Raw genomic sequence first — 115,343 nt, forward strand, 5'->3', positions numbered from 1 at the left:
GTCAACCCGGAAACGTGAGCCAAGTCAGGGCGTGTGACGAGGAAAAGTGGCCTGTCGGTAGGGTTGCATGCCAGCGTGGGCCGCATGCATAAATATGCCTTATCGATTAAGGGACTATTTCCGGTTGTTCAGCGCCTCGCTCAATTTGTTGCGTGGATTTGCTGTGTGCCAAAGTTCCAGTGCTGTCGGCTCGAGATCCGCGGAGCTTGGTAAGAATTTCCCCTTCACCCATCGCGGCAAGAATGAGCAGAGCAATAATTATTGTGTAGATACACCACCAGATCGCGAAAATGGTATCTGTACGTGCGCCTATCATGGCGTAGCTAGCGCACACCGCTGTGATTACATTCTGTGATGTGCTGAGGTTGGCTGCTCGGCTCCATCTGTCGGCAATCGCTCGAATAGCGAACCCTACTATGACGCCCCCGATTAGCACGCCTATGTGCCACCAGTCGAAGAACAATGTCCCACCCACGGATATCACAGGATTGCGGACAGGGCACTCTGGGCCGAAGCAAGCGTAGTGGAAGATATGAGCCTTTAGTGCGCTTGAACGTTCCAGAAATGGCGTCATGCTGGCGGGAAATGGGTGTGCCAAGAATTCGAGTATGGTTCCACGTCCCCATCCGAGTCCAAGGCGACCATTCTCCAACTCCGATGCCAACACCGCAATGTAGTCGTACATGATTGTGTCATACGATGTGACAAAATATTCGACCGCGTCAACGGGTCCCGTCTCGCGAACGGCTCGCGCCAATGCAGCAAATATACCTTCATCTCCGTGCCGGCCGCCGGCGCCGCGAACCATGGGCATGGTCATCAATGCCAGAAATACCAGCGATCCGGCGACCAAGTGCCACAATTGCAGTCGGACCGGCCTACGCATGAGCAGTGCGGTGACTACAATTAGTACAGCGGGAATCATCAATCTGCGGCTTCCAAGTTGTGAAACCGTGACGACAGTTGATGCGGTGCAGAAACCAATAGTGAACCAGCTGGCGATTCTGATGCGGTCTGTGCGCGCCATCAGAATAAGCGTGGCGCTGGCGATCGATCCCGCAAGTGGAAGCTGCATTAGAATTTCCGGGACAGATTCGGGATGTGCTTCAGCGCTTCGGCCGCCTGACATCGCGAGGACGCCTGAGATGCCCATAACCTTGATCAAAACGGCGAAGTAAACTGCGAGCGCTGCGAGAGTGATCAATACCGCGATCCCGGGCCGGAGACGCGATGACGTCGTGTCGCTCAATCGGGCACCAGTGTCGAGCGTACCGACTGGTTTATCCCACTGATCCCGCTTCCTACGCCTCCCTGTGTGCCAAATAGCTCCGATCGCGATACCCCATAGGAGGACCATCCCCACGATGGATGCTGTCATTTGGCCGTCAGGCGTTGGAACGATTCCGAAGTACCACCCACGGGTGCGTGCGGACGCGAACCGGTCTGTGTAGAGCGGGCGCACCGCGAATATTGCATACAGGATCACCATCACGAGCGTGTCAGGAGCGACGAGTCTGGACACACCTCGCAGCGGTGTTGTGGTTATGACGATAACCACTGGGATAAGATCGACGAGCGCGAAAAGCCAAAAGTGATTCACCGTTTTCCGTCCCTACGCTGGCTGCCGCGAGTTGAATGCGCGCAGTATGTCACGCGCGTCTGGCGATTCTAGGGGTGGAAAACCGAAGGTGATTACGGTGCAAGGAAATGCCACCGCCCATACCCCCGACGAGTGTGGTGACTTCCTGTGAGAGTTCGTGGTCACCACAAATGACGGTTCGGGTTCCCCGGTCGGGTCAGAACCAAAAAGGACCCGCCCAGTCGTCACAGCCAACTGTCATCCGATTCGTAACCCAATTCGACAAGCAGCGAACCCGCGACGTTGTGAAACGCCTCCAGGTGTTCGGGCTTGTAGGCTTCTCGCCACGCTCCAGACTTGCCTTGCCGATATGTGTGAGATCGATATGGGTTGACCGACCGTGTCGCTCTCAATACCATCTGATCAGCTGCGGCTTCGCCGTGTCCACTAGCGTTCACATAGTGGCCCACGATCCGCCTTATCCAACTCGCTGCGTCTGTGCTGCGGAGGTCTTCAAATCGGACCGCCAGCGTGGTTTCGTGTGTCAACCAACCCGTGTACCTACTGTATCTAGTGCCGATATCGGGGTAGTACACGTCCCGATATGCGCTTCCGGGCCAACCTTTGATGGACAGCATGAGTGCCTCGTCAGGCTGCAAGCCTTTATAAACCCTATGCATTCGATGGTAGCGATTCATTGAGGTCAAATAACGCGCTTCGGAAAGGGCGACATCCCGAGGATCCCGGTAGATGAGGTACGAAACTATTCGATCCTTTGTAAGGAATTCTGCGAGCGAGTGATGCCAGAAAACATGTCCGCGCGCTGTTTCGCCAGGCACTAGTTTTTGCATTTCCCTTTTCACGCTTTCAGCAGAAACTTCACGCATTGTCAGAGAGGGGCACGAGTTTAAGAAGGTGCCCCAATCATCATTGCTCTCGAGCCCTTCTACGATTTGGGTCAAAAGATGAGTTCCGCTCTTGGGAACCGAGTTGACAAACACAGTGGGACACGAGGGAAAAGTCGATGGCCGTGCCCAACGTATGCCGTTCCGCAGGGATCGGACCGCAAGTGCTTCACCCTTGCGCAGAAAGGGGTTCTTCGAGTTCTTATACCGTCGGTCAATGTTCAATCTGTCCCCCGCCGCCAGGCTGATTCGCTCACCTAACCCGCCCGATCCTGTTGTTGGGCGGCGCCACGGTCGCAGTGCCGCCACGACGAACGCCAGATCAAATCTCATACCTGGCGACCGGTCGTCGCGCTGTGCCAGCCTTCGAAGTTGTAAGACTTCTCATATCTAGTTTAATCCCCGCGGGAGTCGACGTTGGGGACTCACCGCTTTTTCTATGCTGCACCGGCCGAAGGTTGGTCCGCTAAATCCGCTGGCTACCATAGGTATTCTTACGCTCTCATCAACAACTTTGGGCTGCGTGATCGACGGTTGAGGTCCGCCCCTGTACGCGCGGTGTCGGAACCGGTGTTCAGGAGCGACGATGCGCTGACGACTTGCGGTAAAACCGTTCCAACATTCCTCGCGCCGAGGCCGCCTCAGAAGTAGGCCGAGTTCCCGCTTCGCCGTAGTAACTGTAGTTGTAGCTGTAGGACACGTTTCCGCGCGGAGGTGTCATCGTGAACACGACACCGAGCAGTGAGGCGCCGACGTCCTTAAGCATTCCGACGGCGTGCGCCAAGTGATCACGTTTGGTCTGTCCGAATCGCGCCATGATGAGGACACCGTCGGCGTTCGCAGCCAGGATTGCGGCGTCAGTTACGGCCAGTAGCGGCGATGAGTCAACCACAACGTAATCGAATTGGGTACGTAGTTCATCCAATACTTTCTTAGCTGCCAACGACCCGAGCAGTTCACTCGGGTTAGGCGGGATAGCGCCTGAGGTAAGGGCGGAAAGGCCCGAGAATCGAGTCTTCTGCACCACGTCATTTAGTGACGCACTTCCGGCGAGCACTGTGCTAAACCCGACAGTCCCGACTAGGTCGAGGTACTTGTCCAGCCTCGGGCGTCGCAAGTCGCCGTCGACTATCACTACATTCTTCTCGGCTTCGGCCAATGCAAGAGCGATATTTATGGCCGTGGTGGACTTGCCCTCCATCGGCATTGAGCTTGTGATGACCATCACGCGAGGTGGGTTATCAACAGCAAGAAACTGCAGATTGGTCCGAAGTTTTCGAAAGGCTTCAGCGATTGTGGAGTTGTCGTTCTCGAATGATATTGCCGGTTCTTTCTTGCGGTCCTTATCGAGCGGAATGCTCCCGACTAGGCCAACACCCGTGGTTTCCTCAAGTGCTTTTCGTTCCTTGACGGTGTTGTCGAGTACGTCGCGGACGACGGCAAACCCTACTCCTAACAGCACGCCGAGCATTAAGCCCATGAGCAGGTTGCGAGTCGTCTTCGGAGTTACCGGGGCTTCGGGGATTGATGCGCGTTGTTCGACGACGACACGGGCATCCGGCCTTGTACCGTTCGGCGGAGTTTCCAGCTCGCGCACCATGACCACGAATTCATCGGAGAGCGCGTCGGCAATGTCACGTGCGCGCACGGGCGATTCGTCAAGCACCGCAACATTTATTAGTACCGTATCGAGTTTCGCACTGGCCTCCACGTTGTCCTGTAGCTCGTCCGCGCTCATGTCGAGATCGAGTTTGTCGATAGTGCGCTGTGCCAGGGTTTCGCCAGTGAGTAGCTCGGTATACGAGATCACGCGTTCTTGGGAGAACCGGTTGCCTTGGTACATCTCGGCCACTGATGCGCTGGACGTTGTGGAGACGAACAGCCGCGTCGAAGCCTCGTAAAGTGGGGTCGTGAGCAAATTGACTGCCACGGCACCCAATACAGCCACGGCGATAGTGATGCAGATGATCAACCAGCGCGTCCGCAGCAGCTTCACGAAGTTCTGGATGCTCAATGCTGGCCCCTCAACGTTTTTCCTCGAAAAGTTTGCATCTCCGGCTCAATCCGAGCATTCGGGCACCGACACCACGGGAGTGACGTCGTCTATCAGCGGTTGAATCGGAACAGCAGGTTGCCCCGGAGACGTCGGCTCACTGAGCAGGAACTTTATCTCGCCGGATTCCCCACGAGGAATGCCCACCTGCATTTCAAACGTTGGGTGGCCGCGTTCCATGCCTCGTGAAACTGGCACGTTCTGACCGTTGGCGATGGCGCCCGCCAGCTCGGCGCCCTTCGTTGCGACGAGTGTCACGGAAGTCAACATGGCGCCGCGCGGGGCATTAAGCGGAGCTTGAGCCGCTTCAACAATGCCGCCGCTACTTGCGACATAATCCGGTAGCGGACCGTCCGGCGCGGTATTCGCCAATCGGACTGTGATGGTCGATTTCCGTGTTTCGCCATCGCACCCATCGGCGGCGTACTCGATCTGCCGCGTCAGGTAGTAGTCCATCTTGTTTCCGCCGAGGTTGTTGATCACGACCTCGGCATACGGGGCAGCATCATCGGGTACCACATGTGCCAGCGGCGTCTCTTCTAGAAGGGCCTGTTCTTCGGGGAATGAACTCCACACCGCGATGCGACGCTCGCCGGCGGCCTTGCCCAAGGCGTCGAGCAGCTTTCGCGGCGACTCCACCGGCCCCGTAATCTTGTTCACGACCTCGCTTGCGACATCTTGGAGATACTGCTTGCGGGCGGTCTGGTCATCTGGAAAGCGTTCGTAAACAGTGGATTCCGTCAGTTCGACAACATTGTCGGCCGTAATTCTCTCCCCATCAGGCATCGTCACGGGCCCAACCGCCCTCAGAATGTAGCTCAAAGCGACGGGATCGATTGCGATCACGCCGTCGACGTTCATCCCCGATTCCTCGGCCCACATCGACCTCCAGATCTGGGCTGCGTACGGGAAATGTGAGCTCAGATTGCTGTTGCGAAAGTCGGTGTACGCGTTCGCCCAACCCCACTGTTGATCGAACTGGGGGCCCAAATTGATGGACGTAGACGCTGCTCGCAGTTCGGTGTTCGGCGCCAACTTGTCCACGGTCGGCTTGCCGTTGTCGAAGCGGAGAATTCCGAACCCACCGAGTAGGCCACCGGTGCCGCGGGCTTCGGCGTTGGTTTGAAAGGCCATGAAGTACGTCCGCGGTCCGTCAGCGCCCATCATCGCCGGCGCAAGCTGCGCGGCAAGGTCGGTATTTTCCAGCAGGCCAGTGACGTCCGACGTCTGAGACTGAAGCTGGGCACGAGCATCACGCATGGCCGAGAAGTAAGCCGGCTGTGAAATCGCGTCGGCCTGCTCACCCAGTTCCGAGGCGGACGCCGAGATCTCGCTCAATCGCGGAGCGGAGTCACGGAGCAACTGGACGTTGACTCTGCCGTCCTGCAGCAACTGGTCCGGCGAAAGCGCTTCGGCCACGTCAGCAGAGGGCTGCAGCACATCGGCAGCCAAACCGACCACGACGTCAGAGATCTGTTGTCCGGTCTTAAAGGGGCTGCCTAGCCACGGGACGGCCGCCGCGATATTCCATGGCAGGGAATGGGTTGCGTCCTGTGCGTCTTTGGCGTGCGCGGTGGCTTTGTCGACCCATTGCGCGGTCTCGTCAGCGTTGCCCTTCAACAGCGCTTCGCGCGCTTCTTGAGCGGCGCTGCGGGCGGCTTCGAGGTTCGACCGCGCTTGGAAAGCCCCATACGCCAGCCATGCCCCGAAAGCTACGACGACCAAGACCACCACGCCAGCGATCAGCGTGCTCCGCCGCCTCAGGAACTCCGGCCGGTCCTGTTCGAGATCATCTTCATTAACTTGCGCAGAATCGTCGTTGTCACCGTTGGACTCTCGTCGAAACGGATTTCGCGGAATTTGCACGCAGAAGTTAACCCCCGTACTCGGCTGAGGCGGTACGCCCCGATTTCAGGCAACGACGAAGTTACCTCAGACCGACACGTACCGACGGCCGATTACGAGATAACGAACGATTCGAGACTTAGCAGCGCCGGCCGACGGTGACGCTGAAGGAACCGTAGGGGCCGATCTTCGCGCTGACACCGGCGAAGCAGGCCTGGAAGTTCAGATTCGATGCCCAGCCGAAGAACGGCCGCAGGAAGCTCGGAATCAGCGTGAAGGGATTGAAGCTGAACCAGGTGCGCTCATTGGACGGCGGATTCGGGTTCGATGAACCGAACCACCACAGGGAGTTCTGGAACCAACTCCGCGGATCGTCGAGTTCGATCGGCTGCGGTTGCAGCGGAGCGAAGTCGAGCGTCTGAACAACCGGCGCGGCCGGCACGGGCACCTCAGGGGCGGCCTCCGCCATGGTGGCCGGGACGACGGTGGCTGCGGCTGCGACTGCAACGGCGGCAACGCCCGTCTGGAACTTAGTGATGACCCCGCTCATGATTCCCCCAAAGCTCTTGTATTGAGACTGTTTGCTAGCGTGCCAGACCCTAACACGATGTGTCAATAGGAAACTGCAGAACACAGACCTTTTCTCGGCGTCATCGCGCTCGCCGACGGACCCGGTACATTCGTCGCCGCCCGAAAAACTTGACGGACCTGCAAATTTGCCTTGGAAAGCATCGTTCTGGCTACCGCCGCTCCTGGCTAAATCTGCGGCCGAGTTCGGCGCGAGTATTGATGTCTAGCTTGCGGTAGATGCGAGCGAGGTTGGCTTCCACCGTCTTCGGGCTGATGAACAATGCCGTGGCGACTTCCCGCGTTGTCATACCGGTTGCCGCCAATTCGGCGACCCGGCGCTCGGAGGCCGTCAAACCCCAATCGCCGCGGGCGGGACGGCCGGCGCGGTCCAATTCGGCGCGCGCCCGCTCTGCCCACAGCGGCGCACCCAAGGCCTCGAACACCTGCAACGCCTCCGTCGCCGTCGCGCGCGCAACGTCTTTCTTACGTCGACGACGTTGCAGCTGGCCCAAGAGCAGCAGTGTGCGGGCGCGCTCGAACGGCATCGGCAGCCGGTCATGGTGTGCCAGCGCCTCTTCCGCCTGAGAGGCGGCCGCTTCCACGTCGCCATGTGCCGCCAACAACAAGCTCCGACACCTCGCGCCGGTGGCCAACATCCATGGTCGATCCAGCAACTGCCCGTTGACTTCCAGCGCATCGATCATCGGCTCTGCTTCAGCGAATCGGCCCAGCGCCACCAGTGCTCTGACCGCGTCGGAAACGTGTGCCACGTTGATGATCTCGGTGCCCGAGACCGAAGGGAAGCGGTCCACCAATGGCTGCAGAATCCTCGCCGCATCTTGGTAATTGCCGAGCGAGACCTCGAGGAAACCCAAGCTGACCGACGCCCAGTACGCCAGATTGGGTGATCGGCATTGATGCGCCAAACCGATTGCGTCACGGGCCGTCTCGCGGGTCTCCGAGACCTCGCCCAGGTGTGCGCTGACGAGGGATTGCACGGCCTTCGCGACAACGCACAACTGATCGCCGCCGAGTTGTTGGGCACGCTGCGCCGTCTCCGCGGCCACCTGCGCCGCTTCGCCGTACCGGCCCCGCCATACCTCGGTCAGCGCGATCACCACGCCGACGAAGGTCAGATCCGTCTCTGCACCGCGCTCGGCACAGCGTCGGTACACCGCGGCCAAATGTTCACCGGCCGCGTCCAATTGGCCGGTCCACGCCAGCAGCATCGCGTTGTTGGCGCTGGCGCGGAACGCGATCGGCGCCTCGCTGTCGGGCCGTTCCAGGGTCAGTGCGCGCCGGAGGCTCGGCACGTCCACACCGCGTCCGCACATGCAGGCAATGGTGGTCCGCAGGGCCAGGGCCTGGCTGGTCAGGTCGGGGTCATCGACCTCTTCGACATGGCTGACGGCGCGCTCGGCGTTCTGCAGCGCTGTTACGAAATCGCCGGCGTTGAGCCGGGCGTGGGCTAGCAGCAGCAGCGTACGAACCCGGACGTCGTGGCTGCAGTCGGCGGTGCGCAGCGCCTTCTCGAGGAGGGCGACCGCGTCATCGAAGTGAGTGTGGTGAATGTGCATGGCGGCCAACGAGTTCAACGCCATCGCGCGGTGGGTTCCGCGCGGGTTGCATGCCATCAGCGCATCCAACAGGCTCTGGGCCCGGTCCAGCTCCCCGGCGTGCAGGTAGTGCTCGGCGGCGCGTATTCGGCGAATCGGGGTATCCCCGCCAAGCCCGATCGCCAGTTCGATCAACTCGGCGGCGGCAGCGGGAGCGCCCCGCGCGCGAGCGGTGTCAGCGGCCTCGTCGAGCGCCGCCAGCGTCGCGGCGTCCGCACGCGACGCCGCCAGCGCCATGTGTCGGGCCCTCGCTTCGGGCAGCGTCACCACCTCCGCGAGACGCCGGTGCATGGCCCGGCGTTCGCGTCGGGTGGCGTCGGTGTACACCGTCTGCGCTAACAGCGGATGGGCGAATCGAACAGCGTCGCCGTCGATCTGGAGGAGTCCCTTGGCTTCGGCCTCTTTGAGCAGCTGCAGGGTGTGGTGCCGGTCGGTGCAGGTGATCTCGGCAAGGGAGTCGACCGTCGGGTTCGCCGAGGATGCGGCGGCCAGTAGCAGCGTCTTGGCCTCGTCGTCCAGGTGTCCGATCCGTTGTCGCATCAACTCCGCAAGCGTGGGTGGGAGCTCTGACGACGATCTGCCCGACTCGACCGCACGCGCCAGTTCCAATGCGTAGAACGGATTTCCGCCCGAGACCTCGGCGATCCGCACCAACGTCGGGCGGGGGAGCGCGTGGCCAAGACGCGCGGTGAGCAACGCATGCAACGCGCCCAGGCTCAACGCTCCAACACGGTGCCGACCCATGCCGTCGGCACTGGCCACCTGCAACCAACCGGCCGCTTCGGCGCCGTCGTACTCGGTGCGCTCAGTGAGCAGCAGGCCGATCGGTCCCGACCACCGTCGCGCGGCGGCCGCGAGGACGGCGCGACTGGATGGATCGAGCCACTGCACGTCGTCGATCGCCACCAGGACGGGTCCGTCACGTGACGTTTGCTCGACGGCCGAAACCAGCGCCGCGGCGATGACGCCCTGATCCGTCGCCGGGCCGGTGCCGCTGGCGCGCAGCAGCACGTGGTCGACGGCGTGGCGTTGCACCTCCGGGAGCGAGTCGAGGACCGCGGGATCGACCTCGATGAATAGGTCAGCGACGGCCGCGTAGGTGAGCGAGGTTTCCTGCGGGCCGACCCGGGCCCAGAGCACCCGAAAGCCACGCTCGCGCGCATCGTCGACCCCGGCGAACCATAGCGTGGTCTTGCCGACGCCCGTCTCGCCTTCCAGGACGAGACCCGACGGGCGCGTCGCGGCGGATCGGAGGAATTCCGATACCACCCGATATTCGGCCGGCCGTTTGATCACGCCGGAAGCCATTACCACCCCTCGCCGACAGCAAACCGAGCCTATAACGGCTAGTGGGGTATGCCCTAGGGGTCCGCCCTGGCAACGTCAGGAATGTTGCTTCCGGATCCGGGTGCCCACCCGGCTGGACAGCCGCTGGTGTGGCGCGTCGGCGGCGTTGCAGACCCGCGAGACGATCTCTGGAGAGTCGCTGCAGAACACGCCGTAGAGCACTTCGTCGGCGGGAACGGAGAGCGTCACCAAGAGGCGGGCGGGCGTGCCCTCGCTCGTGACGTTCGCGGCGGCGGCGTCGAGCCGGGCCACCATTTCGTCGACGGATTCCTCGGTCAGCTCAGGCAGGTACCACTCGGCCAAGAAGCACGCGGTTTCATCTGCCGCCTCCATACCGTGGACCGTAGCGATTCCCCGCCGAAATGGAATCGGGTGTTTCCCTATGAATTGCGGCCGATCGAAATTATTTACGGTTGCGACAGAACGACGTCGGCCAGCAGCGCTTTATGGTATGAGCGTCCGATTCCAAAGCTGCACACCGAAATTGACGTGGAGTTGCGGGTGAGGGTGTGGACGACAGTCCATACCGAAGGTATGCCGATGTCGTCGCCGTCGGCGCCGACATCGGCGACGTAGGAGGGGCGCCTGCACGGCGGCCGTCGCCGCGGTGAGCGCGGCAGCGAGCAGCGTCATGGCCCAGCACGGCCCACAGCCTTGGTTAGGCGGAGGGCGATTCGTCTGTCGTTTGTGGTGTCAGTTCCACAGCACTTCCACCGAATTCTGCGACGATTCGCAGATGGCCGCCGAGGGCGGCGACGTAGGACTGTAAGGTGCTGACTTCTGTATGCGACAGGTCTCCGCTTTCGAGCTTGGATACGCGTGCCTGCGAGACGCCCATCAGGGCGGCGACATCGGCCTGGCGGGCGTGACCGTGCGCCTTTCGAATCTCAGCAAGGCGGTGAGCTTGCACGGCGTCACGCATCTTTTTGCGCGCCGCCTCGGCACGCGCAGCGTCGACGCGGCCCTGCGCCACCGCGTCCGCTCGAATTTCGCGCCAATTGCGCGCCACCGGTCATTCACCTCCATTTTCAGTCGCCAGCCAGTTCTCGTGCCGCTGTTCGGCGAGCGGAATGTTCTTGTCGTACCAGCTTTTCCAGTTGCCTGCTTTGTCGCCGCCGAGCAGCAGGATGGCCTGCCGGTGGGGATCGAAGACGAACAGGATCCGGATACTCGTACCGGCGGGCTGCAGCTCCTTCATGCTGTGAAACTTCGATCCATGGACCTTGTCTACCGTCGGGCGGCCCAAGGTGGGTCCCTCCAGCTCGAGCAAATCGATGGCCCCTGTCACAGCGTCAATCGCATCGGCATCGAGTGTGAAATACCAACGTTCGACCTCCTCGAGCAAGATCACGTCCCAAAACATTGACACTAATATAACCTCTACGTTATATCAATACTTCGCCCACCGTTGGACTTAGCAACAGCATGGCGCGCGTGTACGACAGGTCAGCTACACGAAGGGCATGGGGCCAGTGCGCTCTGTGATCATCGAGGCTGCGGTGAGATCGTGAAACGGCGCTCAGTCGCGATCTATACGCAGTATCGGCGGCCATGAGAACTTTGCCGGGGCAACGTTTGCGTGTTCTCCCGCCGCGGGCTGGTGCGCTATGTGATATTCGACGAATGCGTAAGGCTGGTCGAGCTATTTTCCTCGTATTCCTGGGCGCCCTGAGCACGGCCGTCTTTGGTGCCATCACTGCGGTGATGGCGGCGCTGAGCCTGGCCGCCACCTCCGTGTTGATCGTTCCGGGCACCGGCACGCCGGACGCCAACGTCGTCGAGGACTACATGCCGCACTTCTACGACCGCTACATCGGCGGCACCGACCCGGCGTTGCCCGCGGAGTGCGTCGCGGCCACCGACTGCACGCTCTCCGGGATCAACTACCCGGCGTCGTTCTTTCCGCTGTTCTTCTTTTCCGGATGGTGCGTGCCCGGCCGGTGCGCGACGTGGAACGACTCCGTCGGCACCGGCGTCACCAACCTCAACAGCGCGCTGATCGACCGGCTGGTCAACACCGATGACGACGTCATCCTCGCCGGCTACTCCCAGGGCGGCGCGGTGGTCTCCAACGAGATGCGCAATCTGGCCAGCCTCAGCCCGGAGCTCAAGGACCGGCTGTCGGTGTTCATGATCGGCAACGCCTACAACCCCGACGGCGGGCTTTTCACCCGGCTCGGGTTCTTGCCGACGATCCCGTTCATCGATGTGACGTTCGGTCCGTCGATGCCGACCGACATCGGGATCGAGACCACCAGCGTCGGCTTCGAATACGACCCGGTGATGTATGCGCCGCTGTACTGGCTCAACCCGTTCGCGATGCTCAACGCGCTGGCGGCGTTCGAGCTGGTGCACGGCTATTACCTCACGCCCGACGGCAACGCGCCCACGGATTCGATCGCCTACGGCTACACCGAGGACGAGCTGGCCGAGATCCTGGAGGGGCCCTGCCCCGGCCCGCACTGCCGCGTCGACGCCGACGGCAACCGGTACTTCATGATCCCGGCCAAGAGCCTGCCGCTCGTGGACCTGGTGATGCAGATCGTGCCTGGCCCGTTGCGGCCGTTCGTGCGCCCGATCGCTGACCTTGTCACGCCGGTGCTCAAGGTGCTGGTCGATCTCGGCTACAACTGGAGCGGGGATCCGGGTCAGACACGGTGGCTGTCGCCGCTGCCGTTCAACCCGTTCCAGAACTGGCTCGCGGTGGGCCAGGACCTCGTCGAGGCGGTCGGTGAAGGTATCCAGAACGCGTTCGGCGGTGGAACGACGACGCTGATCGCCCCGCCCGCCGAGACGGACGCCGCGGCGTTGTCCGCCCCGGCGGAGAAGTCTGCGGAGTCCGAGCCCACCTGGAAGCAGAAGGTGGAGTCCATCGTCAACAAGGAGGACGACGACGACATCGTCGACGACGATGTGGTCGACGAGGAGCCGGTCACCCAGGACGAGGACGGCACCGAGGACGTCGGGACCATCGACGACGAAACCGAGGGCGAGGACGGCACCGAGGGCACCGGCAGCGAGGGCACCGACACTGAAGGCACCGACACCGAAGGCGAGGACGTCGACGCCGAGGTCGAGGACGGCACCGAAGACGTCGGCGCCGATACGACGGCGGGTGACGACGACGCGGGTGACGACGACGCGGGTGACGACGACGACGCTGGCGATGCCGGCCAGGCCGCGGCCTGAGCGAAAGATTCGCTCAGAGCTTGGCCCGTAACGCATAGCCCTGCATAGCCCTCGACGAGCGCTCGGTTAGACCCCGTGGGCGTCCGCAATTTTCGTGCGCGTTATGTTTCTTTTGTTGCAGATGAGCTCTATCTTAGAGCGGCAAAGCATTTTGAATTCACATGCGATAGCAGGGGCCGATCAGGCGGCCGACGACAAAGTTAGGTGATCATGCAGGCAATCGGTCGGGTAGCGATCGTATTCATAACGGCCGTCGCGTCGTTGTTCGTCAGCACCGGGACCTCCCACGCAAACCTGGACAACGAGCTGAGCATTGTTGACGGCAAGGACCGCACGCTGACCATTCAGCAGTGGGACACCTTCCTCAACGGTGTGGCCCCGATGGACCGCAACCGGCTCACGCGCGAGTGGTTCCATTCCGGTGAGGCCAAGTACACCGTGGAGGGGCCGAAGGCCAAGAACTTCCAGGGCAAGCTGGAGATGGGCTACCAGATCGGGTTCCCTTGGTCGCTGGGTGTCGGCATCAACTTCAGGTACACCACGCCCAACATCCTGTTGGACCAGGCGCCGCTGCCGATTCCGGGTAGTGCCTTCTACTTGGACAACTTCATCACGACGCCGAACCTGCTGCCCGGTGCGTCGTTCAGCGCCGACCTCGGCAACGGGCCCGGCATTCAGGAAGTAGCCACGTTCTCGGTGAACGTCAAGGGCCCCAAAGGGGCTGTGGCGGTATCCAACGCGCACGGCACGGTGACCGGCGCCGCCGGCGGGGTGATGCTACGACCGTTCGCCCGGCTGATCTCCTCGGCCGGAGACAGCGTCACCACCTACGGCGAGCCGTGGAACATGAACTGACGGCAGGCGCTGCGCCGTCGTCGCCGCCGGTTACGCGGCGGCGCCCGGCTTCAGATAGGTGACGAGGCTGACGTCGATGCTCTCGTCGACGAAGTAGTACTGGGCACCGGTGAGATACCGCATGTACTTCTGGTAGTTCTCCTCGTCGGTGGCGGCGATCGCCTCGTCCTTGTGCTGCTCGAGCCGCGCGGCCCAGATGCCGAGCGTCTTGATGTAGTGGTTACGCAGCGACTGCGGCTCGGGCACCACGAAACCGGCCTTCTCGCCGTGCTCGACCATCATCTGGGTGGTCGGCAGCCGCCCACCCGGGAAGATCTCGGTGATGATGAACTTCACGAACCGGGCCAGGTCGAACGTCAGCTTCTTGCCGCGCGCTGCCAGGTCATAGGGGTGGTAGCCGACGCTGCTCTGGATCGTCATCCGGCCGTCGTCGGGCATGATGTCGAAGCAGGTCTTGAAGTAGTCGTCGTAGCGCTCGAAGCCGAAGTGCTCGAACGCCTCGATCGACACGATCCGGTCGACGGGGGAGTGGAACTGCTCCCAGCCCTCCAGCCGCACGTCGTACGTCCGTTCGCTGTCGACCTTGCTCAGCAACTCGTTGCAGTAGGCCTGCTGGTTCTTGCTCAGCGTCAGGCCGATGACGTTGACGTCGTACTTCTCCATCGCCCGCTGCAGCGTCAGACCCCAGCCGCAGCCGACCTCCAGCAGCGTCATCCCCGGCTTGAGGTCGAGCTTGTCCAGATGCTGATCGACGTTGGCGATCTGCGCCTCCGACAGCGTCACGTTCGGACTGGTGAAGTACGCGCAGCTGTACTTGCGCGTCGGGTCCTGGAACACACCGAAGAAGTCGTCCGACAGGTCGTAGTGCGCCTGGATGTCCTCGAAGTGCGGCGTCAAATCCTTGGTGCCGGATGAGTTGTCAGACATAGTTCCCCTGCTTGGCCTTTCTGGTGACGCTCTGTGACGCGTCGGTCAGATGATGTTGTTGACCGTATTCCCCGCACAGCTGCTAAACGGCGGACACGCCCCTCAAGCGGTAGAGCGTAGCCGTTTGTGCCTCGGCGACTCCACTGCGCCGTGCTCAGCGCGCCGAGAAGTTGGTTTTGAGCTCGCCGATGATGTCGTCCCATAGGGGTTCGGGCAGCTCATGGCCCATTCCGGCGTAGAGGACCAGACGCGCGTCTTTGATCGCCCTGGCGACCACGCGCCCGCCGAACGGGCGCATCAGCTTGTCGGCCTTGCCATGGATCACGACGGTGGGCGCGGTGATCTGCTTGTCGTAGTGCCGCAGGCTGCCGCTGCCCAGGATCGCCGAGAACTGGCGGCCGATACCGGCGGGGTAGTACGAGCGGTCGTAGCCCTCGATCGCCTCGGCGCGGATCGTGTCATCGGGGCGCGGATAGCCCGGGCTGCCGATGATCTTGCTGACCCGTATCGCGTTCTCGATGACGGCCTCGCGGCTGGCGTCCTTGGGCCGCCGCAGGATCGCCAGCAGATGCCGCGGCGCCGGCGGCGGAAGCAACGCCTGGTTGTTACTGGAGAAGATGACCGCCAACGTCTTGGTCTTGATCTTGTGCCGGGCGGCGAAGACCTGCGCGATCATTCCGCCCATCGACGCGCCGACGACGTGTGCTTGGTGGATCTCGAGGTGGTCCAGCAGCGCGGCGGCGTCGTCGGCCATGTGCTCGAGCGTGTAGGGCGCCGGGCTTGGCAGCCCGAGCTGCGAGCGGATCATCCTCAGCGGTAGCGGTGTGCTGATGTATTGGCCGACCAGCTTGCTCGACAGCCCGACGTCACGGTTGTCGAAGCGGATGACGCGCAGGCCCTGGTTGACGAGCTTCTCGCAGAAGTCCTTGCGCCACAACAGAAGCTGCGCGCCCAGGCCCATGATGAGCAGGACGGCAGGGTCGTTCGGGTCGCCCATGTCCTCGTAGTGGATGTCGAGCTCGCCGGATTTGGCGGTGCCTTCGCGGATCTGCATCTAGACCTCGAGCTCTTCGTCGTGTTCACGCTTGATATCGACCATGAAGTTGGCGAAGTATCCGGTCAGCTGCGGATCCGACATCATCTGCCACCTGGGGGCGAGCAGCTTCATGTAGCGCTCGACGTAGAGGAACTGCTTGCCGATCAGCACCAGTTCGCGGGGCAGCTTGACGTCGTAGGCCTCGGCCAGCGCGGACAACTGCTTGCCGATCTCGGCGTAGCTCATGTCACCCAGCGACGACATGGTCAACGGCGTGGCGAACTTCTCCAGGTCCTTGGCGGCCTGCGCCTCGGGTTTCATGGTGCCGACCGCACCCATCAGCACCACGATCTTGCCCGCCGCGGCGTGGTCCTTCTTCACCAGCAGCGCGTAGACGAGTTCCCTTAGGAGCCAACGGGTTCGGGGGTCGATGCGGCCCATGATGCCGAAGTCGAAGAACACGATCTTGCCGTCGTCGTCGACGTAGAGGTTGCCGGCATGCAGGTCGCCGTGGAACAGCCCGTGGCGCAGGCCGCCCTCGAAGACGCTGAACAGCAGCGCCTTGACCAGTTCGGTGCCGTCGAAACCCTTCTTGCGGATGTTGGCGACGTCGTCGATGCGGGTGCCGTTGACCCGCTCCATGGTCAGGACGCGCTCGCTGGTGAGGTCCCAATACACCTGGGGCACACGGATGTTGCGGCCCAGCGGCGAGGCGTGCATATGCGCCACCCAGGCGTCCATCGACTGCGCCTCGAGCCGGAAGTCCAGCTCCTCGGCGAGGTTGTCGGCGAAGTCGGCGACGACGTCCTGGGCGGACAGCCGCTGGCCCAGCTTGGCGAACTCGACCAGCCGCGCGCCGCGCTTGAGGATCTGCAGGTCGGCGGCGACTCTCCTGCGGATACCGGGGCGCTGGATCTTGACGACGACCTCCTCGCCTGAGTGCAGCGTGGCGTAGTGCACCTGGGCGATCGAGGCGCTGGCGAACGGCTGTTCGTCGAAGCTCTTGAACAGGTTGGCGGGTTCGTCGCCGAGTTCTTCGCGGAACAGCTTCTGGATTTGCTTGGCGTCGGCCGGCGGCACCCGGTCGAGCAGGCTGCGGAACTCCCTGGACAGCGGTTCGCCGAACGCGCCGGGGCTCGACGCGATGATCTGGCCGAACTTGACGTACGTCGGCCCCAGATCGGCGAACGTCTGGGGGATCTGCCTGATGACCTTCTGTTGCAGCGAGCCGCGGCCGGCGAGCTTGGTGACGACCCGGACGCCGGTGCGGGTGACCTGCCAGCCCGTCGCTCCCATGCGCGCGGCCTCGAGCGGCAACGGCACTCGGTCCAGGGGCTTAGTCGTACTCATGGGCCCAGTGTCTCAAAACTGCCTTGATGCCGCGAAACTGCATTCCAGCAGGGCCTTTCTCGCACTTTTGCTGTGAATTTACAGTCTCGCGCGTCTCGGCCACCTCACTTGACCCTTCCAGCCGCGAGCTTTCATCGCCCGATAGGTGCGCTCGATGATGTCGTCGGGGCGATCTTCCTTGATCACCCGCGACACCAGCCATCCGAGACGTTCCAGCTTCGGGTACACCCGCAGGTCCTTGACGTATTGGTAGCGATCGGTCCGGTGTTGATCACCGTCGTATTCGCCGGCGACCCCGTAGTCCTCCCAGCCCATATCGAGTATCCGCACCAGGTGCCCTTTTTCGTCGTACACCGGGATCTGCGTCGTGGGCCGGGGGAAGCCGGCGTCGATGAACAGCAACCGCAGCCGGGTCTCTTGTAGCGACGCCGCGCCGCCGTCGACAAGCGGCAACGCCCGCCGGAGCGTCTTCAGCCCCCGCGCGCGACGGTAGCGCTTGGCGAGCAGCAGCACATCCTCCGTCGAGAATGGCTCGGCCCGCATCAGTGCGTCCAGCCGCTCGACCGCCCGATTGAGCCGGAGGTACCGCCCGATGTCGAACGCTGCCCGAGCCGGAGTCGCGACGGAAAGGTCTCCGACGCGGGTGATCTCGTCGTCGGCGATGCGTTCATTACGTACCACCAGACCGCGTGGTGGCCGTGTGGCGCGCCAGATGAGCTCGATGGGCTGCCGATCATCGACCCATTCGGCACCGTGTAACGCCGACGCGACGACACCGGTTATGACGCCTTGGCGTTTCGACCATAGCCAGGCTCCGACGGCGCGGTCGTGCAGCGACGGGTTGCCCTTCGCGGCGTAGACACCCGGATAAATGGGCGCATACCAACGCTGCAATTCATGGCGCGTGACGATGCCGCGCTCGACGGCTTCTCGTCCGATGAAGACGTCCCCCATGTGCCGATATTGGCGACGCGCACTGACACGTTGCGTCGCTGTGCTGCGAGACTGCGTTTTCGCAGGGCCTTACTCGCACTTTTCCTGCTGGAATGCAGTCTCGCGGCAGAAGGAGTTAGGCGAAGCTGTGCTCGATCTCGTCGCGGCTGCGCACCGGATCGTCGCCCGGGTGGTACGTCGGCAGCGTGTGCTTGACGGTCGTTCCCGACTTGACCCGCTCCTTGGCCTGACGGAACTCCGGTGGGATGCCGGCGGCGGTCTGCAGGCCGTTGATGATGCCCCACACCGTGGCGCGTCGGGCCGTGCGCTCGATGATGTTGGGGTCGGTGTGCTGGATCATCTGCTTGGCCCATTTCGGCATGGTGTCGCGGATGGCCCAGTCGACGGCGGCCTGCGGCATCGGCAGGTTCGAGCCGGTGGCCATGGCGGTGCCGTGGGTGACGGCGAGCTTGGGTAGGTAGCTTTCGAGGCACTCGGCGGTCTCGGCCTTGGTGGTCGGCAGATCGGTGCCGCCCAGCGCATGGCCGACGCGGACGAACTCGCCGTAGTACTGGTCAAGTTTCTTGCCGCGCAACGGGTTCGGGTGATAGAGCTCGTGCGCGGTGGCCAGGCCCCAGACGACGGTCGCGTAGTTCCAGCGCAGCCAGTCGGGATCGTCGGCGTCGTAGGCGGCGCCGTCGGGGCGGGTGCCCTTGATGGTGTGGTGCATGGCGCGCACGCTCTGGGCCAGTCGCTCGGCGGTTTCGGTCGAGCCATAGGCGGTGCCGATGAAGAACGCGACGGAGTGGCCGAGTCGCACCAGGGCGCCCTTGGGGTCGATTTTCGGGACCGCCACCCCGTTCTCGTCGCGTTGGACCAGCCGCGAATGGTGCATGCCCATCCAGTAGATCGACGGGTCGAGCCGCTCCATGTAGGCCGCGCACTGCAGACCGAAGATCAGCGAATACATGTGCGAGTGCACATGCCAGACCGCGCTGCCCGGCCCGAACCAGCCGGGGTCGCCCACCGGGGCCGCGAACTCCATACCTTTGAAGAAGTTGCGACGAATGCCCTGGTCGAAGCGTTTGTTGAGCATCTGACCGACGATCTGGTGCGGCAGGAACAAGGCTGACCTCTTTCAGGTTTGGTCACGGCTGTAACCAGAATACAACTTTGGTTACATCTGTGACCAGAGACGGCTTACCCTGAAGGCCATGTCCAGTCCCACCCGATGGGCCGGTGTGCCGTTGACCGACCGGCGCGCGGAGCGTCGCGCGCAGTTGGTGGCTGCGGCGTTCGAGCTGTTCGGCTCCGGTGGGGAGACCGCGGTGTCGGTGCGGTCGGTGTGCCGCGCGTGCGGGTTGAACACCCGCTACTTCTACGAGAGCTTCGCCGACGTCGACGATCTGTTGGGTGCGGTGTACGACGAGGTGAGCGCGGGGTTGGCTTCCGAGGTGGCGTCAGCGATAGAGGGCGCGGGCGAGTCGCTTCGGGCCAGGACGCGGGCCGGGATCGCGGCGGTGCTGGGGTTCAGCTCGGCGGATCCGCGGCGCGGACGTGTCTTGTTCACGGACGCGCGGTCGAACCCGGTGCTGGCGGCGCGGCGGGCGGCGACGCAGGATCAGTTGCGCGAGGGCGTGCTGACGGAGGGTTGGCGTCTGCACCCGTCTTTCGATCCGGTGGCCGCACAGGTGGGCGCGGCGATGTACACCGGCGCGATGGCCGAGTTGGCGCAGCAGTGGCTGGCCGGCCGGCTGGGCACGGATCTGGATGCGGTGGTCGACTACGCGGTGCGGATGGTGCTGCGGTAGCTGCTTTGGCTGCTTTGGCTGCTTTGGCTGCTTTGGCGCCGAGCGCACGGTTGTTGTACGCAAACGCCGAGTAAGGGCGCGAACAACCGTGCGCTCGGCGAACTTAGGACGACGGCCTCCAACGCTTGATGAAGTCGGTCTCCGGCCACTCCTCGTTGGCGGCCATCAACTCGTACATCGTTGCGCCGTCGACCGATTCGCGGATGATGTCGGCGTGCCCGGCATGCCGGGACAGCTCTTCGATCAGATGCAGCGCCACCCAGCGCACGTCCCAGTGGTCGATGTCCTTGGGGAACCACGGCACCTCGTGCGGCACCGGCACCGGCGTGTCGAGGGCAACCGAGCCCAGCACCCGCAGCGTCTCCGCGTTCTGCCGCTTGAGCTGATCCAACAGCCCGTCGAGCGTCTCGTCGGAGCGCATCGCGTACTGATCGGCGTACTCGGCCATGATCTCGGCCATCGGCCGCTCATCCTTCGGCGGAAACTCCGGCGCATAGGCGGCGCGGTCCGTCCAGCCCTTCTGCACTCCGGCGGCGTGCTTGACCAGCCCGCCGATCGACAGCGCGCTCACCGACGGCGTTGAACGCGCCTGCTCATCGCTCAGGCCGTATGCCGCCGCGAAGAACGCGTTCTGCTGAAACGCCAGAAACTCCAACAGCGCCTCGCGCTCGTCGCGGGCAGGTGCGGGCAATCCTGGCATATCAGTTCCCTTTCGTATGGATGTAAAGATCTCGGATACAGGCTATTTCAGCGCCGTGATGAATCACTTCGCGGTTGATGTGCAACACCAGCTCGGCCATCGGGTGCTCGGCCCACGGCCCCTCGGCCGGCCCGACCGGGCGACCCAAGTCGTCGTCGGACAGGCCGCGCACCCCGGCGGCCCAGCGGGTGTACGCGGCGTCGAGCTGACCCAGTGCCGTCGCGGCGTCGGTAGCGTACGACCACGTTTCATAACTCGCCGGCGGCGCGCCGAAGTGCGAGTAGTTGCGCACCGCGAGCACGCCGACGATGACGTGCGCCAGCCGCCACGCGATCGTCGTGAACGGCTCCGGCTCCGGCGGCGGATAGGCGAAGTCGATCGACCCGTCGCGGCGCACCGTCCAGCAGTCCGGCACCGGCTCCCAGAAGTACTCGTCGTCGGTTAGGCCATCCAGCCGGGGCCGCAACTGGTGCGTCCAGTGGAAGTCGAGCTGGTCGGCGATCAACGCGGTCAGGTCCATACGATTACGCTGACATCTATATAGGACAGTTTCGGTCCTATAACTGCGACAGGGTCGGCATATGGCGGAGACGACGAGCCGGGTGCTGCAGCTGCTGGGTTTGCTGCAGTCGCGGCGGGTGTGGACGGGCGAGGAGCTCGCCGAGCGCCTGGGCGTGACCACCCGCAGCGTGCGCCGCGATATCGAACGGCTGCGCGACCTGGGCTACCCCGTGCACGCCAGCAAGGGCCACGGCGGCGGATACCAACTCGGCGCCGGTGCGGCCCTGCCCCCGCTGCTGCTGGACCCCGACGAAGCCGTCGCGATGGCCGTCTGCCTGCGGCTGGCCGCGGGCGGCACGGTGGCCGGCGTCGGCGAATCGGCGCTGCGCGCGCTGTCCAAGCTCGACCAGGTGATGCCGTCGCGGCTGCGCTCGCAGGTCTCCGCGCTGCACGACGCGACCGTCACGCTGACGTCGCCGTCGTCGGTTGCGCCCGTCGCACCCGACGTGCTGATGACGTTGGCCCGCGCCAGCCGCGACCACGAACACGTCAGCGCCGGCTACGTCGACATCCGCGGCAACGCCACCCAGCGTCGGCTCGAGCCCTACCAACTGGTGACCACCGGGCGGCGCTGGTATCTGCTGGCCTACGACCGCGATCGGTGCGACTGGCGCAGCCTGCGGCTGGACCGGATGTCGGATGTGCGGGCGCTGGGGACAACGTTTGTCGCGCGGGAGGCGCCCGACGCCGCCACCTATGTGCGACGCTCGATCAGCAGCTCGCCGTACCGCTACGTCGCCCGGGTGCGCTATTTGGCGTCGGAAGATGCTGTGGCCCAGCACTTTCCACCTGCTTCGGCGACGATCGAACCCGACGGCCCCGACGCCTGTATCGTCACTGCCGGCGCCGACGACCCGGAGCGGATGGTGCTGTACTTCGCGACGGTCGGCTACGACTTCGAGGTGCTCGAACCTCCCGAGGTGGTGGCTGCGGTGGCGGCCGTCGCGCAGCGCCTGCGCTCTTTGGCGCCGAACGTGGGTTACCCGCACACCTCGGGCGCTCGAGACGTGCTTTGACGCCACACTCGGCGGCAAAGTTAAGGGGTGATCTCCAGCTTGTCGGCGAGCACCAAAAAGGCTGCCGCAAACGGGTTTTCGGAGGTGTCGGTGATGAGGCGCCCCCAGTCCAGCTGCTCACGGACAGCGCGGAAGGCGGGCAGCAGCGCCGAGAAGTCGCAGTTGTGCTCGTTGAGGGCGTTGAGCTTTTCCACCAGCACGTACGTCGGGGACAACACCTTCATCCGGATCGCGAGGACGTCGTACTCCTCGGCGGCGGCGATGGTGTCGGCGTCGACGGCCACGTCGTTGAGCCGGTGCAGCACGTCGATGACGAAGTCGTCCTCGACGCAGGCCTTGAACAACCAGTCCTCGGGGGTGCGCTCGATGGTGAAGCCGGCTTTCTCCAGCGTCAGCGCGGCGGCTTCGGTGTCGGGTTCGGCGACGACGAAATCCACGTCGTGCACCGGTTCGGGACCGCCGAACACCCACAGCGCATAGCTGCCGCCCAGGGCGAAATCGGGCCCGTGGTCACGCAGCGCCGACGCGGCCCGTCGGAGCGCGTCGCGCAGATCGTCGTTTCGTGCGGGCACGTGTCTCCTGTAGGGCTCGGCGGACATTGTGGGTACTTGAGTACCCATGCGGATGGCGACGTTCAACATCCTGCACGGGCGCAGTGTGCACGACGGCGTCGTCGAGCAGGACCGACTCGTCGAGGCGGTCCGTGAGCTCGACGCCGACATCCTGGCGCTGCAGGAGGTCGACGTCGATCAGCCGCGGTCGGGCAGGACGGATCTGACGGCGGTGGCCGCGGAGGCGATGGGCGCGCTGAGCCACCGGTTCGTCGCGGCGATCTCCGGGACGCCGGGCGCGACGTGGATGGCCGCGACCGGCGACGAGCAGCCCGGCACCGCTGCCTACGGCATCGCGCTGCTGTCGCGGTTTCCCGCGGAGAACTGGCAGGTGCTGCGGCTGCCGCGGATCCCGACGCGGTTCCCGATGTATCTGCCGGGGCCGAAGCGGGTGCAGGTGGTCGACGAGGAGCCGCGGGCGGCGATGGTGGGCCGGCTGGACACGCCGCTGGGCCCGTTGACCGTCGCGAACACGCATCTGTCGTTCGTGCCGGGGTGGAACCGAGTGCAGCTGCGGCATCTGCTGCGGGATCTGCGGGGGTTCCCAAAGCCGTCGGTGCTGATGGGCGATCTGAACATGACGCCGGGGCCGGTGCGACGCTGGAGCGGGCTGCGGGCGCTGGCGCACGGGATGACGTTTCCCACCGAGGCACCGACGCGGCAGCTCGACCACATCCTGACCGGCGACTCTGGGTTGCGCGTGGAGCGGTGCTGCGCGCCGTTGTTGCCGGTGTCGGATCACCGCGCGCTGGTGGTCGACGTGTCGCGGGCGTGAGGTTTCCCCGGCGAGTTCCCCGGCGAGCAGACGCAGAATCGTGTGCCCCTCGGCGTGTCGACACGCTTTTGCGTCTGCTCGCCGCACGGGGTGCGGATTAGTGCCGCGGCCCCGCGCGTGAAGACCATACGATGGTGCGGTGGCCAGGATCGACGACCTCGAAGCGCGCGTCACGGCGCTCGAAGCTTCTCGAGCCGACTACCGAGCGGTTCTCGCGGCGGTGAACGCGCTCGGTGAAAATCAGCGGGAACACGCTACTGATCTAGCGGCGGTCAAGACGGACGTGGCTGCAGTCAAGACGGATGTTGCAGTTCTCAAGACAGATATGGTGGCGGTCAAGACGGATATGGTGGCGGTCAAGACGGACGTCGCGGCTCTCAAGACCGACGTCGCCGCTGTCAAGACCGACATCGCCGCTGTCAAGACCGATGTCGCCGCGTTCAAGACCGATGTCGCCGCCTTCAAGACCGAGTTCATCGACTTCCGCACCGAGACGCGGGCCGCCTTCCGCTCGGTCGACGAGCACCTTGCCGAGCTGCGCGACCTGATCATCGACCGCCTCTGACGCTCTGTCTGCTCCCCCGCAAAGCGTGAGCGCACGTAGAGTATTGGCGTGCGGGTGATTTCGGCGGAGTCGACGGATCTGTTCGTCGGGCCGCCGGACGCGCCACTGCAACTGGTGCGCGTGACCTACACCGACGGCGCCGCGACCGTGCGCGTCGACGGCGACGCCCTGAGCGGCCAGGCCTCGGTCCCCGCGGGTGACGGCACCGTCGAGGTGCCGGTGAAGGTCACCGACCCGGTCGTCGGCCAGCAGCGTGAAGCCCGCGTCGCCGACATCCCGTTCACGTTCACCGTCGCCGAACCCGGCTGGACCATGTACATGGTCAGCCACTTTCACTACGACCCGGTGTGGTGGAACACCCAAGCCGCCTACACCAGCGTGTGGACCGAGGATCCGCCCGGGCGCGCCCGGCAGACCAACGGCTTCGACCTGGTGCGCGCGCATCTCGAAATGGCCCGCCGCGAACCGGAATACAAGTTCGTGCTCGCCGAAGTCGACTACCTCAAACCGTACTGGGACACCCACCCCGAGGATCGCGCCGACCTGCGCCGCTTCCTCGCCGACGGTCGTATCGAAATCATGGGCGGCACCTACAACGAACCCAACACCAACCTCACCAGCGCTGAGACGACGATCCGCAACTTCGTGGCCGGCGTGGGTTTTCAACGCGGCGTGCTGGGCGCCTCACCCGAAACTGCCTGGCAGCTCGACGCGTTCGGCCACGACCCGCAGTTCCCCGGCATGGCCGCCGACGCCGGCCTGACGTCGAGTTCCTGGGCGCGCGGACCGCATCACCAGTGGGGCCCGATGGCCGGTGGCGGCGATCCCGAGCGGATGCAGTTCTGCAGTGAGTTCGAATGGATCGCCCCGTCCGGGCGCGGGCTGCTAACGCACTACATGCCCGCGCACTACTCGGCGGGCTGGTGGATGGATTCGGCCGCGACACTCTCAGACGCCGAGGCTGCGACGTATGAGCTGTTCGCCTCGCTGAAGAAGGTCGCGCTGACCCGCAACGTGCTGCTGCCGGTCGGCACCGACTACACGCCACCGAACAAGTGGGTCACCGAGATTCACCGCGACTGGAACGCCCGCTACACCTGGCCGCGTTTCGTCTGCGCGTTGCCGCGCGAGTTCTTCGCCGCCGTGCGTGCCGAACTCGCCGAGCGCGGTGTCGACGCGTCGCCGCAGACCCGCGACATGAACCCGATCTACACCGGCTGTCACGTGTCCTACATCGACACCAAACAGGCCAACCGCGCCGCCGAGGACGCCGTGCTGGGCGCGGAGAAGTTCGCGGTGTTCGCCGGGTTGCTCGGGGGCGCGACCTATCCGCACGCCGCGCTGGCGAAGGCGTGGGTGCAGCTGGCCTACGGCGCCCACCATGACGCGATCACCGGCTCGGAATCCGACCAGGTGTACCTCGACCTGCTGACCAGCTGGCGCGACGCCTGGGAACTCAGCACCACCGCCCGCGACAACGCGCTGGCGCTGCTGTCCAGCGCGGTCGACGAACCTCTCGTGGTGTGGAATACGTTGGCGCACAAGCGCACCGACATCGTCACTGCCCGGCTCGCCGAGCCGGTGCCGGCCGGGGCGCGGGTGCTGGACGCCGACGGGACGGCGCTGCCGACCCACGTCTCGGGCCGTTGCGTCAGTTGGTTGGCGCGCGATGTGCCGTCACTGGGTTGGCAGTCGTATCGGCTGGAGGCCGATGACGCGGCGGGCTGCTGGGAGCCGTTGGACGGCAACACCATCGGCAACGAGCACTACCGGCTTACCGTGGACCCGGCCCGCGGCGGCGGCGTCGCTTCACTGATTGCCGAGGGCCGCGAACTGATCGCCGATGGCCGGGTCGGCAACGAATTGGCCGTCTACGACGAGTATGCCGCGCACCCTGAGGCCGGTGAGGGACCGTGGCATCTGCTGCCGAAGGGACCCGTGGTCGCCTCGTCGGCCGGGACGGCGGAGGTGCAGGCCTATCGCGGATCGTTGGGGCAGCGGATCGTGGTGCGCGGCCGCATCGGCGATGTGCTGCGCTACACGCAGACGCTGACGCTCTGGCACGGTGTGGCGCGGGTGGAGTGTCAAACTACGATCGACGAGTTCACCGGCGCCGATCACCTGTTGCGGGTGCGCTGGCCCTGCCCGGTGCCCGGTGCGCTTCCGGTCAGCGAGGTCGGCGACGCGGTGATCGGGCGCGGCTTCGGCCTGTTCCACGACGGCTCCGAGTCCGCCATCGACTCGGCGAAACACCCCTGGACACTGGACAACCCGGCCTACGGCTGGTTCGGGCTGTCGTCGGCGGTGCGGGTGCGCGTCGGCGACGGTGTGCGAGCCGTCTCGGTCGCCGAGGTGGTGACGCCGACGGACGATGGGCAGGCACGTGATCTGGTGGTGGCGCTGGCGCGCGCCGGTGTCACCGCCACCTGCAGCAGCGCGGACAAGCGGCGTTACGGCGATCTCACCGTCGACTCCAACCTGCCCGACGCCCGGATCGCGCTGGGTGGGCCGGACGAAAACGCGTTCACCGCAGAGGTTTTGGCTGAAGCTGATCCGGTGTATCGCGAGGAGCTCAAGCGCCAGCTGTATGCCACCGGGGCGGCCCGGGTGTGGGTGCCGCCGACCGCACCGTTGGCCGACATGTGGGTGCCCGGCGCCGATCTGCGTGATGTGCGGGCGCTGCCCGTTCTTATCGTGGCGGGGTTGGCGATCCCGGCGGTGGTCGAGGATCTCGGCGATTTCGAGATCCGTGTCGAGCAGGCGGTGCCGTCCGAACTCGAGCCGTTCGAGGCGCGCACGGTCGCGGTGCTCAACCGCGGATTACCCGGCTTCGCAGTGGAATCGGATGGCACGCTGCACATGTCGCTGATGCGGTCGTGTACCGGATGGCCATCGGGCACTTGGATCGACCCGCCGCGGCGCACCGCGCCGGACGGCTCCAACTTTCAACTGCAGCACTGGACGCACACGTTCGACTACGCGCTCGTCTCGGGCGACGGTGACTGGCGTCAGGCCGATTTGCCGTCGCGCAGCGCGGAGTTCTCCCACCCGTTGCAAGCGGTCATCGAAAAGCCCTATGCAACAGGGCGGTTGCCTGTGACCGGGTCACTGCTGGAGATCGAGCCGGCCGGCCAGGTGCAGCTCGGTGCGCTGAAAGCGGCGGGCAACCCGCTGGAGTCCGGGAGCAGCCAGCGGGTGGATCCGTCCGACGGCGTGGTGATCCGACTGGTCGAGACCTGCGGTGCAGCAGCCGATGTCACCGTGCAGTCGGGGCTGCAGCGGGTGTCGGGGGCGGTGCGGGTCGACCTGCTCGAACATCGGCAATCCCCGGCAACGGATGAGCTTCAGATGCACGGCTACGAGATCGCGACGCTGCGCGCCCAGCTCAATTTGCCGCGCACACTCGACGCCGACCACACCGCGTTGGCGCCCGACGAAGAAGCAGCCCAACCGCTGTATGCGCGGTACTGGCTGCACAACCGCGGACCCGCTGCGCTGGGCGGCATGCCCGTCGTCGCGCACCTGCATCCGCACACCATCGATGCAGAGCCGAACCAGACTGTGTCGCTTCGGCTTACCGCGGCCAGCGACTGCAGCGATGCGGTACTGCACGGCAGGGCGGGGCTGCGCTGCCCGGCCGGCTGGACGGCCGACCCCGCCGAGCTGTCGTTCATGTTGCCGCCGGGGGAGTACCTCGACACCGAGGTGACGTTGACGCCACCACCAGCCGTCGCGCCCGGGCTGTATCCGGTGCGCGCGGAGTTGACGCTGTCCGGCAGCCATATACCCGAGGCGTGGCGGCAGACGGTCGAGGACGTCTGTGTGGTGTCGGTCGACGCGCCGCCCGATGACCGGCTGCTGCGACTGGTCACCGAACCCTTGGGGGTCGACGTCAGAGCCGGTGACACAGCCCGACTCGGCGTCACCGTCGGCACTGACGCGCACGCCGACATCGCGGTCGAGGCACATCTCATCAGCCCGTGGGGCACCTGGGAGTGGATGGGCCCGGCCGCCTGCGGCGCCTCGCTCGGACCCTGCGGCACAGTCGAACTGGGCTTCGACGTCGCCCCACCGCCATGGGTGCAACCCGGCGAATGGTGGGCGTTGATCCGCATCGCGGGCGCCGGCAGCCTGCTGTACTCGCCCGCGGTGAAGGTGGTGGTGCGATGAACGCGGCGACCGTCGACGGCGTCCCGGTGACCGTCGACGACGTCGACGCGCGGGAGGCGCAACTGCGGGATTCGCGGTCTGCGTCGTCGCTGCCGCGGCCCGGCACCAGCGAGGGACGACAACTGCGCCGCTGGCTGACCCAGCTGCTGGTGACCGAACGGGTGGTGGCCGCCGAAGCCCGTGCGTCGGGGCTGACCGCCGACGGCGCGCCCACCGAAGACGAACTGCTGCCCGACACGGTGACCCGGATGGAGATCGGCAGCATCGCGGCGTCCGTGCTCGCCAACCCGCTGGCCCGCGCCGTGTTCGCGAGCGTCACCGCCGGCGTCGACGTCACCGCCGAGGATGTCGCGTCGTACCGGCAACGAAACCCTTTGCGATTCAAGGGCACCGACGAAGTTGCCAGGCATCTGCGCGGGGTGGCCCGTCGTCGCGCGTTCCGGCTGTGGCTGGACGCGCGCTGCGCGGCCGTCGTCGAACTCGCCCCGGGATACGAGCACCCCGGCGACCCGCGTCAGCCCGACAACACCCACCGGCACTGATGACCACGCTGGCGATCGACATCGGCGGCACGAAGATCGCCGTGGGTCTGGTCGACGATGACGGCACCCTCGTTCACCAGGCCAGGCTGCCGACGCCCGACGGAGATGCCGAGACCGTGTGGGCGGCGGTCGAGTCGCTGATCACCGGCGCGCTCGCGGCGGCGGGCGGCCGGGTGCGCGGGGTTGGCATCGGGTGCGGCGGGCCGATCGACCTGGCGGCGGGCACTGTCAACCCGATCAATATCCCTGAGTGGCAACGCTTCCCGATTGTCGACCGGGTGGCCGCCATGGTCGGCGCCCCGGTGCGCATGCACGGTGACGGGGTGTGCATGGCGTTGGGGGAGCGGTGGCGCGGCGCGGGCCGGGGCGCGCAGTTTCTGCTGGGCATGGTGGTTTCCACCGGTGTCGGCGGCGGGCTGGTGCTCGACGGCGCACCCTACGGCGGGCGCACCGGCAACGCCGGGCACGTCGGCCACGTCGTCGTCGACCCCGGCGGCGCGCGGTGCAGCTGCGGCGGACACGGCTGCGTCGAGACCATCGCGGCGGGCCCGCGGATGGCGCAGTGGGCACGCGCGCAGGGCTGGGACGCACCCGTCGGCGCCGACGCCAAGGAACTCGCCGACGCCGCCAACGCCGGAAACCCCATCGCGCTGCGGACGTTTCGGCGCGGGGCCACGGCCGTCGCCGCCATGATCGCGTCGGTGGCCGCCGTGTGCGATCTGGACCTCGTCGTCATCGGCGGCGGCGTGGCGAAATCCGGCGCGCTGCTCTTCGACCCGGTCCGTGAGGCGCTGGGCTCCTATGCCGGGCTGGAGTTCCTGCACGACCTGCGGGTGGTACCCGCCGAGCTGGGCGGTGAGGCGGGCCTCGTCGGCGCGGCCGCCTTGGCGATTTCGGTGCGGTAACCCGCGCTGAGCGCTGGTTTGCGCGCCGAACTCGCGAAGGTGGGAGGGTCGAAGGCATGGACGCAACCGTGGAAGCTCTGGCCCTGTTGATCACCGGCCCGCTGGTCGGCGTGGAGATCGCGGTCGCGGCGTTCACCAACCCGGTCTTCGGCCGGCTGCCCGACGACGGGTTCGCGCAGGCCCGCAGCGACGGCAGCCGGGTGCTGGGCAAGGTGATGCCGTTCTGGTACGTCGGCACCCTGCTGGTGCTGATCGCGACGGCCGTCCTCACCTGGGAGAACTGGTTCATCGTCACGGCCGCCGCGGTGATGGCCGTCGTCGTGCTGATGACCGTGATTCTGATGGTGCCGATCAACAACCGGATCGGCCGCTGGTCAGGGGCCGCCGACGTATCCCGCGACGAGGCCCGGCTGTGGGATCGGCTGCACTGGCGGCGGGTTTTCCTGCTCGTCGCGCTGTACGTGCTGCTGGTGATCGGCCTGATGTTGTGATTTTGGCGCGCTGACGGACCGTGACGGGTTGCGAGCGCGCCGAAATCGCCGTTTTGGCTGATCGGCGCGCGGCAGGCTATTCTGTGTCGGTTCCACCGAAGACCGTCGGTCACCGATGAGCGCTTGCGCGAAGAGCATGTAGCAAGCTGAATCGGTTGAAGGTCCGGGATTACCCGGCGGCCCACGCAGGAGGACGAGGCTAACGCTGTATTCGTGTGCGCCCCGACCTGTCTGCGTCGGGGCGTTCGTCATTCTCGGGGCGGTTTGAGGCGGAACGCCGAACACCAACCACGAGGAGGCATGCATGGCCACGGAGGACAAGGCCGCCGCGATTGCCGACATCGTCGAGCGATTCAACTCGTCGACGGCCACGGTCGTCACCGAGTTCCGCGGGCTCTCGGTCGCCAACCTGGCCGAGCTGCGGCGGTCGCTCGGGGATTCCGCCAGCTATCGGATCGCCAAGAACACGCTGGTCAAGCGTGCCGCGGCGGAGGCGGGCATCGAGGGGCTCGACGAGCTGTTCGTCGGTCCCACCGCGATCGCGTTCGTCAAGGGCGAGGCCGTCGACACCGCCAAGGCGCTGAAGAAGTTCGCCAAGGACCACAAGGCCCTCGTCATCAAGGGCGGCTACATGGACGGCCGCCCGCTGTCCGTCGCCGAGGTCGAGCAGCTCGCTGACCTGGAGTCGCGCGAGGTGCTGCTGGCCAAGCTGGCCGGCGCGATGAAGGCCAACCTGTCCAAGGCCGCCGGTCTGTTCGCCGCTCCGGCGTCGCAGGTCGCCCGGCTGGCTGCCGCACTGGAAGAGAAGAAAGCTGGCTCCGAAGAGGCGGCGTAGCCGCGTAACCACCCAACTTGGGGAGCCGCAACCGCGCTGAGCGCGGCCAGGACTCCACAAATCGCAACAAATTAGGAAGGACCCATCATGGCCAAGCTGTCCACCGACGAGCTGCTCGACGCGTTCAAGGAACTGACGCTGCTGGAGCTCTCCGAGTTCGTCAAGAAGTTCGAGGAGACGTTCGACGTCACCGCTGCCGCCCCGGTCGCCGTGGCGGCCGCTCCCGGCGCTGCTGCCGGCGCGCCCGCCGAGGCCGCCGAGGAGCAGTCGGAGTTCGACGTCATCCTCGAGGGCGCCGGCGACAAGAAGATCGGCGTCATCAAGGTTGTCCGCGAGATCGTCTCCGGTCTGGGCCTCAAGGAGGCCAAGGACCTGGTCGACAGCGCGCCCAAGCCGCTGCTGGAGAAGGTCGCCAAGGACGCCGCCGACGACGCCAAGGCCAAGCTCGAGGCCGCTGGCGCGACGGTCACCGTCAAGTAGTTCCACGTTTCGCACCGCCCGGGATCACCGCGATCCCGGGCGGTGCGGCGTCTCTAGGGAACCTGGATCGGCCAGCCCGGGGGCTGCGGCGGGGCGCCCGGCGGTAGCGGCGCATCGCCGGGAACCGCCAGCGGTAACGGCGGACCCCCGTACGGCGTCGGGATCGTCCACCTCCCGCGCGGGGTGGGGTCGGTGGTCGCGGCCAGATCCGCGCCCGGTGGAGGCCCGGCCGTATCGTCGCCGGCGGGCCGCGGCGCGTTGCGTGCGCCGCGGATGAGCACCGACGGGTCCGGGTCGTTGCAGTACGTGTATCGGCGCGGCTCCGGGTAATCCGCGGACGACGGCGGCTGGCGCGGCACCTGGTAATCGCATGCGTAGCGCGGGTACATATCGCCGATGCCCCAGGCGGCGCCGTCGTGAAAGACCGTCAACATGTTCTCCAGCACCGAACCTCGCACGGCGGGGTCGGGGAACAGCGCGTTCAACGCGGGCACCCGCACATACGACAGTTCGGCGACGGTGGCGAGGTTGCCCAACAGCCGCACCATGGTCTCGGAGTTGTCAGCGAAGAGGTGGTCGATGCCCCGCAGGTTGTCGGGGGCGCGCGCGACGAGGGTGCGGAATCCGCCGTCCATCCGGGCCATCCCGGCGAACAGCGAACCCAGGCTCTGCCCGGTCGCGGCCAACCCCGAATCGACGTCGGCCACCGTCGAGAACACCACCCGGCTGGTGGACAGCAGGCTCACCGTCTCCGGCAGCACCCCGTCCAGCGCGGAGATGAGAAACGTTCCGCCGTCGAGGATGTCGGCCAGCTTCTGCGGGCCCTCGGCGCTGACGCCGAGTTCGCGGCGGATGGTCGCCAACTTGTCCGGATCCAGTTGCGTCAGCGCGCCGTTCGCGTTGGCCAACGCCTGCGCCAACGTCACCGGCACCGACGTGCGGTCCCGGTCGATTACGCTGCCGTCGGCCAGATACGGGCCCGAATCGGCGAGCGGGCGGAAATCCAGGTACTGCTCACCGGCCGCCGACAATCCCGACACCCGCACCGCGCTGTCGACCGGGATCTGTGCCCGCGCGTCGATCGAGGCGACCGCGGTCACCCCGCCGTCGGCCAACACGACCGATTCGACGCGTCCGACGGGCACGCCGCGCACGGTGACGTCCTGATTCGGCAGCAGCCCACCCGATTCGGCCAGCGGAACCCGCACCTCGATCGTGGTGCGGGCCGGGTTGATCCGCAGCGCTCCGAACGTCAGGTAGGCCACGCTGACGACGAAGATGACGACCAGCGACAACCCCGACAGCGCAAACCGGTTGCGGCGCACCGTATCCCGCATCGACAACCATGCTGCGGCGGCCCGGTCGATCACGGTCCCTGCCCGACGACGCGTTCCTGCAACCGGAACAGGGTGTACTTCAGGCTGCCGACCATGAAGTGCCAGTCGGCGCGCTTGGGGCCGTGGAACTCCGGATCACCCAGGTAGCCGATATCCGGCATGCTGCCCAGCGCCAGCTTGGCCAGGTTGCCTTTCCCGGCGATCGCGGTACCCGAGGTCGCCTTGACGAACGGCGGCAGCATCCGGCTCATCGCCAGCATGCTGGTGTCCGGGCTGACCACCACATCGTTGAAAGCGTTTGAGAGCGCGTTGATGTCGGCGACCATGCTGCGGGTGTCGGTGCCCTGAAGCGACGGGAACCGCGACAGCTGGCGCGACATGGCGCCGGTGGTGTCGAGGAGGTCGAGCAGTTCGCGGGTGTCGACGGCGCCGATCGCCGGCGACGACGCGGCAAGCAGTTCGTTGATGCTGTGCTGGCGGCTGTTGACCGTGTCGATCAGCGTTGCGGTGTTGTCCAGGGAGGTCCGGATCTGCTGCGAGCGTGCGCTGAGTGTCTCGGTGAGCTGGTTGGATTGGCGCACCAGGTCGCGGAAGGCGTCGCCGTTGTCTCCTGCGGCGCTTCCGATGCCGTTGACCAACTTGGTCAGGTTGCGTACGACGCCGCCGTTGACCAGGACGGCCGCCGAGCTGAGCACTCCCTCGACCGTCGCCGCGGACCCGGTGGAGCCCAACCCGAGGTTGTCGCCGTCGGCGAGCAGCGCCTGCCCCGGCGCATCCGGCGGTTGCACCGCGACGTAGACGTCGCCGAGCGGGGTGGCAGTGCGCAGTTCGGCCATCGAACCAACGGGCAGCTGCACCCCTTTGCGGATCTCCATCGTCACCACGGCGGTGTAGTCGACGGACTTCATGGACACGACTTGGCCGATGTCGGCGCCGCCCAGGCGCACCTTGGCCTTCAGCGGCAGGTTCAGCGCGTTGGCGAACGTCGCGGTCAACGTGTAGGACTCCGCACCCACCGAGGGGGCAGGCAGCGGAATGCGGTCGAGACTCGGTGCGGCACAACCGCTGAGGGCCAGCACAGCGCTGAGGCCGAGGATGACGCACCGGCGCAGTCGCAGGGTCATCGCTGCCCCATCCGTGCCATGCCGTCGAGCATGTACGACAACCCGAAGTCCGGTCCGTAGTCCTGTAATGTGCCGGTGCTGCAGCCGAGTTGGCGCAGGCCCATCATGTTGCAGACCTCTTTGGTCATTTGGCTGTCGAACATCATCTTGTCGACGAGGGCATGGGCGCGGATCGCCCCGTTGTTCGCGTCGATCGCGTTGTAGACGTTGTCCAACAGCAACGGCAGCAGGTCGAACGTCTCGGCGAGTTCACGGTTGTGGTCGTTGGTCGCGGTCAGCAACACATCGCTGTTGGTGACGGCCTGTTGGATCGTGTCCCGGTTCTCCTCGAGCAGATCGGCGGCGGCCTCGAGCACCTCGTTGGCCCGACGCCCGGTGGTGCCCGAACCGAAGTTTTCGGCGGCCAGCACCGCGCTGGTGGCGCGCACCAACGAACCGAACTCGCGGATCGTCGCGTCGTTGTCCGATGCCGCCTTGGACAACGCGCTCAGGCTGGTGACGATCGTGGTGAGATCGTCTTCGGTCTGCGCGCCGTCGGAGGTCATCCGCAACGCCTGCGACAACTGATCGAGTGCGGACCTGATGTCGTTGCCGTTGCCCGCAACGGTTTTGGCGCCCATGTTGACCAGATCGGCCAGCGGCCCGCCGCCGTGACCGTCGCCGTGCATGGCGGCCATGAGCCGGTCGATGGTGGCCAGTACGCGGTCGAACCCGACGGGTGTGCGGGTCCGGTTGAGCGGGATCACGTCGTGGTCCTCGAGCAGGGGGCCGCCGGTGTAGGCCGGCGACAGCGCGACCCGGCGGTCGGTGAGGATCGAACTCGAGATGGTCGCGGCCATCACATCGGCCGGTATCTGGATGTCCTCGTCGATGTTCAGCACCACCTCGACGTAGGAGCCCTTGGCGGTGACGCTTTGCACCGTGCCGACCTGCATGCCGAGCACCTCTACGGCGTTGTCCGGGTACAGGCCGGAGGCCTCGTCGAAGTGGGCGGTGACGGTGATGGGCCGCGACGCGATACCCGATTTCGCCGCGGTGAGGTAGCCGATGGCCGCCACCGCGAGCACCCCGACGACGCAGGCAAGGATGAACTTCTTCATCCGCAGTCCTTGAAGTACTCGACGAGGTGGAATTGGGTGGCGCGGCCGCTGATCGCGCACATCCAGTCGTCGATCAGGATGCCGTTCGCGGGAAGGACGTCGACCGCCGGCGCGGTGCCGGTGGCGTTGGTGAGGTTGCGGATCGGAATCGGCAGCGCCTGCAGGGTGTTGCGGAACAGGTCGTCGTGCTCGGCGGCCATCGCGCTGAGCTCCAGCAGGTCGTCGACCAGTTTCTCGGCGGCGGGCCGGTCAGCGACCACGGCCCTGCTCAACAGCTCGACGAGCTGGGTCAGCGACGCCATCAGCTGCCGGAACGACTGTTGACGGGACACGAACTCCGCCAACAGGTCCCGGCCCTGAAAGACCAGCTGGCCCAGGTTGGCCTGCTGGCGGCGCAGGGTGCTGGTCAGCGTGGCGCTGGCCTGCAGCAGGGTGCCGATCTGGTCGCGGCGCGCCGCGATGATCCCCGACAAGTGCTGCAGGTTCGTCATGGCCTGCGGTAACGCTTCGGGCAATCCGTGGAGTTGGTCGGAGAGCACGGTCAGCGCGGATGCGAGCCGGTCGGTGTCGACCTGTTCGAACGTCGACGTCGAGTCGGTCAGCAGCGCCTGCAGGTCGTAGGGGACCTCGGTGTACTCCAAACGGATCAGCTTGTCCGGCAACGGTTGTGCGCCACGTGGGCGCAGCTCGACGTAGCGCGATCCCAGCAGCGTGGTGAGCTTGATCGCCGCCCGGGTGTGCGCGCCTAACCGGACGTCGTCGCGTACCCGCAGCGCGACGACGACGCGGTCACCGGCCAACGCCACCGACCTGACCTCGCCCACGCTGATGCCGGCGACGCTGACGTTGTCGCCGACGCGCAGCTGCGCGGCCTGGGCGAATTGGGCGCGGTAGCTGGTGTATCCGAACCCTGCCGTGCGCGCGATCAGCAGGGCGGCGACCACGACGGCGGCCATCACGAGCGCCACCAGCCCGATCCAGAACGGGTGGTAGGACTCCAGCCGCGGCGTGGCTGTCTTCAGTTTCATCGGGTGGGCCTGCATTTCGGCGAGTTCTGCACGTCGTTGCCCGGCGAGGCCAGTTCGACGATCTTGGGCACCAGCTCGGTGAGGCCGGGGAAGAAGCCCATCAGGTTGACGCTGCAGCCGTAAGCGTTTGCGTACGCGCCGTCGCCGGACATCCGCGCCAGCCCCTTGAGCAGCAGCGGCGTGTTCGAGCCGAGATAGGCCAACTGGTCGGGCATTCCGGCGAGGTGCTGAGCGAAACCCGGTTCACGGTGCAGCAGTTCGGACATCTGCGGGTAGACCGCGTCCCCGATCGCGGCGATCCGGGCGGCGGTGCGGTTCAACGAGCCGGCCGACGCGATGAGGTGCGTGCGCCGGTGGTTGAGTTCGGACACCATCGCGTGCGCGGAGGTGATCACCCCGTCGAGGTTGGCGTCCCGGGCCGCGAGGTCGCCGACGATGGTGTCGAGGTTGTCGATCACATCGCCGAGGATTTCGTCGGGGCCGGCGAAAGTGGCGGTGAGTTCGGCGGTTTGGGCGACGAACTGGGCGACGTCGACCGAATCGCCCTGGAAGGCGTCGATCATGGCGGTGGTCAACCGGTCCACCTGCGCGGGATCGAGCAGGGTGAACAGCGGCTCGAAACCGTTGAGCAGGGCGCCGACGTCGAAGGAAGGTTCGGTGCGCTGCAACGGAATCTGGCTGCCGGGGGCTAGTCGCGGTGCGGGTGCGTTGCTGCGGTCGCGGGACAGCCCGAGATAGCGCTGGCCGACGATGTTCTGGTACATCACCGAGGCGACGGTGTCCGGGTAGATCGACTGTTCGCTGTCGATCTGGAAGGTGACCTGCGCGACGTCACCGGCCAGGGTGACCGCGTCGACGCGCCCGACGCGCACGCCGGCGACGCGGACGTCGTCGCCGCCGCGCAGACCGGTGACGTCGGTGAACAACGCCGAATAGCGGTCCGTGGGACCGTCGGGGTCGCGACGCAGGGTGCCGTACACGAGAACGGTCAGCGCCATGGCCACCACCATGAATGCGGAAAACCCGATCAGCGCGCCACGGAACCTCATCGGCCACCGTCGCCGTCGGGAGCGGGGCTGACCGTCACGGCGGTGCCGCGCGCCACCGGTCCGAGCAGGACCTGCTGGGCGCTGTTCGCGTCCTCGCCCAGGATCGTCGAAAGTTGTTCGCGTTCACCGTCGCTGCCGACGGGTCCGACGTTGCCACCGTACGACGCCGGCAGCGGCGTGCCGGGCGGCGGAGCCAGGCCGGGCGGGGGCTCGTAGCTCTCGGGCAGCAGCACCTGCGGAATGTCGAACTTCTGCGGCGTCTGCGGAGCGGTGTGGCAACTGGGTCCCTCGAGCGGGCCGTAGCGCGGGCAGTCGGCGCGAACATAGGTGCGCAGCGGCGTGAACGACACGATGAAGTTGCCGCTGAAGACCTGCTGTTCGGCGTCCCAGGCGTCGGTCATGGCCTTCTCGGAAAGGCGGGTGAGCCGGGTGGCGATGGGCAGGAACTCGTCATGGTTCATGGCCAGCACGCCGAGGACCGGTTCCAGCTGGGTGGTGATGCCGATGAGTCGGTCGGCGTGGTTGTCGAACGCGGTGGCCGCGGTGCTCGACGTGTCCAGGCCGGCGGCGAGCAGGCTGCGCAACTCCGCCTGTTTCTCGGCGAGCGTGCGCATCGGCACCACGGCGTTGTCCATGGAGTCGAGGAGCCCGGGAACCGTCGCGGACAATGTGTCGGCCATCTCGCTCAGCGCTGAAACCGTCGACGGCTCATCGGAACTGCGGGCGATCAACCGGTTCAGCTCGGTGAGGATGCGCTGCACGCGCGCCCCCGAACTCAGCAGCGCGTCGCCGCGGTGATCGGTGGCCTCGGCGAGCAGGTTGATCATCCCGACCGGCGGGTCGGTGCCGTCGCGCTGGGTGGCCGCCAGGATCTGGCGCACCCGGTCGATCGTGGTCTGGAACAGCACCGTGGGCAGTTTGGTGTCCTCGGCGATGACGGCGCCGTTGTGCAGCGGCGGCGCACCGCCGTTGTCGACCAGCTGCACCGAGGAGACGGCGAACACGTTGCTCGGCACCACCCGGGCGGTGACGGTGCTCGGAATACCCTGGGCCGCATCGGGTGTGAGGTTGATCGTGACGATGTTGGGTCGGCCGTCGAGCGCGGGTGCCACGCTGCTGACCGCCCCGACCAGCACCCCGCGGAACTTGACGTCGGCGCGCTCCGGTAAGCCGTCGCCCACGTTGACCAGTTCGGCCGTCACCCGGACATGGCGATCCAGGTGGCCCTGTGATTTGGCCAACAGCACGCCGGTGATCAACGTCGCGGCCACCAGCACGACCACGCCGCCGACCAGAAGCTGGCGGTCAGACCAGCCGCGGCCGTTGGGTTCGATCGAGTTTCCCATGCTCAGCCGCCGAACCTCGCACCGGAGGCAGCGCCCCAAATCGCCATCGTGAGAAGCATGTTGACGACGACCACGGTGGTGACCGCCGCCCGCATCGCGTGTCCGGCCGCGACGCCGACGCCCTCGGGCCCGCCGGCGGCGAAATAGCCGAAGTAGCACTGGATCGTCGACGCCAACCAGACGAACACCACCGCCTTGAGCACCGAGTAGATGATGTCGGCGCCGCTGAGCATCAACGAAAAGTAGTGCAGGTAAGCCCCTGTCGAGCCGCCACCGGACAGGCTGACCACCACCTGTGCGGTCAGATATCCCAGGCACAGGCACATGACGTACAGCGGCACCACCGCCACCGCCGAGGCCAGCATCCGGGTGGACACCAGGAACGGGATGGGCCGAATGGCGAGCGCCTCGAGGGCATCGATTTCTTCGTTGATGCGCATCGCGCCGAGCTGAGCGGTGAACCGGCAGCCGGACTGCATGGCGAACGCCAGCGCCGCCATCATCGGAATGAGCTCGCGCGTCGAAACCAGAGAGGACACGAAGCCGGTCGCCGGCCCCAGCCCCATCATGCCGAGCATGTTGTAGGCCTCGATGCCGATCATCGCGCCCGCGGCGATACCGAGCACCGCCGCGACACCCGCCGTCCCGCCGCCCGCGACGATCGAACCGTTGCCCCAGGTGACATCGGAGAGCAGCCGGAGAAACTCGGCGCGGTAGTGGCGCAACACAATCGGGATCGACGCGATCGACTCGATGAAGAACGACAGCATGTGACCGAGCCGTCGCACCGTCCGCGTGACCGAACGGACGGATGCCACGAGCGGTCGGGTACCGGGGACGAGATACGTCGAGGGCGTCATGGATCACAGCCCATGTTGCGGCACCATCAGCACGTAGATCTGGGTGATCGCCACGTTGAGCAGCATCAGCACCAGAATCGACTCCACCACCGCGGCGTTGACGGAATTGGCCACACCAGCGGGCCCGCCCTTGGTGCGCAGGCCCTTGTCGCATGCGACCACCGCGACGATCAACCCGAACAGCACCGCCTTGAACAAGGCGAGCATCAGGTCACCGACCGTCGCGAACGCGGAGAACGTGCTGACGAAACTTCCGGGCGCCCCGTGCTGGAAATAGACGTTGAACAAGTAGCTGGCGAAGAAGCCCACAAAGCACGTCGTGCCGGTGAGCCCGACGGCCACCAACATCGCCGCGGCCGCGCGCGGGACGACGAGGCGCCGGATGGGCGACACCCCCATGACTTCCATCGCGGCGACTTCCTCGCGCATGGTGCGCGAGCCGAGGTCGGCGGTGATCGCCGAGCCGACGGCGGAGGCCATCATGACCGCGGCCACCAGCGAGGCGCCCTGCCGGACGATCGCGAGCCCGCTCGCCGCGCCGGCCAACGACGTCGCGCCCACCTGGCCGGCCAGCAGCGCGAACTGCACGGACAACGTCACGCCGATCGGTATCGCCACCAACAGCGTCGGAATGACGGCGGTGCCCGACATGAATGCGCCCTGTCGGACGAACTCCCGCCACGCGAAGCGGCCGGTGACGATGTCGAGAATGAGGTATTGCAGGCAGCGCACCCCAAGGACGACCTGGTTGCCGGTGGTCTCGATGGCGGCCACCGGGTGGGCGCGCACGTAGCCGCGCACGGAGTCGGCGACGACGGCACGCTCGGGGACCCGGGGCGGGTCACACACGGACTGCTGCGACAACGATGCGTCTCCCTCTGGTGGGCTCCGATCTACCGCGGCGCACCGATCGGGACCCCCGAATTCGTGCGCCGACTAGCCCGTCGATATGTGATGCGCTTCATGGAATGCGGCCGACTGTGATCCACCGCACCGCGGATATTAGCCGAGCTTGGCGTTGCGTACTGAGCATTCAACCGAGCGGCTAGCAAGATCAGTTCGGTGGTCGGAAGGGCCGCAATTTGTTACGTCGAGGGCCGCGCTCGATGGGGTGGCCACGCCGCCTGGCTGGGAGTCCGGGCCGTTATGGCAACGTACCGACCGCATTGACGCACCAGTAAATCGACATGGTGGAGCCGGTTCAGCAAACGATTTAGCATGGAATTTCCGGGGCGGGTGAACGTGTCGAGAGTGTCGATCGCCGGAGGCGGTGATATTGGTCGGGACACAACCGCAGTGCCGGATACCGACGTGCGCTACAGTGACTCAAGCCACAGGTGGGAGCCGTGTGGCGCAAAAATAGGGCGGAAGGATCTCGCGTGGGCATTGGCATTCAGGTCGAAGGGTTGACCAAGTCCTTCGGGCCCCAGCGAATTTGGGAAGACGTGACGCTTGAAGTCCCGCCGGGTGAGGTCAGCGTGCTTCTGGGCCCGTCGGGTACCGGTAAGTCGGTTTTCTTGAAGTCACTGATCGGACTGCTGCGCCCCGAGCGCGGCAAGATCATCGTCGACGGCACCGACGTCATCCAGTGCACCGCCAAAGAGCTCTACGAGATCCGCACGCTGTTCGGTGTGATGTTCCAGGACGGCGCGCTGTTCGGCTCGATGAGCATCTACGACAACACCGCTTTCCCCTTGCGTGAGCACACCAAGAAAAAGGAAGGCGAGATCCGCAACATCGTCATGGAGAAGCTCGAGCTGGTCGGTCTGGCCGGCGACGAGAACAAGTTCCCCGGCGAGATCTCCGGTGGTATGCGCAAGCGCGCCGGGCTGGCCCGCTCGCTGGTGCTCGATCCGCAGATCATCCTCTGCGACGAGCCCGACTCCGGTCTGGACCCGGTCCGTACTGCTTATCTGTCGCAGTTGCTGATCGACATCAACGCGCAGATCGACGCCACGATCCTGATCGTCACGCACAACATCAACATCGCCCGCACCGTGCCGGACAACATGGGCATGCTGTTCCGTAAGAAGCTGGTCATGTTCGGGCCGCGCGAAGTGCTGCTGACCAGCGATGAGCCCGTCGTCAAGCAGTTCCTCAACGGCCGCCGGATCGGTCCGATCGGTATGTCGGAGGAGAAGGACGAGTCGACGATGGCCGAAGAGCAGGCCATGTTCGACGCCGGCCACCACGACGGCGGTGTCGAGGAGATCGAAGGCGTGCCGCCGCAGATCCAGGCGACGCCGGGTATGCCGGAGCGTCGCGCCGTGGGCCGCCGCCAGGCTCGGGTGCGCGAGATCCTGCACACCCTGCCGCCCAAGGCGCAGGCCGCGATCCGCGACGACCTCGAGGGCACGCACCAGTACGCGGGCAGCGAGTTCGGCGAGACCGAGACCGCCCGCCATCACGCGGTCGAGGACGACGCCCCGACCGGCGCCATCCCCACCGCCGAAAGGTAGCCCCACGCCGGGGTCGGAATGACCCGCCAGCACCTGCCCACGTTCTGCCGGATTTGCGAGCCGCTGTGCGGCATGATCGCGACCGTCGAGGACGGGCGGCTGGTCGAACTGCGCCCCGACAAGGACCATCCGGTCTCGAAAGGCTTTGCCTGCCAGAAGGGCATCGCGTTCGCCGAAGTTGTCAACGACCCCGACCGCGTCACCACCCCGCTGCGCAAGCGCGCCGACGGCCGCTTTGAGCCGGTGTCGTGGGATGCGGCGATGGCCGACATCACGCGGCGGCTCGCCGATCTTTGTCGTGCGCACGGCGCGGGCGCCATCGGCTGGTACTTCGGCAATCCCGGCGCGTTCAGCTACTCGCACACGTTGAGCCTCACCTCGTTGATGCTCGGCTTGGGCCCGCGCATGCATCTGTTCACCGCGGGCTCACAAGACGTCAACAACCGCTTCGTGGCCAGCCAACTGCTGTACGGCACCCCGCTGGCGCTGCCGGTGCCGGATGCGCTGCGCGCCGACCTGTTCGTCGTGATCGGCGCCAATCCCGTTGTGTCCCATGGCAGTGTGCTCACCCTGCCGAGGATCAAGGACCGCATGCAGGACGTCGTCAAGCGTGGCGGGCGGGTGCTGGTGATCGATCCGCGCAAGACTGAAACCGCGGCGGCGTTCGAATGGCTGGGCATCGTGCCCGACGGCGACGCCTACCTGCTGTTGTCACTGCTGCAGGTGATGTTCGCCGAGAACCTCGTGCACCGGGGCCGGTTGTCGCGTCAGGCCGACGGCGTCGTCTGGCTTGAGCAACTCGCCCGACCGTTCGCCCCAGAGGTCACCGCGCCGCACACCGGGATCGACCCGGATACGGTACGCACCCTGGCCCACGATCTGGTGCGCACCGAACGTGCCGCGGTGTACGGGCGCGTCGGCACCAGCACCGGCGAAAACGGCACGCTGACAACGTATCTGCTCGATGCGGTGAACCTGGTCGCCGGTAACCTCGACAGGCCCGGCGGCGCTATGTTCGGCCGGTACGGGTTGCCTGCGGAGCGGTGGCTGAACAAGGCAGGTGCGGCGTTGCTGCGCTCCGTCTATCACCGCAGGCGTTCCCGCATCGGCGGGTTTCCTTCGGTGCTCGGGTCCGAACCCGCCGGGGTGATGGCCAAGGAGATCACCACGCCCGGGCGCGGGCAGGTCAAGGCGTTGTTCGTCAGCGCGGGCAACCCGGTGCTGTCGGTGCCCGACGGTGACGAACTGGAATCCGCGTTGGCCGGACTGGATCTGATGGTGGGCATCGACCTCTACGTCAACGAGACATTGGCACACTGCGACTATGTGTTGCCCGCCGCCAGCATGTATGAACGCGACGACTTCCCGCTTCCGTTCCAGCCGCTGCAGCCCACGCCGTTTCGGCAGGCCACCGAGGCGGTGATCGCGCCGGTGGGGCAGGCGCGCGCAGAGTGGGAGATCATCGACGAGCTCACCCGGCGGTTGTGGCGTCGCACACCTGGTTTGGCGATGCTGGCGTTGGCGCGAAAAGCGGTGGGAGTCTTCGGTGTTCGGCTTTCACCGCAGCTGCTGGTCGATGCGCTGATCCGGCTGGGGGAAGGCGGCGACCGGTTCGGACTGCGGCGCGGCGGGTTGAGCTTCGCGGCGTTGACGCGCGCACACCCGCACGGGAAGGTGTTGGCGGCCAACCTGCGCGCCGGGGTGCTGCGCGAGGTCGTGGTGTATCGCGACCGACGAGTCCACTTGCGCCACGACGAGATCAGCGCCGAAGTCTCGAAGTTGACGCGACGCAGCGCGCCTGCTGGCTATCCGATGCGGTTGATCGGGATGCGGGAGGCTCGGTCGGAGAACTCGTGGATGCACAACTCACCGTTGTTGATGCGCGGCGAACGCACCCAGCACGCCCGCATGCACGTCGACGACGCCGCGGCGGCCGACATCGCCGATGGGGACGTCGTGCGGATCGCCTCGGTCAGCGGTGAGATCGAACTGCCGGTGATGGTCACCAAGGACATCGTCGCCGGTGTGGTCGCCGTCCCGCACGGCTGGGGGCATCCGGGCTCGGGCGGGTGGCGGTTGGCCAACGATGCGGGCGGCGCCAACGTCAACAAGCTGATGTCGAGCGACCCCGACGACATCGAGAGCCTGGCCGGGATGGCGAGGCTGACCGGTGTGCCGGTGCGCGTCACGCGGGCCTAGCTGGGCCTAACCCCGACCGAGACCGACGAAGAGGCGAGATCTACTCGCATTTTTCCGCCCGTTTGTCCCTTTCGGCGTCGTTGCGCGCAATAGATTTGCTACCCATGGGCGACTCGATCTTGAAATGGTTCGGCGCGGGCGTGGTGACCAGCGCGATGGTGGCGGCGATGCTTGCCGGCGCGGGCGCAGCGGTCGCCGACGACGACTCCGGTACTACCTCGAGTTCGACCAGCACCTCGGAGTCGTCGAAGTCGAGTTCGACTGAAGATAGCGAGGATTCGGCGGCCGACACCGAGGATGGCGAGCCCACCGAGCAGGAGCCCGCTGCCGTCGACGAGGAAGAGCCGGCCGTCGAGGAAGAGCCCGTCGACGAGGAAGAGCCGGCCGTCGACGAGGAGGAGCTCGTCGACGAGGAAGAGCCCGTCGTCGAGGAAGAGCGTGCCGACGACCGCTCCGACAACGACCGCGGCGTCGACACCTCCGCGGCCGCGCAACCCACGACCCGGCCCGTGGCCCAGCAGGCACCCGAAGAAGAAGCCCCCGTCGACACCGAGCGCGAGGACAGCACCGCCGTCGCCGCCGAGGACGACGAGGCCGCCGAAACCGACGTCGCACCGGCGGCCGCACAGCGCGCCACCGTCGTCGTCGAGGACGTCGCCGCGGAGCTCAAGGCCATCCCGAAGGTCGAGGCGATCACGTTCGCCGCCGCGGCGCCTGCCGTCAGCGCCACCGCGTTCCGCAACCCGCTGACCACCGTGCTCGACTTCATCGGCACCGTCGTCTTCGGCATCTATGCCGCGGCGATCCGGGTGTTCGGTGGATCGGCGACGCTTCCGCTGGGCAGCTCGGTGACGGTGCGCAGCACCACGCTGCGGATCGACTGCGGCTGCGCGCCGGGGGAGGGCACCAATGTGCCGGTGGACTGGTACTTCCCCGAAGGCGCCGAGGAGAATCCGCCGGACCGGATGATCTACCTGCAGCACGGCTTCCTGGCCGCGGGCCCGTGGTACAGCTACACCGCGGCGGCGCTGGCCACCCAGACCGACAGCATCGTCGTCGCGCCGTCGATCACCTCGAACTTCTTGGCCGCCGACGCCTGCTGGCTCGGCGCCCCGTCGATGCACGAGGCCATCGCCGGCCTGTTCAACGAGGACAACACCGCGCTGGCGGAAAGCGTCGCGCGCACCGGCTACACCGGGCCGGTTCCCGACCGGGTGGTGCTGATGGGCCACTCGCTGGGCGGCGGCGCGGTGTCGGGAGCGGCCGGCTACATGGCCGACAACGGCACGGCCGACCGGCTGGCCGGTGTGGTGCTGCTCGACGGTGTCGGTCTGGACGATTCGATGACCGACGCCTTGCGGAAGGTGCCGCTCGACATCCCGATCTATCAGATCGCCGCACCGCGCTACTTCTGGAACCAGTTCGGCGTCGGCAGCACCGCGCTGCTGGACGCCCGGCCCGGTCAGTTCGTCGGCGTCACGCTGGAAGGCGGCTCGCACGTCGACACGATGCGCGGCGGCAACCCGCTGATCCAGTTCGCCCAGCAGGCGGTGTCCGGGTTCTCCCAGCCGCGCAACGTGGCGGCGGCCCGGCACCTGATGGTGACCTGGGCAAACGACATGTTCGCCGGCGACCAGGCCACGGGGGTCTATGACCTGGGGCCCGGTGAGCGGCTGGAGATGCGGAACCCTGGCGGCCTGGCCGTCATGGTCGGGCTGCCCAACCCGTTGACCAAGCTGTTCCCGCTCAACCTGCTGCAACCGTTCGTCCAGCTGGGTGACGGCATCTTCCGCTTCAGCCCGGCGTGCACCGCCGCCTCCATCGGTGGTGCGGCGGCGGCGGAATCGTGCTCGTCCTCGATTGCCGCGTGATTGCCTGATGTGCTGTCCGGGTTGCTATGGGCGAGATTGCGCCCAGGGTTGCGCACAGCCCTCACATCAATCTCGGTCATAGCACGCACAACGGGGTGGTACTCCAGCACGCTTGAAACCCAAAACTCCACACCAAACACCGCGTTATCTCTTGACGGAAAGGCCACGACGCGCCAGTCTGTTGGACAGCATGTGTGCAAGGGTTTATGACGCCAGCCAGCGACCCCTGTGATTACGCACACGGTGGTTGAGGAATGCGCCGTCCTGCGCTATTGTTGGACGTTGCGCTGGCTGCGTCCTGCCCACCTAAACCCGCACTTGACACCGCTGTCCTAGCCTGAGCTCCGCTCGGTGATCTAGTCGCGTGCCGCTTGTTCGGGAGGCTGTGGTTCCTGGAGAGGCCAGCCGAACCGATGCAGATATCGCGGCCGTTCGGGAAAACCGGCTCAACCGGTCTTCCAGATAGTCGCATGAGGTGCTGGAAGGATGCATCTTGGCAGGGTCCCGCCCAAACAAGACAGCTGTAGCTAACCCCAATAACTCCGTCCCAGGAGCACCCAACCGAATTACCTTTGCCAAGCTCCATGAACCGCTCGAGGTTCCGGGGCTTCTTGATGTGCAGACCGAGTCGTTCCAGTGGTTGATCGGCTCGGATGAGTGGAAAGAAAAGGCCAAGGGCCGCGGCGACGTGAACCCGGTCGGTGGCCTCGAAGAGGTGCTCACCGAGCTCTCGCCGATCGAGGACTTTGCGGGCAACTTGTCGCTGACGTTCACCGATCCGCGCTTCGACGACGTCAAGGCGTCGGTGGACGAGTGCAAAGACAAGGACATGACGTACGCGGCCCCGCTGTTCGTCACGGCCGAGTTCATGAACGCCGAGAGCGGCGAGATCAAGAGCCAGACGGTCTTCATGGGTGACTTCCCGATGATGACCGAGAAGGGCACCTTCATCATCAACGGCACCGAGCGTGTCGTGGTGTCCCAGCTGGTCCGCTCGCCCGGCGTGTACTTCGACGAGACGATCGACAAGTCCACCGAGAAGACGCTGCACAGCGTCAAGGTGATCCCCGGCCGCGGCGCGTGGCTGGAGTTCGACGTCGACAAGCGCGACACCGTCGGCGTGCGCATCGACCGCAAGCGCCGTCAGCCCGTCACCGTGCTGCTCAAGGCACTGGGCTGGACCAGCGAGCAGATCACCGAGCGGTTCGGCTTCTCCGAGATCATGATGTCGACGCTGGAGAAGGACAACACCGCCGGAACCGACGAGGCGCTGCTCGACATTTACCGCAAGCTGCGTCCGGGCGAGCCGCCGACCAAGGAATCCGCGCAGACCCTGCTGGAGAACCTGTTCTTCAAGGAGAAGCGCTACGACCTGGCCCGCGTCGGCCGCTACAAGGTCAACAAGAAGCTGGGCCTGAACCCCGGTGAGCCGATCACCACGACCACGCTCACCGAAGAGGACATCGTCGCCACGATCGAGTACCTGGTGCGCCTGCACCAGAACGATCAGACGATGACGGTCCCCGGCGGCGCCGAGGTGCCCGTTGAGGTCGACGACATCGACCACTTCGGTAACCGTCGTCTGCGCACGGTCGGCGAGCTCATCCAGAATCAGATCCGCGTCGGCCTGTCGCGCATGGAGCGCGTCGTGCGCGAGCGGATGACGACCCAGGACGTCGAGGCGATCACGCCGCAGACCCTGATCAACATCCGTCCCGTCGTGGCGGCGATCAAGGAGTTCTTCGGCACCAGCCAGCTGTCGCAGTTCATGGACCAGAACAACCCGCTGTCCGGGCTCACCCACAAGCGCCGCCTTTCGGCGCTGGGCCCCGGCGGTCTGTCCCGTGAGCGCGCCGGCCTCGAGGTCCGCGACGTGCACCCCAGCCACTACGGCCGGATGTGCCCGATCGAGACGCCGGAGGGTCCCAACATCGGCCTGATCGGGTCGCTTTCGGTGTACGCGCGGGTCAACCCGTTCGGCTTCATCGAGACGCCGTACCGCAAGGTGCGCGACGGCATCGTCACCGACGAGATCGAGTACCTGACCGCCGACGAGGAGGACCGCCACGTCGTGGCGCAGGCCAACTCGCCGATCGACGACAAGGGTCGCTTCCTCGAGGAGCGGGTGCTGGTCCGTCGTAAGGGCGGCGAGGTCGAGCAGATCTCGTCGAGCGGGGTCGACTACATGGACGTCTCACCGCGCCAGATGGTGTCGGTCGCGACGGCGATGATCCCGTTCCTCGAGCACGACGACGCCAACCGCGCCCTGATGGGTGCCAACATGCAGCGCCAGGCGGTTCCGCTGGTGCGCAGCGAGGCCCCGTTGGTCGGTACCGGCATGGAACTGCGCGCCGCGATCGACGCCGGTGACGTCGTCGTCGCCGACAAGGCCGGCGTGATCGAGGAGGTCTCCGCCGACTACATCACGGTGATGGCCGACGACGGCACCCGGCACACCTACCGGATGCGTAAGTTCGCCCGGTCCAACCACGGCACCTGCGCCAACCAGCGCCCGATCGTCGACGCCGGCGTCCGGGTGGAGGCCGGCCAGGTGATCGCGGACGGGCCGTGCACCGAGAACGGTGAGATGGCGCTGGGCAAGAACCTGCTCGTCGCCGTCATGCCGTGGGAGGGCCACAACTATGAGGACGCGATCATCCTCTCCAACCGCCTGGTCGAAGAGGACGTGCTCACCTCGATCCACATCGAGGAGCACGAGATCGACGCCCGCGACACCAAGCTGGGCGCCGAGGAGATCACCCGGGACATCCCGAACGTCTCCGATGAGGTGCTGGCCGACCTCGACGAGCGCGGCATCGTCCGCATCGGCGCCGAGGTCCGCGACGGCGACATCCTGGTCGGCAAGGTCACCCCGAAGGGTGAAACCGAGCTGACCCCGGAGGAGCGGTTGCTCCGCGCGATCTTCGGTGAGAAGGCCCGCGAGGTCCGCGACACGTCGCTCAAGGTGCCGCACGGTGAGTCCGGCAAGGTCATCGGGATCCGCGTGTTCTCCCGCGAGGACGACGATGAGCTGCCCGCCGGCGTCAACGAGTTGGTGCGCGTCTACGTCGCGCAGAAGCGCAAGATCTCCGACGGCGACAAGCTCGCCGGACGCCACGGCAACAAGGGCGTCATCGGCAAGATCCTGCCCGTCGAGGACATGCCGTTCCTGCCCGATGGCACGCCGGTGGACATCATCCTCAACACCCACGGTGTGCCGCGACGGATGAACATCGGCCAGATCCTGGAGACCCATCTGGGCTGGGCCGCGCACAGCGGCTGGAAGGTCGAAGGTAAGCCGGACTGGGCCGACCAGTTGCCCGACGATCTGATGGAGGCCGAGCCGAACACCATCGTCTCGACCCCGGTGTTCGACGGCGCCACCGGTGACGAGCTGCTGGGCCTGCTGGCCTCGACGCTGCCCAACCGCGACGGCGAGAAGCTGGTCGACTCCGACGGCAAGGCGATGCTGTACGACGGGCGCTCCGGTGAACCGTTCCCGTACCCGGTGACGGTTGGCTATATGTACATCCTCAAGCTGCACCACTTGGTGGACGACAAGATTCACGCGCGTTCCACCGGGCCGTACTCGATGATCACCCAGCAGCCGCTGGGCGGTAAGGCGCAGTTCGGCGGTCAGCGGTTCGGCGAGATGGAATGTTGGGCCATGCAGGCCTACGGCGCGGCGTACACGCTGCAGGAGCTGTTGACCATCAAGTCCGACGACACCGTCGGCCGGGTCAAGGTGTACGAGGCGATCGTCAAGGGCGAGAACATCCCCGAGCCGGGCATTCCGGAGTCGTTCAAGGTTCTGCTCAAGGAACTGCAGTCGCTGTGCCTCAACGTCGAGGTGCTCTCCAGTGACGGTGCGGCGATCGAGATGCGTGACGGCGACGACGAGGACCTGGAGCGCGCTGCGGCGAACCTGGGAATCAACCTGTCGCGCAACGAATCTGCCTCTGTCGAGGACTTGGCTTAGCGATGAGCGCTTGCGCGAAGAGCATTGAGCACAGTCGCGGCACCGCCGCGGGCACTAGTTAGTTAGTTTCTAAACCCGCAAGGGGAAAGGGAGTTACGTGTTAGACGTCAACTTCTTCGATGAGCTCCGGATTGGCCTTGCCACTGCGGAGGACATCCGGAATTGGTCCTACGGTGAAGTCAAGAAGCCGGAGACCATCAACTACCGCACGCTGAAGCCGGAGAAGGACGGCCTGTTCTGCGAGAAGATCTTCGGACCGACTCGGGACTGGGAGTGCTACTGCGGTAAGTACAAGCGGGTCCGCTTCAAGGGCATCATCTGTGAGCGCTGCGGCGTCGAGGTGACCCGCGCCAAGGTGCGTCGTGAGCGGATGGGCCACATCGAGCTGGCCGCACCGGTCACCCACATCTGGTACTTCAAGGGTGTGCCGTCGCGGCTCGGCTATCTGCTCGACCTGGCGCCCAAGGATCTCGAGAAGATCATCTACTTCGCGGCCTACGTCATCACCGAGGTCGACGACGAGATGCGCCACAACGAGCTGTCGACGCTCGAGGCCGAAATGGCCGTGGAGCGCAAGGCCGTTGAGGACCAGCGTGATTCGGATCTGGAGGCCCGTGCGCAGAAGCTCGAGGCCGACCTGGCCGAGCTGGAGGCCGAAGGCGCCAAGGCCGACGTGCGCCGCAAGGTGCGCGACGGCGGCGAGCGCGAGATGCGTCAGCTTCGCGACCGCGCCCAGCGTGAGCTGGACCGGCTCGAGGAGATTTGGACCACCTTCACCAAGCTGGCGCCCAAGCAGCTGATCGTCGACGAGCTGCTCTACCGCGAGCTGCAGGACCGCTACGGCGAGTACTTCACCGGCGCGATGGGTGCGGAGGCCATCAAGCGGCTGATCGAGAACTTCGACATCGAGGCCGAGGCCGATTCGCTGCGCGAGACGATTCGCAGTGGCAAGGGGCAGAAGAAGCTTCGTGCGCTCAAGCGGCTCAAGGTGGTCGCGGCGTTCCAGCAGTCGAGCAACTCGCCGATGGGCATGGTGCTCGACGCGGTTCCGGTGATCCCGCCGGAGCTGCGCCCGATGGTGCAGCTCGACGGTGGCCGGTTCGCCACGTCGGACCTCAACGACCTGTACCGCCGCGTAATCAACCGCAACAACCGGCTCAAGAGGCTGATCGACCTGGGTGCGCCCGAGATCATCGTCAACAACGAGAAGCGCATGCTTCAGGAGTCGGTAGACGCGCTGTTCGACAACGGCCGGCGCGGACGTCCGGTCACCGGGCCGGGTAACCGCCCGCTGAAGTCGCTGTCGGACCTGTTGAAGGGTAAGCAGGGTCGGTTCCGTCAGAACCTGCTCGGCAAGCGCGTCGACTACTCGGGCCGTTCGGTCATCGTGGTCGGCCCGCAGCTCAAGCTGCACCAGTGCGGTCTGCCCAAGCTGATGGCACTCGAGCTGTTCAAGCCGTTCGTGATGAAGCGTCTGGTCGACCTGAACCACGCGCAGAACATCAAGAGCGCCAAGCGGATGGTGGAGCGTCAGCGTCCGCAGGTGTGGGATGTGCTCGAAGAGGTGATCGGCGAGCATCCGGTGCTGCTGAACCGCGCACCGACGCTGCACCGCCTCGGCATCCAGGCGTTCGAGCCACAGCTGGTGGAGGGCAAGGCGATTCAGCTGCACCCGCTGGTGTGTGAGGCTTTCAACGCCGACTTCGACGGCGACCAGATGGCCGTGCACCTTCCGCTGTCGGCGGAGGCGCAGGCCGAGGCTCGCATCCTGATGCTGTCCTCGAACAACATCCTGTCGCCGGCGTCGGGCCGCCCGCTGGCCATGCCGCGTCTGGACATGGTGACCGGGTTGTACTACCTGACCACGATGATCGACGGCGAGGCCGGCGAATACACGCCTGCCGCCAAGGATTCCCCGGAGTCGGGTGTGTACAGCTCACCCGCCGAGGCCATCATGGCGATGGACCGCGGTGCGCTGTCGGTGCGCGCCAAGATCCGGGTGCGGTTGACGCAGCTGCGTCCGCCCGCCGATATCGAGGCCGAACTGTTTCCCGACGGCTGGAATCCGGGCGATGCCTGGACGGCCGATACGACGCTGGGCCGGGTGATGTTCAACGAGCTTCTGCCGGTGCAATATCCGTTCGTCAACGAGCAGATGCACAAGAAGGTGCAGGCCCGCATCGTCAACGATCTCGCCGAGCGGTACCCGATGATCGTGGTGGCGCAGACCGTCGACAAGCTCAAGGACGCCGGCTTCTACTGGGCCACCCGCTCGGGTGTCACCGTGTCGATGGCCGACGTGCTGGTGCCGCCGGAGAAGCAGGAGATCCTCGAGCGCTACGAGAAGGAAGCCGACGGGATCGAAAAGCAGTACCAGCGCGGCAAGCTCAACCACGAGGAGCGCAACGGCGAGCTGGTCAAGATCTGGCAGACCGCCACCGAAGAGGTGGGTGAGGCGCTGCGTAGCCACTACCCGTCGGACAACCCGATCATCCTGATCGTCGACTCCGGCGCCACGGGTAACTTCACCCAGACCCGCACGCTGGCCGGCATGAAGGGTCTGGTGACCAACCCGAAGGGTGAGTTCATCCCGCGTCCGATCAAGTCCTCGTTCCGTGAGGGCCTGACGGTGCTGGAGTACTTCATCAACACCCACGGCGCCCGAAAGGGTCTGGCGGACACCGCGCTTCGCACCGCCGACTCGGGTTACCTGACCCGCCGTCTGGTGGACGTGAGCCAAGACGTCATCGTTCGCGAGACCGACTGCGAGACCGAGCGTGGCATCAACGTCACGCTGGCCGAACTGCAGGGCAGCGGCAAGGATGCGGACTTGGTGCGCGATCAGCACATCGAGACGTCGGCCTACGCACGGACGCTGGCCACCGACGCCGTCGACGCCAAGGGCAACGTGGTCGTCGAGCGCGGCCACGACCTGGGCGACCCGGCCATCGAGGCACTGCTGGCCGCGGGTATCACCGAGGTGAAGGTCCGCTCCGTGCTGACCTGCGCCACCGGCACCGGCGTGTGCGCCAAGTGCTACGGCCGTTCGATGGCGACGGGCAAGCTCGTCGACATCGGCGAGGCCGTCGGCATCGTCGCCGCGCAGTCCATCGGCGAGCCCGGCACGCAGCTGACCATGCGTACGTTCCACCAGGGCGGCGTCACCGGCGGTAGCGATATCACCGGTGGTCTGCCACGCGTGCAGGAGCTGTTCGAGGCGCGCATCCCGCGAGACAAAGCGCCCATCGCCGACGTCTCGGGTCGGGTGCAGCTCGAGGAGGGCGAGCGCTTCTACAAGATCACCATCATTCCCGACGATGGCGGCGAAGAAGTGGTGTACGACAAGCTGTCTCGTCGTCAGCGCCTGAAGGTGTTCAGGCACGAGGACGGCACCGAGCGGCTGCTCGCCGACGGCGACCACGTCGAGGTGGGCCAGCAGCTGATGGAAGGCTCCGCCGATCCGCACGAGGTGCTGCGCGTCCAGGGCCCGCGCGAGGTGCAGATCCACCTCGTCAAGGAGGTCCAGGAGGTCTACCGTGCTCAGGGCGTGTCGATCCACGACAAGCACATCGAGGTGATCGTCCGGCAGATGCTGCGGCGCGTGACGATCATCGATTCGGGTGCGACGGAGTTCCTGCCCGGCTCGCTCACCGAGCGGTCCGAGTTCGAGTCCGAGAACCGTCGGGTGGTCGCCGAGGGCGGCGAGCCCGCGGCCGGTCGTCCGGTGCTGATGGGTATCACCAAGGCGTCGCTGGCCACCGATTCGTGGCTGTCGGCGGCGTCGTTCCAGGAGACCACTCGCGTGCTGACCGATGCGGCGATCAACTGCCGCAGCGACAAGCTGATGGGTCTGAAGGAGAACGTGATCATCGGCAAGCTGATCCCGGCCGGTACGGGTATCAACCGTTACCGCAACATCCAGGTGCAGCCGACCGAAGAGGCCCGTGCCGCTGCGTACACGATCCCGTCCTACGAGGATCAGTACTACAGCCCGGACTTCGGCCAGGCCACCGGTGCGGCGGTGCCGTTGGACGACTACGGCTACAGCGACTACCGGTAGTTGTTGACGCGAAAACCCCCGGGGTTCGCCCCGGGGGTTTTCGTTGCTTCGGCGGCAGGGGGCGCGAACGTGGGTTACCCGCACGCCCCGAGCCGGTTTCGCGTGACGCGCGCCCACACTCGGCGGGCTAATTTGCCTTTCGGCGTCGGCGCAGCCGCCACGGATGCTTGTCGTGCGGCCACATCTTTTCGATCTCGGCGTTGAACTCCGCGCCGAGCAACACCGCGAAAGCCGTGATATAGAGCCACAGGACAACGGCGATCGGCACGGCGAGCTGACTGTAGACCGCGTCGTCGCGCGCACTGACCGCCAGATAGGCGCGCAGGCCTGCCGAGGCCACCAGCCACAGGACCATCGCCAGCACCGCCCCGGGTATGTCGCGGCGCCAAGGGGTTCGCCACGGCACACCGAAGTGATACAGCGTGACCAGCCCGACCAGGATCAGCAGCGCCACCCCCGGCCAGAACAGCAGATCCAATGTGCGCAACGTGCTGTCGGTCAACGGGTCGGGCGTCACCCACGCCACGAGGTCGGGTCCCAGGACGAGCGGCGGCAGGATCGCCACGGCACCGAGGAGCCCGGCGATGGTCAGCCCCATCGCCAGCAGCCGTCGCCGCCATGCGGGCCGGGGCTCGACCCCGTAGGCGATGGTGATCGTCTCCAGGTACCGGTTCACCGCCCGCGAGCCCGTCCACAGGCTGAGCAGGATGCCGATGGAGATCACGCTTCCGCGCGACTGGGCAAGCCCGGCCTCGACCACGCGACGGTATGACTCGAAGGTTCGTTCGGCGAGAAAGGAGCTGGGCACCTCCAGCAGCAGCCGGTGCAGTTGCTCAGTGCCTTCCGGGCCGAGCGCTCCCGCGATGAACCCCAGCGAGCCGAGCACCGCAATCAGCAGCGACGGCAGCGAGATCAGCGAGAACAGCGCGACCTCGGCGGCCAGCCCGGGTACCCGGTCCCGCAGTGTGTCGTTGACCGTGCGGACGAGCAGCCGGCCGGCCTGCCGCGCAGGTCGGGGCGCACGCGACAGATTGGATAGTGCGCGTCGTTGCAGTGTCGAACGGGCGGAGGCGACCGTGTCAGCCCACGACGAGAACGGTGCCCGGTCGCTTCCAGATGCCACGCTCCGAGCCTAGGGGCGCGCGTCGAACCCGGGTTATCCGGATTCGCGCACGATGCAGCATGAAGCGGATGAACGCGGGCATATCCGTGGCGTTCTCGTCGTGGTAGACGCGCGGCGACCCGACCTGATAACGACGGCCGCGGGCCTCGATCTCGCAGCCGTCGGCCGCCAGCACATTGCGCACCCAGTCGGCCTCAAAGCCGTACGTCAAGGCGATGACGAAACCGCCCTGTCGCCGAAACGCCCACAGCGGGGTCCGGTAGAGGCGCTGCGATTTGCGGCCGCGGTGACTCCTCTTCGTACGGCACCAGGACCGTGGCGCCGACGGCGTTTCGGTCACCGATAGCGCGGTGCGCTTCGGCGCCGTAGCCGTGCATCCTGATCGCCTTCATACGAAACTCCGTTGTCCGAGGGTCGTTTCGAGATAGGCCGATACCGCATCCGCGTCGTCGGCGAGCACGGCGATGTAGCCGTCGGGCCGGACCAGCGTCAGCCCAACACCGTCGGAAACGTGGCGTACGTCGACCAGCGCGGAGTAGTCGGCCAACCGGGGCGGTACGGTGCCGTGTACCAGCAGCGTGAACTTCGTTGGGTGCAGCAGCCCGATGTCGGGGAACCGGTCGCCGACGGCGATGCGGTCGTCGTTGCTGCCGCCGCTGCCGTCGCGGTAGGACACGTCGAGCTGGGTCAGTGCGCGACGCAACACACGCTGCAGGGCCGGGCGCGGGGTGATGTGCGGGGCGATGTGGCGTCGCGCAGCCGTAGCAATTGGATTGCGCAACAATGTCATCCGTGTCGCTCGCCGCGTACCCTTGACCAACCGCCGCGCGACCGGAGAGCGTTCGTCGGCGTAGGAATCCAGCAGCCGGCGGTGGGCATGGCCGTTGACGACCGCGGCGAGCTTCCAACCCAGGTTGAACGCGTCTTGTATGCCGGTGTTCATGCCCTGGCCGCCGACCACGGAATGCACATGTGCTGCGTCGCCGGCGAGGAAGACCCGGCCCACCGAATGGCGGGCGACCTTGCGCTGGTTGATTTGGAAGCGACCCGCGTAGTGGATTTCTGCGATGCGCGCGCCCGGAGGTGCGCCGCGGTCGACGGCGGCTTGGAGTTCGTCGTAGGTCACGTCGCCGGTCGGGGTCTCGCCGGGGCGGTAGGCGATGGTGAGCCGGTGCAGTCCACCGGGCATCGGGAAGTAGGCGGCGAAGTTTCCGCGGTTGAGGAACGCGTGAAACACGTCGTGCGGCAGCGCCCAGTCCATGCGGACGTCGGCCACCGCGAAGTTCTCCTCGAACGCGGCGCCGACGAACTGCACGCCGAGCTGGTGGCGCACCGTGCTGTGGGCGCCGTCGCAGCCGATCAACCACGACGTCCGCGTCGTCTCCGTGGTTCCGTCGCCGTGTCGCAGCGTCGCTTGCACCGCACTGGAATTCTGACTCAGCGCGGTGAGCTCGGTGCTGTGCTCGACGCAGACGCCGAGGCTGTCGAGGCGCTGCCGCAGCAGCGATTCGACGCGTGGCTGCTGCAGCATCAGCAGATACGGGTACGGGCTGTCCAAGCCGTCCACGTTCAGGTGCAGGAACTGTTTACCTTCGCTGAACACCTTGAAGTCAGTGACGCGCGTTCCCGCTGCCACCGCGGCGTCGGTCAAGTCGAGGCGCTCGAACAGCTCGAGGGTTCTGGGTTGCACGCCAAGGGATCTGGTCTCGGTGGTCGGGGTAGCGGCGGCGTCGATGACGCGCACCTTGACACCGCGACGGGCCAGTTCGGCCGCCATCGTCAGGCCCGTCGGGCCGGCACCGACGACGAGTACATCGGAGTTCATGAGTTCTCCTTGAAGTCTGGCGAAGTGATCGCCGCGAGTAGCAGGTCCACGTGGCTATCGACGTCGATGGGCTGCACAGCCGAGTCCTCGCTGGGAGCCACCAGCAACACGTTGATCAGCGTGTGTAAAACCAGCGGACCCAGGAACATTCGCGCCGCTGTCAAGACGTCGATGTCACCGATCAGGCCGGCGTCCTTGCCCGCAGTGAGCAGCGCGCCGGTCAGCTGAAAGGCCCGCCGCGGCACCGACTGTCGGAAGATTTCGCCGACGTGCGGCAGTCGCGGGGTCTCGGCGATCACGATGCGTACCAGTTCGATGTAGTCGCGCGTGATGAGCTGCTCACCGAGTTCGGTCGCGAGCGACCGCAGTGCGTCGCGCAGGTCGGCGATGCTGGCCGGTGCGGGGATGTCCACGTCGGCGTCGAGCTGGCCGAGCGCGATGAGGTGCTCCAGCACATCGGCGAGCACGGCGTCCTTGTTGGGGTAGCGGGAGTACAGCGTCTCCTTGGAGACCCCGGCCGCTTTGGCCAACGCCGCGGTGCTCACGCCGGCGAAGCCGTGTTTGAGGAACAACGTGTGCGCGGCCGCCCTGATCTGTTGGACCTTGATGTCGTCCTGGGCCATCCCGAACCTCCCGCGGAGCCGAACCGAACGGTACGGTTCGACGATAGCGCGGGCGGGCGCCGGCAGGCAAGGTGCGCCTCCCGCCGTTGGCGTCACCAACGGAATTTGTTGCTACGGCCGAGAATGCGCTCAGGGCTGTTGGTCCTCGTCAGCAGCCCTGGCTGCAATCTCGCCCCTAGCACTGATATCGGAACCTGCTACCAGGCCGGCGAACCCGCCCGGCCGTTGGCCGTGACACGCGGCCGTCTGTCGGACCGCCCACCTAGACTGGCGTCGTGCTCATCGGTTCGCACGTCCACGGTGACGACCCCCTGGCCGCCGCGCAGGCTGACGGCGCCGACGCGGTGCAGTTCTTCCTCGGCAACCCGCAGAGCTGGAAGAAACCCAAGCCGCGCGAGGACGCCGAGGTCCTCAAGGTGTCCAGCGTCCCGCTCTACGTCCACGCGCCGTACCTGATCAACGTCGCGTCGGCCAACAACCGGGTGCGCATCCCGTCGCGCAAGATCCTGCAGGACACCTGCGACGCGGCGTCGGAGATCAACGCGACGGCCGTCATCGTGCACGGCGGTCACGCCGACGACAAAGACTGGGAAGCCGGCTTCGAACGCTGGGTCAAGGCACTCGACTACCTCGAAACCGACGTGCCCGTCTACCTCGAGAACACCGCAGGCGGCGACCACGCGATGGCCCGCCACTTCGACACCATCGCCCGGCTGTGGGACCACATCGGCGACAAGGGCATCGGCTTCTGCCTCGACACCTGCCACGCCTGGGCCGCGGGGGAGAAGCTGATCGACGCCGTCGACCGGATCAAGGCCATCACCGGGCGCATCGACCTGGTGCACTGTAACGACTCCAGAGACGCGGCGGGATCCGGCGCCGACCGCCACGCCAACTTCGGCACCGGCAAGATCGACCCGCAACTGCTGGTCGCGGTGGTGCAGGCCGCCGGCGCCCCCGTCATCTGCGAAACCGCAGACGAAGGCCGCAAAGACGACATCGCCTTTCTGCGCGAACACGTCACGACCTGATAACCGAACCCCAGTCGAACCCGCGGTAACGGTCCGGTGAACTAGATTCAACGGAGTGTCTGCGGTTGACCAGTCGTCAATTGCGTCGCAGCGTGCCCCAGAGGCGAACCAGACGCGGGAACGCCGACTCAAATATGCGCGCTGGATCGCGGTTGCGATATGGGCTGCGGTCGTTCTATATCGCACGGTCACCGACGGTTTTGCGTTCAACCGTGAGCTGGTGCTGCTCTACATCGCCACCGGTCTGCTGGCCGCGAGCATCGGTCAGGTCCGCCGCATGTTCTATGTCATCCGCGACTGGCTGCCGTTCGCGTTGATCCTGATCGCCTACGACCTGAGCAGGGGCGCCGCGGACATGATCGGGCGACCGACGCTGTGGGAGTGGCCCGTCGACGCCGATCGTTGGCTGTTCTTCGGCACCGTACCGACCGTGTGGCTTCAGGAGCAGCTCAAACAGGGGCATCCGCCGTGGTGGGAAGTGGTTCTGAGCTGCGTCTACATGTCGTTCTTCATCCTGCCGTACGTGGTGGCCGGGGTGCTGTGGCTGCGTGACCGTGCGGAGTGGAAGGCGTTTGTTCGCCTGTTCGTCGGCCTGAACTTCGTGGGCCTGGCCATCTACGCCGTGGTGCCGGCCGCGCCGCCGTGGGCAGCAGCCCGGTGCGCTCCCGCCGACGTCGAAGGCGGACCGGCCTACGCGCGTTGCATGTTCGGCTCGGCGCGCGGCGTGCCCGACGGCGGTGTCCTCGGCGCGATGCAAACGAGCCAGGACGGGGCGAACCAGTGGATCGAGCGGATTGTCGGCCGCGGCTGGGGCAACCTGAACATGCACACCGCCAGCGCGCTGCTCGACGCGGGCCAAGCCAGCGTCAACCTGGTGGCGGCGATACCGTCCCTGCACGCGGGCATGACCGCGGCCGTCGCGGCCTTCCTGTGGCGTCGCGTGCACGGAGCGTGGCGTCCACTGCTGGTGGCCTATGTGCTGCTGATGGCCTTCACGCTGGTGTACACCGCCGAGCACTACGTCATCGACATCCTGCTCGGCTGGGCGCTGGCCGCCGCGATCATCGTCCTTCTCCACCGTTACGAGGCGTGGCGACGGGGGAGGGCGTTGCGCTCGGCGGAACGTTCGGTCGAGATGGTCCCGCTATACGGCCGACCCGCCGAGCCCGCAGTTGAACCCGAGCCTGTGGTGGATCCCGAGCCGCGCCGCCGCGACGTCGTCGCCGAACTCGACAGCCGCTGACGTGGGAACGGACGTCCTGCTCACCGTCGTCGGTGTGCTGGGCGTCGTCGTCGCGGCGCTGTCGGCCAAGATGCGTCGACTACCCATCTCCGAGCCCCTGCTGGGCCTGGCCGCCGGAGTGCTGATCGGGCCGCAGGTGCTCGACGTGGTGCGCATTCCGCTCGTCACCGAAGAGCAGTCGTTGCTGCACCAGACGAGCCGGATCCTGTTGGCGGTGTCGGTGATGGCCGTGGCGCTGCGGTATCCGATCAGCGATATCCGGCGCATGTGGCGCCCGGTGACGGTGCTGCTGTTGGTGGCGATGCCGGTGATGGCGGTCGTGACGGCCGCCTTGGGGTGGCTCGTGCTGTCGATCCCCGTCGCGCTGGCGGCCCTGCTGGGCGCCGCGCTATGTCCCACCGACCCGGTGCTGGCCTCGACGGTGGTGACCGGCGATGACGCCGAACGGGACCTTCCGGCGCGCAACCGCCAGATGCTGTCGCTGGAGTCCGGCGCCAACGACGGGTTGGCGTTGCCGCTCGTTCTGGTCGCCGTCGCTGTTGCCGGCGGAATGGGCGTCGGTGCCGCGATCCGGGAGTCACTGTGGCAGGTGTTCGGGGCGGTCGTGATCGGCGCCGCCATCGGGTGGGCCGGCGGCAAAGCGCTCAGGTGGGGCGACGAATACGGCGCGACCGACGCCGCGCCGGCGTTGTTCTTCACGGTGGTACTTGCGCTCGGGATTCTCGGGGCGGCGGGGCTCGCGCACACCGATGGCGTTCTCGCGGTCTTCGTCGGTGGTCTTGTCTTCAACGCGGTGGGCAGCGGCCGGGAACGGGCAATGGAGGTGTCGATCGACGAGGCGATTAACCGGTTCGCGGTGATGCCACTATTCGTCCTGGTCGGGATCACCCTGCCGTGGCAGGCCTGGTTCGAACTCGGTTGGCCCGCAGTGCTTTTGGCGGTAGGCGTGCTGCTGCTGCGACGCATCCCCATCCTGTTGGTGCTGCAACGTCCGTTGCGGCTGCGCGTCCGCGACGCGCTCTACCTGGGCTGGTTCGGCCCAGTGGGCGTCTCTGCGCTCTTCTATCTGACGTTGGAATCCGAACGCGCGGGCGTGAACGAAACGGTGCTGGCCGCCGGGTACCTCGTGTTGGTGATGAGCACGATCGCCTTCGGGCTGAGCGGAGCCCCCGGCCGCGCTCTCTATGTCTCGGCCGCGCGAAAGACGTAACCCTTCCCGACACATTACATGCATTGTGCAGTTGTCGAGAAAGTGTAATAGTGGTGGTATGCCAGACACGCACGTCGTCACCAACCAGGTCCCACCCCTGCAGAACTACAACCCGGCCACGTCGCCAGTACTCACCGAGGCGCTGATCCGCGAAGGCGGTGAGTGGGGCCTGGACGAGGTCTTCGAGGTTGGTGCGCTGAGCTCCTCCAGGCAGGCGCAGCGCTGGGGTGAGCTGGCCGACCGCAACCAGCCGATCCTGCACACCCACGACCGCTACGGGCACCGCGTCGACGAGGTCGAGTACGACCCCGCCTACCACGAGCTGATGACGGTGGCGATCGGGCACGGGCTGCACGCCGCGCCGTGGGCCGACGACCGCACCGGCTCACACGTCGTGCGGGCCGCCAAGACATCGGTGTGGACGCCCGAACCCGGCCACATCTGCCCGATCTCGATGACGTATGCCGTCGTGCCGGCACTGCGCCACAACCCCGAACTGGCCGCGGTCTACGAACCACTGCTGACCAGCCGGACGTACGACCCCGAGCTCAAGGTGCCGACCACCAAGGCCGGCATCACCGCGGGCATGTCGATGACCGAGAAGCAGGGCGGCTCCGACGTGCGGGTGGGCACCACCCAGGCCACCCCCAACGGCGACGGCAGCTACTCATTGCGCGGGCACAAGTGGTTCACCTCCGCGCCGATGTGCGACATCTTCCTGGTGCTCGCGCAGGCGCCCGGCGGGCTCAGTTGTTTGATGTTGCCGCGGATCCTGCCCGACGGCAGCCGCAACCGGATGCACCTGCAGCGCCTGAAGGACAAGCTCGGCAACCACGCCAACGCGTCCAGCGAGGTCGAGTACGACGGCGCGATCGCGTGGCTGGTCGGCGAGGAGGGTCGCGGCGTGAAGACCATCATCGAGATGGTCAACCTCACCCGGCTGGACTGCACCCTGGGCAGCGCGACTAGCATGCGCAACGGGTTGACCCGCGCCATCCACCACGCGCAGCACCGAAAGGCGTTCGGCGAATACCTGATCGACCAACCGCTGATGCGTAACGTGCTGGCCGACCTGGCCGTGGAGGCCGAAGCCGCAACGATTCTCGCGATGCGCATGGCCGGCGCCACCGACGCCGCGGTGCGCGGCGACGAGCGCGAGACGCTGCTGCGCCGCATCGGCCTGGCCGCCGCCAAGTACTGGGTCTGCAAGCGCGCCACCCCGCACGCCGCCGAGGCGATGGAGTGTCTGGGCGGCAACGGCTACGTCGAGGACTCCGGTATGCCGCGGCTGTACCGCGAGGCGCCGCTGATGGGCATTTGGGAAGGATCAGGCAACGTCAGCGCGCTGGATACGCTGCGCGCCATGGCAACTCGCCCGGAGTGCATCGACGTGCTGTTCGACGAACTGGCCACCACCGCAGGCAACGATCCGCGGCTGGACGCACACGTCGAAACGCTGCGGCCCGCGCTGTCTGACCTCGAGACCATCCAATACCGGGGCCGCAAGGTCGCCGAGGACATCAGCCTGGCGCTGCAGGGCTCGCTGCTGGTGCGACACGGCCACCCCGCCGTCGCCGAGGCGTTCCTGGCGACGCGTATGGGCGGTGCGTGGGGCGGCGCGTTCGGAACCCTGCCTACCGGACTGGATCTCGCGCCGATCCTCGAGCGGGCGCTGGTCAAGGGATGACCCACGCGATCAGGCCCGTCGACTTCGACAACCTGAAGACGATGACCTACGAGGTGACGGGTCGCGTCGCCCGCATCACGTTCAACCGGCCCGAGAAGGGCAACGCGATCGTCGCCGACACCCCGCTGGAATTGTCGGCGCTGGTAGAGCGCGCCGACCTCGACCCCAACGTGCACGTCATCCTGGTTTCCGGTCGGGGCGAAGGGTTTTGCGCGGGCTTCGACCTTTCGGCATACGCCGAGGGCTCCTCGTCGGCGGGTGGCGGCAGCCCCTACCGCGACACCGTGCTGTCGGGTAAGACGCAGGCGGTCAACCACCTGCCCGATCAACCGTGGGACCCGATGATCGACTACCAGATGATGAGCCGGTTCGTACGCGGCTTCTCCAGCCTGATGCACGCCGACAAGCCCACCGTGGTCAAGGTCCACGGCTACTGCGTGGCCGGCGGCACCGACATCGCGCTGCACGCCGACCAAGTGATCGCGGCGGCCGACGCCAAGATCGGTTATCCGCCGACCCGGGTGTGGGGGGTGCCTGCGGCCGGGATGTGGGCGCACCGGCTCGGCGACCAGCGCGCCAAACGGCTGCTGCTGACCGGTGATTCGATCACCGGCGCGCAGGCCGCCGAATGGGGGCTCGCGGTCGAGGCGCCCTCGGCCGAAGATCTCGACGAACGCACCGAGCGCCTGGTCGAACGGATCGCCGCCGTGCCGATCAACCAGCTCATCATGGTCAAGCTGGCGATGAACTCCGCCCTCTACCACCAGGGCACCGCCAACAGCGCCATGATCTCGACCGTGTTCGACGGCATCGCACGGCACACCCCCGAGGGGCACGCGTTCGTTGCGCAGTCGCGCGAACACGGCTTCCGTGAGGCCGTGCGCCAACGCGACGAACCGTTCGGCGATCACGGCCGGAAGGCATCGGACGTCTAACGATGCCGAAGCTTTCGCGGATGACGGCCCGCTCCGTCGTGCTGAGCGTCCTGCTCGGCGCGCATCCGGCCTGCGCCACCGCAAGTGAACTGATCGGTCTCACCGCCGATTTCGGCATCAAAGAGTCGACGATACGGGTCGCGTTGACCCGGATGGTCAGCGCGAAAGACCTGGTGCGTGCCCCGGAGGGCTACCGGTTGTCCGAGCGGCTGCTGGCCCGGCAGCGCCGCCAGGACGACGCGCTGAACCCACGACTGCGCGAGTGGAACGGCGACTGGACGACGCTGGTGATCACCAGCGTCGGCATCGACGCCCGCACCCGCGCGTGTCTGCGGACCGCACTGCAGCACAACAGGTTCGCCGAACTACGCGAAGGGGTGTGGCTGCGGCCGGACAATCTCGACATGGCTTCACCGGCCGACGTGCTGGACCGTGTGCGGGTGTTGCGGGCCCGCGACGACGACCCGGTCGCCCTCGCCGCACAGCTGTGGGACCTGTCGGGCTGGGCCGCAGTGGGCTATCAGCTGCTCGACGAAATCGACAGGGCCACAGACATTCCCGGCCGGTTCGTCGCGGCGGCCGGCATCGTGCGGCATCTGCTGACCGATCCCGTGCTGCCCGCCGAGTTGCTGCCCGAGGGCTGGCCCGGTGCGGCGCTGCGCGCGGCCTACACGAACTTCGCCGCGGAATTGAGTTCGCGGCGCGACAGTACTGGATTGTCGCTCACGCGACGTGAACAACTGATGGAGGCGACATGAGCGGTGGAGTCCGGGTCGAACGCGACGGCGCGGTGACGACGGTCATCATGAACCGGCCCGAGGCGCGCAACGCCGTCAACGGGCCAGCGGCCGCCCAGCTGCACGAGGCCTTCGACGCGTTCGACCGCGACGACTCCGCAGCCGTCGCGGTGTTGTGCGGTGACAACGGAACATTCTGTGCGGGAGCCGATCTCAAGGCGTTCGGCACCCCGGACTCCAACCCGGTGCACCGCACCGGCCCAGGTCCGATGGGCCCGAGCCGGATGGTGTTGTCCAAACCGGTGATCGCCGCGATCAGCGGGTACGCCGTCGCGGGCGGGCTCGAGCTGGCCCTGTGGTGTGACCTGCGGGTGATGGAGGACGACGCGGTGATGGGCGTGTTCTGCCGACGCTGGGGTGTGCCGCTGATCGACGGCGGCACCGTGCGGTTACCGCGCCTGATCGGCCACAGCCGCGCGATGGACCTGATCCTGACCGGCCGCGCCGTCGACGCCACCGAAGCCCTGGCGATGGGCCTGGCCAACCGCGTGGTGCCCAAAGGCGAAGCGCGGCAACGGGCCGAGGAACTCGCCGCCGAACTGGCCAAGCTGCCGCAGCAGTGCATGCGCGCCGACCGGCTCTCGATGCTGAACCAGTGGGGCATGCCCGAAGCCGAGGCGATGGACTTCGAGTTCGGCAGCATGTCGCGCGTCGCCGCGGAATCGCTGGAAGGCGCCGCGCGGTTCGCCGCAGGCGCCGGACGGCACGGGGCCGACGCGTAGAAAAGAGGCGTCAGGCCTTGTTGATCCGGTTGTCGCGGCCGGTGTCGTTGATCTTCGGGTCGCCGTCGCTGTAGGTGACGGTGTTGTTGAGCCCGACGACGCTGAGTTCCTTGTCGATCCGCTCGAACGTGATCTTGTTGTCCGCGCCGCCGATGTTGACGTTCGCGCAGGTGCCCTTGACGGTCAACGTGTTGTTCGAGCCGCCGATGTTCAGCGATTTACCGTCGGCGCAGTCGATGTCGGCCGTTGTGCCGAACGAACCGTAGTTGATCGTGTTACCGACCTCGACTTGAGCGCCCGAGGTGCCCGCGGTCGCGGTCGGCGTGTTGGTGTCGGCGCTTTCCGAACCGCAGCCGGCGAGCACGACGGCAGCCGACACGGCTGCTGCGGTGGCGAACAGGCGGATGCTCATGCGACCAGCCGATCGACGTGGTTGGTCATGCCCAGCTCTCGCCCGCGGTCCCACACGATCGGGGAGCCGTTCTTGTACAGCACGGTCTGATCCCAGCCGTACACGGTCACGTCATTGACGATGTTGTCGGCCACCACGAAGTTCGAGCTGCCCTGAACCGTCACCGCAAGGCAGGATCCCAACGCGGTGATCCGGTTGTTGGCGCCGTTGACGAACAACGTGGCGTCGTTGCAGTCGATGGTCTGCGTGACGCCCAGACCCGTCACGTGGGTGTCGCCGTGCTCCGCGGACGCCGCGGGCGCTGCCACGATCAGCGCGGGCACCGCGAGCAGGCTCGCCGTCAGTGTCCTGGCCACAACAGTCGACATCATGGTCGGTAAGCGTACGTGGCGTGCGGTGTGAACGACGGCGGTTCGCACGAGTCGCCATCGGCGTCGGCGCTGGGTAGCGTGAGATGCGATGCGTTGGCGTGTCAATCAGGTTGCTGTCGTAGCGGTCACGGCGGCGATGACCGTTGCAAGTTGCTCTTCGACCGTTAGCGGGACCGCGCAGCGGGCCCGACTTGGCGTGCCCGATTCCGACCGCAACTACGGCTACGTCAACGACCGCTGCGGTCTGCTCGCCGACGACACCGTGCAGCAGATCCTGGACGCCGATTCCGTCGTGCGCCCCTACAGCGGCGCCGTCTGCCAATACGTGTTGATGCGCGGCGGCGCCGTGATCGATGTCACGTTCTCCTGGTTCGAATCCGGCAGCCTGGACCGCGAACGGGCGCTGGCCGACCAGCGTGAGGCCGAGATCACCGACACCGTCATCGAACGGCGCCCGGCGTTCGTGTCCCGACGCGACGTCACCGGCGCGGCCTGTTCGGCGACCGCCGCCGCCGGCGCCGGGGTGCTGAGCTGGTGGGTTCAACTGCGCGACGAGGCCAGCGGCGACCCGTGCGTCGGCGCCGCAAAGCTGCTGTCGGCGACCCTGCAGTCGGAGATGTGACCATGCGTGGGGGACTGCGGGGCGTGCTGGTGGCAGCGGCGGTCCTGCTGGCCGGCTGCGGGGCGGATGACCCGCCGGCGGCGCCGACAGCCACGGCCACCGGGTCAGAAAGCGGCTTTCACAGCGTCGACTGCAACGGCATCACCGACGCCGACATCGGCCACGCCGTCGGCCCGGCGATGTTCACCAGAACCGTGGTCAGCGACGCCGGCTGCTTCTGGCAGGAGAACACGGTGTTCGGCAGCGTCGGCGCCGGCATGGGCATCTCGACGTGGTGGTACCGCGGCAGCGACATGGACACCGAGCGGTCGCTGGAACAGCGGGCCGGCCGCACCATCGAGGAACTGTCGGTCGATGACAACAAGGGCTTCAAGGCCTACGACGGCAATGCGTGCAGCATCTACGTGGCCAAGGGCGGTGACGTCATCACGTGGTCGGTCCAGACGATGAACCCGGCAGTGCTGCCCGACCTGTGCGCGGTCACCGAACAACTGGCACACCTGAGCCAAGAGCGGGTGAACTGAGTTGCACCGACCAGTGAAAACTAGAGGTGTTAGTTTGGCGCTGCCCCTTTTTCGGGGTTCCGCGTCGACCTAGGAGAACCGCATGGCAGCCGAGCCGGAGCCGCACGCTCCACCGGCCCGCCCAACGGGACGCCGACCTGCCAGGCTGAGCCGCGATTCCATCGTCAACGCCGCCCTGACGTTCCTTGACCGCGAAGGCTGGGATGCGTTGACCATCAACGCCTTAGCCCAGCAGCTCGGCACCAAGGGCCCGTCGCTCTACAACCACGTGCACAGCCTGGACGACCTGCGCCGAACCGTGCGGATGCGGGTCGTCGGCGACATCATCGAGATGCTCAACACCGCCGGACAGGGCCGCACCCGCGACGACGCGGTGATGGTGATGGCCAGCGTCTACCGCAGCTACGCCCACCACCACCCGGGCCGGTACTCGGCGTTCACCCGGATGCCGCTGGGCGGCGACGACCCCGAGTTCACCGCGGCCACCAGGGCGGCCGCCGCGCCGGTGATCGACGTGCTGGCCTCCTACGGGTTGGGCGGCGAGGATGCGTTCTATGCAGCGCTGGAGTTCTGGTCGGCGATGCACGGTTTCGTGCTGCTGGAGATGACCGGGGCGATGGACGGCATCGACACCGACGCGGTGTTCACCGACATGGTGATGCGGCTGGCTTCAGGTATGGAACGGCGCTGAGCTAGTCTGTTGACCTGCACGAAGGGGCCGTCGGACGAGTTTGTTTCGGCGCGGGCTGCCCTGGTATTGTGGACGATCGTGCCTGGCAGATAAGGCGCTTGCGGCTGGAAGTTTCCGCAGGCATGCCTGCACGCTGGGCAAATTCGCGCGTCGCCATGCCCTGAGAATTAGGCAATGCCTTGAATTGTCACGGCGGACGCGCGCGACACACCCGGTCGCGGGGTACGTGAGCGGGGCATAACAGCAGTACACAGACTTAACAACAGCAGAGAACACAGAAAGCCGGTAGATGCCAACCATTCAGCAGCTGGTCCGCAAAGGCCGCCGTGACAAGCCGAGCAAGGTGCGAGTTGCGGCCCTCAAGGGCAGCCCGCAGCGCCGTGGCGTGTGCACCCGCGTGTACACCACCACCCCGAAGAAGCCGAACTCGGCGCTTCGGAAGGTCGCGCGCGTCAAGCTGACCACGCAGGTTGAGGTCACCGCTTACATCCCGGGTGAGGGCCACAACCTGCAGGAGCACTCGATGGTGCTGGTGCGTGGTGGTCGTGTGAAGGACCTGCCGGGTGTGCGCTACAAAATCATCCGCGGTTCGCTCGACACCCAGGGTGTGAAGAACCGCAAGCAGGCACGCAGTCGCTACGGCGCCAAGAAGGAGAAGAGCTGATGCCGCGGAAGGGACCCGCGCCCAAGCGTCCGTTGGTGAACGATCCGGTCTACGGCTCACAGCTGGTCACCCAACTGGTGAACAAAGTTCTCGTCCGAGGGAAGAAATCGTTGGCCGAGCGCATTGTCTATGGTGCGCTCGAACAGGCCAGGGACAAGACCGGCACCGATCCGGTCATCACCCTCAAACGCGCTCTCGACAACGTCAAACCCGCACTCGAGGTCCGTAGCCGCCGCGTCGGCGGTGCGACCTACCAGGTGCCCGTCGAGGTGCGTCCCGACCGGTCCACCACGTTGGCCCTGCGCTGGCTGGTGAGCTTCTCGCGGCAGCGCCGGGAGAAGACCATGGTCGAGCGTCTGGCGAACGAGATCCTCGACGCCAGCAATGGCCTCGGAGCCTCCGTCAAACGGCGTGAGGACACCCACAAGATGGCCGAGGCGAACCGCGCCTTCGCGCACTACCGCTGGTGAGCGCCAAAGCTCCGCTTTGGCGCGCGAGCGCAGCGAGCACTTAAGACAACGACAGACTTCAGTCCGTTTTAGTTCCCGGAGGGAATGCATGGCACAGAAGGACGTGCTGACCGACCTGAACAAGGTCCGCAATATCGGCATCATGGCGCACATCGATGCCGGTAAGACCACGACGACCGAGCGCATCCTGTACTACACCGGCGTCAACTACAAGATCGGTGAGACGCACGACGGCGCTTCGACCACCGACTGGATGGAGCAGGAGCAGGAGCGGGGGATCACCATCACCTCCGCGGCCGTGACGTGCTTCTGGAACGACAACCAGATCAATATCATCGACACTCCCGGCCACGTCGACTTCACCGTCGAGGTGGAGCGCTCCCTGCGCGTGCTCGACGGTGCCGTCGCCGTCTTCGACGGCAAGGAAGGTGTCGAGCCGCAGTCCGAGCAGGTCTGGCGTCAGGCCGACAAATACGACGTGCCGCGCATCTGCTTCGTCAACAAGATGGACAAGATCGGTGCGGACTTCTACTTCACCGTGCAGACCATCAAGGACCGCCTCGGCGCCAAGCCGTTGGTGATCCAGCTGCCGATCGGCGCCGAGGCCGACTTCGAAGGCATCGTCGACCTGGTCGAGATGCGCGCCAAGGTCTGGCGCGGTGAGACCAAGCTCGGCGAGACCTACGAGGTCGTCGACATCCCGGCCGATCTGACCGAGAAGGCCGAGCAGTACCGCAATGAGCTGGTCGAGGCGGTCGCCGAAGCCGACGAGGAACTGCTGGAGAAGTACCTCGGTGGCGAAGAGTTGACCCTCGAGGAGATCAAGGGCGGCATCCGCAAGCTGACGGTGGCCAGCGAGGTCTACCCGGTGCTGTGCGGCAGCGCGTTCAAGAACAAGGGCGTGCAGCCGATGCTGGACGCGGTCATCGACTATCTGCCGTCGCCGCTGGACGTCGAGTCGGTGCGCGGACACGTCCCCGGCAAGGAGGACGAAGAGATCCTCCGCAAGCCCTCGGTGGACGAGCCGTTCTCGGCGCTGGCGTTCAAGATCGCCGTGCACCCGTTCTTCGGCAAGCTGACCTACGTGCGGGTGTACTCCGGCACGGTGGAGTCCGGCTCGCAGGTGATCAACGCGACCAAGGGCAAGAAGGAGCGGCTGGGCAAGCTGTTCCAGATGCACGCCAACAAGGAGAACCCGGTTGACCGGGCCTCGGCTGGGCATATCTACGCGGTGATCGGGCTGAAGGACACCACCACCGGTGACACCCTGAGCGACGCGAACCAGCAGGTGGTGCTGGAGTCGATGACGTTCCCGGATCCGGTGATCGAGGTGGCGATCGAGCCCAAGACCAAGAGCGACCAGGAGAAGCTCGGCACGGCGATCCAGAAGCTCGCCGAAGAGGATCCGACGTTCAAGGTGCACCTGGATCAGGAGACCGGCCAGACCGTCATCGGCGGCATGGGCGAGCTGCACCTCGACATCCTGGTCGACCGGATGAAGCGGGAATTCAAGGTCGAGGCCAACGTCGGCAAGCCGCAGGTGGCCTACCGCGAGACCATCAAGCGCAAGGTCGAAAGCGTCGAGTTCACCCACAAGAAGCAGACGGGTGGCTCCGGTCAGTTCGCGAAGGTCATCATCACGATCGAGCCGTTCACCGGCGAGGACGGGGCGACCTACGAGTTCGAGAACAAGGTCACCGGCGGCCGGATCCCGCGGGAGTACATCCCGTCGGTGGACGCCGGCGCCCAGGACGCCATGCAGTACGGCGTGCTGGCCGGCTACCCGCTGGTGAACTTGAAGCTCACCCTGCTCGACGGCGCCTACCACGAGGTGGACTCGTCGGAGATGGCGTTCAAAGTTGCAGGTTCACAGGCGCTGAAGAAGGCGGCGCAGGCTGCTCAGCCGGTGATCCTCGAGCCGATCATGGCGGTCGAAGTGACCACACCCGAGGACTATATGGGTGAAGTGATCGGTGACCTGAACTCCCGCCGTGGTCAGATCCAGGCCATGGAGGAGCGGAGCGGTGCTCGTGTCGTAAAGGCGCATGTTCCGCTGTCGGAGATGTTCGGCTATGTCGGCGACCTTCGGTCGAAGACCCAGGGCCGGGCGAACTACTCCATGGTGTTCGACTCGTATGCCGAGGTTCCGGCCAACGTGTCGAAGGAGATCATCGCGAAGGCGACGGGTCAGTGAGAATCTGCGGCGGCCGGAGGCCCGGCCAAGGTGGGAGCTCGGAGCTGGGCCGGAGCCGAGCCATGAATGGCGCGAAGGCGACGGGTCAGTAGATTCTGACCCGCCGGTTTGGCGGGACCGCACAACTGTAAAGATCAACACTGCTTACCAAGCACCAACACAGTCCAGGAGGACACCACAGTGGCGAAGGCGAAGTTCGAGCGGACGAAGCCGCACGTCAACATCGGGACCATCGGTCACGTTGACCACGGCAAAACCACGCTGACCGCAGCAATCACCAAGGTTCTGCACGACAAGTTCCCCGAGTTGAACGAGTCGCGCGCATTCGACCAGATCGACAATGCGCCCGAGGAGCGTCAGCGCGGCATCACGATCAACATCTCCCACGTGGAGTATCAGACCGACAAGCGGCACTACGCCCACGTCGACGCCCCTGGCCACGCCGACTACATCAAGAACATGATCACCGGTGCGGCCCAGATGGACGGTGCGATCCTGGTGGTCGCGGCTACCGACGGTCCGATGCCCCAGACCCGCGAGCACGTGCTGCTGGCCCGTCAGGTCGGCGTGCCCTACATCCTGGTCGCGCTGAACAAGTCGGACGCGGTCGACGACGAGGAGCTCATCGAGCTCGTCGAGATGGAGGTCCGCGAGCTGCTGGCCGCCCAGGACTTCGACGAGGACGCCCCGGTGGTTCGGGTGTCGGCGCTCAAGGCGCTCGAGGGCGACGAGAAGTGGGTCGAGTCGATCGTCGAGCTGATGCAGGCCGTCGACGAGAAGATTCCGGACCCGGTCCGCGAGACCGACAAGCCGTTCCTGATGCCCGTCGAGGACGTCTTCACGATCACCGGCCGCGGCACCGTGGTCACCGGTCGTGTCGAGCGCGGCGTGGTCAACGTGAACGAGGAGGTCGAGATCGTCGGCATCAAGCCGACCAGTACCAAGACCACCGTCACCGGTGTGGAGATGTTCCGCAAGCTGCTCGACCAGGGCCAGGCCGGTGACAACGTCGGTCTGCTGCTGCGCGGCATCAAGCGCGAAGACGTCGAGCGCGGTCAGGTCGTCATCAAGCCCGGCACCACCACCCCGCACACCGAGTTCGAGGGTCAGGTCTACATCCTGGCCAAGGACGAGGGCGGCCGGCACACGCCGTTCTTCAACAACTACCGTCCGCAGTTCTACTTCCGCACCACCGACGTGACCGGTGTGGTGACGCTGCCGGAGGGCACCGAGATGGTGATGCCCGGTGACAACACCGACATCTCGGTGAAGCTGATCCAGCCCATCGCCATGGAGGAGGGCCTGCGGTTCGCGATCCGCGAGGGTGGCCGCACCGTCGGCGCCGGCCGGGTCACCAAGATCGTCAAGTAGTTCTCTGCGCAAAACGGCGCTCACCTTCGGGTGGGCGCCGTTTTCGCAGTTGTGGTTCGCGAGGCGTACAAGAGGGCTGTGCTCCCCTCGACGACCACGACCCTGGTGTGCGTTTCGCGAGGCGTACAGGCGTAACGACCGCGGCCGCCGAACCGATTAACCACCCGAATGTCCCGTTCGGGGGATGGAAGGGTTGGGGTTTGTTGTTCCGCAGTATCACCACGCTCGCCAGTGCAGCCGTCGTTGCCGGCGCCGCTCTCGTCGGCGCGTCCGTCGCCCAGGCCCAGCCAGCGTCGTGCCCCGACGTGCACTGGTTCGGCGCGGCGGGTTCCGGACAGCGCGACGGCCACCTGACCACCAACGCCGGCATGGGCGACGACGTCTACCAGTCCTACCTGGACCTGCAACGGTTGCTGCAGCGCGACGGGCGCACGATGACGGCCGAGGCCGTCGAATACCCCGCAGTGCCCGTACCCGACGAGGGCGGCGTCGGCGACTGGATGGACTTCATGGACAGCGTCGACGTCGGCGCCGAAGCGCTCGCCGCCCAGTACGCCGCCTTCACCCAGCGTTGCCCCACGACAAAGGTGGTGCTCGCCGGCTACTCCCAGGGCGCGATGGTGGTGCACCGCAACCTGCACACCCTCGGCACGCAGCCGAACATGGCGGCGGCGTTGCTGATCGCCGACGGCGACCGCCGCCCTGCCGACCCGACCCTCAACATCGGCTCGGTCACCTCGGTCCCCGGCGCCGGAATGGGCGTCGCGCAGGACTGGCCCATCCTGGCCAGCGCTCCGGGACCGCTGCCGCCCGCCGTCGGCAGCCGCACGATCAGCGTGTGCGAACTCGGCGATGCGGTCTGCGACTTCGACCCCGACGCCGAGGAAGTGTCGACGGCCGCCACGCTCATCCACACCAGCTACACCACCTCCGCAGGCGGATACCGGTGGACACAGCCGCTGTACAACCTCCTCGGACCGGCCCCCAGCGCACCGGAGGCACCGTCGGTCACGCCGTTGGGCGCGACGACGCCGGCTTCGTAGCGGTCAAAGCGATCGACGATACGGCTCACATCCGCCGGATCGGCGGTTATCTTGGCACCCGAGACAGCGCGACGACGGGAGCTCGGCCATGTCCACATTCTGGCGTTATCTCCGTATCCAAGCGTTCGTGCTGCTGTGCGGCATTGTCGGGCCGATCTTTCTGGTCGTCTACTTCGCGATGGGTGCCGACCCGATGCTGCAGTGGCTGTTCTGGACCGGCCTGCTGATCACCGCAGCTGACGTGTTGATCGCGTTGGGCATCACCGCGGCGGGGGTGAAGTCGTCGGCCAAGACCGCCGCGCTCGAGCAGACCGGTGTGCTGGCGTTGGCCCAAGTCGTCGGCATCCAGGAAACCGGGACGCGGATCAACGAGCAGCCGCTGGTGAAGCTCGACCTGCAGATCTCCGGTCCCGGTATCGCGCCGTTCGCCAGCCAGGACCGGGTACTCGCATCGATCTCCCGGCTCCCGATGATCACGAGCCGGAAGTTGGTCGCCATCGTGGACCCGATGACCGGTGAATACCAAATCGATTGGGAGCGCAGCAGTCTAATCAGCGGAATGATGCCCGCCAACTTCACTGTCGCAGAAGACAACACGACCTACGACCTGACCGGGCGGGCCGAGCCGCTGATGGAGATCTTGCAGATCCTCAAGGCGCACAACATCAGCCTCGACAACATGATCGACCTGCGGTCTAACCCCGGTGCGCGACACCAGGTTCAAGAGGTGGTGCGGCGGGCAGCGGCTCAGCAGAAGCCGGCGCCGGCCGCTGCGGCCTCCACCCCGTTGCTGACCCCGCCGGAACCGTCGACCGCGCAACGCCTTCAGGAACTCGAGACGCTACGCGCCACCGGCGCGATCAACGATGACGAGTACACCGCCAAGCGCCGAGACATTCTCGCCGATCTGTAGGTTTCGCCCGGCGCACGCCGCGTCAAGCCATCACCCAAGTCACCGCGAAGCTGTTCGCCTAAGAGGCCGCGACACAGGTGATCGTGGCAGGTATGCCGAAGCTGCGGGCGGCCATGCACCTGGACAACGTGTCCGATCGTCCGCGACCCTGTCGACTAGAACACGTTTCAGTTCTGCTGTTAGCCTGGTCCCGTGACGGCAACGGGCGGGCCCCTCGACGGGCGAGTGGCATTCATCACGGGGGCGGCCCGCGGTCAGGGCCGGGCGCATGCGATCCGGTTGGCCGGCGACGGCGCCGACATCATCGCGATCGACATCTGCGGTCCGATCTCCGAGACCATCACCTATCCGCTGGCCACCCCGGAGGAACTGGCCGAGACGGTGCGCGCGGTGGAGGCCACCGGTCGCAAGGTGCTGGCCCGCCAGGTCGACGTGCGCGATCTGGCCGCGCTGCAGCAGGTGGTGGCCGACGCCGTCGAGCAGTTCGGTCGGCTCGACATCGTGGTGGCCAACGCCGGGGTGCTGAGCTGGGGCCGGATCTGGGAGATGTCCGAGGAGCAGTGGAACACCGTCGTCGACGTGAACCTCAACGGCACCTGGCGCACCTTGCGCGCCGCGGTGCCGGCGATGATCGAGGCGGGCAACGGCGGCTCGATCGTCGTCGTCAGCTCCTCGGCCGGGCTCAAGGCCACCCCGGGTAACGCCCACTACGCGGCGTCCAAACATGGTCTGACCGCGCTGACGAACTCACTTGCGTTGGAGGCGGGCGAATTCGGGATCCGGGTGAACTCCATCCACCCGTATTCGATCGACACGCCGATGGTGGAGAAGGACGCGATGATGGCGTTGTTCGCCAAGCACCCGAACTTCATTCACAGCTTCGCGCCGATGCCGTACCACCCGGTCAACCATCAGGGTAAGAAGGGGCTGCAGGAATTCATGACGGCCGAAGAGGTTTCGGACGTGGTGTCCTGGCTGGCCAGTGACGCGTCGGCGACGATCTCGGGCAGCCAGATCGCCGTCGACCGCGGCACCATGAAGTACTGAGTCTGCGTCGGTCAGCGACGGTCGACTTTCTGCACCATCGTGACGCACACCGCGGCCGGGTCTGGGCCGAGGTGGCCACCGGCGTTCTCGGCCAAGCCGACCCGTGCACCGGCAATCTGCCTCGGTCCAGCGGCGCCGCGCAACTGGGTCACCAGCTCCACCAATTGTGCGCATCCGGTGGCCCCCAGCGGATGTCCGCGGGACACCAGCCCGCCGCTGGTGTTCACGGGGATCCGTCCGCCCAGCCGCGTCGCACCGCTGCGAGACAGGTGTACCGCTTCACCCGGCGGGCAGATGCCGAGCTCTTCCAGGATGGTGAGCTCCGCGGGGGCCGCCGCGTCGTGTAGTTCGATGACATCGACGTCCCCGGGCCCGATCCCGGCGCTCGCATATGCGGCGTTCGCGGCTCGGCGTTCCGCGCTGGGCGACGCACCGTCGGTCTGCCCGGAAACCAAGCACGAGGCAACCAACCTGACCAACGGTGCTGGGCTTCGTTCGGCGACGCGGCGGGATGCCACGACCAGAGCGGCAGCACCGTCACCGATCGGAGAACACATCGGCAATGTCAACGGACCCGCGATGCTTCGGCTGGCCAACACCTCGTCGACGGTCAGCGCATCGCGCCGCTGTGCGAACGGGTTGAGTGCAGCGTGCCCACGGTTCTTCACGGTGAGTTCGGCGAAATCCTGCGCGGTCGCCGCGGTGGAATCCAGATATCGGCGTGCCTGATCCGCATAGATGTCCATGAAGAGGGACCGGCTGCTCGCAGATCCGGTTTCGCTGTGGAGTTTGGTTCGCAACGTTTCGACCTCGCCGATGTCAACCGCGGTGCCGATCGCTGCGAGACTGCGTGATCTGTCCGGATGACTCATCTGCTCGGCCCCGACCACCAGGGCAACGTCAACCGCCTCGGAGGCGACCGCGGTGCAGGCTAGATGAGCCGCGGTCGACCCGGAGGCGCACGCATTTTCGACGTTGACAACCGCCTGCCCGGTCAAGCCCGAGTCGCGAAGCGCGACCTGGCCGCGGATCATCTCCTGGCCGTGGATCAAGCCGTGCGCCGCGTTGGCGAAGTACACCGTATTCACCTCAGCCATGGTGATGTTGGCGTCGCGCACCGCCTCGGCGACCGCACCTGTCGCAAGTGCTCGAAGAGTCGTTTCCGGGTTGCGCCGAAATGGCGTCATCCCGGCCCCCACGATGTACACGTCCCTCATTGGGCGGCGCCGCCCGATGACCGTGACAGTTGGCGGATGCGGTCGATCCCCTTCGGGTCGATGATCTCGCCGTACCGAGCCAGGTTGTTGGCGTGCCCGGCGATATGCAGGCCGAACGCCCCGTCCATGGCCGAGTCGAATCCCTGAGCATTGAGCGCCTGGTTCACGCTCGACTTGGCCAGCCGCAGGCCGTACGCGGGCATCCGGGCGATTTTCTGCGCGAGCTCGAGAGTGAAGTCGGCGAGTTCATCGTCAGGCACGACGTGGTTGACCATCCCGAGGCGGTGTGCGTCGCGCGCGGTGAGCGGCTCGCCGGTGAACAGCATCTCTTTGGCTTTGCGGGCACCCACTTCCCACACATGGGAGAAGTACTCGGCCCCGTTGAGTCCGAACGCGGCAACCGGGTCGGAGAACACGGTTCCCGAACCGGCCACGATCAGGTCCATCGGCCACAACAGCATCAACGCACCGGCGATACACCGGCCGTGGGCGACCCCGATGGTGGGCTTCGGCAGATCGCGCCAGCGGCGGCACAAGCCGAGGTACGCCTCGCACTCGAACGCGTGCCGCCCCTCCACGCCCGGGGCATCCAGCGCGGCCGCGATGGTGGCCACCGGTTGACCGGGCAGTTCGGTGGTGATTTCCGATAGATCGTGGCCGGCGGAGAAGTCCGGTCCCGCGCCGGCCAGTAGCACGACTTTCACGTCGTCATCCGCGGCCGCCTGCTGGAACGCAGCATCGAGTTCATACAGCAGGGTGGCGTTCTGCGCGTTTCGGCGTTCGGGCCGGTTCAGCACGAGCCGGGCCACGGTGGGCGCTGGTCGTTCGAAAAGAACACAGCTGCTTGTCATTTCGCCTTCTCCATTGGTTCTTGCAGATACTGTTCCCGCAGTCGGCGCTTGAACAGCTTGCCGGTGTCCTCGCGCGGCAGACTGTCGACGAATGCGACGATGCGCGGCGTCTTGTATCGGGCCAGCCTGGCGGCGACGTGGGCACGGATATCGTCACCGGTCAGCCGGGCACCATCCCGCAGCTGCACATGAGCCGCCAGCACTTCCCCCAAATCCTCGTCGGGCACTCCGAACACCGCGACATCGGCGACGCCGTCGAGGCTCATCAGGCAGGACTCGACCTCAGCCGGATAAATGTTGACCCCTCCCGATACCACCATGTCGTTGATGCGGTCGCTGATATACAGATAACCGTCCGCGTCGAGGTGCCCGACGTCGCCGAGCGTGACATGGTCACCGACGGCCACTGCGCGTCGCTTCGCGGCATCGTCGATGTAGGTGAAATCGGGCCAGCCCGTGAAAGGCCGGCCATATACGATGCCGTCGGTCCCGGCCGCGACTTCGTTTCCCGCATCGTCGAGTACCACGATGTGGGCATCGGCGATGGGACGACCGACGGTGCCAGGCTTGCTGATCGCATCATCGGAGTCGCAGATGGTCAGTACACCTACTTCGGTGCCGCCGTAGTACTCGTAGATGATGGGTCCGAGCCAATCGATCATCGCGCGTTTGGTTTCCGGTGGGCACGGGGCTGCGGCGTGCACCACCCGCTGCAGCGACGAGACGTCGTAGGCCCGGCGTACCCGGGACGGCAACTGCAACAGCCGAGCGAACATCGTGGGAACCACTTGGACGCTGCTGATCTTGTGATCATGGATGCCGCGCAGAAATGCCTCGGCGTCGAAGCGCGGCATGATGTGAATATCCATGCCGAGTGCCGCCGCGAAGGTCATGTGCACGTTGGGTGCGGAGTGATACAGCGGTGCCGGCAGCAGTGTGGCCCGACCAGGAGCCAGGTGAAGGAGGTCCGCGAGCGTCTTGGTGATTGCCGGTAGATGATCTGGCGTGATCGGTTGTCGTAACACGCCTTTGGCCAGCCCGGTGGTGCCCGAGGTGTAGATGACGCTCATCGGTGGCTGGGAGCTCGATTCCGGCCACGGGTCGAACTGCTGTACCCAATCCTCCACCACCGGCGCGGTTTCGGTCAGTTCGGGGTCGGTGATGCTGTACGCCGCGGTGACTGCGGCGGGAAGCGGCACTTCAGCCAGTTTCATCCCGCTGGGTGCGTGACGGCGGGTTCCTGGGAGAAGATCGCTGTGTGCGACGGCCAGTTTGGCGCCGCTGTTCGCGAGTACGTGGGCCAGATCGTCGCCGGTCCAGTGCCAGTTGACTGCTACTGGAACGGCCCCGAGCAGGCCGATGGCCAGGGTGACCTCCAGTTGAGCGATGTCATTACGCATCACCACCGCGACGCGGTCTTGCGGACCGATGCCGCAATTGTGCATTCCGGCGGCCATCCGGGCCGCTCGCTGCCTGACCGCACTCAACGGGCGGCAGTCGGCGCCGCAGTAGACGCTGGGTTCAGTGGACACGGTCATCTTTCGGTTCAGTGGAAGTCAGCCGGTACGGGAGTGAACGAGATCCGTTGCGTCCATTCCTGTATGGCGCGACCTAGCACTGCGTCGTAACTCATCCCGTCGATCGGCGCGATCTGCTCCACCTCGGCAAGCACGGCGGGTGGTGTGTCGTCGATGTCGATGCCGGCGGCTTCGGCCCACTTCTGGGTGGAGTTTCGGAACTGACGGGTGGTCAGCGGAGCTCCGTAGAGATTCACCGGATCGGCCATCGCCTTCTCGAGTGTCACGAAGGAGACGCCGCGCTGCGCCAATTCCCCGAGCACGCGGTCGATCGTCGCACCAGCGACGGTGGTGCCGTGAATAAGCATGATGTGGGCCGACTTACGGCCGATCGCGGCGTGGGCGGCCGCGACCTGACGCTCGATCTGAGCCACTGCCGTCGTCACCAGCATGTCCTCGATGGTCGCCATCGCGGCGCGGTCGTCGAGCTGGATCGCGCGGTCATAGGCGACCATGAATTGGGCGTCATAGAACCACAGCGTCACCGGCGCGGACAGGTAGTCCGTCTTGCTGAGGTGGGCCTGCACCTGACGAGTCTTCTCGACGGTGTCGCCTTCCATACCGAACGCGTACCGGAAGTAGCGCGACGGCGATGCGTCGATCCAGTTCTGTAGGACCTTCTCGCTCGCCTCGATGTCGGATATATAGGTTTTGCTGTCGAGCCAGTTGAGGCTGATGTGCTGGTGGGTGTGGTTGCCGACGAAGTGTCCGGCTTGGCACCAGACGTCAAGAACCTGCATCGCGCTCGGATCGTTCTCCGCAGCGGCCGTGCTGTTGAACGCGTAGACGCCGGGTACCGAGTGATTAGCGAAGGCCTCGATCATGGCTTCGGCGACCATCCGAGGCCCGCGGCCGGGCGGGAACGGGATTCCCGTCCACTGCCATTGATCATCGACTGTGACCGCAATTTCCGTGCCGCTCAATTGCTTCAGGTTTTCGGCCTGCATCTCAAGGTCCTCTCTCGATAGTTGAGAGAAGCGTGTCAAGTAGGCAGCGCCCGGACAATATGGTGGGCTCGCACCTTTATGTGTTGCGGCACAACATATCGCCCGAAAAGCTGGACGAACCGCACGGTGTCTCCCATATTGGTAGCCATGACAACGCCGCACCGCGGAACGGTGTCCCTCGCCCCGTTGGTGCGCTGGCTCGACCTTCGCGGCGATGAACTGTTCGGCAATCTCGCCATAGAGCTGTGGCGGGAGATCCCCGAAATGCGAGGTACCGCACCCGTTACGTTGCCCGGGCTGGAAGCGTCGATCCGGTCCCATCTGCCGAGGCTGAAGGGCATGCTCAGCGGAGAATTCGTTTCGCCGCAACTGCCTGCGGCCGCCAGCGAGTTCGCGACGCGGATGGCCGAGGCCAGCGTGCCCCTTCCGGCGGTGCTGCGCGCTTATGAACTCGGGCATGCCGCGCTCTGGAACGCGTTTACCTCTCATCTTCGGTCCGCCGCGGAGATCTCGCTGAATGACCGGGTGGAGCTGCTGGAACACGGATCGACGCAACTGTTCGAATACATCCGGCGGATGACCGGACAAACGATCACCGTCTACAACTCCGTTCGAGATCGCCTGCTGACCGACGCCACTTCCCGACGAGCCGAGATCATCCGAGCGGTGCTGGCGGGCACGGGCGGTCTGCACGAACTGAACGAGGTTCTCGGCTATCGCACAGAGGGCCTGCATGCGGGCTACGTCGTGCGGTCTTCCGGGGTCGCATGGGGCGACGAACTGGCACAGATCATCCGGCGCGCGATCGCGGAAATCGCCAATCAGCACATTGCGATCCCGGCGGGTCCGAGTTCTTCGCATGGTTGGTTCCGATTGGTCAACGCCAACCTTTACCCGAAGCTGCGCGAGCTCGACCTGCCGGACGATGTCACGGTCAGTTTCGGCGCTGCGCGCGCCGGCTGCGTCGGATTTCGGACGTCGCACTACGAGGCGGTGCAAACCGACATCACATTGTCGGCGGCTGCAACGCCGGTGCTGTGTTATCCCGATGTCGCTGTCGTCGTCCTTGCCTCGGAGAACCGTCATATGGCCGACCAGTTGGTGATCGATGAACTGGGATCGCTGTTGGCGCATGAGGATGTCGATCGACTGCTACCCACGCTCGGGCGCTACTTGGATACCCTGGGGAGTCCCACCCATACCGCCGAGGACTTGAACCTTCATCCGAACACGGTCACCCAACGGATCCAGCGGGTGGAAAAGATTCTGGGACGACACATCGACGTCCGCAGTCTTCGGTTGCGGGTGGCCGTGGAGCTGGCCCGGCACCGGAGCGCGGCAACCGATCAATGACTGTCGCGCGCACGGCGACCTGAGGCGAGCCCACTCGTACTCCGCGGCCGCACCCGGGGCTGTACATGCTGGACAACCAATTGTATGTTGGACGACATAGAACTCGATCGTGGGTTGACCACGTTGAATGCGGAACCGGAAGACGACGACTAAAGGAATGACCCATGGCGGGGATAGACGGGCGCACGACCGAAGGCACGACCGAAGCCGATCAGCTCCTCGAGGTGCTCTTCGGCGGCGTGGAGCAGGACCCGTTCCCGTACTACGATGCGCTGCGCGAATTGGGTGACGGTATTCACCCCATGGACATGATGCAGGGCGTCCTCGTCACGCGTTATGACCACATCCGGCAGATCGGCTCGGATCCAAAAGCCTTCTCCAGCGACGTATTCGCGTTGACTGGACCGGGAATCCACGACCCTACAAATCCAGAACACCGTCGATTCATCGGCACCGCTCGGCGCCTGTTCATGTTCGCCGATCCGCCCTGGCACACGCAGGTTCGTTCCACGTTTCGCCATGCGTTCACACCCGACGCGGTCCGCCGCTGGCACCCCATCGTGGAGGAAATCACCAGCGAAGCCTTGGCGTGCTTGCAGCCGGGTCAGGAGATCGACTTGATGAGCGGGCTGGCGACCGAGATTCCGGTCGCGGTGATCGCCCGGATTCTGGGCGTACCTCGTGACACCTGGCCGTATTTCCGTGAGTGGTCGTTCGCCTATGCCTCGACGTTCGATCCGATGGTGCAAGGCGAGCGGCGTGATCGAGCGATTCGTACCAGCCTGGTGCTATTCGATTACCTTGGCGAACTCATCGACCAGCGTCGAGCGCAACCGTCGGACGACCTGATCTCGCACATGCTCAGCACGGAGACCTTTCAAGGCGACCTACTCGAGAATTCGGACTTGATCGCTCAAGTTGCGCTGCTGTTGGTCGCCGGCAACGAGACAACCACCAACCTCGTCGGTAACGGCGTCACGTTGCTGATGAATCACCCGGATGCAATGCGCGCCGTACTCGACGACCCCAGCCTGATACCGGCAGTCGTCGAGGAGATTCTGCGCTTCGACCCGCCTCTTCACCTGGCGGCGCGGAAGGTCACCACCGACGCCGTCCTGGGTGAGCACGTGCTACAGCCGGGAACCCTTGTGCTGACTTGTCTTCCGGCTGCCAACCGGGACCCACGAGTCTTTGATGCGGCCTCGGCCTTCGACATCCACCGTGCTGACCACAAACAGCACCTGGCGTTCTTCCACGGTATTCACTACTGCGTGGGCGCTCCATTGGCGCGACTCGAGGGCAAGGTGATCCTCGACAGGCTATTGCGCGCCTTCCCCGACCTCCGGGAGGGCAGTCAGCCACCCGTGCGACGTACGTTGAATGTGGCATCACGAGGCTGGGAATCACGGCCGGTGATCCTATGAGCGACGAGGTACACATCGAAGTGCGCGCAGAAACCTGTATGGCCAGCGGTTTCTGTAACCGCAGGGCGCCAAAGGTATTCGCTGAAGACGATGCAGGTTGGGTCAGGTTGCTTGACGGCGACCCCCAGGGCCAGACCGCTGCGGTGCTGGACGCCGCTGCCATGTGCCCGGTGGCGGCTATCGATGTCTTCGACCCCGACGGCCGCCTAATCTCTTAGAAGGCTGTTGGCACAGATTACGCCAACGATCGTTTGACGATCTTGCCCGAAGCGTTGCGGGGAATCTCCGCTACGAGCTCGAGTTCGTGCGGGAGCTTGTACTTCGCGAGGCGAGGTGCCGCGAAATCCCGCAGCTCCTGCAGAGTCAGCGTTGACCCTGCTGCCACACAGACGAACGCCACGATGCTCTCTCCGTAATCCGAGTGTGGACGGCCAACCACGGCGACGTCGAGCACATCGGGGTGGGCCGCAACGACACCTTCTACCTCGACGCAGTAGACGTTGCGGCCGCCGGTGATGATCATGTCCTTGAGCCGGTCCACCAATGTCATGTATCCGTCCGCGTCGAGCCGACAGACATCGCCTGTGTGGAGCCAACCGTCGACGATGGTTCGCGCGGTTTCGCCCGGGTTGTTCCAGTAGCCCTTCATCACTGTCTGACCGCGAAGCAGCAATTCGCCGGCATCCCCGGGCGCGACATCGCTGCCATCCTCGGAAACGATCTTGCATTCCATTCCCAGCATGGCCTGTCGACCGCTTGCGTCCGGCCGACACCGGACCTGCTCACCCGAGCTGAAGATGCCACTGGGGCCGGCCTCCGTCTGCCCGCAGAGTTGGATGAGGTTCAGTGATGGAAACGTCGCGCCTATCGCTTCGACCGTGCTGGCAGGCATGGGAGCCGCACCGAAAATACCGGTGCGCCAAGACGACATGTCGCGTTCGGTGATATGCGGGGTCCGCAGCAGAAACTGATACATGGTGGGGACGCCGAAGAACATGGTGATGCGTTCGCGTTCCAGGCTGTTGGCGACGGCGGCCGCGTCGAACTGACCCTCCACGACGTGGGTGCCCCCGACCAGCGTGCCAGGGATGAGCATCAGGCACAGCGCCGCGGCATGGTAGAGCGGAGCCGCGTGCAGGAGACGGTCGCCGTCCATCATCCCGCAGGTAGCGACGGAGGAGACGGCCACCCACAGTGCTCGATGATGGTCGAACAACGCCCCTTTGGGGGCGCCGGTGGTTCCCGAGGTATACAGGATCTGAGCGTCGTCGCCCTCGTGTACTTCTGGATCGGCGAAATCCGCCGGGTACCGGCGGGCCAGGGCGACCAGGTCGTCAAATCCCTCGGCATCGCCCAGCGCGAGGCAGTCGAGGGGCCCTGCTAGGGGCTCGGTCAGTACAGTGCGGGTCTTTTCCGCCAGCGCCGGCTCGAACAGCAGCGCCGTCGCGCGGCAGTCCCGGGCGATATGCGCGATCTCCGGCGCAGCGAGCGCTGGGTTGATCGGCACGAAGATGGCGCCGAGGCGGTGGATGGCGTAGAAGGCGACGACGAATCGGTCGGAGTTGCTTGCCAACAGCGCAACCCGGGCGCCCTTCGTCACCCCGCGAGCGGCCAGGACAGCCGCATACCGATCCACCTCCGCGTCGAGTTGGCCGTAGGTGTATTCGACGGAGCCGTAGACGAGTGCGCGACGCTCGGGCACGCGAGCAGCGGTCGCGCGGAGGGTCGATCCGATCGTGGGCATTGGCTGCTACCTCGTCGCCGCTGCGAGGTTGCCGTCAATCGTGGCACCCAGGGATTCGATCAGGCCCGGGGGGAGCGGCAGCCGCCAACCGCCGATGCGAGCCACCCGCTCGGCGATCCGCTCGTGTGCCTGCTCGATCAGATCGATACCTCGGCGCTCGACATCGGCCGGTAGCGAACCGTTGTCGACGACCATCCGTCCGTCGACCAGCACCTTGTCGATGTCGCGGGTGGTGGCCTGCAAGACAATGGAATCCACCGGATCGATCACCGGCCGCAGATGCAACCGGTCGTTGCGCAACAGCAGCAGGTCGGCGGCCTTGCCGACCTCGACCGAGCCGCAGGTGGAACCCAGACCCAATGCCTCGGCGCCCGACAACGTGGCCGCGCGCAGGATCTGCCGGGTGGTAAGCGGAAGCTCACCGACGCCGGCCAAGCCGGATGACTCCAGCACAGGCTGCAATGCCACCCCGCGTTCGGCTTGCATGAGGATGCGCATCGCGGTGAAGAAGTCACCGCTGTTGTTCGACACGATGTCCGCACCGATTCCAGCAATCACCCCTGCCGACTCGGCCCGACGGAATATCGGGAGGCCACAACCCATTTCAAGCTCGGTATCGGGGGTGCTGGCCACCGAGCAGCCAGTGTCGCGCAGCAGCGCCAGATCTGTCTGCGTGCACATGTTGGCGTGCGAATGGATCTGGCCGGCCCGCAACAGTCCAGCGCGGGAGAGGATCTCCACATCATTGACTCGCGGTTCGCTCCATATGCACCGGGTGTGCATCGTGACGGCGATGTCGAGTTCGGCTGCGATCTCGATTTCTTCGCGGGTGACGTCGAACGGCAGTAAGCCGAGTTCGGTGAGCGCGACGCCCATCCGGACCAGGCCGCCCTCACTTGCGAAGTGCGCGGTCCGGACCCGGCGCGCGTCGTTGAACCGGTCTTCTGGCGACGTGAAAATGGGATCGGCCATCGGTGACGGGAAGAACCCGTAGCACCACAGGGCGCGTACGCCACTGGCCTTCACGCCCTCGACGGCGGCATCCGAATGCTGTGGCGAGTTGGTGATATGCGAGTGGTCGATGGTGGTGGTGACGCCGGCGGCAAGCGCGTCGAGCCCACCCGCGTACTGGCCGGCGAATACGTCGTCGGGGTCGTGCAGACCGGCGAAGTGGTTGCGAATGTTCCAGTAGTAATCGGTGAGATTCCAGTTCGCCGTCAGCCCCCGCATGGTGGTCTGCCATAGATGGCGGTGAGCGTCGACAAATCCCGGGACGATCCACCGGCCCGTCGCGGCGATCACTTGGGCGTCCTCGCGGGGGAGATCCGCCGCGATGGCCGTGATCGAGCCGTCCTCGATCAGCACGTCGGCCCGCCGCATGGTCGCGGTGAGCGGATCGCCGACCAGCACCTCGCCCCCTGCGAGAAGCGTTTTCTGTGACGACATCGTTGTCATATCCTTCCGTGCGGCGACGTAGGTCGTGATTGTTCGGAGCGAAGCAGGTGCTTTCGGATTTTTCCGACCGAGGTGCGGGGCAGGTCCGCCGTGAACTCGATGACGTCGGGGACTTTGCCTTTCGGGAGATGGCCGCGACAGAACTCAACCAACTGGTCGGCGCTGGGGACATCACCGCACTGATCATCAAGTACTACAACGGCTTTGATTCCCTCGCCGTACACCGGGTCGGGCACCCCCACGACCGCCGACTCGAACACCGCAGGGTGGGCGTTCAGCACCCGCTCGACCTCCGCGGCTGCCACGTTCTCGCCGGAGCGTTTGATCATGTCTTTCGCGCGGTCCCGGAACGCGAGGAATCCGTCGTGGCGACGCAGCATCACATCGCCGGTGTTCAGCCATCCGTCGTCGTAAGCCTCGGCGAACGCCGTCGCGTCGTCAAGGTAACCGAGCATCAGTGTGGTGCCGGGGTGCCCGCCGACCAGCAGGGTTCCCGACTCGCCGGCCGCGACGTCTACGCCGGCATCATCGACGATCCGGACGCGGCCCGACTCTGTGGGCAGTCCCACGGTCATGTTGTCGTGCGGTCCGTACAGCGGGTTCATCAGCGGTGGGGCGATCGTCTCGGTCATGCCGTACCACTGCCGCAGCGGGCAGCCGAACCGCCGTTCGAAGGTTTCGAGTTGTTCAGCGGTCAGATTCTGCGCGAATAGACATGCCCGCAACCGATTCTGGTGATCCAGCGGTGAATTCGGTTGCGCGAGAATCATCCGTACCGGGGCGGCGAACAAACTCCCCAGCGTCGCGTCGCATCGGCTGACCTGAGCCGGCCATCGCGACGCCGAGAACCGTTCGGCGACGGCCACCGAGGCCCCCGACACCAACGCCGACATCACGCAGTAGTACTGGGCGTTGGCGTGGAACAGCGGCAGTACCACCATCCACCGGTCATCGGCCCGGATACGCAGCTGTTGTGCCACCACGTGGCCCGCGGTCACGTAATTGGCGTGCGTCACCATCACCCCTTTCGGGCGACTGGTGGTGCCGGAGGTGTACATGATCGACAGTAGATCGTGCGGTTCTACCGGGTGGCCGAGTTCCACGACGGCTTCTGCAGCGCGCGAACCGAAGTCGGTGCCGGTTACCACAATTGCCTGGGGTGCGCCGCGCCACGCATTGCGGACGGTCTCCAGTTGTTGGGAACCGCAGATGACTGCCTTACTGGACGAGTGCGCGAAGGCGTAGGTCAGGTCATCGGTCGTGCTGGCGGGATTGACCGGAACCACCGTTGCGCCGAGTATTGCGGCGCCGAACCAACAAGCGAAGAATTCCGGACAGTTGCCAACGACAACTGCGAACCGATCGCCCCGACCGACCCCCAGCGACGAGAGAACCGCGGCTCCACCTCGCGCCAGTTCCCACACTTCGGCGAAGGTGAGGGTGGACGGTTCGGCCCTATCGGTGTCGAAAAGCAAGAACGGCGCGTTTGGTGACGTATCGACGCGATGCCTCAACACGGAGGCGACCGTTTGACGGCCAGCCGTCGGCAGCGCTGTGCTCATCGCGAACGTGCCCGACGGTCAAGCCATTCCGACTGAAGTACGAGCAGTTCGACGACCGTGTGCTGCGGCGTCTGCGGATCGAGTTCTCGGTAGCGCTGATAGATGTTGACGAGCACGCGCTCCGCGTCCAACCAGTCGGCGTACTCGCCGAGGTCGATCCTGTCGGCGGCCTCGTACACGGACTGACCAGCAGCGTGGGCGGCATCGCTGTATTCGACGACGTAGTTGAGATAGTCGCGCACCCCGCGGATCCCGTCGACGTCGGTGATAGGGCCGTGGCCGGGTACGACGATGGTTGGTTCCAACGCGATCATGGTCTCGCAGGCGGATATCCAGTTCGCGATGGGGCCGGACCATACGATCGGCGTACACCCGATGAAGAGCAGATCTCCGGCGAAGAGTACGCCGGCGTCGGGCACGAAAACGATTGAATCAGCGTTCGTGTGGGCCGGACCCAGATTGAGTACGTCAACTCTGCGGCCTCCGAGGTCGATGGCCAACTCACGCTCGAACGTCTGGTCTGCGTTTCTGAGCTTGATTCCGCTGAAGTCGAAGTACTTAAACCGTTCTCGGGCATACGCATTGGCGATACCGCCGAGGTCAGCAGACTGAACGAGGGCGAGCATCTCCGGCGCCATCCCCTCATCGATCTCCGATGCGGTGTCCGCGGCGGCGATGACCCGAACGGTGCTGTCGAGCAACTGGTTTCCGTGCGTATGGTCGCCGTTGGCGTGGGTGATGACGGCATGGGTGATCGGCGCACCGCGCGTTATCGAACGCATTCCGTCGAGCATCTCTTGGGTGAGCGCCAGGTCGAACAGCGTGTCGACCAGCAATGATTCGCCGTCGCCGGTGATGAGCCCGGCGTTGCTCCACCCGTAACCCCCGTCGGGGAGGGTCCACGCCCAGACCCCGTCGCCGAGCCCATGTAGCCCGCGAGTGAACGGAATCTTCGCGGGCGCTCGGTTCACCCTTGGGCTCGGGGGATCAGCTTCAGGATTGGGCCGCGGCGGTAACGGTTCCGGCGCCGGCGAGGAGACCACTCGTTGGCAGGTTTCGCCCAGTCCCGCCACCCTGAGCGTGACCACATCGCCGTGGTGTAACCAGCCCCGGAAGGCGGCTAGGTCGGCCATGTCGAGGTGTTCGATGAGGGTACAGCCGGGCACGGTGCCGGAACCGAAAACGTCGCCGGGAGTTAGCGGTACACCACGCGACGCGTAGGAGATCACCTCGGCGAAGGTCCAGTCCATGCCGGCGACCGATCCCGAGCCGACCACGTCGTCGTTGACCAGCGCGGTCGCCGTGATGTCGAGCCTGCCGTCGCTGCGATATGGGTCGAGTTCGTCGTAGGTGACCAGGTACGGGCCGAGCGTGATTGCGCTGTCCTTGCCCTTGCCCTGACCGATTGCGAGTTGGTTCTCGAGGAGCTGCAGGTCTCGTGCGGACCAGTCGTTGAGGATTGTGTAGCCGATGATCGACTCTTCCGCTTGTGTTACCGAGAGATCACGACCAGCTGGCCCCCCGATCACCGCCGCGATTTCCAATTCGAAGTCTTGCCAGGCACTTCCGGGTGCGATGGCGATGTCGTCGTACGGACCGGCAACGGTGGCGGGGCAGGTGAAGTAGAAAGCCGGTACGCGATACCAGGTGTCACCCAGTGCCCGGCTCCGGCCGAGTGCTTCCTGGCAGTTGCGCATGTGGTCGAGAAAACAGAGGCAGTCGCGGATCGATGGCGGCCGCGGGATTGGTGCCTTGAGCTTGACCTGATCGATTCGGAGCGTCTCGGCGGGTTGGGAAATCGCTTGCTCGGCGGCGTCGCGCAGGCCGTCACGTCCGCGGGGCAGCAGGTCGATGAGGGCGATGCCGTCCGGCATGGTGTGGATGACGTCGCCAACCACGACACCAGTTCTCTCGCCTCGCTCTGTTTCGCATGTGACCCACCGCACGATTGGCTGACCTCCTCGATACCGACATGTCTATGTTAATCAACATAGGCCATGTGCATCGACATGTAAACGGTTGCGATGCTGGTATCAACCAACTCCGGGCGGGACGAGCATCGACTGCCATGTCGTGCCGCCCGGTGGGTGCTGTCCGAGATCGCCCTGGACGTAGGTGCGACCGTCAGGCCCGAGGTACGTGCCGGTCGCGGGATCGTAATGTGTCGCGGTAAGCGTGGGACCACTGGCCGCCGGTGGCAATTGCGGAATGTCTTGACCGGACAATGTCGCGTTCGGGTCGCCCTTCCAGTTGAACCCGTCGTTGAGCGGCACGTACTGCTCGTCGCTCTCGCACATCTTGACGGTTGGCGCACGCTTACCCGGCACGGTCAGGCACGGCAGGTTGCGCGCGCCGCGCACGTTGAACGGTGAATCCTGCGGCACCCGGCAGTACACATCACCCTCGGGCACATCCGGGTAGTCGGTCAGGGCGGGCGCCCGCTGCTGTTGTGCCGGCAGGAAACCGGTGGTGCAGGGCGGCGGAAGGTTGAGGTTCAGATTGAAGTCCAGGAAGCCGCCCTTGTAGTCCTGCCTGGTGCCGTGATTGGCCACCCCGACCCCTTGCAGGGTGGAAACCCCTTGTGGCAGCAGCACCAACAGTTGTTCCAGCGCCGGCTGATAGTTGATCGCCACCTGACCCACGCTGACGAGGTTCGCCATCAGCACGGGCAGCGTGGGTTGTAACCGGTCGATGAGGCGCCTGGCCTCCGCCGTGACTGACGGGCCCTGCTGCAGGATGCCCCGAACGGAGCTGTCTGTGGTTCGTAGCTGCTCGGTCACGGAGGCCAGATGAGATGCCCAGGCGGCGATCTCGTCGGCGGTGTCGCTCTGCGAGTCCAGTACCGGTCCCGCCTCGTCGATGAGTGTGACCATGGCGTCCAGGTTCTGTCGTGCGTCGATGGCCAGCTGAGTGGATCCCCTGACGATGCGGGTGAGCTCTGGCCCCAACCCGCCGGCCGCGATATATGACTCGTCGATGACCGTGCGCAGCTGCCGCTTCGGGATGGCCTGCAGCCCTTCACTTGTCGCATTCAACAAGGTGCCGATTTCAGGCGGAGTGGAGGTATGGTCGCGCCCGATGGTGTCACCGTTTGCCAGCGGCGCTGACGTGCTGTCGCGCGGATTTAGCGCAACATAGAGCTCGCCGGCCGCGGAAACGCTGCTTACACGCGCTTCCAGATTCGAAGGAATATCGATACCGGAGTCCAGTGACAGCCGCGCTTCAGCCCCCTCGGGAGTGAGGCGTACGTCGGTGACCTCACCCACCGTCGTGCCGCGGTAGGTGACGTTGGCGCTCGGGTAAAGCCCAGCGGTCTGCGCCATTTCGAGAACGACCTGATAGCGGCCGATGCCGAACAACAGAGCGGGCAGCTTAAGGTAGCCGCCGACCATCACCGTACCGGCGATCAACGCGACGATGGTGAAGAGCGCGAGCTGAACCTTGATGCGGCGTGTGAGATGCATGCTAGGGCCCCTGGTCCCATCGGTAGGGAGCCACCAACGGGTTCGCGGCGGTGTACGGGCTCGGCAACTGGCCAATGGTGCGGCCCCATTGCAGTTCCAACTCGGTCAGTGCACCTTCAAAGCGAGTGCCGGTGAGTAGGCCGGAATCCAGCCGGCTCAACGTGAGGTCGAAGATCGCTGTGATGTTCGCGTAGTCGCCGCGAAACCAGTTGTGGATGGTTTCATTTGGCCATGGATAGGTGCTAAACAAGGACAACGCACGTGTCATGGCAGGGCCGGCGTCGGCCAGCGACTTCAGCACCGGACCAAGCTCGCGGAGCTCGGCCACCAGAGATTCGGTGGTCTGATCGATCGTGGAGGAGGCCAGGTCACTGAAACTGCCGAATCGGTCGAGGGCATCCACCAGAACCTCTCGGCGCTCGGCGAGCACGTCGAGAGCTTCGGGGATCTGTTGCAGCGCCTTCTGGAGTATCGGCTGTTGCGAGGCGACTTGTGCGGTGAGCGCGTTCAACCTGTCGGTGGCGGCGAGCAGGTCTTCCTTTTGCGCGTCCAGATTGCCGATGAATCGATCGAGTTGCTCGATAAAGCTGCGAACGTCGCTTTCACGTCCGGCGAAGGCGGTGTTGAAAGCCGTTGTGATCTCTTGAATTTGACCTAGTCCGCCACCGCTGAGCACCATCGATACCGCGGCGAGCGTTTGTTCGGTGGTGGGATAGGCGCTTCCGAAGGGCAGCGGGATCATCGATCCGTTGTGCAGCCGTCCGCGGGGTTCGGCGTCGGCGGGCGGTGCGAGCTCGATGTGCAGCGAGCCGAAGAGGCTGGACTGGCCGACCGTGGCGGTGCTGTTCGCGGGCAGGTCGACGTCGCCGTCGATCGTCATGGTGACCAGGGCATGCCAGCCTTGGAGCTCGATGCGGCTGATATTGCCGACGGTGATGTCACCGACGCGCACCCGCGAGTTCCGCTCGATGTTCGACACGTTCGGCAGCTGCGCCTGGATCTCGAAGGCGTCTGCACCGTCGCCGGCGGTCCCCGGAAGCGGCAGCGAGTTCACGCCCTGCCATCCGCACCCGGCCATCGCCGCGGCGGCGAGCGCGGTCAGCAGTGCGGTCGACGCGCGACAGACGCTGAAGGTTTTCATCGCTCGCCCCCCGACGGCATAAGGATGCCGGTGAGCCCGTCGGCCGGGTCGGCGGGCGCCGCGGGTGTCGGGCGATGGTCGGGGCGCAGCCAATCCTCGCTGTAGGTGACCTCATTCGGCCGCGCCGTGGCGCCGACGATTGGGTTGAGACCGATGGGCGGGAAGTTGTATTGGCGGTTCTTGATGATCGGCGCCAGGTACTGCACACACAGCTTCGCCGACTGCTCGAATCCCATCCGCGAGGCTGCCTGCACCGCGCCGCACAAGAACGAGATCGGGTTGGCGAAGTGATTCACCACGGCGGCGCCCGTCAGCGACGCGTGCGCCGGCTCGTAGACGTTGATGACGTTCTGCAAGGTCGTCGGGCCGATATGCAGGACTTGTTCGATGTCGTCGAGTTGGTCGACCACTGCCGTCGAGATCGAGGTCAATTTGTCGGCGGCGGTGCCCACCGCATCTCGCTGCTCGGTCAAAAATGCTGTCACGTCGCCGGCGGCGGTGTTGACGTCTTCGATGGCCCGGGCGACCTCTGCGGGGTCGTTGGCCAACAACCCAGTCACTGACGCCAGATTGCCGTTCAGTTGCGCCATCAAGTCAGTGCTGCTGCGTAGCGCCGACACCAGAGTCGACAGGTTGCGGATGGTTGAGAAGACGTCACCGCTGTGATCGCCGAGCGCCGACAGGGCGCCGGACAGCTCGATGATGGTCTCGCGGATGCTCGTCCCCTGCCCGGAGAGGTTGTTGGCGGCGGTGTCGATCAGTGACCCGAGCGGACTCACGCCGCCTGACTCAGTCGGTTCCAGATAGTCGGTCAGCCGCTCCAATTGGTCCCGGAAGTCGTCCCATTCCACCGGGACCGCCGTGCGATCCAGGTCGATGACGCTGTTGTCAGCCATTTTCGGGCCTCCGGTGTAGGCCGGTGTCAGTTGGATCGCGCGTGAGGTGATCAACTGCGGCGACAAGATCACCGCCGAGGCGTCGGCCGGGATGGGGTAGCGGTCGTCGACCCAGAATTCGATCTTGACGCGCTCGGGTTGCGGTTCGATGCGGGTGATCGAGCCGACGGGCACGCCGAGCAGTACGACGTCATCGCCCGGATAGATGCCGTTGCTGTTGTCGAAGTAGGCGACAATGTGGGTGCGGCTCATCGTCATATTCGATCCGATCAACACCACGCCGCCCGCTATCAGGAGCGCGGTGAGCATGGCGCCCAGCGTGATACGCAACCGGTGGGACCTCACGGTGTGCCTCCTTGGTTCTGCGGTACGGCCGGCGGTCCGGGCGGTGGGCCGCCAGGGGGCGGCGCCGGCAGCGGCTCCCGGTATGGATAGCGAGGGTCGCCGGGCTTGCCGGTGATCGCATCGGGAAGGTTCAAATGTGGTTCGCCGCCCTGTCCGGTGCGTGGGAACGGCACTGGCAGAGCGGGGGTGGCGGGCTGCCCGACCGTCGGGTCGGTGCGCTCGGAGGGCAGCAGCACGTTGGGGTCCAGCCCGAGGTCGGAGAACGCGGCGTCGATGAACGGCTGAATGAACTGACCGGGGATCAGGTTCGCCAGGTATGACTTGAAGAAGGGCCCGGATGCCACCGACTCACCTAGCGACATGAGGTAGCCGCCTAGCAGGGTGATCGACTTCTGCACACGTTCTTTGCGGTTGTCGATGATCGCCAGTACGCCGTTGAGCTTGTCCAGCGCGGGACGCAGTTGCGCACGATTGTCCTCGACGAGTCCGGACAGTTGGCGGGCGGTGACCGACAGGTCACCGGAGATGTGATCGAGGGCGCTGCGGTGTTTCTGCAATTCGATGAGCAGTGCGTTGGTGTCGGCGATGAGGCCGACGACCTGGTCGGTGCGCTCGGCCAGCACCGTGGTCGCCTTCCTGGCATTCGCGAGGAGGTCGCGGAGATGCTGATCTCGCTCGTTGAGGGTTCTGGAGAATCTCGCCATCCCGGCCACTGCCAGTTGCAGATCTGCCGGGGTATCGGCGAACGTCTGCGACAGCACCCGCATGGAGTCGGCGAGCTGGCCGGTGTCCAGGTCGCCGAGCGTTGTCGTCAGTTTCCCGACCGCGTCGGTGAGTTGATATGCGGGCGTGGTGCGTTCCCCGGGGATAGGCCCGCGCAGGGTACCCTCCCCCCTGGGCGTGAGCTCGAGCGTCTTGGCGCCCAAAAGACTCTTGGTGGTGATCGTTGCCTCCGTCCGGTCGCCCAACTGGACGTCGCCGGCGGTGGTGAAGCCGACCAGTACCTGCGGCCCGTCCAAGGCGATACGCGTCACCCGCCCCACCTCGACGCCAGCCACCTGCACTTCCGCACCGACGCGCAGTCCACTCGCCTCCGCAAAGTATGCGGAGTGGTGGTCGGTGTCATTGATCAGCGGAAGGTTCGGGTACTGGAAGGCCAGCACGGTGATGGCGGTGCCCAGCGCGAGCCCGGCGGCACCGAGGGCGAACGGATTGCGGTCGGAGAATTGCCTCATCGGGGTGCGCACCGGCCCGAGCTCTGGCCGGCGACCTTGACGTACACCGGCTGGCCGCCTTTGCCGTTGAGTTTGAGCACCAGGTCGCACACGTAGAAGCTGAAGTAGTCGCCGTAGAGACCCTGGCGGGCCAGCGCCTGGTAGGCGTCGGGCAGGGTGTCCAGGATCCGGTCCAGGTACTCGTGGTCGGCCACTGCGATGGCGGCGGCTCGATCCGTCTGGGCGACAGCTTCTTTCAGCGGGGCACGGCCCTGCCTGAGCAGGTCGGTGATCGACACAGACGCAGCGTCGACGGCCGACAGCGCGGTGCCGACATCGGTTCTTCGGGCGGCCAGGCCTGCGGTGAACTCGGCGAGCTTCTCCACCCCCTTGGCGAATTGGCCACTCTCTTCTGCAAGGGACCCGAGCACAGAATTCAAGTTGACGATCACCTCTCCGATCAGCTCATCCCTGTCCGCGACGGTGTTGGTCAACGCAGCGGTCTGAGCCAGCAGCGAGCCAATTGCCGGCCCCTGACCCTGCAACGCCTGGATCAGCTGGCCGGTCAGGTCGTTGAGTTGATCTGGATCCAGTGCCCGGAACAGCGGTTTGAACCCGCCGATCAGCGAGTCGAGGTTCAACGCCGGTTCGGTGCGGGCGAGCGGAATCGTCTGATTCGGCAACAACCGTTCGAAACCGCCGGCGCACTCAGCCAATTCGAGAAATCGGTCTCCGATGATGTTGTCCCAGCGGATGAGCGCCCTGGTGCCATGGGTGAGGACGACCGATTCATCGACGGCGAACTCGACGAGAGCGCGATTGTCGGATTGGACGCCCACGTTCGTGACCTTGCCGACCTCGACGCCGGCGACCCTGACGAAGTCGCCCTCTCGAAGCCCTGAGGCGCTGCTGAACTCGGCCCGGAAGCTGCTCTGGGCACCAAATCTCAGTTGGGCGAACACCATCAACAGCGCGAACGTAGCCAGCGCCCCGACCATGGTAAAAGCAATCAGCCGCCACAGCGCGCTGATCAGGTCAGATCTCATAGCGGTGTCCCTTGTCTGGCAGTGTCGGTCACGGCTCACCTGCGGGCCCGGGTGCGGCCCACGGTGGTGGCGGCGGATACAGCGGTGCACCGTCGGGTCCGTACAGCGGTGCGCCGTAGGGTGGCGCGCCGAAGTAGGGCACCGGCCCGATCGCGGGCGGGCCTTCGCCCCGGATGCTCGGAGCCTCGGGAACCGCACGGGTCACCGGGAGATAGTTCGCGTAGAACGGGTGGCCGATACCGGGGTTCGGCCGCAGCTCGACGCCCGTCCCCCAACCGGTATTCGTGATGAGTTGGCGCACCGGAAAGTTCTCGCGCACAATGGGCAGCGACCCGCATCCGGGTTTGCCTCCCGGGCCGCCCTTCGCGGCGACGATCGGCAGGTTTTCGGGATAGCGGTAGGCGTCATCGCCCCAGTTGAATCCCGCGTCCAACAGCGCGGTTCGGCCGTTGCCCCCCATGATGTCGTAGGCGCCGTTGTCGAGCCACCACTTGGCTCCCATCAGCAGGCAGGTATAGCTGGGGTTGTACGTGTGCAGAAGGTTGGTCGTCGGCCGCACCAGGTTGATCGCCTCGATCAGGTCGGCGCTGGTGGGCTCGAGCAGATCGATACCGGCACGAGCAAGTCCCGTGGTTTCCAACAGCAGCGCGTCGAGGTCATCGCGGCGTTCGCTGACGCTGGCACTGGTGGTACTGAATGCGTCCAGCACCGCGATGATGTCACTGGCTGCGGCGCCGTAGGCATCGCTGAAGCGTTGCGCCGCCTGCCAGTTCAGCCGCACCGTCGCCATCCGCGGATTCAGCGTTTGAAGTACCTCGTTGGCTGCGGTGGTTGCTTCGCCGATGCGCTCGCCCTGGCCGCGAACGCCGTCAGCCACTGCGGTCAGCACCGCGTTCAGTTTCGGCGGATCGATCTGGTGCAGAACCGCAACCAAATCCTCGAAGACGGTGTTGATCTCGGTGCCGACGTTCGAGGATTGCACCACGGCGCCAGCGGCGAGAGGCTTGTCGCTCGGCGAGTCGGGATAGATCAAGTCGACGTACTTTGCGCCGAACAACGTCGTCGCCCGTATCTGAGCGGTCACGTTGGCCGGGATGTGGCGGAGTTGGTCCGGCGAGATTTCGAGTCGAAGCTTCGTCTGCGAGCTCGGCCCCCCGCTCTCGGCGACCCGGCCCACCTCGACGCCGCGCAACCGCACCTTGGCGCCGGGCTCCATACCCAACCCGGCTCGTTCGGCTGTCACCGTCACTGGCACGGAGGTCCGAAACGCGCCCACGAACAGCGCCGAGCAGATCACCATGAACGCCACGCTGACGACGACCAGGAAGAAAACCCACCACGCCGGGCGAAGATGTTGCGGCCGTCCGCTATTGGGATGCATTCGCTACCCCGTGAAGTGGAAGTCACCGGACTGGCCGTAAATGGCCAGTGAGACGAACATAGTGACGACGGCAGCGCACACCAGCGACGCACGTACCGCCTGACCTACGGCCTCGCCCACGCCGGCGGGTCCACCGGCAGCGTTGAAGCCGTAGTACGTGTGCACCAGCATGATGATCACGCCGACCGCCACCGTCTGGACAAACGACCAGACCAGGTCGGTCTCGTTGAGAAACGTGTTGAAGTAATGGTCATAGACACCCGGGGACTGTCCATAGACGAACGTGGTGCCGAATCGGGCTGCCATGAACGACATCAGGACCGCGACACAGTACAGCGGTATCACCACGATCACTCCGGCGATGACGCGGCTGGAGGCGAGATAGGCGATGGACCGGATGCCCATGACTTCGAGCGCATCGACCTCCTCGCTGATTCGCATGGCGCCCAGCTGCGCGGTAGCACCCGCGCCGATGGTTGCCGCCAGTCCGATCGCGGATGTCAGCGGCGCGATCAATCGGACGTTGAAGTACGCCGAAGTGAAGCCGGTCAGGGCTTCGACGCCGATTTCGGCAAACTGGTTGTAGCCCTGTACCGCGATCAGTGCGCCGGTGGTCAGGGTCAGAAAGCCGACGATCGCCACTGTCCCGCCGATCACCGCTAACGCCCCGGTGCCCAGACCCATGATCGCGATCAATCTCAGAATCTCGGTCTTGTAATGCCGCAACGCATCTCCGGTGAAACGGAGAGTGGCAGCGTAGAACTGCGTCTGCAGACCTACCCGATCCAACGCCGTTAGCCAGTCGCGCCGGATGCGGTTGAGCCGGCCGAAATGTCGGCTTGGCAGGCTCGTCAACTGATCGCTCCCACCAGGCGGACGGTGAGAGCCGTCGTGATGACGTTGATCGCGAACAACGCGACGAAGGAGTACACCACCGTTTCGTTGACCGCGTTGCCGACCGCTGCTGGACCACCTTTGACGGATATGCCCTTGTAACAGGCGATCAATCCGGCGGCCAACCCAAAGAGAGCGGCCTTGATGATGGCGACCACCACGTCGGCGAGCCCGGTGATCAGGGTGAGCCCGGCGGCGAACGCGCCGGGGGTGACGTTCTGGACGAAGACCGCGAAGAAGAAGCTGCCGAGCAGACCGACAACGCTGACGATGGAGGACAGCACCACCGCCGCGAACGTCGCAGCCAGTACCCGCGGCACCACCATGGCGTGAATGGGATCGATGCCCATCACCCGCAGCGCATCGATCTCCTCCCGAATCGTTCGGGCCCCCAAGTCCGCGCACATCGCGGTGGCGCCGGCGCCGGCCACCACCAAGACGGTCACGATGGGACCGACCTGGGTGACCGTGCCTTTTGCGGCGCCGGTGCCCGACAAGTCTGACGCGCCGAATTCAGCGAAGAGGATGTTGAAGGTGAACACCAGCATGACGCTGAAGGGGATGGACAGCAGCACGGTAGGCACAAGCGACACCCGCGCCACGAACCATGCCTGAATGACGAACTCCCGCCACGGAAATGGCCAGCGCAGCAACGCCACCGAGGTGTCGAGCGCCATGCCGAAGAACTCACCGAGGCCACGGACCGGTTTGGCGGCGGTTGCCAGCGTCGTCATCGGTGCGCCCTGCCGACGGTTCGTGACGGGACAACTACGACCGGTGGGGAGGCGATGGCGTCGCTGGCCATCCGATGAGTGCGCACTGCCATCGAACGCACCTCCCTTCTGTGTTGGACAACATACAATCGGTTCTATGACATGTAAAGAGTCGATTGGCAGACTGTGAAAAACTCGGCGGGCGCTGATGGTGCGGCAGCAGTTCTGTAGACCGTCTCGCTCGCCTCGATGTCGGCCCGGTTGACCATTCGAGCTTCCGGCCGGCGCGATCGGGATTTCCGCCCAGTGCTATTGGTCGTCGACTGTGACGGCAATTTCTTTGCCGCTCAATTGCTTCAGCTTCTCGGTATGCAACTGAAGGTCCTCTCTCGGTAGGTGAGAGAAGCGTGTCAACAAGGTCGCGCCCAGGCAATATGACGTGCTCGCACCTTTATGTGTTGTGGCACAACATATCGCCGGAAATGCTGGACGTACCGCACCGTCGTCAAGGGCGGGACCCGCCACCGGCGTGTTTCATCAACCCACCGTCGCACTGTGTTGGATAACATACAGTCGGCCGGGTGACACGTAACGGGTCATCTGCCAGACTACGCATGCACTCAGAGGGCGGTGATGGGGCGGATGGCGGCGACCAGACGGGCACAGACAAGCAGTGAAAGCAGGCGGCTGTTGGTCGCTGCTGCGGCAGAGCTGTTCGCCGAGCAAGGTTTTCGGAAGACGACCGTCGCCGATGTCGCTGACCGCGCCGGCATCAGCCGAGGCTCAATCCCGTGGCACTTCGGCAATAAGGACGGCCTGCTCGAGGCGGTGATCGAACAGATTTCGAGCAGCTGGCTCGAGCAAGCCGAGGCTCCGGCGGGCGGCACAGCAGCCAGCTTGGATCGGATCAAGACACTCATTCAGGAGCCCAGCACCAGGCTGCTCATCACGTTGGTCGCCGAAGCCGTGGAGCCGGGATCGCCGGTGCACGGCTTCTATGCCGATTTGCACCGTTCGTTGCGCAAGTGGGTGGAGAATTGGACTCTCGATGCTTCGTTGCCACCCGGTGTCAGCCGGGAGGAATATGTCGCGGTCCTTACTGGCGCCATTATCGGCGTCCATCTGGAGTGGCGGGTGGCGCCCGACGATATCGACCTCGACCGAGCCTTCGAAACCTTGAAGGCGATCTTCATTCGGAAATGATCGGCCTCGCCGCCCATCCTCGACGCCGGTACCTGAGCCCGGGGATGGCCGAAACAGGTCTGGTGTGCCGAGTGGCGGTGGCCTGCTAGGCCAGGGTGGCGGACCGTACGCCGACACCATCGTGTAAAAACTCCGCATGACCACTGCTAGGGGCATCGTCATCGTCGGTGGCGGGTTGGCGGCTGCCCGCACGGCTGAACAGCTGCGTCGTTCGGAGTACACCGGACCGGTGACGATCGTCAGCGACGAGGACCACCTGCCCTACGACCGGCCGCCGCTGTCCAAGGAAGTGCTGCGCGCCGAGACTGACGACGTCACGCTCAAGCCTGCCGAGTTCTACGAGGACAACGACATCACCGTGCTCCTCGCCAACGGCGCGCGCTCGGTGGACACCGCCGCCAAGACGTTGACGCTGGCCGATGGCAGCCAGCTGGGCTACGACGAGCTGATCATCGCGACAGGCCTGGTACCCAAACGCATTCCGTCGTTTCCCGACCTCGCCGGAATCCACGTGCTGCGCAACTTCGACGAAAGCCTCGCGCTGCGCAAGGAGGCGGAGTCGGCGCAGCGCGCGGTCGTCGTCGGTGCCGGCTTCATCGGCTGCGAGGTCGCGGCCAGCCTGCGCAGGCTCGGCGTCGCGGTGTCGCTGGTCGAGCCGCAGCCGGCACCGCTGGCGTCGGTGCTCGGAGAACAGATCGGCGAGCTGGTGGCCCGGCTGCACCGCGGCGAGGGCGTCGACGTGTTTTGCGGCGTCGGTGTCTCCGAGGTGAGCGGAAGCGACCGGGTCGAGAAGGTGATCCTGAGCGACGGCACCGAGCTCGATGCCGACGTCGTCGTCGTCGGGATCGGCTCCCAGCCCGCCACCGGCTGGCTGGAAGGCTCCGGCATCGACCTGGACAACGGCGTCGTCTGCGACGCATCCGGCCGGACCAGTGCACCCAACGTGTGGGCGATCGGCGACGTCGCATCCTGGCGCAACACTGTGGGTAAGCAAGTGCGCGTTGAACATTGGAGCAACGTCGCCGACCAGGCCCGCGTTCTGGTGCCTTCGCTGATCGGCCAGGAAGTGTCGGCGGTGACCGCCGTGCCGTACTTCTGGAGCGACCAGTACGACATCAAGATCCAGTGCCTCGGCGAGCCTGAGGCCACCGACACCGTGCACATCGTCGAGGACGACGGACGCAAGTTCCTGGCGTTCTACGAGCGCGACGGCGTGGTCGCCGGCGTGGTCGGCGGCGGCCTGCCGGGCAAGGTGATGAAGACCCGCAGCAAGATCGCTGCGGGTGCCCCCATCGCCGACGTCCTGTAGTGGGCGATTTCGGCGCGCTCATGCACCCTAGCGGGGCAAAAGCGCGCCGAAATCTCAAAATTCGCCGAGGTAGAAGCGGGTGCCCTGGTCGTCGGCGCACAGCGCCGACTTGCCATAGCTCTGCTGGGACGGCGCGTCGAGCACCGTGCCGCCAGCCTCGACCACCCGGGTGACCGCCGCGTCGACGTCCTCGACGGTCCACATCGGAACCGTCACCGACTCGGTCGCGCCGCCGGCCAGCCCCGCCATCGGATGGGTGTGCTGGATGCCCCAGCCGTCCTCGACCCGGCCCGGCTCAAATGACCAGAACAGCATCCGGCTGTAGAACGCCTTGAACGCCGTCGAGTCGGGCACCTGATAGGTGATGTACGAAAGCTCCCCTGGCCCAGCGCCGTTGAGCTTCGGTCGGCGGGTTCCCGGCGCAGGTTCAAACACCGCGAACGGGGCTCCTGCCGGGTCGGTCGCGTTGAGCACCGCACCGAAGTCGAATTCCTGCACATCGCCGACACTGCCGCCGCCGTCGAGGATGGACTGCCGTGCCCCCGCCAGGTCGGTGACCGCATAGCAGCACACCATCGTCGGCGTGCCGGGTGCCGCGACGATGCCGATGCGTTGCTCGGTGTTGGTGACCTGGCGGGTGGCCGGGTCGTAGGTCCAGCCCAGCACGTGGCCGTAGAACGCCGCCGCGCGGTCGGCGTCGGGCGCCCACACCGCGACGTAGCCGACGTCGCCGTGCTGGATCGGCGTCGCGGCGCCGGTCAGCGGTCCGCTGAGCGTCCAGCGGTGCCCGAACGGATCGATGATCGCCGCGCTGCGCGAACCGTGGGCTTCCCTGACCTCCCCCGCAACGGTCGCCCCATGCTCGCGGGCCCGCTCGACGGCGGCGTCGGCGTCCGGCACCGCCAGCATCAGCATCACGGAAGCCGCCTGCGGGGCAGGAGATTTCATGCCGATCTCGGGATATTCGTCGGCGAGGTAGAACATTCCGCCTGCGAGCGCGAGCTCGGCGTGGCCGATGCGGCCGTCGTCCATCACGATCGGCTCGCCGACCAGCGTCGCGCCCAGCGCGTCGACGTACCAGGCGATGGCCTCGCGTGCGTTGGACACGGCGAGGTAGGGCAGCGCCGCCGAGCGGGGCACGCTGGACGCGGCGGTTTCGGTCCCGGCAAGTTCGGCGATCGCGGTATCGGTGCCGCTCATGACAACTCCTTGGGTTCGATTAGGAAGGGACACAGCTGATTCGAGGCGCGCGCGCAGCCGAGCCGCGAACGCCGGATCTGGGTGGACGGGAAGTTCGTCGCCGTGCAGCACGGTCAACGGGTCGTTGCTGTTGTTCACGACTTCCCTCCTTCCGGCTCCGGATAGTTCGATCTGAAGGCGCGGCGGGCCCGCACCAACAGCGCCTCGGTGGCGTGCACGGTTCGGCCGATCAACTCGGCACACTCGGGCACTGAACAGTCGTCCAGGTAGCGCAGCGCCAGCACGGTGCGATGCTGTTCGGGCAGCTTTGCGAGCACGCTCTCGGCAACGATGCGATCCAGTTCGACGTCCCAGTCGTCGGGCGCGTCGAGCGGTTCGGGCAGCTCGGCGACGGGGACGGAGAACCGGTCGTGGCGGCGGCGGTAGTGGTCAGCCAGCTTGTGGCGGGCCACCCCGAGCAGCCACCGCCGACTGATCGGCGGGGGATTCGCCTTTCTGGCGGCATCCATCGCCGCCAGAAAGGTCTCCGACGTCAGGTCTTCGGCGGTGCCACGGTCCCCGCAGCGCCTTACGAAGTAGCCGTAGACAACCGGCAGTGCTTCGTCGTACAGCGCCAACAAGGCCCGTGGAGCGTCGTCGCCATCCGATTCGGCGCTCACACCCATATCGTCGCCATCCGGGCCCAAACTCCGACGCCTTCCGGCGAAATTATTTTCAGCCCCGGTATTCCGGCTCCCACCGCACCTGCGCGATCCGGGCCGCCAGTTCGGCCGGGCTACGGTGCGGGGCCACACCGTCGGTGACGGCCTGGACGGCGACGGCGTGTGCGATACCCACAGCGATCTCGGGTAGTTGCGACCACGCCGGCAACAGCGGTCGAGCCGGATCGGTGAGGGCGGGGGAGGCGTCACCGAGGGCAGCTGCCGCGGCCCGCATCATCTCGTCAGTGACGCGGCGGGCCTGCGCGGCGGTGACGGCCAAGCCGACGGCGGGGAAGATGTAGGCGTTGTTGCACTGGGTGACCGGGTGTTCGACGCCGCCGCGGCGCAACGGAGCGAACGGGGAGCCGGTGGCGATCAGCGCGCGGCCCTCGGTCCACTCGTCGAGTTCAGCCGGGTGGGCCTCGGCACGGCTGGTGGGGTTAGACAGCGGAAAGATGATCGGCCGCGGTGTCTTGGCCGCAACCTCACGCACGATTTGTTCAGTGAAAGCCCCTGCGGCAGTGGATAGCCCGATCAGCACGCCGACATCCACATGGTGCGCGACGTCGGCGAGCTGAGGTGGTTCGGTCAGTCCCCAGTCGGCGACGCGCCCTGCCGGCTGGGCGAACTTGTGTTGGTCCGGCGACAGATCGGTGCGGTCGTCGGTGAGCAGGCCCTTGATGTCGACGACCCAGATCTGCGCGGCGGCCTGCTGCGGCGACAGCCCTTCGGCGACCATCTGACGATGCACCATCTCCAGCACCCCGATACCGGCCGAACCGGCGCCCAGCATCACCACCTGCTGCTGTGACAGCGGCAGGCCCGCGACCTTGGCGGCGCCGTGCAGCGCACCGAGGGTGACCGCCGCGGTGCCCTGGATGTCGTCGTTGAATGTGAGCAGCCGGTCGCGGTAGCGCCGCAAGATCGGCAACGCGTGCGCGTTGGCGAAATCCTCCCACTGCAGCAGCACATCGGGCAGTTCTTCGGTTACCGTGCTGACGAATTCGTCGATGAACGCGAAATACTCGTCACCGTCGATGCGGCGGTGACGCCAGCCCAGGTACTGCGGATCCTCGAGGAGCTCCACGTTGTCGGTGCCGACGTCGAGCACGATCGGCAGGGTTCGGGCGGGATCGATGCCGCCGATGAGGGTGTAGAGCGAGAGCTTGCCGATCGGAATGCCCATCCCGCCGATGCCCTGGTCGCCCAGGCCGAGGATGCGCTGGCCGTCGGTGACGACGATGACGTCGACGTCATGGAATGACCGGTTGCGCAACACCTCACGCAGCCACTTCCGGTCGGGATAGGACACGAACAACCCGCGCGGGCGTTGGTAGATCTCGCTGAACCGCTGGCACGCCTCTCCGACGGTGGGCGTGTAGACGATCGGCATTGTGTCGCCGATGTGGTCGCGCAGCACTCGGTAGAACAGGGTCTCGTTGCGGTCCTGCAGCGCGCGCAGGTAGATGTGCTTGTCCAAATCCGCACGGCGCCTGCAGAACTCCTGCCAGCAGTGCTCGGCCTGCTGGGCCAGTGTCTTGGTGGCGGTTGGCAGCAGGCCCAGGAGCCCGAACTCGCGACGTTCATCATGGGTGAACGCGGTGCCCTTGGTCCACAACGCGTCGAACAGCAGAGCGTGTCCAGCTTTCTTCTCGGGCATCGAGAAATCCCCTCCGGCGACTGGCCCCCAAGTTAGCGCCGACGTCGTCGATACGCGAAGCGTTTCAGCGTTCCAGTTCCGAGAGGCCGTCGCTGACCGTGTCGAAGGCCGCCCCGAGTGCCTGCGCCAGCGAAACCGTCTCGTCGGCCAACCAGTGTTCGTAGGCCGACAGGGCCACCCCGAGCATCGTCCATGCCACCGTCTGCGGTGTCAGGTCGGTTGGTCTTCCCCCTAGCCGGCGTGCCACGAACGCCGCGACGACCTTGCGCCAACCGGCATACATTGTCATCGAATAGGCTTGCAGTTCAGCGGTTTCCAGGATCACGCGCATCCGCTGGCGGTGACGGACCGTCTCCGCTTCGTCAAAGGTGTTGAACGCCAGCAGGGCGCCGCGCAGCGCCTCGCCGATCGGCACGCCCGGGTCGAGGTCGGCGAGCAAATCGCGCAGATGGTCGAGGTGGCCGTCGAAGTCACCCCACGGCAGGGCGTTCTTGGAGGGGTAGTAGCGAAACAACGTGCGGCGGGCGATCCCCGCGGCCTCGGCGACGTCCTCGACGCTGACCGCGTCGAAACCCCGCGCGGTGAACAGGTCGATGGCCACGTTGCTGAGGTGGTCGGTGGTCGTGGAGCGTCGACGACCCACGCGCGGCGGGGAATCCGGTCGCATCAGCCCACCCCCACTTTTAATTCGGCACTCGATGCCATATTATGGCGATCTCGCTCACAATTGTCGAGAGTCTGTGATCCGAAAGGTGGACCGCCATGGAGCCGAATCAGCAGGTCGAGAACACCGAGCTGGTGACCGAGACGCTGGTCGAAGAGGTGTCGATCGACGGGATGTGCGGGGTCTACTGACCGTGGCTTCGTCGATGGCGGTGTCCGGCGGCGACGCGGTGTCGCCGACGGGCACGGCGTTCGACCCCGGACGCGGCTGGCGGCTGCACCACCAGGTGGCGGTGCGGCCGGAGCCGTTCGGTGCGCTGCTGTACCACTTCGGGACGCGCAAGCTGTCATTTCTCAAGAACCGGACGATCGTCGACGTGGTCAACACCCTCGCGGATCATCCCGATGTTCGGTCCGCCTGCCGTGCCGCCGGCGTCGACGACGCGCAACAGGCTCCCTACCTGCATGCACTGCGTGTGCTTGCCCAATCGAAAATGCTGGTACCGCAATGACTTCTGTAGATATGCCGCCCGCGCCGGCGCCGGTTCCACGTCTGATCGAGCAGTTCGAGCACGGACTGGACGCCCCGATCTGCCTGACCTGGGAACTCACCTACGCATGCAACCTGGCCTGCGTGCACTGCCTGTCCTCATCGGGCAAACGTGATCCGCGTGAGCTGAGCACCCAGCAGTGCAAGGACATCATCGACGAGCTCGAGCGCATGCAAGTGTTCTACGTCAACATCGGTGGCGGCGAACCGACTGTGCGTCCTGACTTCTGGGAGCTCGTCGACTACGCCACCGACCATCACGTCGGCGTGAAGTTCTCCACCAACGGGGTGCGCATCACCCCGGAGGTGGCCGCGCGGCTGGCCGCCAGCGACTACGTCGACGTGCAGATCTCCCTGGACGGCGCGACCGCCGAGGTCAACGACGCCGTCCGCGGCGCCGGATCGTTCGCGATGGCGACCACAGCGCTGCAGAACCTCGCCGACGCGGGCTTCAAGGACGCCAAGATCTCCGTCGTCGTCACCCGCCACAACGTCGACCAGCTCGACGAATTCGCCGCGCTGGCAGCGCAGTACGGTGCGACGCTGCGCATCACCCGGCTGCGGCCCTCCGGCCGCGGCGCCGACGTATGGGACGACCTGCATCCGACCGCCGAACAGCAGGTCCAGCTCTACAACTGGCTGGTGGCCAAGGGCGACCGCGTGCTGACCGGTGACTCCTTCTTCCACCTGTCCGGCCTAGGTGAACCGGGCGCGCTGGCGGGCCTGAACCTGTGCGGGGCCGGGCGGGTGGTGTGCCTCATCGATCCGATCGGCGACGTCTACGCCTGCCCGTTCGCCATCCACGACCGGTTCCTTGCCGGAAACGTGTTGCGCGATAGTGGTTTCGGCACCGGATTCCAGAATGTGTGGAAGAACGCGCCGCTGTTTCAGGAGCTGCGCGAACCGCAGTCCGCAGGTGCGTGCGCAAGCTGCAACCACTACGACAGCTGCCGCGGCGGTTGCATGGCCGCGAAGTTCTTCACGGGCCTGCCGATGGACGGTCCTGACCCCGAATGCGTCGAGGGCTACGGCGCCCCCGCGCTGGCCCGCGAGCGCGACAAGCCGCGGCCCAGCCAAGACCACTCCCGCAGTCAGCCGGTCATGCTCAAGCTGTTGACCAAACCTCCGGCCCGGCTGTGCAACGAAAGCCCGGTGTAGGAATGGCGCGAGATACCTGGTTCGAAACCGTCGCGATCGCCCAGCAGCGGGCCAGGAAGCGGCTGCCCAAGTCGGTGTACGCGGCGCTGATCGCGGCCAGCGAGAAGGGTGTGACGGTCGCCGACAACGTCGACGCCTTCGCCGAGTTGGGCTTCGCGCCCCACGTGGTCGGCGGGGTTGAGAAGCGTGACTTGGCGACAACAGTGATGGGACAAGATATTTCGATGCCCGTCGTGATCTCGCCGACGGGCGTGCAGGCGGTGCATCCGGACGGGGAGGTCGCCGTCGCGCGCGCGGCCGCAGCGCGCGGCACTGCGATGGGGCTGTCGTCGTTCGCCAGCAAGCCGATCGAAGAAGTGATCGCCGCCAACCCGAAGACGTTCTTCCAGGTGTACTGGCTGGGTGGTCGCGACGCCATCGCCGCCCGCGTCCAGCGGGCCCGGGAGGCCGGCGCGGCCGGCCTGATCGTCACCACCGACTGGAGCTTCTCCCACGGTCGGGACTGGGGCAGCCCCAAGATCCCCGAGCAGATGGACCTGCGCACCACGGTCCGGATGCTGCCCGAAGGGCTGACCCGCCCGCGCTGGTTCCTGCAATGGGCCAAAACCCTGCGTCCGCCCAACCTGCAGGTGCCCAACCAGGCGGCCCGCGGTGAACCCGGCCCGCCGTTTTTCGCGGCGTATGGCGAGTGGATGTCCACCCCGCCGCCGACCTGGGCCGACATCGCCTGGCTGCGGGAACTGTGGGGCGGACCGTTCATGCTCAAGGGCGTGATGCGGGTCGACGACGCCAAACGTGCTGTGGACGCAGGTGTTTCAGCGATCTCGGTATCCAACCACGGCGGGAACAACCTCGACGGAACGCCCGCGTCGATCCGGGCCCTGCCCGCGATCGCAGAGGCCGTCGGCGACCAGGTCGAGGTGTTGCTGGACGGCGGCATCCGGCGGGGCAGCGACGTCGTCAAGGCGGTGGCACTCGGTGCGCGCGCGGTCATGATCGGCCGGGCTTATCTGTGGGGGCTGGCGGCCAACGGACAGGCCGGCGTCGAGAACGTCCTCGACGTCCTGCGCGGTGGCATCGACTCGGCCCTGCTGGGCCTGGGGCTGGCCGCCGTGCAGGATCTTGCGCCCGAGCACGTGCTCGTCCCGCCGGGGTTTGTGCAGGCGCTGGGGGTACCCGCCGATCCGGCGAGCTGAGGCCGTCGCTGCTGGTACAGGCGTGGCGCAGGGGACGGACGTGGTGACTCGGCTGTCGTCGGCGACGACTTCGGAAAATCAATTGCTACGCATGCACCAACAATCGGCGCACGACAGGTGAATTCGGCCTACCATCGGCGGGTGGCTTCCCTTCGCGCGCTCGGTAACGTGACGTCGAGGCAGCTACAGAACGCGTCATCAGCGTTGATCGTTCCGGTCGGATCGACCGAACAGCATGGACCCCACCTGCCACTGGACACCGACACCCGCATCGCGACCGCGGTGGCCTACGCCGTCGGGCAGCGGATGACCGACCGAGATGAATCGAACTGGATGGTCGGGCCGGCGATCGGGTACGGCGCCAGCGGCGAGCATGAGGGGTTCAGCGGCACCATCTCGATCGGCACCTCGGCTCTGCACCTTTTGCTGCTGGAGTTCGGCCGGTCAGCCTCGCGGTGGGCCTCGCGTGTCATCTTCGTCAACGGCCACGGCGGGAACGTCGACGCCTTGGTCAGCGCGACGACTCTGCTTCGCCGCGAAGGCCGGGATGCCGCATGGTGCTCGTGCAGCGTGGCGAGCGCCGACGCGCACGCCGGCCATACCGAAACCTCTGTACTGCTACATATTTCGCCGAAGGACGTGAGGCTCGACGAACGCGTGCCCGGTAACCGAGCGCCGCTGGCGGAGCTCATGCCCCAGATGCGTCGCGGCGGCGTCGCCGCGGTCAGCGAGGTGGGTGTGCTCGGCGACCCCACCACTGCGTCCGCGCAGGAGGGCGCGTACTTGTTCGCGAGCATGGTCGACGGCTGCTTGCAGCGGATCGCCCGCTGGGCGCCGGGGCGCGACGGGATGTTGACATGACGGGCCCGCGGCTGCCGGATGGGTTCGCGATCCAGGTGGATCGCCGCGTCAAGGTGCTCGGCGAGGGCTCCGCGCTGCTCGGTGGATCCCCCACCCGGTTGCTGCGCCTGGCGCCGGCCGCACGGACCATGCTCAACGCGGGCCGCCTCGAAGTGCACGACGCCGTCAGCGCACAGCTCGCACGCACACTGCTCGACGCGACCGTCGCACATCCGCGACCGGCCACCGGACCCTCGCACCGTGATGTGACGGTCGTTATCCCGGTGCGCGACAACACAACTGGACTGCATCGTCTGGTCGCCTCGCTGCGCGGGCTGCGCGTCATCGTGGTGGACGACGGGTCGATCGCCCCGGTCCAACCGGCCGATTTCACCGACATGCACTGCGACGTCACCGTGCTGCGCCACGACCGCAGCAGGGGACCGGCGGCAGCGCGCAACGCCGGCATGGCGGCGTGCGGCACCGACTATGTGGCCTTCCTGGACTCCGACGTGGTGCCCCGGCGCGGATGGCTGGAGGCCCTGTTGGGCCATTTCTGCGACCCCGCGGTCGCGCTGGTCGCCCCCCGCATCGTCGGGCTGCGCGAGCCAGTCAACACCGTCGCCCGCTACGAAGCCGTGCGCTCCTCGCTCGACCTCGGCGTGCGTGAGGCGCCCGTCGTACCCTACGGCACCGTGTCCTACGTGCCCAGCGCCGCGATCATCTGCCGCCGTTCGGTGCTCAAGGAGATCGGTGGATTCGACGAGACGCTGAGGTCCGGCGAAGACGTCGACCTGTGCTGGAGGTTGATCGAGGCAGGAGCCCGGCTGCGCTATGAGCCGGTCGCGCTCGTCGCCCACGATCACCGCACACAGGTTCGAGAATGGCTCTCGCGCAAGTCTTTTTACGGCTCGGCGGCCGCGCCGCTTGCGGTACGCCACCCCGGCAAGACCGCGCCGCTGGTGATCTCGGGGTGGACGCTTGTGGTGTGGATGCTGCTGGTGATGGGCTCCGGCTTCGGATATCTGGCGTCGATGGTGGTCGCCACCATCACCGGTCGTCGCATCGCCAGGTCCCTGTCCACGGTGGAGACCGAGCCCAAGGAAGTCGCGGTGGTGGCCGCGCACGGCCTGTGGTCGGCGGCGCTGCAACTCGCTTCGGCGATCTGCCGGCACTACTGGCCGGTCGCGCTGATCGCCGCACTGCTGTCGCGACGGTGCCGGCAGGTGGTGCTGGTGGCTGCGGTGGTCGACGGGGTGGTGGACTGGATCGGCCGCAACAGCAAGGCCGAGGAGGACGCCAAACCCATCGGCCTGCTCACCTACATCCTGCTCAAACGACTCGACGACATCGCCTACGGAGCCGGTCTGTGGACCGGCGTGGTACGGGAACGCCATTTCGGTGCGCTCAAGCCCCAGATCAGGACCTGAAGTTCCGCCTTGCACAGCGACGTACTCATTGTCGGTGCGGGAAGTGCCGGATCTGTGTTGGCCGAACGCCTTTCAGTAGACCCGGACTGCCGGGTCACCGTCGTGGAGGCTGGGCCGGGCCCATCCGACCCGCAGGTGCTCATCCAGATTCAAGACGGGCTGCGGCTGCCGATCGGCGCGGCCAGTTCGGTGGTGCGCAGGTATCCCACGACGCTGACGTCGTCGCCGCAACGCCACGCACAAATCATGCGCGGCGCCGTCGTCGGCGGATCCGGAGCGGTCAACGGCGGCTATTTCTGTCGCGGGCTGCCGAGCGACTTCGACGGTTGGGGGTTACCGGGCTGGACGTGGGAGGAGGTGCTCACGCATTTCCTGGCGATCGAGACCGACCTGGACTTCGACACCCCGATCCACGGGTCGGCCGGCCCGATTTCGGTGCGTCGGGTTGCCGAATTCGAGGGCTGCACCGCCGCTTTCGTTGATGCGGCGATAGGCGCCGGATATCCCTGGATACCCGACCTCAACGGGTCCACGGCCGACACCTCGCTTCCGGCTGGGGTCGGCGCTGTCCCGCTGAACGTCGAGAAGGGAACCCGGGTGGGCCCCGGCGGCGCGTTTCTGCAGCCGGCGATGAGCCGGGCGAACCTCACCGTGCTGACCAACCATCGGGCCGCGCGGGTTCGCATCGACCGGAGCCGGGCAACAGGGCTGGACTGTATCGGTCCGAACGGCGCTGTCGAGCTGGCGGCGGATCGAATCGTGTTGTGCGCCGGTGCAATCGGCTCAGCGCATCTGTTGATGCTGTCGGGTGTCGGGCCGGAGAACGTCCTGCGCACAGCGGGGATCCAGGTGCATGCGGCGCTTCCGGTCGGCGCCTCCACCGCCGATCATCCGGAGTGGGTGCTGCCGGTGAACTGGTCGCCCAGCCGCGCGGCGCTACCTTTGGAGGCGGTGCTGACCACCGCTGATGGACTCGAGATCAGACCCTACACAGCGGGTTTCGGCGCAATGGTGAGCGGGCGCCGCAACGATCCCGCCGACCGGCCGCATCTCGGTGTGACGTTGATGCAACCGCGTTCGCGGGGGCGCGTCACCGTCACATCAGCGGACCCGACCGTGCCGCCGACCATCGAGCACCGCTACGACAGCGAGCCCGACGACGTGGCCCAGCTGCAGGCGGGCGCCGAGCTGGCCCGCGAACTGGTCGACGCCACCACCGATGTCGGCGCGGTGTCGTGGTCCACCTCGCAGCATCTCTGCGGCACCGCGCCGATGGGGTCCGACGACGACCCCGCGGCCGTCGTCGACCCGCGATGCCGGGTCCGCGGCATGGACGGCCTCTGGGTGGTCGACGGATCGGTGCTACCGACGATCACCAGCCGCGGCCCGCACGCCACCATCGTGATGCTGGGGCATCGCGCCGCGGAGTTCGTCACGGGCTGATTTCTTCCGGCGAGCAGACGCAAAGTCGTACTAAACACGCGGATTCGGCAACACTTTGCGTCTGCTCGCCACAAAGGGCGAGTCGCTCAGCGCAGCGAGTAGCGGATCGGCAGGTGCTTGAGCCCGCCGACGAACACCGTCGACGTCAGTTCCGGCTCGCCGGCCAACTCGATCGACTCCAGGCGGGGGAGCAGTTCGGTGAAGAAGCTGTTGATCTCCATCCGGGCCAGCGCCGCACCGAGGCAGAAGTGCACGCCGTAACCGAATGCGACGTGCTTGTTGGAGTCGCGACCGACGTCGAACTTGAACGGCTCGTCGAACACATCCTCGTCGCGGTTACCGGAAACATAAGCGAGGTAGACGGATTCGCCCTGTTTGATCGGTACGCCACGCACCTCGGCATCGGCGGCGGCGGTGCGCATGAACTCCTTGACCGGGGTGGTCCAGCGGATCATCTCTTCGACGGCGGTGGGCATCAGGTCTGGGTTCTCCTTCAGCCGAGCGAGCTGATCGGGAGTCTCGATCAGCGCCTGTAGCCCACCGGAGATCGCGTGGCTGGTGGTGTCATGCCCGGCGGTGGCCACGATCACGTAGTAGGACAGACAGTCGACGTCGGAGAGCAGTTCCCCGTCGACGCGACCGTTGGCGATCGCGGATGCCAGATCATCGGTGGGATTCGCCCGGCGGGACTCCGTCAGCTTCCGGAAATAGTCGAAGAAGTCCACCAACACCTCCATCTGCTCTTCGGGTGTGGTGCCGCGCTTGTACTCGTCCTCGTCGCCGCCGAAGAGCTCCTGGGTGAGCCGGAGCATGCGCGGGAAGTCCTCCTCGGGCAGGCCGAGCAGCGACATGATTACGTACAGCGGGTAGTTGACCGACACCTCGGTGACGAAGTCGCATTCCGGCCCCACTTCGGCCATCTTGTCGACATAGTGCTTGGCCAGCTCGTCGACCCGCGTCTTCAGCGCGCGCATCGCCTTGGGGCGGAACCAATCTGCGCCGATCGCTCGCACCTTGCGATGGTGCGGATCGTCCATGTGGATCAACGTGCGCAGACCCATGCCGGCCTCGAGTTGCGCCTTGGCGAGGTCGTCGGCCTCCGCGGTCGCCAGCAGCGGCCGGGGCTCAGACAGCCAGAGGTCGTTCGCGCGCTCGATGTCCATGATGTCGGCGTGCTTGGTGATCGCCCAGAACGGCCGGTACGGCGGGTTGTCGACGTAGGCCACCGGGTCGTTGGCCCGCAGGTGGGTAAGCGCCGCGTGTAGCCGTTTGTCGTCGGCGTAGGCCTTCGGATCCGCCAGGACCTTGGCGGCCTCATCCATCGTCGGCGTGCTCATACAGGCTCCTCCATCGCGCTCGACCTAACTTGACGGGTGTCAAGTTACCAGTATATGTGACGAAGCACACGCTGGCATCCAGACGGTGTCAGTAGTCTCGGCGCCGTGCTCTCGGCAACGCTTCGCCCGGTCCCGGCCAAGGTCATAGCGGTGGCCGTGGCATTGGTTGTGCTCTGCTCGTGCGCACAGGGCGGCACCGCCGTCGTCGACGTGCCGGCCGCGCCCGGGGTGGTGCAGACAGACATGGGCGCGGTGCGCGGCACCGTCTCTGCCGATCACCGTTACTTCGCCGGAATCCCTTATGCCGCAGCGCCGGTCGGCCCGCTGCGCTGGCGCCCGCCGCAGCCAGTGCGCAGTTGGGAGGGCCTGCACGACGCCGCGCGGCCCGGCCCACGGTGCGTCCAGGACGCCACCAACGACGTCGACGGCCGGCCCACCAGCGAGGACTGCCTGATCCTCAACGTGTGGACACCGCCGCCGTCCGGCGAGCTCCGGCCGGTGATGGTGTGGATCCACGGCGGGGGCTTCACCAACGGCAGCGGCGACATCTACAACGCGCGCGCGTTGGCCGGCCGCGGCCAAATCGTCGTCGTCACCCTCAATTACCGGCTGGGCGCGCTGGGATTCCTCGCGCATCCCGCGCTGGGTGCGGGCGCCGACGTCGGCAACTACGGGCTGGCCGACCAGCAGGCGGCGCTGCGGTGGGTGCGCGACAACATCGCCGCGTTCGGTGGCGACCCGCAGAAAGTCACGATCGCCGGGGAGTCCGCGGGCGGCATGGCGGTCTGCGACCACCTCGTCGCACCCGACTCGGCCGGGTTGTTTCGGGCGGCGATCATCCAGAGCGCGCCGTGCCAGGCCCAATACGAACTGCCGGCCGCCCAGGAGGTGAGCCTGCGGTACGCGGCCGAGGTCGGGTGCGCCGGCGCCGTCGTCGCCGCGCAGTGCCTACGTGCGTTACCGGCCGACAAGCTGGCGCGCGCCCTGTTCTATGACCGCATCGGCACCGAACAGTTGAGCGGTCCGGTGACCGGAACGGCGACGCTTCCGGTGGATCCGCTCACCGGGCTGGCCGAAGGGCGCGCGGCACGTGTGCCGGTGTTGATCGGCACGACGGCCGACGAGTTCAACTTGTTCACCGCGCTGCAGTATGTGCGCGGCCGCGCGATCGACGCCGCCCACTATCCCGAGTTGCTCACCGAAGCGTTCGGTGCGCACGCGGAGGCGGTGGCGCAGCGATATCCACCCGACCGCTTCGGAGGCAGTGTGCCGCTGGCGTATTCGGTGGCGACGACGGACGGCGTGTTCGCGTGCGTCGCCGACCGGATGGCCGATGCGCTGGCCGACGGGCGGGCCGTGTACTCCTACGAGTTCGACGATCCCCATGCGCCCGCGCCGGAGCCGTTGCGTGCGGCGCCGTTGCCGGTCGGGGCCGGGCACTCGTTGGAGCTGCGCTATCTGTTCGACGTCGGCGGTGCGCCGGCACTGACCCCAGCGCAGCAGCGGCTATCCGAGCAGATGATCGACTACTGGAGCGAGTTCGTGACGACCGGCTCACCGGGTTCGGGCTGGCCGGAGTTGGGCGACGACGCCGCGGGGGAGCGGATGTTGTTGCAGCCCGACGGCAGCCGGGTGGTCACGACGTTCGAGGAGCGCCACCAGTGCCCGTTCTGGGCGGGCTTGGGTTAGATGGTTTATGCGCCGAAAGGGACAAACGGGCGGAAAAGTGCGAGGCAGATCCCGCCCTTACATCTCTCGGCGGCCGGATCGGCGTCACCAGCACGTGGTCGCGACGGCCATGTGCGGCTATCTTACTCCGCAGTAAGGTAGCC

At 65.9% G+C, this 115,343-nt stretch carries 99 protein-coding genes; 47 read left to right on the top strand and 52 right to left on the bottom strand.

Annotated features, from left to right (window positions below; genetic code table 11):
- Nucleotides 1-106: 106 nt before the first annotated feature.
- The 9 genes from ABQE44_RS03540 to ABQE44_RS03580 form a co-directional block, all read right to left on the bottom strand.
- Complete coding sequence (locus ABQE44_RS03540) at nt 107-1,249, bottom strand: hypothetical protein (RefSeq protein ID WP_448428320.1); 1,143 nt, start codon at nt 1,247-1,249, stop codon at nt 107-109.
- Nucleotides 1,250-1,824: 575 nt separating this feature from the next.
- On the bottom strand, nt 1,825-2,817 hold the full coding sequence (locus tag ABQE44_RS03545; protein WP_448428322.1) for a sulfotransferase domain-containing protein: 993 nt from the start codon (nt 2,815-2,817) through the stop codon (nt 1,825-1,827).
- Nucleotides 2,818-3,058: 241 nt separating this feature from the next.
- Nucleotides 3,059-4,498 carry a tyrosine-protein kinase domain-containing protein gene (locus ABQE44_RS03550; protein ID WP_448428324.1) on the bottom strand — a complete coding sequence of 480 codons (1,440 nt, stop codon included), beginning with the start codon at nt 4,496-4,498 and terminating at the stop codon, nt 3,059-3,061.
- A 45-nt stretch (nt 4,499-4,543) separates the two neighbouring features.
- The gene (locus ABQE44_RS03555; RefSeq protein ID WP_448428326.1) at nt 4,544-6,403 is read right to left on the bottom strand and encodes a DUF4012 domain-containing protein; all 1,860 of its coding nucleotides are present in this window, start codon (nt 6,401-6,403) and stop codon (nt 4,544-4,546) included.
- 118 nt (nt 6,404-6,521) lie between these two features.
- On the bottom strand, nt 6,522-6,932 hold the full coding sequence (locus ABQE44_RS03560; protein WP_448428328.1) for a hypothetical protein: 411 nt from the start codon (nt 6,930-6,932) through the stop codon (nt 6,522-6,524).
- A gap of 190 nt (nt 6,933-7,122) precedes the next feature.
- The gene (locus ABQE44_RS03565; protein WP_448428330.1) at nt 7,123-9,876 is read right to left on the bottom strand and encodes an AAA family ATPase; all 2,754 of its coding nucleotides are present in this window, start codon (nt 9,874-9,876) and stop codon (nt 7,123-7,125) included.
- Nucleotides 9,877-9,951: 75 nt separating this feature from the next.
- Nucleotides 9,952-10,248, bottom strand: a complete 297-nt coding sequence (locus ABQE44_RS03570; protein ID WP_448428332.1) for a hypothetical protein — start codon at nt 10,246-10,248, stop codon at nt 9,952-9,954.
- 325 nt (nt 10,249-10,573) lie between these two features.
- A complete protein-coding gene (locus ABQE44_RS03575) occupies nt 10,574-10,924 on the bottom strand; it encodes a type II toxin-antitoxin system RelB family anti-toxin (protein ID WP_448392060.1) in 351 nt (116 codons plus the stop codon).
- Nucleotides 10,925-10,927: 3 nt separating this feature from the next.
- A complete protein-coding gene (locus ABQE44_RS03580) occupies nt 10,928-11,278 on the bottom strand; it encodes a type II toxin-antitoxin system RelE/ParE family toxin (RefSeq protein WP_448428334.1) in 351 nt (116 codons plus the stop codon).
- Nucleotides 11,279-11,538: 260 nt separating this feature from the next.
- Here ABQE44_RS03580 and ABQE44_RS03585 point away from each other — a divergent pair, with 260 nt between their 5' ends.
- Both ABQE44_RS03585 and ABQE44_RS03590 read left to right on the top strand, forming a co-directional pair.
- Nucleotides 11,539-13,104: a PE-PPE domain-containing protein gene (locus tag ABQE44_RS03585; RefSeq protein WP_448428336.1), complete on the top strand. Its 1,566-nt coding sequence runs from the start codon at nt 11,539-11,541 to the stop codon at nt 13,102-13,104.
- Nucleotides 13,105-13,314: 210 nt separating this feature from the next.
- A complete protein-coding gene (locus tag ABQE44_RS03590) occupies nt 13,315-13,959 on the top strand; it encodes a porin MspA (RefSeq protein WP_448428338.1) in 645 nt (214 codons plus the stop codon).
- Nucleotides 13,960-13,989: 30 nt separating this feature from the next.
- On the opposite strand, the gene ABQE44_RS03595 is transcribed toward ABQE44_RS03590, so the two are convergent.
- The 5 genes from ABQE44_RS03595 to ABQE44_RS03615 form a co-directional block, all read right to left on the bottom strand.
- Nucleotides 13,990-14,886: a cyclopropane mycolic acid synthase family methyltransferase gene (locus tag ABQE44_RS03595; protein WP_448392056.1), complete on the bottom strand. Its 897-nt coding sequence runs from the start codon at nt 14,884-14,886 to the stop codon at nt 13,990-13,992.
- Nucleotides 14,887-15,040: 154 nt separating this feature from the next.
- Nucleotides 15,041-15,940, bottom strand: coding sequence for an alpha/beta fold hydrolase (locus ABQE44_RS03600; RefSeq protein WP_448392055.1), 900 nt, complete (start codon nt 15,938-15,940; stop codon nt 15,041-15,043).
- On the bottom strand, nt 15,941-17,272 hold the full coding sequence (locus ABQE44_RS03605) for an ABC1 kinase family protein (protein ID WP_448428340.1): 1,332 nt from the start codon (nt 17,270-17,272) through the stop codon (nt 15,941-15,943).
- Between the two features lie 78 nt (nt 17,273-17,350).
- Nucleotides 17,351-18,226, bottom strand: coding sequence for a putative endonuclease domain-containing protein (locus ABQE44_RS03610; protein WP_448428342.1), 876 nt, complete (start codon nt 18,224-18,226; stop codon nt 17,351-17,353).
- Between the two features lie 115 nt (nt 18,227-18,341).
- Nucleotides 18,342-19,331, bottom strand: coding sequence for an oxygenase MpaB family protein (locus ABQE44_RS03615; protein ID WP_448392702.1), 990 nt, complete (start codon nt 19,329-19,331; stop codon nt 18,342-18,344).
- Between the two features lie 88 nt (nt 19,332-19,419).
- Between ABQE44_RS03615 and ABQE44_RS03620 the strand changes: the two genes are divergently transcribed.
- Complete coding sequence (locus ABQE44_RS03620) at nt 19,420-20,016, top strand: TetR/AcrR family transcriptional regulator (protein ID WP_448392703.1); 597 nt, start codon at nt 19,420-19,422, stop codon at nt 20,014-20,016.
- Nucleotides 20,017-20,119: 103 nt separating this feature from the next.
- On the opposite strand, the gene ABQE44_RS03625 is transcribed toward ABQE44_RS03620, so the two are convergent.
- A complete protein-coding gene (locus ABQE44_RS03625; RefSeq protein WP_448392704.1) occupies nt 20,120-20,716 on the bottom strand; it encodes a DinB family protein in 597 nt (198 codons plus the stop codon).
- A 1-nt stretch (nt 20,717) separates the two neighbouring features.
- Entirely contained in the window at nt 20,718-21,236 is a 519-nt protein-coding gene (locus ABQE44_RS03630) for a DinB family protein (RefSeq protein WP_448392705.1), read from the bottom strand.
- A 61-nt stretch (nt 21,237-21,297) separates the two neighbouring features.
- Here ABQE44_RS03630 and ABQE44_RS03635 point away from each other — a divergent pair, with 61 nt between their 5' ends.
- The gene (locus tag ABQE44_RS03635; RefSeq protein WP_448392706.1) at nt 21,298-22,293 is read left to right on the top strand and encodes a helix-turn-helix transcriptional regulator; all 996 of its coding nucleotides are present in this window, start codon (nt 21,298-21,300) and stop codon (nt 22,291-22,293) included.
- 20 nt (nt 22,294-22,313) lie between these two features.
- Here ABQE44_RS03635 and ABQE44_RS03640 read toward each other — a convergent pair whose 3' ends face one another.
- Nucleotides 22,314-22,865: a nucleotidyltransferase gene (locus ABQE44_RS03640; protein WP_448428344.1), complete on the bottom strand. Its 552-nt coding sequence runs from the start codon at nt 22,863-22,865 to the stop codon at nt 22,314-22,316.
- 46 nt (nt 22,866-22,911) lie between these two features.
- On the opposite strand from ABQE44_RS03640, the gene ABQE44_RS03645 reads away from it, so the two are divergent.
- The 8 genes from ABQE44_RS03645 (at nt 22,912) to rplL (ending at nt 31,667) form a co-directional block, all read left to right on the top strand.
- On the top strand, nt 22,912-23,679 hold the full coding sequence (locus ABQE44_RS03645; protein ID WP_448428345.1) for an endonuclease/exonuclease/phosphatase family protein: 768 nt from the start codon (nt 22,912-22,914) through the stop codon (nt 23,677-23,679).
- 139 nt (nt 23,680-23,818) lie between these two features.
- Nucleotides 23,819-24,244: a hypothetical protein gene (locus tag ABQE44_RS03650; protein WP_448428347.1), complete on the top strand. Its 426-nt coding sequence runs from the start codon at nt 23,819-23,821 to the stop codon at nt 24,242-24,244.
- A 48-nt stretch (nt 24,245-24,292) separates the two neighbouring features.
- Nucleotides 24,293-28,414, top strand: a complete 4,122-nt coding sequence (locus tag ABQE44_RS03655; RefSeq protein WP_448428349.1) for a glycoside hydrolase family 38 N-terminal domain-containing protein — start codon at nt 24,293-24,295, stop codon at nt 28,412-28,414.
- Nucleotides 28,411-28,956 carry a DUF7158 domain-containing protein gene (locus ABQE44_RS03660; RefSeq protein ID WP_448428351.1) on the top strand — a complete coding sequence of 182 codons (546 nt, stop codon included), beginning with the start codon at nt 28,411-28,413 and terminating at the stop codon, nt 28,954-28,956. Before ABQE44_RS03655 ends, ABQE44_RS03660 begins: the two co-directional genes overlap by 4 nt.
- Complete coding sequence (locus tag ABQE44_RS03665) at nt 28,956-29,861, top strand: ROK family protein (protein ID WP_448428353.1); 906 nt, start codon at nt 28,956-28,958, stop codon at nt 29,859-29,861. Before ABQE44_RS03660 ends, ABQE44_RS03665 begins: the two co-directional genes overlap by 1 nt.
- Before the next feature lie 56 nt (nt 29,862-29,917).
- Nucleotides 29,918-30,352, top strand: coding sequence for an anthrone oxygenase family protein (locus ABQE44_RS03670; RefSeq protein WP_448428355.1), 435 nt, complete (start codon nt 29,918-29,920; stop codon nt 30,350-30,352).
- Between the two features lie 304 nt (nt 30,353-30,656).
- On the top strand, nt 30,657-31,187 hold the full coding sequence (rplJ, locus tag ABQE44_RS03675; protein WP_448392713.1) for a 50S ribosomal protein L10: 531 nt from the start codon (nt 30,657-30,659) through the stop codon (nt 31,185-31,187).
- An 87-nt stretch (nt 31,188-31,274) separates the two neighbouring features.
- Nucleotides 31,275-31,667: a 50S ribosomal protein L7/L12 gene (gene rplL / locus ABQE44_RS03680; protein WP_448428357.1), complete on the top strand. Its 393-nt coding sequence runs from the start codon at nt 31,275-31,277 to the stop codon at nt 31,665-31,667.
- Between the two features lie 53 nt (nt 31,668-31,720).
- On the opposite strand, the gene ABQE44_RS03685 is transcribed toward rplL, so the two are convergent.
- From ABQE44_RS03685 to ABQE44_RS03720, 8 genes are read right to left on the bottom strand one after another with little or no spacing between them, the layout of a single operon-like run.
- Nucleotides 31,721-33,004 (bottom strand): MlaD family protein, encoded by a 1,284-nt coding sequence (locus ABQE44_RS03685; protein ID WP_448428773.1) that lies wholly within the window; start codon nt 33,002-33,004, stop codon nt 31,721-31,723.
- Between the two features lie 29 nt (nt 33,005-33,033).
- Nucleotides 33,034-34,128, bottom strand: a complete 1,095-nt coding sequence (locus ABQE44_RS03690; protein WP_448428359.1) for an MlaD family protein — start codon at nt 34,126-34,128, stop codon at nt 33,034-33,036.
- Nucleotides 34,125-35,228: an MCE family protein gene (locus ABQE44_RS03695; RefSeq protein WP_448428361.1), complete on the bottom strand. Its 1,104-nt coding sequence runs from the start codon at nt 35,226-35,228 to the stop codon at nt 34,125-34,127. Before ABQE44_RS03695 ends, ABQE44_RS03690 begins: the two co-directional genes overlap by 4 nt.
- Nucleotides 35,225-36,256 carry an MCE family protein gene (locus tag ABQE44_RS03700; RefSeq protein WP_448428363.1) on the bottom strand — a complete coding sequence of 344 codons (1,032 nt, stop codon included), beginning with the start codon at nt 36,254-36,256 and terminating at the stop codon, nt 35,225-35,227. Before ABQE44_RS03700 ends, ABQE44_RS03695 begins: the two co-directional genes overlap by 4 nt.
- Nucleotides 36,253-37,305 (bottom strand): MCE family protein, encoded by a 1,053-nt coding sequence (locus tag ABQE44_RS03705; RefSeq protein ID WP_448428365.1) that lies wholly within the window; start codon nt 37,303-37,305, stop codon nt 36,253-36,255. The genes ABQE44_RS03700 and ABQE44_RS03705 overlap by 4 nt, the downstream gene beginning before the upstream one ends.
- Nucleotides 37,302-38,651, bottom strand: a complete 1,350-nt coding sequence (locus ABQE44_RS03710; protein ID WP_448428367.1) for an MlaD family protein — start codon at nt 38,649-38,651, stop codon at nt 37,302-37,304. The genes ABQE44_RS03705 and ABQE44_RS03710 overlap by 4 nt, the downstream gene beginning before the upstream one ends.
- A gap of 2 nt (nt 38,652-38,653) precedes the next feature.
- Nucleotides 38,654-39,511 (bottom strand): MlaE family ABC transporter permease, encoded by an 858-nt coding sequence (locus ABQE44_RS03715; RefSeq protein ID WP_448428369.1) that lies wholly within the window; start codon nt 39,509-39,511, stop codon nt 38,654-38,656.
- Nucleotides 39,512-39,514: 3 nt separating this feature from the next.
- Nucleotides 39,515-40,360: an MlaE family ABC transporter permease gene (locus ABQE44_RS03720; protein ID WP_448428775.1), complete on the bottom strand. Its 846-nt coding sequence runs from the start codon at nt 40,358-40,360 to the stop codon at nt 39,515-39,517.
- 530 nt (nt 40,361-40,890) lie between these two features.
- Between ABQE44_RS03720 and ABQE44_RS03725 the strand changes: the two genes are divergently transcribed.
- From ABQE44_RS03725 to ABQE44_RS03745, 5 genes are all read left to right on the top strand, one after another.
- Entirely contained in the window at nt 40,891-41,970 is a 1,080-nt protein-coding gene (locus ABQE44_RS03725) for an ABC transporter ATP-binding protein (protein ID WP_448428371.1), read from the top strand.
- 18 nt (nt 41,971-41,988) lie between these two features.
- Nucleotides 41,989-44,169 (top strand): molybdopterin-dependent oxidoreductase, encoded by a 2,181-nt coding sequence (locus tag ABQE44_RS03730; RefSeq protein WP_448428373.1) that lies wholly within the window; start codon nt 41,989-41,991, stop codon nt 44,167-44,169.
- Nucleotides 44,170-44,273: 104 nt separating this feature from the next.
- Nucleotides 44,274-46,040, top strand: coding sequence for an alpha/beta hydrolase (locus ABQE44_RS03735; protein WP_448428375.1), 1,767 nt, complete (start codon nt 44,274-44,276; stop codon nt 46,038-46,040).
- Nucleotides 46,041-46,515: 475 nt separating this feature from the next.
- Nucleotides 46,516-50,019, top strand: a complete 3,504-nt coding sequence (gene rpoB / locus ABQE44_RS03740; protein WP_448392725.1) for a DNA-directed RNA polymerase subunit beta — start codon at nt 46,516-46,518, stop codon at nt 50,017-50,019.
- A 97-nt stretch (nt 50,020-50,116) separates the two neighbouring features.
- Nucleotides 50,117-54,079 carry a DNA-directed RNA polymerase subunit beta' gene (locus ABQE44_RS03745; protein WP_448428377.1) on the top strand — a complete coding sequence of 1,321 codons (3,963 nt, stop codon included), beginning with the start codon at nt 50,117-50,119 and terminating at the stop codon, nt 54,077-54,079.
- Nucleotides 54,080-54,206: 127 nt separating this feature from the next.
- On the opposite strand, the gene ABQE44_RS03750 is transcribed toward ABQE44_RS03745, so the two are convergent.
- From ABQE44_RS03750 to ABQE44_RS03765, 4 genes are read right to left on the bottom strand one after another with little or no spacing between them, the layout of a single operon-like run.
- The gene (locus ABQE44_RS03750) at nt 54,207-55,202 is read right to left on the bottom strand and encodes a YihY/virulence factor BrkB family protein (protein WP_448428379.1); all 996 of its coding nucleotides are present in this window, start codon (nt 55,200-55,202) and stop codon (nt 54,207-54,209) included.
- Nucleotides 55,159-55,542, bottom strand: a complete 384-nt coding sequence (locus ABQE44_RS03755) for a PNPOx family protein (RefSeq protein ID WP_448392728.1) — start codon at nt 55,540-55,542, stop codon at nt 55,159-55,161. The genes ABQE44_RS03750 and ABQE44_RS03755 overlap by 44 nt, the downstream gene beginning before the upstream one ends.
- A gap of 48 nt (nt 55,543-55,590) precedes the next feature.
- Complete coding sequence (locus ABQE44_RS03760) at nt 55,591-57,027, bottom strand: FAD-dependent oxidoreductase (protein WP_448428381.1); 1,437 nt, start codon at nt 57,025-57,027, stop codon at nt 55,591-55,593.
- Nucleotides 57,024-57,650, bottom strand: a complete 627-nt coding sequence (locus tag ABQE44_RS03765; RefSeq protein ID WP_448428383.1) for a TetR/AcrR family transcriptional regulator — start codon at nt 57,648-57,650, stop codon at nt 57,024-57,026. The genes ABQE44_RS03760 and ABQE44_RS03765 overlap by 4 nt, the downstream gene beginning before the upstream one ends.
- Nucleotides 57,651-57,925: 275 nt before the next feature.
- Here ABQE44_RS03765 and ABQE44_RS03770 point away from each other — a divergent pair, with 275 nt between their 5' ends.
- Genes ABQE44_RS03770 through ABQE44_RS03800 form a run of 7 tightly spaced genes read left to right on the top strand, consistent with a single transcriptional unit; the run spans nt 57,926 to nt 65,275 of the window.
- Nucleotides 57,926-58,681 (top strand): deoxyribonuclease IV, encoded by a 756-nt coding sequence (locus tag ABQE44_RS03770; RefSeq protein ID WP_448392731.1) that lies wholly within the window; start codon nt 57,926-57,928, stop codon nt 58,679-58,681.
- A gap of 55 nt (nt 58,682-58,736) precedes the next feature.
- Nucleotides 58,737-59,924 (top strand): phosphatase PAP2 family protein, encoded by a 1,188-nt coding sequence (locus ABQE44_RS03775; protein ID WP_448428385.1) that lies wholly within the window; start codon nt 58,737-58,739, stop codon nt 59,922-59,924.
- A 1-nt stretch (nt 59,925) separates the two neighbouring features.
- A complete protein-coding gene (locus ABQE44_RS03780) occupies nt 59,926-61,134 on the top strand; it encodes a cation:proton antiporter domain-containing protein (RefSeq protein WP_448428388.1) in 1,209 nt (402 codons plus the stop codon).
- A gap of 58 nt (nt 61,135-61,192) precedes the next feature.
- Complete coding sequence (locus tag ABQE44_RS03785; protein ID WP_448392734.1) at nt 61,193-62,821, top strand: acyl-CoA dehydrogenase family protein; 1,629 nt, start codon at nt 61,193-61,195, stop codon at nt 62,819-62,821.
- Entirely contained in the window at nt 62,818-63,756 is a 939-nt protein-coding gene (locus ABQE44_RS03790) for a crotonase/enoyl-CoA hydratase family protein (RefSeq protein WP_448428390.1), read from the top strand. Before ABQE44_RS03785 ends, ABQE44_RS03790 begins: the two co-directional genes overlap by 4 nt.
- 20 nt (nt 63,757-63,776) lie before the next feature.
- Complete coding sequence (locus ABQE44_RS03795; protein WP_448428392.1) at nt 63,777-64,514, top strand: PaaX family transcriptional regulator C-terminal domain-containing protein; 738 nt, start codon at nt 63,777-63,779, stop codon at nt 64,512-64,514.
- Entirely contained in the window at nt 64,511-65,275 is a 765-nt protein-coding gene (locus ABQE44_RS03800; RefSeq protein WP_448428394.1) for a crotonase/enoyl-CoA hydratase family protein, read from the top strand. The genes ABQE44_RS03795 and ABQE44_RS03800 overlap by 4 nt, the downstream gene beginning before the upstream one ends.
- Nucleotides 65,276-65,285: 10 nt before the next feature.
- Here ABQE44_RS03800 and ABQE44_RS03805 read toward each other — a convergent pair whose 3' ends face one another.
- Nucleotides 65,286-65,687 carry a DUF3060 domain-containing protein gene (locus ABQE44_RS03805; protein WP_448392738.1) on the bottom strand — a complete coding sequence of 134 codons (402 nt, stop codon included), beginning with the start codon at nt 65,685-65,687 and terminating at the stop codon, nt 65,286-65,288.
- Entirely contained in the window at nt 65,684-66,058 is a 375-nt protein-coding gene (locus tag ABQE44_RS03810; RefSeq protein ID WP_448392739.1) for a DUF3060 domain-containing protein, read from the bottom strand. The genes ABQE44_RS03805 and ABQE44_RS03810 overlap by 4 nt, the downstream gene beginning before the upstream one ends.
- Nucleotides 66,059-66,146: 88 nt before the next feature.
- Between ABQE44_RS03810 and ABQE44_RS03815 the strand changes: the two genes are divergently transcribed.
- The 10 genes from ABQE44_RS03815 to ABQE44_RS03860 all read left to right on the top strand — a co-directional run bounded on the left by ABQE44_RS03815 (nt 66,147) and on the right by ABQE44_RS03860 (nt 75,597).
- A complete protein-coding gene (locus ABQE44_RS03815) occupies nt 66,147-66,680 on the top strand; it encodes a DUF3558 domain-containing protein (protein WP_448392740.1) in 534 nt (177 codons plus the stop codon).
- A 2-nt stretch (nt 66,681-66,682) separates the two neighbouring features.
- Entirely contained in the window at nt 66,683-67,204 is a 522-nt protein-coding gene (locus ABQE44_RS03820; protein ID WP_448392741.1) for a DUF3558 domain-containing protein, read from the top strand.
- An 82-nt stretch (nt 67,205-67,286) separates the two neighbouring features.
- Nucleotides 67,287-67,895: a TetR/AcrR family transcriptional regulator gene (locus ABQE44_RS03825; RefSeq protein WP_448392742.1), complete on the top strand. Its 609-nt coding sequence runs from the start codon at nt 67,287-67,289 to the stop codon at nt 67,893-67,895.
- Between the two features lie 289 nt (nt 67,896-68,184).
- A complete protein-coding gene (rpsL, locus tag ABQE44_RS03830; RefSeq protein WP_448392743.1) occupies nt 68,185-68,559 on the top strand; it encodes a 30S ribosomal protein S12 in 375 nt (124 codons plus the stop codon).
- Entirely contained in the window at nt 68,559-69,029 is a 471-nt protein-coding gene (gene rpsG / locus ABQE44_RS03835; RefSeq protein ID WP_448392744.1) for a 30S ribosomal protein S7, read from the top strand. The genes rpsL and rpsG overlap by 1 nt, the downstream gene beginning before the upstream one ends.
- Before the next feature lie 88 nt (nt 69,030-69,117).
- Nucleotides 69,118-71,223, top strand: coding sequence for an elongation factor G (gene fusA / locus ABQE44_RS03840; protein ID WP_448392745.1), 2,106 nt, complete (start codon nt 69,118-69,120; stop codon nt 71,221-71,223).
- A gap of 180 nt (nt 71,224-71,403) precedes the next feature.
- Entirely contained in the window at nt 71,404-72,594 is a 1,191-nt protein-coding gene (gene tuf / locus ABQE44_RS03845; RefSeq protein ID WP_448392746.1) for an elongation factor Tu, read from the top strand.
- Nucleotides 72,595-72,797: 203 nt separating this feature from the next.
- Nucleotides 72,798-73,637, top strand: coding sequence for a cutinase family protein (locus ABQE44_RS03850; RefSeq protein WP_448428777.1), 840 nt, complete (start codon nt 72,798-72,800; stop codon nt 73,635-73,637).
- An 88-nt stretch (nt 73,638-73,725) separates the two neighbouring features.
- Nucleotides 73,726-74,550: an SHOCT domain-containing protein gene (locus ABQE44_RS03855; RefSeq protein WP_448392747.1), complete on the top strand. Its 825-nt coding sequence runs from the start codon at nt 73,726-73,728 to the stop codon at nt 74,548-74,550.
- 192 nt (nt 74,551-74,742) lie between these two features.
- Complete coding sequence (locus ABQE44_RS03860; RefSeq protein ID WP_448392748.1) at nt 74,743-75,597, top strand: mycofactocin-coupled SDR family oxidoreductase; 855 nt, start codon at nt 74,743-74,745, stop codon at nt 75,595-75,597.
- 11 nt (nt 75,598-75,608) lie between these two features.
- Here the strand turns inward: ABQE44_RS03860 and ABQE44_RS03865 are convergent, their stop codons facing one another.
- Genes ABQE44_RS03865 through ABQE44_RS03880 form a run of 4 tightly spaced genes read right to left on the bottom strand, consistent with a single transcriptional unit; the run spans nt 75,609 to nt 80,165 of the window.
- Nucleotides 75,609-76,814: a thiolase family protein gene (locus tag ABQE44_RS03865; RefSeq protein WP_083042331.1), complete on the bottom strand. Its 1,206-nt coding sequence runs from the start codon at nt 76,812-76,814 to the stop codon at nt 75,609-75,611.
- Nucleotides 76,811-77,665, bottom strand: coding sequence for an enoyl-CoA hydratase (locus ABQE44_RS03870; protein WP_448428396.1), 855 nt, complete (start codon nt 77,663-77,665; stop codon nt 76,811-76,813). The genes ABQE44_RS03865 and ABQE44_RS03870 overlap by 4 nt, the downstream gene beginning before the upstream one ends.
- Nucleotides 77,662-79,197, bottom strand: coding sequence for an AMP-binding protein (locus ABQE44_RS03875; protein ID WP_448428398.1), 1,536 nt, complete (start codon nt 79,195-79,197; stop codon nt 77,662-77,664). Before ABQE44_RS03875 ends, ABQE44_RS03870 begins: the two co-directional genes overlap by 4 nt.
- A gap of 14 nt (nt 79,198-79,211) precedes the next feature.
- Nucleotides 79,212-80,165, bottom strand: coding sequence for a polysaccharide deacetylase family protein (locus tag ABQE44_RS03880; RefSeq protein WP_448428400.1), 954 nt, complete (start codon nt 80,163-80,165; stop codon nt 79,212-79,214).
- 195 nt (nt 80,166-80,360) lie between these two features.
- On the opposite strand from ABQE44_RS03880, the gene ABQE44_RS03885 reads away from it, so the two are divergent.
- From ABQE44_RS03885 to ABQE44_RS03895, 3 genes are all read left to right on the top strand, one after another.
- Nucleotides 80,361-81,542 carry a PucR family transcriptional regulator gene (locus ABQE44_RS03885; protein WP_448428402.1) on the top strand — a complete coding sequence of 394 codons (1,182 nt, stop codon included), beginning with the start codon at nt 80,361-80,363 and terminating at the stop codon, nt 81,540-81,542.
- Between the two features lie 164 nt (nt 81,543-81,706).
- Nucleotides 81,707-82,966, top strand: a complete 1,260-nt coding sequence (locus ABQE44_RS03890; protein ID WP_448428404.1) for a cytochrome P450 — start codon at nt 81,707-81,709, stop codon at nt 82,964-82,966.
- Entirely contained in the window at nt 82,963-83,184 is a 222-nt protein-coding gene (locus ABQE44_RS03895; RefSeq protein WP_448428406.1) for a ferredoxin, read from the top strand. The genes ABQE44_RS03890 and ABQE44_RS03895 overlap by 4 nt, the downstream gene beginning before the upstream one ends.
- Nucleotides 83,185-83,201: 17 nt before the next feature.
- On the opposite strand, the gene ABQE44_RS03900 is transcribed toward ABQE44_RS03895, so the two are convergent.
- The 12 genes from ABQE44_RS03900 to ABQE44_RS03955 all read right to left on the bottom strand — a co-directional run bounded on the left by ABQE44_RS03900 (nt 83,202) and on the right by ABQE44_RS03955 (nt 98,842).
- Nucleotides 83,202-84,710 carry a class I adenylate-forming enzyme family protein gene (locus ABQE44_RS03900; RefSeq protein WP_448428408.1) on the bottom strand — a complete coding sequence of 503 codons (1,509 nt, stop codon included), beginning with the start codon at nt 84,708-84,710 and terminating at the stop codon, nt 83,202-83,204.
- 6 nt (nt 84,711-84,716) lie between these two features.
- Entirely contained in the window at nt 84,717-86,156 is a 1,440-nt protein-coding gene (locus ABQE44_RS03905; protein ID WP_165757583.1) for an amidohydrolase family protein, read from the bottom strand.
- Between the two features lie 5 nt (nt 86,157-86,161).
- On the bottom strand, nt 86,162-87,682 hold the full coding sequence (locus ABQE44_RS03910; RefSeq protein ID WP_448428410.1) for an AMP-binding protein: 1,521 nt from the start codon (nt 87,680-87,682) through the stop codon (nt 86,162-86,164).
- Nucleotides 87,683-87,723: 41 nt separating this feature from the next.
- Entirely contained in the window at nt 87,724-89,673 is a 1,950-nt protein-coding gene (locus tag ABQE44_RS03915) for a fumarylacetoacetate hydrolase family protein (protein WP_448428412.1), read from the bottom strand.
- A gap of 87 nt (nt 89,674-89,760) precedes the next feature.
- Nucleotides 89,761-91,191, bottom strand: coding sequence for an MCE family protein (locus ABQE44_RS03920; protein WP_448392753.1), 1,431 nt, complete (start codon nt 91,189-91,191; stop codon nt 89,761-89,763).
- Nucleotide 91,192: 1 nt separating this feature from the next.
- The gene (locus ABQE44_RS03925) at nt 91,193-92,332 is read right to left on the bottom strand and encodes an MCE family protein (protein ID WP_448393126.1); all 1,140 of its coding nucleotides are present in this window, start codon (nt 92,330-92,332) and stop codon (nt 91,193-91,195) included.
- Complete coding sequence (locus ABQE44_RS03930) at nt 92,329-93,537, bottom strand: MCE family protein (RefSeq protein ID WP_448392754.1); 1,209 nt, start codon at nt 93,535-93,537, stop codon at nt 92,329-92,331. Before ABQE44_RS03930 ends, ABQE44_RS03925 begins: the two co-directional genes overlap by 4 nt.
- Nucleotides 93,538-93,569: 32 nt before the next feature.
- A complete protein-coding gene (locus ABQE44_RS03935) occupies nt 93,570-94,808 on the bottom strand; it encodes an MCE family protein (RefSeq protein WP_448392755.1) in 1,239 nt (412 codons plus the stop codon).
- Nucleotides 94,805-95,833, bottom strand: coding sequence for an MCE family protein (locus tag ABQE44_RS03940; RefSeq protein WP_448428414.1), 1,029 nt, complete (start codon nt 95,831-95,833; stop codon nt 94,805-94,807). The genes ABQE44_RS03935 and ABQE44_RS03940 overlap by 4 nt, the downstream gene beginning before the upstream one ends.
- Before the next feature lie 28 nt (nt 95,834-95,861).
- On the bottom strand, nt 95,862-97,214 hold the full coding sequence (locus ABQE44_RS03945; protein ID WP_448392757.1) for an MCE family protein: 1,353 nt from the start codon (nt 97,212-97,214) through the stop codon (nt 95,862-95,864).
- A 3-nt stretch (nt 97,215-97,217) separates the two neighbouring features.
- Entirely contained in the window at nt 97,218-98,069 is an 852-nt protein-coding gene (locus ABQE44_RS03950; RefSeq protein ID WP_448392758.1) for an ABC transporter permease, read from the bottom strand.
- On the bottom strand, nt 98,066-98,842 hold the full coding sequence (locus ABQE44_RS03955; RefSeq protein WP_448392759.1) for an MlaE family ABC transporter permease: 777 nt from the start codon (nt 98,840-98,842) through the stop codon (nt 98,066-98,068). The genes ABQE44_RS03950 and ABQE44_RS03955 overlap by 4 nt, the downstream gene beginning before the upstream one ends.
- 669 nt (nt 98,843-99,511) lie before the next feature.
- Here ABQE44_RS03955 and ABQE44_RS03960 point away from each other — a divergent pair.
- The gene (locus tag ABQE44_RS03960) at nt 99,512-100,024 is read left to right on the top strand and encodes a TetR/AcrR family transcriptional regulator (protein WP_448392760.1); all 513 of its coding nucleotides are present in this window, start codon (nt 99,512-99,514) and stop codon (nt 100,022-100,024) included.
- A 136-nt stretch (nt 100,025-100,160) separates the two neighbouring features.
- On the top strand, nt 100,161-101,333 hold the full coding sequence (locus ABQE44_RS03965; RefSeq protein ID WP_448392761.1) for an NAD(P)/FAD-dependent oxidoreductase: 1,173 nt from the start codon (nt 100,161-100,163) through the stop codon (nt 101,331-101,333).
- A 54-nt stretch (nt 101,334-101,387) separates the two neighbouring features.
- On the opposite strand, the gene ABQE44_RS03970 is transcribed toward ABQE44_RS03965, so the two are convergent.
- The 4 genes from ABQE44_RS03970 to mftR form a co-directional block, all read right to left on the bottom strand.
- Nucleotides 101,388-102,671, bottom strand: coding sequence for a VOC family protein (locus tag ABQE44_RS03970; protein ID WP_448428416.1), 1,284 nt, complete (start codon nt 102,669-102,671; stop codon nt 101,388-101,390).
- The gene (locus ABQE44_RS03975; protein ID WP_448392763.1) at nt 102,668-103,192 is read right to left on the bottom strand and encodes an RNA polymerase sigma factor; all 525 of its coding nucleotides are present in this window, start codon (nt 103,190-103,192) and stop codon (nt 102,668-102,670) included. The genes ABQE44_RS03970 and ABQE44_RS03975 overlap by 4 nt, the downstream gene beginning before the upstream one ends.
- A gap of 55 nt (nt 103,193-103,247) precedes the next feature.
- Nucleotides 103,248-104,894 carry an NAD-dependent malic enzyme gene (locus tag ABQE44_RS03980; protein WP_448428418.1) on the bottom strand — a complete coding sequence of 549 codons (1,647 nt, stop codon included), beginning with the start codon at nt 104,892-104,894 and terminating at the stop codon, nt 103,248-103,250.
- A gap of 64 nt (nt 104,895-104,958) precedes the next feature.
- Complete coding sequence (mftR, locus tag ABQE44_RS03985) at nt 104,959-105,561, bottom strand: mycofactocin system transcriptional regulator MftR (protein WP_448428420.1); 603 nt, start codon at nt 105,559-105,561, stop codon at nt 104,959-104,961.
- 95 nt (nt 105,562-105,656) lie between these two features.
- Here mftR and mftA point away from each other — a divergent pair, with 95 nt between their 5' ends.
- The 7 genes from mftA (at nt 105,657) to mftG (ending at nt 112,174) form a co-directional block, all read left to right on the top strand.
- Nucleotides 105,657-105,749, top strand: a complete 93-nt coding sequence (gene mftA, locus ABQE44_RS03990) for a mycofactocin precursor MftA (RefSeq protein ID WP_448392766.1) — start codon at nt 105,657-105,659, stop codon at nt 105,747-105,749.
- 14 nt (nt 105,750-105,763) lie between these two features.
- Nucleotides 105,764-106,069 (top strand): mycofactocin biosynthesis chaperone MftB, encoded by a 306-nt coding sequence (gene mftB, locus ABQE44_RS03995; RefSeq protein ID WP_448428779.1) that lies wholly within the window; start codon nt 105,764-105,766, stop codon nt 106,067-106,069.
- Nucleotides 106,066-107,265: a mycofactocin radical SAM maturase gene (mftC, locus tag ABQE44_RS04000; RefSeq protein WP_448392767.1), complete on the top strand. Its 1,200-nt coding sequence runs from the start codon at nt 106,066-106,068 to the stop codon at nt 107,263-107,265. The genes mftB and mftC overlap by 4 nt, the downstream gene beginning before the upstream one ends.
- Before the next feature lie 2 nt (nt 107,266-107,267).
- Complete coding sequence (gene mftD, locus ABQE44_RS04005; RefSeq protein WP_448428422.1) at nt 107,268-108,461, top strand: pre-mycofactocin synthase MftD; 1,194 nt, start codon at nt 107,268-107,270, stop codon at nt 108,459-108,461.
- A 117-nt stretch (nt 108,462-108,578) separates the two neighbouring features.
- Complete coding sequence (gene mftE / locus ABQE44_RS04010; protein WP_448428424.1) at nt 108,579-109,322, top strand: mycofactocin biosynthesis peptidyl-dipeptidase MftE; 744 nt, start codon at nt 108,579-108,581, stop codon at nt 109,320-109,322.
- On the top strand, nt 109,319-110,731 hold the full coding sequence (mftF, locus tag ABQE44_RS04015; RefSeq protein WP_448392770.1) for a mycofactocin biosynthesis glycosyltransferase MftF: 1,413 nt from the start codon (nt 109,319-109,321) through the stop codon (nt 110,729-110,731). The genes mftE and mftF overlap by 4 nt, the downstream gene beginning before the upstream one ends.
- 9 nt (nt 110,732-110,740) lie before the next feature.
- Nucleotides 110,741-112,174 (top strand): mycofactocin dehydrogenase MftG, encoded by a 1,434-nt coding sequence (gene mftG / locus ABQE44_RS04020; protein WP_448428426.1) that lies wholly within the window; start codon nt 110,741-110,743, stop codon nt 112,172-112,174.
- Nucleotides 112,175-112,260: 86 nt separating this feature from the next.
- On the opposite strand, the gene ABQE44_RS04025 is transcribed toward mftG, so the two are convergent.
- The gene (locus ABQE44_RS04025) at nt 112,261-113,511 is read right to left on the bottom strand and encodes a cytochrome P450 (RefSeq protein WP_448428428.1); all 1,251 of its coding nucleotides are present in this window, start codon (nt 113,509-113,511) and stop codon (nt 112,261-112,263) included.
- A gap of 150 nt (nt 113,512-113,661) precedes the next feature.
- Here ABQE44_RS04025 and ABQE44_RS04030 point away from each other — a divergent pair, with 150 nt between their 5' ends.
- A complete protein-coding gene (locus ABQE44_RS04030; RefSeq protein ID WP_448428430.1) occupies nt 113,662-115,200 on the top strand; it encodes a carboxylesterase/lipase family protein in 1,539 nt (512 codons plus the stop codon).
- The last annotated feature ends 143 nt before the right edge of the window (nt 115,201-115,343 follow it).

It is taken from the genome of Mycolicibacterium sp. XJ2546, from assembly GCF_053483195.1.

Excerpts from the sequence above, each read along its gene's own strand:
- ABQE44_RS03685 (WP_448428773.1), bottom strand. The coding sequence starts at position 33,004 with ATGCGGGATACGGTGCGCCGCAACCGGTTTGCGCTGTCGGGGTTGTCG.
- ABQE44_RS03545 (WP_448428322.1), bottom strand. The coding sequence starts at position 2,817 with ATGAGATTTGATCTGGCGTTCGTCGTGGCGGCACTGCGACCGTGGCGC.
- ABQE44_RS03665 (WP_448428353.1), top strand. The coding sequence starts at position 28,956 with ATGACCACGCTGGCGATCGACATCGGCGGCACGAAGATCGCCGTGGGT.
- ABQE44_RS03925 (WP_448393126.1), bottom strand. The coding sequence starts at position 92,332 with ATGAAAACCTTCAGCGTCTGTCGCGCGTCGACCGCACTGCTGACCGCG.
- rpsG (WP_448392744.1), top strand. The coding sequence starts at position 68,559 with ATGCCGCGGAAGGGACCCGCGCCCAAGCGTCCGTTGGTGAACGATCCG.
- ABQE44_RS03660 (WP_448428351.1), top strand. The coding sequence starts at position 28,411 with ATGAACGCGGCGACCGTCGACGGCGTCCCGGTGACCGTCGACGACGTC.
- ABQE44_RS03585 (WP_448428336.1), top strand. The coding sequence starts at position 11,539 with ATGCGTAAGGCTGGTCGAGCTATTTTCCTCGTATTCCTGGGCGCCCTG.
- ABQE44_RS03765 (WP_448428383.1), bottom strand. The coding sequence starts at position 57,650 with ATGGCCCAGGACGACATCAAGGTCCAACAGATCAGGGCGGCCGCGCAC.
- ABQE44_RS03855 (WP_448392747.1), top strand. The coding sequence starts at position 73,726 with ATGTCCACATTCTGGCGTTATCTCCGTATCCAAGCGTTCGTGCTGCTG.
- ABQE44_RS03935 (WP_448392755.1), bottom strand. The coding sequence starts at position 94,808 with ATGAGGCAATTCTCCGACCGCAATCCGTTCGCCCTCGGTGCCGCCGGG.
- rpsL (WP_448392743.1), top strand. The coding sequence starts at position 68,185 with ATGCCAACCATTCAGCAGCTGGTCCGCAAAGGCCGCCGTGACAAGCCG.
- ABQE44_RS03570 (WP_448428332.1), bottom strand. The coding sequence starts at position 10,248 with ATGGAGGCGGCAGATGAAACCGCGTGCTTCTTGGCCGAGTGGTACCTG.
- ABQE44_RS03590 (WP_448428338.1), top strand. The coding sequence starts at position 13,315 with ATGCAGGCAATCGGTCGGGTAGCGATCGTATTCATAACGGCCGTCGCG.
- ABQE44_RS03610 (WP_448428342.1), bottom strand. The coding sequence starts at position 18,226 with ATGGGGGACGTCTTCATCGGACGAGAAGCCGTCGAGCGCGGCATCGTC.
- ABQE44_RS03695 (WP_448428361.1), bottom strand. The coding sequence starts at position 35,228 with ATGAAGAAGTTCATCCTTGCCTGCGTCGTCGGGGTGCTCGCGGTGGCG.
- ABQE44_RS03580 (WP_448428334.1), bottom strand. The coding sequence starts at position 11,278 with ATGTTTTGGGACGTGATCTTGCTCGAGGAGGTCGAACGTTGGTATTTC.
- fusA (WP_448392745.1), top strand. The coding sequence starts at position 69,118 with ATGGCACAGAAGGACGTGCTGACCGACCTGAACAAGGTCCGCAATATC.
- ABQE44_RS03825 (WP_448392742.1), top strand. The coding sequence starts at position 67,287 with ATGGCAGCCGAGCCGGAGCCGCACGCTCCACCGGCCCGCCCAACGGGA.
- ABQE44_RS03735 (WP_448428375.1), top strand. The coding sequence starts at position 44,274 with ATGGGCGACTCGATCTTGAAATGGTTCGGCGCGGGCGTGGTGACCAGC.
- ABQE44_RS03630 (WP_448392705.1), bottom strand. The coding sequence starts at position 21,236 with ATGGACCTGACCGCGTTGATCGCCGACCAGCTCGACTTCCACTGGACG.
- ABQE44_RS03565 (WP_448428330.1), bottom strand. The coding sequence starts at position 9,876 with ATGGCTTCCGGCGTGATCAAACGGCCGGCCGAATATCGGGTGGTATCG.
- ABQE44_RS03690 (WP_448428359.1), bottom strand. The coding sequence starts at position 34,128 with ATGACCCTGCGACTGCGCCGGTGCGTCATCCTCGGCCTCAGCGCTGTG.
- ABQE44_RS03625 (WP_448392704.1), bottom strand. The coding sequence starts at position 20,716 with ATGCCAGGATTGCCCGCACCTGCCCGCGACGAGCGCGAGGCGCTGTTG.
- ABQE44_RS03870 (WP_448428396.1), bottom strand. The coding sequence starts at position 77,665 with ATGACAAGCAGCTGTGTTCTTTTCGAACGACCAGCGCCCACCGTGGCC.
- ABQE44_RS03760 (WP_448428381.1), bottom strand. The coding sequence starts at position 57,027 with ATGAACTCCGATGTACTCGTCGTCGGTGCCGGCCCGACGGGCCTGACG.
- ABQE44_RS03955 (WP_448392759.1), bottom strand. The coding sequence starts at position 98,842 with ATGACGACGCTGGCAACCGCCGCCAAACCGGTCCGTGGCCTCGGTGAG.
- ABQE44_RS03560 (WP_448428328.1), bottom strand. The coding sequence starts at position 6,932 with ATGAGCGGGGTCATCACTAAGTTCCAGACGGGCGTTGCCGCCGTTGCA.
- ABQE44_RS03945 (WP_448392757.1), bottom strand. The coding sequence starts at position 97,214 with ATGCATCCCAATAGCGGACGGCCGCAACATCTTCGCCCGGCGTGGTGG.
- ABQE44_RS03865 (WP_083042331.1), bottom strand. The coding sequence starts at position 76,814 with ATGAGGGACGTGTACATCGTGGGGGCCGGGATGACGCCATTTCGGCGC.
- mftA (WP_448392766.1), top strand. The coding sequence starts at position 105,657 with ATGGAGCCGAATCAGCAGGTCGAGAACACCGAGCTGGTGACCGAGACG.
- rplJ (WP_448392713.1), top strand. The coding sequence starts at position 30,657 with ATGGCCACGGAGGACAAGGCCGCCGCGATTGCCGACATCGTCGAGCGA.
- ABQE44_RS03595 (WP_448392056.1), bottom strand. The coding sequence starts at position 14,886 with ATGTCTGACAACTCATCCGGCACCAAGGATTTGACGCCGCACTTCGAG.
- ABQE44_RS04025 (WP_448428428.1), bottom strand. The coding sequence starts at position 113,511 with ATGAGCACGCCGACGATGGATGAGGCCGCCAAGGTCCTGGCGGATCCG.
- ABQE44_RS03715 (WP_448428369.1), bottom strand. The coding sequence starts at position 39,511 with ATGACGCCCTCGACGTATCTCGTCCCCGGTACCCGACCGCTCGTGGCA.
- rplL (WP_448428357.1), top strand. The coding sequence starts at position 31,275 with ATGGCCAAGCTGTCCACCGACGAGCTGCTCGACGCGTTCAAGGAACTG.
- ABQE44_RS03965 (WP_448392761.1), top strand. The coding sequence starts at position 100,161 with ATGACCACTGCTAGGGGCATCGTCATCGTCGGTGGCGGGTTGGCGGCT.
- mftC (WP_448392767.1), top strand. The coding sequence starts at position 106,066 with ATGACTTCTGTAGATATGCCGCCCGCGCCGGCGCCGGTTCCACGTCTG.
- ABQE44_RS03905 (WP_165757583.1), bottom strand. The coding sequence starts at position 86,156 with ATGTCGTCACAGAAAACGCTTCTCGCAGGGGGCGAGGTGCTGGTCGGC.
- ABQE44_RS03705 (WP_448428365.1), bottom strand. The coding sequence starts at position 37,305 with ATGAGGTTCCGTGGCGCGCTGATCGGGTTTTCCGCATTCATGGTGGTG.
- ABQE44_RS03895 (WP_448428406.1), top strand. The coding sequence starts at position 82,963 with ATGAGCGACGAGGTACACATCGAAGTGCGCGCAGAAACCTGTATGGCC.
- mftB (WP_448428779.1), top strand. The coding sequence starts at position 105,764 with ATGGCGGTGTCCGGCGGCGACGCGGTGTCGCCGACGGGCACGGCGTTC.
- ABQE44_RS03815 (WP_448392740.1), top strand. The coding sequence starts at position 66,147 with ATGCGTTGGCGTGTCAATCAGGTTGCTGTCGTAGCGGTCACGGCGGCG.
- ABQE44_RS03980 (WP_448428418.1), bottom strand. The coding sequence starts at position 104,894 with ATGCCCGAGAAGAAAGCTGGACACGCTCTGCTGTTCGACGCGTTGTGG.
- ABQE44_RS03785 (WP_448392734.1), top strand. The coding sequence starts at position 61,193 with ATGCCAGACACGCACGTCGTCACCAACCAGGTCCCACCCCTGCAGAAC.
- ABQE44_RS03790 (WP_448428390.1), top strand. The coding sequence starts at position 62,818 with ATGACCCACGCGATCAGGCCCGTCGACTTCGACAACCTGAAGACGATG.
- ABQE44_RS03730 (WP_448428373.1), top strand. The coding sequence starts at position 41,989 with ATGACCCGCCAGCACCTGCCCACGTTCTGCCGGATTTGCGAGCCGCTG.
- ABQE44_RS03930 (WP_448392754.1), bottom strand. The coding sequence starts at position 93,537 with ATGCTCACCGCGCTCCTGATAGCGGGCGGCGTGGTGTTGATCGGATCG.
- ABQE44_RS03605 (WP_448428340.1), bottom strand. The coding sequence starts at position 17,272 with ATGAGTACGACTAAGCCCCTGGACCGAGTGCCGTTGCCGCTCGAGGCC.
- mftF (WP_448392770.1), top strand. The coding sequence starts at position 109,319 with ATGACGGGCCCGCGGCTGCCGGATGGGTTCGCGATCCAGGTGGATCGC.
- ABQE44_RS03800 (WP_448428394.1), top strand. The coding sequence starts at position 64,511 with ATGAGCGGTGGAGTCCGGGTCGAACGCGACGGCGCGGTGACGACGGTC.
- ABQE44_RS03920 (WP_448392753.1), bottom strand. The coding sequence starts at position 91,191 with ATGCATCTCACACGCCGCATCAAGGTTCAGCTCGCGCTCTTCACCATC.
- ABQE44_RS03820 (WP_448392741.1), top strand. The coding sequence starts at position 66,683 with ATGCGTGGGGGACTGCGGGGCGTGCTGGTGGCAGCGGCGGTCCTGCTG.
- mftD (WP_448428422.1), top strand. The coding sequence starts at position 107,268 with ATGGCGCGAGATACCTGGTTCGAAACCGTCGCGATCGCCCAGCAGCGG.
- mftR (WP_448428420.1), bottom strand. The coding sequence starts at position 105,561 with ATGCGACCGGATTCCCCGCCGCGCGTGGGTCGTCGACGCTCCACGACC.
- ABQE44_RS03670 (WP_448428355.1), top strand. The coding sequence starts at position 29,918 with ATGGACGCAACCGTGGAAGCTCTGGCCCTGTTGATCACCGGCCCGCTG.
- ABQE44_RS03620 (WP_448392703.1), top strand. The coding sequence starts at position 19,420 with ATGTCCAGTCCCACCCGATGGGCCGGTGTGCCGTTGACCGACCGGCGC.
- ABQE44_RS03700 (WP_448428363.1), bottom strand. The coding sequence starts at position 36,256 with ATGAAACTGAAGACAGCCACGCCGCGGCTGGAGTCCTACCACCCGTTC.
- ABQE44_RS03710 (WP_448428367.1), bottom strand. The coding sequence starts at position 38,651 with ATGGGAAACTCGATCGAACCCAACGGCCGCGGCTGGTCTGACCGCCAG.
- ABQE44_RS03600 (WP_448392055.1), bottom strand. The coding sequence starts at position 15,940 with ATGCAGATCCGCGAAGGCACCGCCAAATCCGGCGAGCTCGACATCCAC.
- ABQE44_RS03635 (WP_448392706.1), top strand. The coding sequence starts at position 21,298 with ATGGCGGAGACGACGAGCCGGGTGCTGCAGCTGCTGGGTTTGCTGCAG.
- ABQE44_RS03805 (WP_448392738.1), bottom strand. The coding sequence starts at position 65,687 with ATGAGCATCCGCCTGTTCGCCACCGCAGCAGCCGTGTCGGCTGCCGTC.
- ABQE44_RS03900 (WP_448428408.1), bottom strand. The coding sequence starts at position 84,710 with ATGCCCACGATCGGATCGACCCTCCGCGCGACCGCTGCTCGCGTGCCC.
- ABQE44_RS03795 (WP_448428392.1), top strand. The coding sequence starts at position 63,777 with ATGACGGCCCGCTCCGTCGTGCTGAGCGTCCTGCTCGGCGCGCATCCG.
- ABQE44_RS03810 (WP_448392739.1), bottom strand. The coding sequence starts at position 66,058 with ATGATGTCGACTGTTGTGGCCAGGACACTGACGGCGAGCCTGCTCGCG.
- ABQE44_RS03890 (WP_448428404.1), top strand. The coding sequence starts at position 81,707 with ATGGCGGGGATAGACGGGCGCACGACCGAAGGCACGACCGAAGCCGAT.
- ABQE44_RS03645 (WP_448428345.1), top strand. The coding sequence starts at position 22,912 with ATGCGGATGGCGACGTTCAACATCCTGCACGGGCGCAGTGTGCACGAC.
- ABQE44_RS03940 (WP_448428414.1), bottom strand. The coding sequence starts at position 95,833 with ATGAGATCTGACCTGATCAGCGCGCTGTGGCGGCTGATTGCTTTTACC.